This window comes from Sphingomonas alpina, from assembly GCF_014490665.1.
Lineage (GTDB): Bacteria > Pseudomonadota > Alphaproteobacteria > Sphingomonadales > Sphingomonadaceae > Sphingomonas > Sphingomonas alpina.
Genome location: NZ_CP061038.1, coordinates 629,754 through 741,190, shown reverse-complemented (window position 1 = coordinate 741,190; position 111,437 = coordinate 629,754). Strand labels below are relative to the sequence as shown.

General features: G+C 63.5%; 106 protein-coding genes, 2 tRNA genes and 3 pseudogenes (2 of these 111 cut by a window edge). 42 read left to right on the top strand and 69 right to left on the bottom strand.

Annotated elements, in window-relative coordinates:
* Positions 1 to 444: the 3' portion of a bacterioferritin gene (gene bfr, locus H3Z74_RS03370; protein ID WP_034159346.1), read on the top strand. Its footprint begins 39 nt before the window's first position; 444 of the gene's 483 nt are visible here — the last part of the coding sequence; its start codon lies off the left edge, out of view; the stop codon is at positions 442 to 444.
* A 40-nt stretch (positions 445 to 484) separates the two neighbouring features.
* Here bfr and H3Z74_RS03365 read toward each other — a convergent pair whose 3' ends face one another.
* The 9 genes from H3Z74_RS03365 to H3Z74_RS03325 form a co-directional block, all read right to left on the bottom strand.
* Positions 485 to 904 carry an Hpt domain-containing protein gene (locus tag H3Z74_RS03365; protein ID WP_229726853.1) on the bottom strand — a complete coding sequence of 140 codons (420 nt, stop codon included), beginning with the start codon at positions 902 to 904 and terminating at the stop codon, positions 485 to 487.
* A gap of 194 nt (positions 905 to 1,098) precedes the next feature.
* Positions 1,099 to 2,466: a ribosome biogenesis GTPase Der gene (gene der / locus H3Z74_RS03360; RefSeq protein WP_187762595.1), complete on the bottom strand. Its 1,368-nt coding sequence runs from the start codon at positions 2,464 to 2,466 to the stop codon at positions 1,099 to 1,101.
* An 85-nt stretch (positions 2,467 to 2,551) separates the two neighbouring features.
* A complete protein-coding gene (locus H3Z74_RS03355; protein ID WP_187762594.1) occupies positions 2,552 to 3,874 on the bottom strand; it encodes an outer membrane protein assembly factor BamB family protein in 1,323 nt (440 codons plus the stop codon).
* Entirely contained in the window at positions 3,871 to 4,566 is a 696-nt protein-coding gene (locus H3Z74_RS03350) for a tetratricopeptide repeat protein (RefSeq protein WP_187762593.1), read from the bottom strand. Before H3Z74_RS03350 ends, H3Z74_RS03355 begins: the two co-directional genes overlap by 4 nt.
* Before the next feature lie 115 nt (positions 4,567 to 4,681).
* Positions 4,682 to 5,542, bottom strand: a complete 861-nt coding sequence (gene panB / locus H3Z74_RS03345; RefSeq protein WP_187762592.1) for a 3-methyl-2-oxobutanoate hydroxymethyltransferase — start codon at positions 5,540 to 5,542, stop codon at positions 4,682 to 4,684.
* A 53-nt stretch (positions 5,543 to 5,595) separates the two neighbouring features.
* A complete protein-coding gene (locus H3Z74_RS03340) occupies positions 5,596 to 6,033 on the bottom strand; it encodes a hypothetical protein (RefSeq protein WP_187762591.1) in 438 nt (145 codons plus the stop codon).
* A gap of 82 nt (positions 6,034 to 6,115) precedes the next feature.
* Positions 6,116 to 6,466 (bottom strand): ArsC family reductase, encoded by a 351-nt coding sequence (locus H3Z74_RS03335; protein WP_187762590.1) that lies wholly within the window; start codon positions 6,464 to 6,466, stop codon positions 6,116 to 6,118.
* Positions 6,463 to 6,885, bottom strand: coding sequence for a GNAT family acetyltransferase (locus H3Z74_RS03330; protein ID WP_315443308.1), 423 nt, complete (start codon positions 6,883 to 6,885; stop codon positions 6,463 to 6,465). Before H3Z74_RS03330 ends, H3Z74_RS03335 begins: the two co-directional genes overlap by 4 nt.
* Positions 6,886 to 7,032: 147 nt before the next feature.
* The gene (locus tag H3Z74_RS03325; RefSeq protein WP_187762588.1) at positions 7,033 to 7,677 is read right to left on the bottom strand and encodes a TetR/AcrR family transcriptional regulator; all 645 of its coding nucleotides are present in this window, start codon (positions 7,675 to 7,677) and stop codon (positions 7,033 to 7,035) included.
* Between the two features lie 118 nt (positions 7,678 to 7,795).
* Here H3Z74_RS03325 and H3Z74_RS03320 point away from each other — a divergent pair, with 118 nt between their 5' ends.
* The 4 genes from H3Z74_RS03320 (at position 7,796) to H3Z74_RS03305 (ending at position 14,064) form a co-directional block, all read left to right on the top strand.
* Complete coding sequence (locus H3Z74_RS03320) at positions 7,796 to 8,932, top strand: efflux RND transporter periplasmic adaptor subunit (RefSeq protein ID WP_187762587.1); 1,137 nt, start codon at positions 7,796 to 7,798, stop codon at positions 8,930 to 8,932.
* A 2-nt stretch (positions 8,933 to 8,934) separates the two neighbouring features.
* Positions 8,935 to 12,012, top strand: coding sequence for an efflux RND transporter permease subunit (locus tag H3Z74_RS03315; RefSeq protein WP_187762586.1), 3,078 nt, complete (start codon positions 8,935 to 8,937; stop codon positions 12,010 to 12,012).
* Positions 12,005 to 13,426, top strand: coding sequence for an efflux transporter outer membrane subunit (locus H3Z74_RS03310; RefSeq protein ID WP_187762585.1), 1,422 nt, complete (start codon positions 12,005 to 12,007; stop codon positions 13,424 to 13,426). The genes H3Z74_RS03315 and H3Z74_RS03310 overlap by 8 nt, the downstream gene beginning before the upstream one ends.
* A gap of 74 nt (positions 13,427 to 13,500) precedes the next feature.
* Entirely contained in the window at positions 13,501 to 14,064 is a 564-nt protein-coding gene (locus H3Z74_RS03305) for a methylated-DNA--[protein]-cysteine S-methyltransferase (RefSeq protein ID WP_187762584.1), read from the top strand.
* A gap of 146 nt (positions 14,065 to 14,210) precedes the next feature.
* On the opposite strand, the gene H3Z74_RS03300 is transcribed toward H3Z74_RS03305, so the two are convergent.
* Entirely contained in the window at positions 14,211 to 15,107 is an 897-nt protein-coding gene (locus H3Z74_RS03300; RefSeq protein WP_187762583.1) for a polysaccharide deacetylase family protein, read from the bottom strand.
* 117 nt (positions 15,108 to 15,224) lie between these two features.
* Between H3Z74_RS03300 and H3Z74_RS03295 the strand changes: the two genes are divergently transcribed.
* Complete coding sequence (locus H3Z74_RS03295; protein ID WP_187762582.1) at positions 15,225 to 16,127, top strand: LysR family transcriptional regulator; 903 nt, start codon at positions 15,225 to 15,227, stop codon at positions 16,125 to 16,127.
* Positions 16,128 to 16,532: 405 nt separating this feature from the next.
* Here H3Z74_RS03295 and H3Z74_RS03290 read toward each other — a convergent pair whose 3' ends face one another.
* The gene (locus H3Z74_RS03290; RefSeq protein WP_187762581.1) at positions 16,533 to 17,141 is read right to left on the bottom strand and encodes a TetR/AcrR family transcriptional regulator; all 609 of its coding nucleotides are present in this window, start codon (positions 17,139 to 17,141) and stop codon (positions 16,533 to 16,535) included.
* A gap of 75 nt (positions 17,142 to 17,216) precedes the next feature.
* On the opposite strand from H3Z74_RS03290, the gene H3Z74_RS03285 reads away from it, so the two are divergent.
* Positions 17,217 to 17,621, top strand: coding sequence for a hypothetical protein (locus tag H3Z74_RS03285; RefSeq protein WP_187762580.1), 405 nt, complete (start codon positions 17,217 to 17,219; stop codon positions 17,619 to 17,621).
* Here H3Z74_RS03285 and H3Z74_RS03280 read toward each other — a convergent pair.
* On the bottom strand, positions 17,612 to 18,223 hold the full coding sequence (locus H3Z74_RS03280) for a TetR/AcrR family transcriptional regulator (RefSeq protein WP_187762579.1): 612 nt from the start codon (positions 18,221 to 18,223) through the stop codon (positions 17,612 to 17,614). The two genes, H3Z74_RS03285 and H3Z74_RS03280, sit on opposite strands and share 10 nt — an antisense overlap.
* Before the next feature lie 80 nt (positions 18,224 to 18,303).
* Here H3Z74_RS03280 and H3Z74_RS03275 point away from each other — a divergent pair, with 80 nt between their 5' ends.
* Positions 18,304 to 18,921 (top strand): NAD(P)H-dependent oxidoreductase, encoded by a 618-nt coding sequence (locus H3Z74_RS03275; RefSeq protein WP_187762578.1) that lies wholly within the window; start codon positions 18,304 to 18,306, stop codon positions 18,919 to 18,921.
* A gap of 4 nt (positions 18,922 to 18,925) precedes the next feature.
* Here the strand turns inward: H3Z74_RS03275 and H3Z74_RS03270 are convergent, their stop codons facing one another.
* Positions 18,926 to 19,915 carry a zinc-dependent alcohol dehydrogenase family protein gene (locus H3Z74_RS03270; protein ID WP_187762577.1) on the bottom strand — a complete coding sequence of 330 codons (990 nt, stop codon included), beginning with the start codon at positions 19,913 to 19,915 and terminating at the stop codon, positions 18,926 to 18,928.
* A 102-nt stretch (positions 19,916 to 20,017) separates the two neighbouring features.
* Here H3Z74_RS03270 and H3Z74_RS03265 point away from each other — a divergent pair, with 102 nt between their 5' ends.
* A complete protein-coding gene (locus H3Z74_RS03265; RefSeq protein WP_187762576.1) occupies positions 20,018 to 20,917 on the top strand; it encodes a LysR family transcriptional regulator in 900 nt (299 codons plus the stop codon).
* 8 nt (positions 20,918 to 20,925) lie between these two features.
* Here the strand turns inward: H3Z74_RS03265 and H3Z74_RS03260 are convergent, their stop codons facing one another.
* The 3 genes from H3Z74_RS03260 to H3Z74_RS03250 are packed head-to-tail and all read right to left on the bottom strand — an operon-like array spanning position 20,926 to position 22,175.
* Positions 20,926 to 21,342, bottom strand: coding sequence for a GFA family protein (locus H3Z74_RS03260; RefSeq protein WP_187762575.1), 417 nt, complete (start codon positions 21,340 to 21,342; stop codon positions 20,926 to 20,928).
* A 43-nt stretch (positions 21,343 to 21,385) separates the two neighbouring features.
* The gene (locus H3Z74_RS03255; protein ID WP_187762574.1) at positions 21,386 to 21,850 is read right to left on the bottom strand and encodes an SRPBCC family protein; all 465 of its coding nucleotides are present in this window, start codon (positions 21,848 to 21,850) and stop codon (positions 21,386 to 21,388) included.
* A complete protein-coding gene (locus H3Z74_RS03250) occupies positions 21,843 to 22,175 on the bottom strand; it encodes an ArsR/SmtB family transcription factor (RefSeq protein ID WP_187762573.1) in 333 nt (110 codons plus the stop codon). The genes H3Z74_RS03255 and H3Z74_RS03250 overlap by 8 nt, the downstream gene beginning before the upstream one ends.
* Positions 22,176 to 22,289: 114 nt before the next feature.
* Here H3Z74_RS03250 and H3Z74_RS03245 point away from each other — a divergent pair, with 114 nt between their 5' ends.
* The 3 genes from H3Z74_RS03245 (at position 22,290) to H3Z74_RS03235 (ending at position 25,070) form a co-directional block, all read left to right on the top strand.
* Entirely contained in the window at positions 22,290 to 22,919 is a 630-nt protein-coding gene (locus tag H3Z74_RS03245) for a helix-turn-helix transcriptional regulator (RefSeq protein ID WP_187762572.1), read from the top strand.
* Between the two features lie 16 nt (positions 22,920 to 22,935).
* Positions 22,936 to 24,066 (top strand): aminotransferase class I/II-fold pyridoxal phosphate-dependent enzyme, encoded by a 1,131-nt coding sequence (locus tag H3Z74_RS03240; protein ID WP_187762571.1) that lies wholly within the window; start codon positions 22,936 to 22,938, stop codon positions 24,064 to 24,066.
* Positions 24,067 to 24,344: 278 nt separating this feature from the next.
* Complete coding sequence (locus tag H3Z74_RS03235; RefSeq protein ID WP_187762570.1) at positions 24,345 to 25,070, top strand: helix-turn-helix domain-containing protein; 726 nt, start codon at positions 24,345 to 24,347, stop codon at positions 25,068 to 25,070.
* On the opposite strand, the gene H3Z74_RS03230 is transcribed toward H3Z74_RS03235, so the two are convergent.
* On the bottom strand, positions 25,049 to 25,708 hold the full coding sequence (locus tag H3Z74_RS03230) for a class I SAM-dependent methyltransferase (RefSeq protein WP_187762569.1): 660 nt from the start codon (positions 25,706 to 25,708) through the stop codon (positions 25,049 to 25,051). The genes H3Z74_RS03235 and H3Z74_RS03230 overlap by 22 nt on opposite strands.
* 107 nt (positions 25,709 to 25,815) lie before the next feature.
* Between H3Z74_RS03230 and H3Z74_RS24815 the strand changes: the two genes are divergently transcribed.
* Positions 25,816 to 26,097 carry a JmjC domain-containing protein gene (locus H3Z74_RS24815; protein ID WP_187762568.1) on the top strand — a complete coding sequence of 94 codons (282 nt, stop codon included), beginning with the start codon at positions 25,816 to 25,818 and terminating at the stop codon, positions 26,095 to 26,097.
* 21 nt (positions 26,098 to 26,118) lie between these two features.
* Here H3Z74_RS24815 and guaA read toward each other — a convergent pair whose 3' ends face one another.
* The 9 genes from guaA to H3Z74_RS03180 form a co-directional block, all read right to left on the bottom strand.
* Complete coding sequence (gene guaA, locus H3Z74_RS03220) at positions 26,119 to 27,684, bottom strand: glutamine-hydrolyzing GMP synthase (protein ID WP_187762567.1); 1,566 nt, start codon at positions 27,682 to 27,684, stop codon at positions 26,119 to 26,121.
* 65 nt (positions 27,685 to 27,749) lie between these two features.
* Positions 27,750 to 28,172 (bottom strand): hypothetical protein, encoded by a 423-nt coding sequence (locus H3Z74_RS03215; RefSeq protein WP_187762566.1) that lies wholly within the window; start codon positions 28,170 to 28,172, stop codon positions 27,750 to 27,752.
* 83 nt (positions 28,173 to 28,255) lie between these two features.
* Positions 28,256 to 30,415, bottom strand: a complete 2,160-nt coding sequence (locus H3Z74_RS03210) for a prolyl oligopeptidase family serine peptidase (RefSeq protein WP_187762565.1) — start codon at positions 30,413 to 30,415, stop codon at positions 28,256 to 28,258.
* Between the two features lie 159 nt (positions 30,416 to 30,574).
* Positions 30,575 to 30,997: a 50S ribosomal protein L17 gene (rplQ, locus tag H3Z74_RS03205; protein ID WP_187762564.1), complete on the bottom strand. Its 423-nt coding sequence runs from the start codon at positions 30,995 to 30,997 to the stop codon at positions 30,575 to 30,577.
* A gap of 151 nt (positions 30,998 to 31,148) precedes the next feature.
* A complete protein-coding gene (locus H3Z74_RS03200) occupies positions 31,149 to 32,213 on the bottom strand; it encodes a DNA-directed RNA polymerase subunit alpha (protein ID WP_187762563.1) in 1,065 nt (354 codons plus the stop codon).
* Between the two features lie 95 nt (positions 32,214 to 32,308).
* Positions 32,309 to 32,698 (bottom strand): 30S ribosomal protein S11, encoded by a 390-nt coding sequence (rpsK, locus tag H3Z74_RS03195; RefSeq protein WP_034161671.1) that lies wholly within the window; start codon positions 32,696 to 32,698, stop codon positions 32,309 to 32,311.
* An 85-nt stretch (positions 32,699 to 32,783) separates the two neighbouring features.
* Positions 32,784 to 33,152 (bottom strand): 30S ribosomal protein S13, encoded by a 369-nt coding sequence (gene rpsM / locus H3Z74_RS03190; protein WP_183108967.1) that lies wholly within the window; start codon positions 33,150 to 33,152, stop codon positions 32,784 to 32,786.
* A 156-nt stretch (positions 33,153 to 33,308) separates the two neighbouring features.
* Positions 33,309 to 33,542 (bottom strand): hypothetical protein, encoded by a 234-nt coding sequence (locus H3Z74_RS03185; RefSeq protein ID WP_187762562.1) that lies wholly within the window; start codon positions 33,540 to 33,542, stop codon positions 33,309 to 33,311.
* A 39-nt stretch (positions 33,543 to 33,581) separates the two neighbouring features.
* Positions 33,582 to 34,742: a hypothetical protein gene (locus H3Z74_RS03180; protein ID WP_187762561.1), complete on the bottom strand. Its 1,161-nt coding sequence runs from the start codon at positions 34,740 to 34,742 to the stop codon at positions 33,582 to 33,584.
* 283 nt (positions 34,743 to 35,025) lie between these two features.
* Here H3Z74_RS03180 and H3Z74_RS03175 point away from each other — a divergent pair, with 283 nt between their 5' ends.
* Genes H3Z74_RS03175 through H3Z74_RS03165 form a run of 3 tightly spaced genes read left to right on the top strand, consistent with a single transcriptional unit; the run spans position 35,026 to position 38,800 of the window.
* Positions 35,026 to 36,774 (top strand): ABC transporter permease, encoded by a 1,749-nt coding sequence (locus H3Z74_RS03175; RefSeq protein WP_187762560.1) that lies wholly within the window; start codon positions 35,026 to 35,028, stop codon positions 36,772 to 36,774.
* A 44-nt stretch (positions 36,775 to 36,818) separates the two neighbouring features.
* Entirely contained in the window at positions 36,819 to 38,123 is a 1,305-nt protein-coding gene (locus H3Z74_RS03170; RefSeq protein WP_187762559.1) for an ABC transporter ATP-binding protein, read from the top strand.
* Positions 38,123 to 38,800, top strand: coding sequence for a hypothetical protein (locus tag H3Z74_RS03165; protein WP_187762558.1), 678 nt, complete (start codon positions 38,123 to 38,125; stop codon positions 38,798 to 38,800). The genes H3Z74_RS03170 and H3Z74_RS03165 overlap by 1 nt, the downstream gene beginning before the upstream one ends.
* A 232-nt stretch (positions 38,801 to 39,032) precedes the next feature.
* On the opposite strand, the gene H3Z74_RS03160 is transcribed toward H3Z74_RS03165, so the two are convergent.
* Positions 39,033 to 39,899 (bottom strand): LysR family transcriptional regulator, encoded by an 867-nt coding sequence (locus tag H3Z74_RS03160; protein ID WP_187762557.1) that lies wholly within the window; start codon positions 39,897 to 39,899, stop codon positions 39,033 to 39,035.
* A gap of 96 nt (positions 39,900 to 39,995) precedes the next feature.
* Here H3Z74_RS03160 and bla point away from each other — a divergent pair, with 96 nt between their 5' ends.
* Entirely contained in the window at positions 39,996 to 40,910 is a 915-nt protein-coding gene (gene bla / locus H3Z74_RS03155; RefSeq protein WP_187762556.1) for a class A beta-lactamase, read from the top strand.
* Positions 40,911 to 41,010: 100 nt separating this feature from the next.
* On the opposite strand, the gene typA is transcribed toward bla, so the two are convergent.
* The 3 genes from typA to H3Z74_RS03140 form a co-directional block, all read right to left on the bottom strand.
* Positions 41,011 to 42,846: a translational GTPase TypA gene (gene typA, locus H3Z74_RS03150; RefSeq protein ID WP_187762555.1), complete on the bottom strand. Its 1,836-nt coding sequence runs from the start codon at positions 42,844 to 42,846 to the stop codon at positions 41,011 to 41,013.
* A 203-nt stretch (positions 42,847 to 43,049) separates the two neighbouring features.
* Positions 43,050 to 44,222: a M15 family metallopeptidase domain-containing protein gene (locus tag H3Z74_RS03145; protein WP_187762554.1), complete on the bottom strand. Its 1,173-nt coding sequence runs from the start codon at positions 44,220 to 44,222 to the stop codon at positions 43,050 to 43,052.
* Between the two features lie 27 nt (positions 44,223 to 44,249).
* Positions 44,250 to 44,756, bottom strand: a complete 507-nt coding sequence (locus H3Z74_RS03140; protein ID WP_187762553.1) for a hypothetical protein — start codon at positions 44,754 to 44,756, stop codon at positions 44,250 to 44,252.
* A 199-nt stretch (positions 44,757 to 44,955) separates the two neighbouring features.
* Here H3Z74_RS03140 and H3Z74_RS03135 point away from each other — a divergent pair, with 199 nt between their 5' ends.
* The 3 genes from H3Z74_RS03135 (at position 44,956) to H3Z74_RS03125 (ending at position 47,948) form a co-directional block, all read left to right on the top strand.
* On the top strand, positions 44,956 to 45,918 hold the full coding sequence (locus H3Z74_RS03135) for a bile acid:sodium symporter family protein (RefSeq protein WP_187762552.1): 963 nt from the start codon (positions 44,956 to 44,958) through the stop codon (positions 45,916 to 45,918).
* A 79-nt stretch (positions 45,919 to 45,997) separates the two neighbouring features.
* A complete protein-coding gene (locus H3Z74_RS03130; protein WP_187762551.1) occupies positions 45,998 to 47,209 on the top strand; it encodes a toxic anion resistance protein in 1,212 nt (403 codons plus the stop codon).
* A 31-nt stretch (positions 47,210 to 47,240) separates the two neighbouring features.
* On the top strand, positions 47,241 to 47,948 hold the full coding sequence (locus H3Z74_RS03125) for an HAD family hydrolase (RefSeq protein ID WP_187762550.1): 708 nt from the start codon (positions 47,241 to 47,243) through the stop codon (positions 47,946 to 47,948).
* Positions 47,949 to 48,278: 330 nt separating this feature from the next.
* Here the strand turns inward: H3Z74_RS03125 and H3Z74_RS03120 are convergent, their stop codons facing one another.
* From H3Z74_RS03120 to H3Z74_RS03105, 5 genes and pseudogenes are all read right to left on the bottom strand, one after another.
* Positions 48,279 to 49,190 carry a creatininase family protein gene (locus tag H3Z74_RS03120; protein ID WP_187762549.1) on the bottom strand — a complete coding sequence of 304 codons (912 nt, stop codon included), beginning with the start codon at positions 49,188 to 49,190 and terminating at the stop codon, positions 48,279 to 48,281.
* A gap of 207 nt (positions 49,191 to 49,397) precedes the next feature.
* Positions 49,398 to 49,988 (bottom strand): annotated as a pseudogene (locus H3Z74_RS03115) (SGNH hydrolase domain-containing protein); the annotation flags it as partial.
* A gap of 10 nt (positions 49,989 to 49,998) precedes the next feature.
* Positions 49,999 to 51,099 carry an acyltransferase family protein gene (locus tag H3Z74_RS03110; RefSeq protein ID WP_229727047.1) on the bottom strand — a complete coding sequence of 367 codons (1,101 nt, stop codon included), beginning with the start codon at positions 51,097 to 51,099 and terminating at the stop codon, positions 49,999 to 50,001.
* Positions 51,100 to 51,122: 23 nt separating this feature from the next.
* Positions 51,123 to 51,260, bottom strand: a complete 138-nt coding sequence (locus H3Z74_RS24275) for a hypothetical protein (RefSeq protein ID WP_229727121.1) — start codon at positions 51,258 to 51,260, stop codon at positions 51,123 to 51,125.
* 216 nt (positions 51,261 to 51,476) lie between these two features.
* Positions 51,477 to 52,247: a MerR family transcriptional regulator gene (locus H3Z74_RS03105; protein WP_187762546.1), complete on the bottom strand. Its 771-nt coding sequence runs from the start codon at positions 52,245 to 52,247 to the stop codon at positions 51,477 to 51,479.
* A 459-nt stretch (positions 52,248 to 52,706) separates the two neighbouring features.
* On the opposite strand from H3Z74_RS03105, the gene H3Z74_RS03100 reads away from it, so the two are divergent.
* Complete coding sequence (locus H3Z74_RS03100) at positions 52,707 to 54,200, top strand: alpha/beta fold hydrolase (protein WP_187762545.1); 1,494 nt, start codon at positions 52,707 to 52,709, stop codon at positions 54,198 to 54,200.
* Positions 54,201 to 54,212: 12 nt separating this feature from the next.
* Here H3Z74_RS03100 and H3Z74_RS03095 read toward each other — a convergent pair whose 3' ends face one another.
* On the bottom strand, positions 54,213 to 54,977 hold the full coding sequence (locus H3Z74_RS03095) for a 3'(2'),5'-bisphosphate nucleotidase CysQ (RefSeq protein WP_229726851.1): 765 nt from the start codon (positions 54,975 to 54,977) through the stop codon (positions 54,213 to 54,215).
* A gap of 19 nt (positions 54,978 to 54,996) precedes the next feature.
* Positions 54,997 to 56,343 (bottom strand): TldD/PmbA family protein, encoded by a 1,347-nt coding sequence (locus H3Z74_RS03090; protein WP_187762544.1) that lies wholly within the window; start codon positions 56,341 to 56,343, stop codon positions 54,997 to 54,999.
* A gap of 161 nt (positions 56,344 to 56,504) precedes the next feature.
* On the opposite strand from H3Z74_RS03090, the gene H3Z74_RS03085 reads away from it, so the two are divergent.
* Complete coding sequence (locus H3Z74_RS03085) at positions 56,505 to 56,855, top strand: GFA family protein (RefSeq protein ID WP_187762543.1); 351 nt, start codon at positions 56,505 to 56,507, stop codon at positions 56,853 to 56,855.
* 162 nt (positions 56,856 to 57,017) lie between these two features.
* On the opposite strand, the gene ubiA is transcribed toward H3Z74_RS03085, so the two are convergent.
* The 3 genes from ubiA to H3Z74_RS03070 form a co-directional block, all read right to left on the bottom strand.
* Complete coding sequence (gene ubiA, locus H3Z74_RS03080) at positions 57,018 to 57,935, bottom strand: 4-hydroxybenzoate octaprenyltransferase (RefSeq protein WP_187762542.1); 918 nt, start codon at positions 57,933 to 57,935, stop codon at positions 57,018 to 57,020.
* 45 nt (positions 57,936 to 57,980) lie between these two features.
* The gene (locus H3Z74_RS03075) at positions 57,981 to 58,391 is read right to left on the bottom strand and encodes a hypothetical protein (protein ID WP_187762541.1); all 411 of its coding nucleotides are present in this window, start codon (positions 58,389 to 58,391) and stop codon (positions 57,981 to 57,983) included.
* A 67-nt stretch (positions 58,392 to 58,458) separates the two neighbouring features.
* Complete coding sequence (locus H3Z74_RS03070) at positions 58,459 to 59,091, bottom strand: LysE family translocator (protein ID WP_187762540.1); 633 nt, start codon at positions 59,089 to 59,091, stop codon at positions 58,459 to 58,461.
* Positions 59,092 to 59,234: 143 nt separating this feature from the next.
* Here H3Z74_RS03070 and H3Z74_RS03065 point away from each other — a divergent pair, with 143 nt between their 5' ends.
* Positions 59,235 to 59,975, top strand: a complete 741-nt coding sequence (locus H3Z74_RS03065) for a 16S rRNA (uracil(1498)-N(3))-methyltransferase (RefSeq protein WP_187762539.1) — start codon at positions 59,235 to 59,237, stop codon at positions 59,973 to 59,975.
* Between the two features lie 48 nt (positions 59,976 to 60,023).
* Positions 60,024 to 61,397, top strand: a complete 1,374-nt coding sequence (locus H3Z74_RS03060; RefSeq protein ID WP_187762538.1) for a glutamate--cysteine ligase — start codon at positions 60,024 to 60,026, stop codon at positions 61,395 to 61,397.
* A gap of 41 nt (positions 61,398 to 61,438) precedes the next feature.
* Here H3Z74_RS03060 and H3Z74_RS03055 read toward each other — a convergent pair whose 3' ends face one another.
* The 6 genes from H3Z74_RS03055 to H3Z74_RS03035 form a co-directional block, all read right to left on the bottom strand.
* The gene (locus H3Z74_RS03055; RefSeq protein WP_187762537.1) at positions 61,439 to 62,734 is read right to left on the bottom strand and encodes a methyltransferase family protein; all 1,296 of its coding nucleotides are present in this window, start codon (positions 62,732 to 62,734) and stop codon (positions 61,439 to 61,441) included.
* 137 nt (positions 62,735 to 62,871) lie between these two features.
* Positions 62,872 to 63,573 carry an autotransporter outer membrane beta-barrel domain-containing protein gene (locus tag H3Z74_RS24270; RefSeq protein WP_229726850.1) on the bottom strand — a complete coding sequence of 234 codons (702 nt, stop codon included), beginning with the start codon at positions 63,571 to 63,573 and terminating at the stop codon, positions 62,872 to 62,874.
* Positions 63,561 to 66,206: a beta strand repeat-containing protein gene (locus H3Z74_RS03050; RefSeq protein WP_229726849.1), complete on the bottom strand. Its 2,646-nt coding sequence runs from the start codon at positions 66,204 to 66,206 to the stop codon at positions 63,561 to 63,563. Before H3Z74_RS03050 ends, H3Z74_RS24270 begins: the two co-directional genes overlap by 13 nt.
* Before the next feature lie 120 nt (positions 66,207 to 66,326).
* Positions 66,327 to 68,777, bottom strand: coding sequence for a TonB-dependent receptor (locus H3Z74_RS03045; protein WP_187762536.1), 2,451 nt, complete (start codon positions 68,775 to 68,777; stop codon positions 66,327 to 66,329).
* Positions 68,778 to 68,799: 22 nt separating this feature from the next.
* Positions 68,800 to 69,750: a FecR family protein gene (locus tag H3Z74_RS03040; protein WP_187762535.1), complete on the bottom strand. Its 951-nt coding sequence runs from the start codon at positions 69,748 to 69,750 to the stop codon at positions 68,800 to 68,802.
* 33 nt (positions 69,751 to 69,783) lie between these two features.
* Entirely contained in the window at positions 69,784 to 70,296 is a 513-nt protein-coding gene (locus H3Z74_RS03035) for an RNA polymerase sigma factor (RefSeq protein ID WP_187762534.1), read from the bottom strand.
* 152 nt (positions 70,297 to 70,448) lie between these two features.
* Between H3Z74_RS03035 and H3Z74_RS03030 the strand changes: the two genes are divergently transcribed.
* The 5 genes from H3Z74_RS03030 to mtnA all read left to right on the top strand — a co-directional run bounded on the left by H3Z74_RS03030 (position 70,449) and on the right by mtnA (position 73,382).
* Positions 70,449 to 70,522 (top strand) — tRNA-Gly (locus H3Z74_RS03030).
* 26 nt (positions 70,523 to 70,548) lie between these two features.
* Positions 70,549 to 71,181 carry a methylthioribulose 1-phosphate dehydratase gene (locus tag H3Z74_RS03025; protein ID WP_187762533.1) on the top strand — a complete coding sequence of 211 codons (633 nt, stop codon included), beginning with the start codon at positions 70,549 to 70,551 and terminating at the stop codon, positions 71,179 to 71,181.
* Complete coding sequence (locus H3Z74_RS03020) at positions 71,178 to 71,720, top strand: 1,2-dihydroxy-3-keto-5-methylthiopentene dioxygenase (RefSeq protein WP_187762532.1); 543 nt, start codon at positions 71,178 to 71,180, stop codon at positions 71,718 to 71,720. Before H3Z74_RS03025 ends, H3Z74_RS03020 begins: the two co-directional genes overlap by 4 nt.
* 1 nt (position 71,721) lies before the next feature.
* A complete protein-coding gene (gene mtnC, locus H3Z74_RS03015) occupies positions 71,722 to 72,354 on the top strand; it encodes an acireductone synthase (RefSeq protein ID WP_187762531.1) in 633 nt (210 codons plus the stop codon).
* The gene (gene mtnA / locus H3Z74_RS03010) at positions 72,351 to 73,382 is read left to right on the top strand and encodes an S-methyl-5-thioribose-1-phosphate isomerase (protein WP_187762530.1); all 1,032 of its coding nucleotides are present in this window, start codon (positions 72,351 to 72,353) and stop codon (positions 73,380 to 73,382) included. The genes mtnC and mtnA overlap by 4 nt, the downstream gene beginning before the upstream one ends.
* A gap of 7 nt (positions 73,383 to 73,389) precedes the next feature.
* Here mtnA and H3Z74_RS03005 read toward each other — a convergent pair whose 3' ends face one another.
* Together H3Z74_RS03005 and H3Z74_RS03000 are read right to left on the bottom strand one after the other, a co-directional pair.
* Positions 73,390 to 73,770: a VOC family protein gene (locus H3Z74_RS03005; RefSeq protein ID WP_187762529.1), complete on the bottom strand. Its 381-nt coding sequence runs from the start codon at positions 73,768 to 73,770 to the stop codon at positions 73,390 to 73,392.
* A gap of 71 nt (positions 73,771 to 73,841) precedes the next feature.
* Positions 73,842 to 74,855 (bottom strand): AraC family transcriptional regulator, encoded by a 1,014-nt coding sequence (locus H3Z74_RS03000; protein WP_229726848.1) that lies wholly within the window; start codon positions 74,853 to 74,855, stop codon positions 73,842 to 73,844.
* Between the two features lie 114 nt (positions 74,856 to 74,969).
* Between H3Z74_RS03000 and H3Z74_RS02995 the strand changes: the two genes are divergently transcribed.
* A complete protein-coding gene (locus H3Z74_RS02995) occupies positions 74,970 to 75,803 on the top strand; it encodes a DUF2306 domain-containing protein (RefSeq protein ID WP_229726847.1) in 834 nt (277 codons plus the stop codon).
* A 166-nt stretch (positions 75,804 to 75,969) separates the two neighbouring features.
* Here H3Z74_RS02995 and H3Z74_RS02990 read toward each other — a convergent pair whose 3' ends face one another.
* Together H3Z74_RS02990 and H3Z74_RS02985 are read right to left on the bottom strand one after the other, a co-directional pair.
* Positions 75,970 to 77,112, bottom strand: a complete 1,143-nt coding sequence (locus H3Z74_RS02990) for an aminotransferase (RefSeq protein ID WP_187762528.1) — start codon at positions 77,110 to 77,112, stop codon at positions 75,970 to 75,972.
* A gap of 271 nt (positions 77,113 to 77,383) precedes the next feature.
* Positions 77,384 to 77,764, bottom strand: a complete 381-nt coding sequence (locus H3Z74_RS02985; protein ID WP_187762527.1) for a MerR family transcriptional regulator — start codon at positions 77,762 to 77,764, stop codon at positions 77,384 to 77,386.
* 63 nt (positions 77,765 to 77,827) lie between these two features.
* Here H3Z74_RS02985 and H3Z74_RS02980 point away from each other — a divergent pair, with 63 nt between their 5' ends.
* Positions 77,828 to 79,147 carry an NADH:flavin oxidoreductase/NADH oxidase family protein gene (locus H3Z74_RS02980; protein ID WP_187762526.1) on the top strand — a complete coding sequence of 440 codons (1,320 nt, stop codon included), beginning with the start codon at positions 77,828 to 77,830 and terminating at the stop codon, positions 79,145 to 79,147.
* A 314-nt stretch (positions 79,148 to 79,461) separates the two neighbouring features.
* Here H3Z74_RS02980 and H3Z74_RS02975 read toward each other — a convergent pair whose 3' ends face one another.
* From H3Z74_RS02975 to H3Z74_RS02965, 3 genes are all read right to left on the bottom strand, one after another.
* On the bottom strand, positions 79,462 to 80,397 hold the full coding sequence (locus H3Z74_RS02975; RefSeq protein ID WP_187762525.1) for an SDR family oxidoreductase: 936 nt from the start codon (positions 80,395 to 80,397) through the stop codon (positions 79,462 to 79,464).
* 47 nt (positions 80,398 to 80,444) lie between these two features.
* Complete coding sequence (locus H3Z74_RS02970) at positions 80,445 to 81,017, bottom strand: TetR/AcrR family transcriptional regulator (protein WP_187762524.1); 573 nt, start codon at positions 81,015 to 81,017, stop codon at positions 80,445 to 80,447.
* Positions 81,018 to 81,080: 63 nt separating this feature from the next.
* Positions 81,081 to 81,668: a YdeI/OmpD-associated family protein gene (locus H3Z74_RS02965; RefSeq protein ID WP_187762523.1), complete on the bottom strand. Its 588-nt coding sequence runs from the start codon at positions 81,666 to 81,668 to the stop codon at positions 81,081 to 81,083.
* Between the two features lie 150 nt (positions 81,669 to 81,818).
* On the opposite strand from H3Z74_RS02965, the gene H3Z74_RS02960 reads away from it, so the two are divergent.
* The gene (locus H3Z74_RS02960; RefSeq protein ID WP_187762522.1) at positions 81,819 to 82,598 is read left to right on the top strand and encodes a pyrroline-5-carboxylate reductase; all 780 of its coding nucleotides are present in this window, start codon (positions 81,819 to 81,821) and stop codon (positions 82,596 to 82,598) included.
* A gap of 941 nt (positions 82,599 to 83,539) precedes the next feature.
* Here the strand turns inward: H3Z74_RS02960 and hutC are convergent.
* Positions 83,540 to 84,256, bottom strand: a complete 717-nt coding sequence (gene hutC, locus H3Z74_RS02955; protein WP_187762521.1) for a histidine utilization repressor — start codon at positions 84,254 to 84,256, stop codon at positions 83,540 to 83,542.
* The gene (locus tag H3Z74_RS02950) at positions 84,253 to 85,617 is read right to left on the bottom strand and encodes a formimidoylglutamate deiminase (RefSeq protein ID WP_187762520.1); all 1,365 of its coding nucleotides are present in this window, start codon (positions 85,615 to 85,617) and stop codon (positions 84,253 to 84,255) included. The genes hutC and H3Z74_RS02950 overlap by 4 nt, the downstream gene beginning before the upstream one ends.
* 232 nt (positions 85,618 to 85,849) lie before the next feature.
* On the opposite strand from H3Z74_RS02950, the gene hutI reads away from it, so the two are divergent.
* The 5 genes and pseudogenes from hutI (at position 85,850) to H3Z74_RS02925 (ending at position 91,675) form a co-directional block, all read left to right on the top strand.
* Entirely contained in the window at positions 85,850 to 87,055 is a 1,206-nt protein-coding gene (hutI, locus tag H3Z74_RS02945; protein WP_187762519.1) for an imidazolonepropionase, read from the top strand.
* Positions 87,052 to 88,583, top strand: a pseudogene (hutH, locus tag H3Z74_RS02940) (histidine ammonia-lyase). Before hutI ends, hutH begins: the two are co-directional and overlap by 4 nt.
* Positions 88,580 to 89,389, top strand: coding sequence for an N-formylglutamate deformylase (hutG, locus tag H3Z74_RS02935; protein WP_187762518.1), 810 nt, complete (start codon positions 88,580 to 88,582; stop codon positions 89,387 to 89,389). The pseudogene hutH and the gene hutG overlap by 4 nt, the downstream one beginning before the upstream one ends.
* A 16-nt stretch (positions 89,390 to 89,405) precedes the next feature.
* A complete protein-coding gene (gene hutU, locus H3Z74_RS02930) occupies positions 89,406 to 91,073 on the top strand; it encodes a urocanate hydratase (RefSeq protein WP_187762517.1) in 1,668 nt (555 codons plus the stop codon).
* The gene (locus H3Z74_RS02925; RefSeq protein ID WP_187762516.1) at positions 91,070 to 91,675 is read left to right on the top strand and encodes a HutD/Ves family protein; all 606 of its coding nucleotides are present in this window, start codon (positions 91,070 to 91,072) and stop codon (positions 91,673 to 91,675) included. The genes hutU and H3Z74_RS02925 overlap by 4 nt, the downstream gene beginning before the upstream one ends.
* A gap of 5 nt (positions 91,676 to 91,680) precedes the next feature.
* On the opposite strand, the gene H3Z74_RS02920 is transcribed toward H3Z74_RS02925, so the two are convergent.
* The 12 genes from H3Z74_RS02920 to H3Z74_RS02865 form a co-directional block, all read right to left on the bottom strand.
* Positions 91,681 to 92,025 (bottom strand): RidA family protein, encoded by a 345-nt coding sequence (locus tag H3Z74_RS02920; protein WP_187762515.1) that lies wholly within the window; start codon positions 92,023 to 92,025, stop codon positions 91,681 to 91,683.
* 161 nt (positions 92,026 to 92,186) lie between these two features.
* Complete coding sequence (locus H3Z74_RS02915) at positions 92,187 to 92,990, bottom strand: hypothetical protein (RefSeq protein WP_187762514.1); 804 nt, start codon at positions 92,988 to 92,990, stop codon at positions 92,187 to 92,189.
* Positions 92,991 to 93,535: 545 nt separating this feature from the next.
* Entirely contained in the window at positions 93,536 to 93,727 is a 192-nt protein-coding gene (locus tag H3Z74_RS24265) for a hypothetical protein (RefSeq protein ID WP_229726846.1), read from the bottom strand.
* A 295-nt stretch (positions 93,728 to 94,022) separates the two neighbouring features.
* Positions 94,023 to 94,790 (bottom strand): TetR/AcrR family transcriptional regulator, encoded by a 768-nt coding sequence (locus tag H3Z74_RS02905; RefSeq protein WP_187762512.1) that lies wholly within the window; start codon positions 94,788 to 94,790, stop codon positions 94,023 to 94,025.
* Between the two features lie 402 nt (positions 94,791 to 95,192).
* Positions 95,193 to 96,752: an amidase family protein gene (locus H3Z74_RS02900; protein ID WP_187762511.1), complete on the bottom strand. Its 1,560-nt coding sequence runs from the start codon at positions 96,750 to 96,752 to the stop codon at positions 95,193 to 95,195.
* Between the two features lie 22 nt (positions 96,753 to 96,774).
* Positions 96,775 to 98,319: an amidase family protein gene (locus H3Z74_RS02895; RefSeq protein ID WP_187762510.1), complete on the bottom strand. Its 1,545-nt coding sequence runs from the start codon at positions 98,317 to 98,319 to the stop codon at positions 96,775 to 96,777.
* A 176-nt stretch (positions 98,320 to 98,495) separates the two neighbouring features.
* A complete protein-coding gene (locus H3Z74_RS02890) occupies positions 98,496 to 100,130 on the bottom strand; it encodes an alkaline phosphatase D family protein (RefSeq protein WP_187762509.1) in 1,635 nt (544 codons plus the stop codon).
* 35 nt (positions 100,131 to 100,165) lie between these two features.
* The gene (locus H3Z74_RS02885; RefSeq protein ID WP_187762508.1) at positions 100,166 to 100,597 is read right to left on the bottom strand and encodes a hypothetical protein; all 432 of its coding nucleotides are present in this window, start codon (positions 100,595 to 100,597) and stop codon (positions 100,166 to 100,168) included.
* Positions 100,598 to 100,669: 72 nt separating this feature from the next.
* Complete coding sequence (locus H3Z74_RS02880) at positions 100,670 to 101,146, bottom strand: hypothetical protein (RefSeq protein ID WP_187762507.1); 477 nt, start codon at positions 101,144 to 101,146, stop codon at positions 100,670 to 100,672.
* A 75-nt stretch (positions 101,147 to 101,221) separates the two neighbouring features.
* Entirely contained in the window at positions 101,222 to 101,707 is a 486-nt protein-coding gene (locus tag H3Z74_RS02875; RefSeq protein WP_187762506.1) for a hypothetical protein, read from the bottom strand.
* Positions 101,708 to 101,990: 283 nt separating this feature from the next.
* Positions 101,991 to 105,140 (bottom strand): TonB-dependent receptor domain-containing protein, encoded by a 3,150-nt coding sequence (locus H3Z74_RS02870; RefSeq protein ID WP_187762505.1) that lies wholly within the window; start codon positions 105,138 to 105,140, stop codon positions 101,991 to 101,993.
* Positions 105,141 to 105,810: 670 nt separating this feature from the next.
* Positions 105,811 to 105,897 (bottom strand) — tRNA-Tyr (locus H3Z74_RS02865).
* Positions 105,898 to 106,056: 159 nt separating this feature from the next.
* Here H3Z74_RS02865 and H3Z74_RS02860 point away from each other — a divergent pair.
* The 4 genes and pseudogenes from H3Z74_RS02860 (at position 106,057) to H3Z74_RS02845 (ending at position 109,438) form a co-directional block, all read left to right on the top strand.
* Positions 106,057 to 107,698: pseudogene (locus H3Z74_RS02860) on the top strand (M20/M25/M40 family metallo-hydrolase).
* A 2-nt stretch (positions 107,699 to 107,700) separates the two neighbouring features.
* The gene (locus tag H3Z74_RS02855) at positions 107,701 to 107,847 is read left to right on the top strand and encodes a hypothetical protein (protein WP_187762504.1); all 147 of its coding nucleotides are present in this window, start codon (positions 107,701 to 107,703) and stop codon (positions 107,845 to 107,847) included.
* The gene (gene rlmB, locus H3Z74_RS02850) at positions 107,847 to 108,596 is read left to right on the top strand and encodes a 23S rRNA (guanosine(2251)-2'-O)-methyltransferase RlmB (protein WP_187762503.1); all 750 of its coding nucleotides are present in this window, start codon (positions 107,847 to 107,849) and stop codon (positions 108,594 to 108,596) included. The genes H3Z74_RS02855 and rlmB overlap by 1 nt, the downstream gene beginning before the upstream one ends.
* Positions 108,597 to 108,634: 38 nt before the next feature.
* Positions 108,635 to 109,438, top strand: coding sequence for a hypothetical protein (locus tag H3Z74_RS02845; protein ID WP_187762502.1), 804 nt, complete (start codon positions 108,635 to 108,637; stop codon positions 109,436 to 109,438).
* Positions 109,439 to 110,020: 582 nt separating this feature from the next.
* Here H3Z74_RS02845 and H3Z74_RS02840 read toward each other — a convergent pair.
* Positions 110,021 to 110,338 carry a 2Fe-2S iron-sulfur cluster-binding protein gene (locus tag H3Z74_RS02840; RefSeq protein WP_187762501.1) on the bottom strand — a complete coding sequence of 106 codons (318 nt, stop codon included), beginning with the start codon at positions 110,336 to 110,338 and terminating at the stop codon, positions 110,021 to 110,023.
* 72 nt (positions 110,339 to 110,410) lie between these two features.
* On the opposite strand from H3Z74_RS02840, the gene H3Z74_RS02835 reads away from it, so the two are divergent.
* On the top strand, positions 110,411 to 111,034 hold the full coding sequence (locus H3Z74_RS02835; protein ID WP_187762500.1) for a DNA-3-methyladenine glycosylase family protein: 624 nt from the start codon (positions 110,411 to 110,413) through the stop codon (positions 111,032 to 111,034).
* Positions 111,035 to 111,046: 12 nt separating this feature from the next.
* Here the strand turns inward: H3Z74_RS02835 and H3Z74_RS02830 are convergent, their stop codons facing one another.
* On the bottom strand, positions 111,047 to 111,437 hold the 3' portion of the coding sequence (locus H3Z74_RS02830; RefSeq protein ID WP_187762499.1) for a Csu type fimbrial protein. 104 nt of this gene lie beyond the right edge of the window; only the last 391 of its 495 coding nucleotides appear in the window; the start codon falls outside the window, past its right edge; its stop codon occupies positions 111,047 to 111,049.

Below are 111,437 nucleotides of genomic sequence, written 5' to 3'. Positions count from 1 at the left end.
GCGCTCAAGAATGAGCTGACCGCGATCAACCAGTATTGGCTGCATTACCGGCTGCTCGATCATTGGGGCGTGAAGAAACTCGCCGAGTTCGAGCGCCACGAATCGATCGACGAGATGAAACATGCCGACTGGCTGTCGGAGCGCATCTTGTTCCTCGACGGTCTGCCCAATTTCCAGCTGCTCGGACGGCTGCGCATCGGCGAGTCGGTCGAGGAAGTGCTGAAAGCGGATCTCGCGCTGGAGATGGAGGCGCTGCCGCTGCTGCGCGACGCGATCGAGCATAGCGAGAGCGTGCGCGACTATGTAAGCCGCGACCTGTTCCGCCGCATCCTCGACAGCGAGGAAGAGCATGTCGACACGCTGGAGCGCCAGTTCGAGATGATCGAGCGGATGGGGCTGGAGAATTATATCCAGCTCAATGCAAAGGCCGAAGAGAGCGAGTAAAGGAATCGGAGCGCGCGATACGTCGCGCGCTCAACCCTGTTTAATTCTCGAACAGCGGGCGTTTGCCGAAGGAGGCCGGGCGGCGCTCGACCAGCGGATTGGCTTCGCGCTCGAGCAGGTTGAGCGTCTCTTCGAACAGCGGACGCAGCCTGACGACATGACGCAGCGCCTGTTCGGGCGTGTCGTGGCTCTCGACGCAATCGCGGGCGATGGTTTCGATTTCCTCGGCAAGCTCGCCCAGCGGTTCGGCACCGAACTGACGTGCCTCCCCTTTCAGCGTGTGCGCCGGGATCACCAACGCGGCGGCATTCTGCGCGCGCATTGCGGCCTCGATCGCCGCGACCGACTTCACGCCGTCTTCGCGGAAATAGCCGAGGATGCGCACAAAGCCCGCCCCGAGTTCGCTCCGCGAACGCGAAAAGGTCGTCCAATCGACCAGCGTGCTGCCCTCAAATGACACTAGCGTCTCCCTCCCTCCGGGCATGATCTGCCCTAGAGGTTCGCCCTGTTTCTAGCCCGCGTCAGTAAAGGATGGATTGACGGAAGGGCCATGTCGGCCCCAATTTGACTATTCGGCCGCCTGTTTGAGCCGGAAAATCACCGACCACATCCTGTATCAGGCGAATTTCATCCTAGCCGGATCAACATCGCCGATCATCGGTCGAACGGATTCTTCGGTGCTCGAAGCGTCAGCCGCACCGGTACCGCACCAAAGCCGAGATCGCGGCGAATGCCGTTGATCAGATAGCGTTGATAGCTTGTCGGCAATTGATCGACCCGCGTACCGAACAGCACGAAACCCGGCGGGCGCGTCTTGGCCTGAGTCAGATAGCGCAGCTTGATGCGTTTGCCGCCGGGTGCGGGCGGCGGATTGGCCTCGATCGCCTTTTCGAACCAGCGATTGAGTTCGCCGGTGCCGATCCGCTTCGACCAGGCCTCGCGCGTCTCGAACGCGACCTTGAGCAGCGTATCGATGCCCTTGCCGGTCGCAGCCGACACGGTCAGCACCGGCACGCCCTTGACCTGGCTCAGCCCTTCTTCGAGCGCCGCCTTGACGCCGTTGAACAGGCTGGAAGCATTTTCCGCCACGTCCCATTTGTTGAGCGCGACGACCAGCGCGCGCCCTTCCTGCAACGCGTTGTCGGCGATGCGCAGGTCCTGCGCTTCAAGCCCGCGCGTCGCGTCGAGCAGCAGCACGACGACTTCGGCAAAGTCGATCGCGTGCAGCGCATCGGCAACCGACAGCTTTTCCAGCTTGTCCTGCACATTGGCGCGCTTGCGCATACCGGCGGTGTCGATCAACCGAACCGCGCGCTCGCCGCGTTCGGGATCGTTCCACAGCCATTCGATCGCAATCGAATCTCGCGTGATGCCGGCCTCCGGCCCGGTAATCAGCCGCTCCTGGCCAAGCATGCGATTGATCAGCGTCGATTTGCCGGCATTGGGCCGCCCGACGATCGCCAGCTTGAGCGGCGCATCGGGGTTCTCGGGATCTTCCTCTTCCTCCTCTTCGAGATCCTCATGCTCGATATAGGGGAGCAGCGCGTCAAAGAGATCGCCCATACCTTCGCCATGCTCGGCGGACAGCTGGACCGGATCGCCGAAACCGAGCGACAGCGATTCGAGAATGCCGGACTCCCCCGCCTTGCCTTCCGCCTTGTTGGCGACCAGCACGACCGGTGTGTTTGATCCGCGCAGCCAGCGCGCGATTTCCTCGTCGAGCGGGACCAGCCCAACGCGCGAGTCGATCATGAACAGCGCGACATCGGCCTGCGCGACGGCAGCCTCGGTCTGCGCGCGCATCCGGCCGGGCAGCGAGGCAGCATCTTCATCTTCATAGCCGGCGGTGTCGATGATGCGGAAGTCGAGCCCGACCAGCGTCGCGTCGCCTTCGCGCCGGTCGCGCGTCACCCCGGGCCGGTCATCGACCAGCGCGAGCTTCTTGCCGACGAGGCGGTTGAACAGAGTCGATTTGCCGACATTGGGCCGGCCAATGATCGCGACCGTAGGGAGTTTGGACATGAGCGTGCCTTACGCCGCTCTGCAGCAAAGGTCACCCCAATGTGCAACATCAAGGTCCCGCCCATTGGGCGAGACCTCGAAATCATTACCGATAGGCCGAAATCCGGCCCTTCTTGTCGAGCACATAGAGTGTGTTGTTGGCGACGACCGGCGGCAGGCTGAACGGAGCCCCACCCTTCATTGTCGAGCTGATTTCGCCATTGCTGACCGATGCGGAGACGATTTCGCCTTCCGAATTGGTCAGGATCAGCCGGTTGCCGGCCAGGACGGGGCCGAACCAGGTGATCGGATTCTTGCGCTTCTTGACGTTCTTGTACCCATCGAGCTGGCTGATCCAGCGCACCAGTCCGGTCGATCGCGTCAGGCAGACCAGCCGTGCATCGTCGGTGATCAGGAACAGCCATTCGCCCGCGATCCACGGCGTCGAGATACCGGCGAAATTCTGCGACCAGACGCGCTGGCCGGTGGCGAGATCGATTGCAACGGTACGACCGCCCTGACCGACGGCATAGACGCGACCCTGATCGATCACCGGCGCAGCGTCGATATCCGCCAGCGACGATACCGAAGTCGAGATTGCCGAACGCGACAATGCATCCTGCCACAGCGGGCGACCATTTTCGTAGCGATAGGCGTTGAGTTCGCCCGACGAGAAGCCGGCAACCACGGAGCCTTGCGCCGCGGCCGGCGCGGCAACGCCGAACACCCCTTGCGATTCGAGCGAACCGGATTGAGTCCAGCCGACCGTGCCGTCGGCCAGCGCGACCGAGAACAGCTGATTGTCCTGGCTCAGCACATACAGGTTACCGTTGGAAATGGTCGGCGAACCCCGCAACGGGCCGCCCGGTTTCGTACGCCAGACCTCAGTGCCGTTATTGGCATCGAGCGCCACGACATCGCCGAGACCATCGGTCGCATAGACCCGGCCATCCTCGAAGCTGACGCCGCCGCCAAAGCGTGCGCCCTTGTTCTCTGTGCCCTTGACGATGCTGGTCGACCAGACCTTGGCGCCGGTGTCGGCGGCAAAGGCATAGACCGTCGCATCGACATCGATCGCGTAAAGCCGGCCACCGGCGACGACGGGAGGCGCCGCGAGCCGCTGGCGATTCGATCCGCCATTGACGGTGGCAGTCCAGGCCCGCGAGAGCGAACCACCCAGGGCCAGCTGACCCATCGATTTGGATGCACTGCCGCCCGGCTGGCTCCAGCTGTCATTGACCTCGGCCGGCGGCAGCAGCACCTCCACCGCGGCGATCGTCTTGTCCGGCTCGCTGGCGCTTTCGGAGAGCAGGATCGGCACGCGATCCCCCAGCACCGGCGTCTTCTTCTGGCCGCCCTTGAACACGCCACAGGCGCTGAGCGCCAGGAGAGCCGCGATCGCGAGCGGCACCCTCTTCCCTGTCATCATGGTGCTTTCTTTTCCTCAGGTGTTTCGACCGCGTCTACACCCAATACGCCCGCCATCTGAACCGCGCGTTGACGCAAGGTGGCGGGAACGGTTTCTTCGCGGGCGATCTGGCCGAACAACGGGCCTGCCAGATCTTTCCGGTTCATCCGCAGATAGGCGCCCGCGACCAGTTCGCCCGCGCTTCCGAACCAGGGGTTGCCCTTGACTGCGAGCGGTCGCAGGCGATTGACGATAACGTCCGGCTTCAAATCGTCGAATTCGATCGATGTCTGGCGCACCAGTGCGAGATCGCGGAACGGCTGATCCAGCGACGTATCGGCGGCGATCTCGGCCAGCTTGCCGGCGGCGCCCTTCAGATCCTTCTTCTGCAGCAGCGCATCGGCCTGAGCGAATTTGGCGGTGGCTCGATAGCCCTCGACGTTCGATCCGGCCAGTTCCTGCAAGACCTTGGCGTTGGCCGGCTTCGCGGCGGGATCCTCGACCACCGCCTGCAGCTCTTCGCCCTGCTTGCCGGCGGCTTCGGTCTTGTGATGCTGCCAGTAGAGGAACCCGCCGAACAGCGCGAGGGCCGCAACCACAGCCAGGATCAACCAGCGGCCATAGCGCGTCCAGACACTGGCGAGCTGGTCGCGGCGGAGTTCTTCATCGACCTCACGCAAAAATGCTTCGTCGGGGTTCGGCGGGACGGCCAAGGCAGGCTCCAGATACGGGGTCAGGATGGGGAGGCGCGGACCTTAGCGGCGGCAGCGCACAAACGGAAGTGACTCAATCCTTAGCTAATTTGGCTTCCGACACGTTAGCTCCGGCTCAGGACTTGGGCTGGTAAGTCTGTTCCGGCCCGGGAAAGGTCCGCGACCGCACATCGGCTGCATAGGTCTCGACTGCGGCAGAAATACGCCCGGCAAGATCATCGAACTTCTTCACGAAACGCGGCGTGCGTTCGAACATACCGAGCATATCTTCGGTGACCAGCACCTGGCCGTCGCAATCGGCCGACGCGCCGATGCCGATCACCGGGCACGACACTTCCGCCGTGACGGTGCGGGCCAGGGGCTCGATGATCCCTTCCGCGACGATCGCGAAGGCGCCGGCATCGGCGATCGCGCGCGCATCGGCAACGATCTTCGCATGCTCGGCATTGCTGCGTCCGCGCGCGCCATAGCCGCCAAGCGCGTTCACAGCCTGCGGCGTCAGGCCGATATGGCCCATGACCGGAATGCCGCGTGCCGTGAGGAATGCGACGGTCGGGGCCATCGCCTCGCCGCCTTCCATCTTGATCGCCGCCGCGCCGGTCTCCGCCATGACGCGCGAGGCCGAGGCAAAGGCCTGTTCCGGGCTACCCTCATAGCTGCCGAACGGCATGTCGATCACCACCAGCGAATGATAGCTGCCCCGCACAACCGCCGCGCCATGCGCGCACATCATGTCGAGCGTCACCTGCAGCGTGGAAGGGAAACCGTAGATCACCTGGCCCAGGCTGTCGCCGACCAGCAATATGTCGCAATGCGGATCGAGCAGCTGCGCCATGCGCACCGTATAGGCGGTGAGCATCACCAGCGGCTCCTTGCCCTTGCGATTGAGGATCGCCGGGACGGTCAGCCTTTTCATCGGTGCCGGTGTGGGATTCGCGCGGCTGGTCGATGTATCGATCGTATAGGTCGTGGACATGACCTGCGAACTAGCGGATCGGGCGGGCCGATGCCAGCACCGCAATCATGCCGTCAGGCAATCCAAGCCCGTTTCCGCGCAAGGCCAGCAAACCAGACCTGGAATGCCGCAACGATCGCGATGAAGATCGGCAAAGCGCAGGCGACGACAAAGCCCTTAACCGCTATCAGGTCGGTCGCGGCGAAGACCCAACCGAACTGCAGGACCACGCTCACCAGCGACAAGACGAAGAAAATCCGCGCAAGAGCCGAGCGCGCGAGAAGCGCGATACCGCCAAGCAGACCGCTGATCGTCGCCACCGCATAGAGCCAGACGAACCATGTCGGCTGGCTGGCCCGCAGATTGCGGTCATACTCGCTCAACTGTGCCTTGACGGCATCGCTCATCGCGGCATCCGTATAGAAGGCGAACACGCCCACTATGCCCCACAAGGTGAGGACAATCGCAACGACCCAGAACCAGACCGGCGGTGTTTCCCGAAGATTTGCCATATACTCCTCCCCATTGTCAGGCGGAGGATGACTCTTCCTTGACGGAAAGGCAAATCGGCCCGATCCGGCCTGATTTTGAGGGTCAGGAACCAAGCCCCGCCGCCGCATAGGCATCGGGCTTGAACCCGACCAGGATCGTGGCGCCGGTATCGAGCACCGGGCGTTTGATCATCGACGGACCGGCCAGCATCAGCGCGATCGCCTTTGCCTCGTCGATATCGGCCTTGTCGCCATCGGGCAGCGCACGAAAGGTGGTACCGGCACGATTGAGCAGTATTTCCCAGCCGACGATCCCGGCCCAGCGCCGCAAGGTCGCTTCATCGATCCCGGCGGATTTATAGTCGTGAAAATCATAGGCGACGCCGTGATCGGCGAGCCAGGTCCGCGCCTTCTTGATCGTGTCGCAATTCTTGATGCCGTACATCACCGTCATTGATCGTCCTTCAGAAACCGTCCGAGCGTCACGACATTCTGCCGCTCCAGACCCAATGCCGCATAGAAGCCGAGTACGGCTTCATTATCGTCGCGCACCATCAGCTGCAGCTTCGGCACGCCGCGCCCGCGCAGCCATTGCTCGGCCGCCGCCATCATCGCTCGCCCATGGCCGCCGCGCCGCCTGTCGGGCGCCACTGCGAGATAATAGACCCAGCCGCGATGGCCGTCGAAACCGGTCATGACACTGGCCACGATCGCCTGCTTGTCGCGCGCGATCAATATGGTGCTGGTCGGCGTATCGAGCGCCAGCGCGAAATCGGCCCGGGCATCGTTCCACGGACGGATCAGGCCGCACGCATCCCATAGCGCGATGACCGCTGGACCATCCCCGGCTTGCGCAACGTCAATATCGATCACGCTTTCATCCGTTTCTTTCCTCCCGGTCATTTCCCGCTTTACCTCAACCTTTGTTGAGGTTTTATAGAGGCAGCTCCCGATTCGGGAAGGGAGCTTTTCTTGACGCATTCGCAACGGGCCATGCGGCCGTCCGACCGTGATGGCCGGCTAATCGGGCACGGCAATCATCCGCAGGTAAAGCGCGGACAACAGGGTGGCGATCTCGTCCACGGTTCGTCCCGTCACGATCGCTTCGTCGGTTGCGCCATGCAGGCCGTGGAACATGATGACCGCGACTTCGCGTGCGTCCCTGACCGCCCAGGCGCCCGCCGCATTTCCCCCGGCCAGCAGCGCCGCCAGATCCAGCACCACCGGGATATCGCCCATCGCCTGGCGCAACGGCATTTCCGCACCGTGGAACACCACGTCATGCAGCGCGCTCATATCGAAATAGGCCATCACGGCCGCCTCGATCCATGCCTTGAGCCTGCCGTGCCAGTCGCCCGCACCGCACGCATTCACGGCTCGTTTCACCCGGGTCATGAAGGCATCGGAAAAGCGCTCGCGCAACGCCGGGATCAGGTCCGCCTTGGTCTCGAAATAATGGTAGAAAGTGCCCTTCGCGACCCCGGCCAACAAGGCGATCTCGTCGACCGTGGTGGCCTCGACGCCCTGCGTCTCGAACAGGGTACCGGCCGCGGCAAGAAGCGTCGCCCGGCGCAGATCGGCGCGACGCGGGCCGACCGGTGCGCCGGATGGCCGGGGGCGGGCACGGCCAACGCGCCCTCTGCGGACAAATCGCTCGATCGCCATCACTCCTTCCTAGCGCGTGACAATGCCGCGACGCGAGCATCTTGACGTGACGCGCATTAATTAATAATCATTCGCAATAATATTGACCATCAGTCGATTTAAACACGTCAGGATCGCAATGTCGACACTGCCCTCCCCCGATTCGCCCTTGCCCCTCACCGCCGATCGATCGCGGATTCGTCCGCTGATCCTTGCTGCGGCGGTGATCGTGCTGCTATTCGGCGGCCTCTATGCCTGGAAGGCCGCCCGCTCGGCGGCACCGGCGCAGGGGGCACCGCCGGCCACGCCGGTCGCGGCGATGGTCGTGCAGCCAGGCGATGTGCCGGCGGCGCTGGAAGCGGTCGGCTCGCTCCGGGCCGTGCGCGAAGTGATGCTGGCGCCCGAGGTTTCCGGTCGCGTCGTGGCCCTGCGCGTCACCGCCGGCGCCACGGTCGGACAAGGCGCACTACTGGTTCAGCTCTATGACGCGCCGGAGCGCGCCGACCGCGCAGCCGCTATCGCCCGCGCGAATTTCGCGTCGATCCAGCTTGCCCGGTCGCAGGAACTTGCCCCGACCGGCGCGGAGCCGCGCGAGCTGCTGCAGCAACGCCGCGCCGAACTCGACCAGGCGCGCGCCGCCGTTCAGCAGATTGACGCGCGGATCACCCAGAAACAGGTGCGTGCGCCCTTTTCCGGCCAGATCGGCATCCGCCGCGCCAATCTCGGCCAGTATCTCAACCCCGGCGACGGGATCGCGACGCTGACCAGCCTCGACCAGCTCTATGTCGATTTCACCGTGCCGCAGCAGGAATTGTCGCGCCTGCCGGTCGGCGGTGTGGTGCGCGTAACCTCTGATGCCTGGCCCGGCCGCAGCTTTACTGCGCGAGTCAATGCGATCGAACCGCGCATCGGCGAGGACACCCGCAACGTCACCGTCCAGGCGGTGATGCCCAACCCCGATCGCGCGCTGCGCCCCGGCATGTATGTCACCGCATCGCTCGACTTGCCGGCGCAGAGCGGCGCGCTGGTCGTACCTGTCTCGGCGATCCAGACCTCCGCCTCGGGCGACAGCGTGACCGTGGTCCGCGGCCCCAAGGCGCGCAGCGAAGGCAAGGCCGAGCCGGTCTCGGTCACCACTGGCCGCCGCTTCGGCGACAGCGTGATCGTCACCAGCGGCCTGAAGCCCGGCGATGTCGTCGTCACCGAAGGCCAGATCCGCGTCCAGCCCGGTGCGCAGGTCCGCATCGTCCCGGCCCGTCCGGCAAAAGGACGCTGATCATGCGCTTCACGGATCTGTTCATCCGTCGCCCGATCCTGTCGGTGGTGGTCAGCCTGCTGATCCTGCTGGTCGGCGGCGCTGCGCTGTTCCTGCTGCCGATGCGCGAATATCCGCGCATGGAAAGCGCCACGATCGTGGTCGATACCGGCTATCCCGGCGCGACCCAGGACGTGATGCAGGGCTTCGTCACCACCCCGATCGCGCAGGCGATCGCGACCGCCAACGGCATTGAATATCTCACCTCCACCTCGACTCAGGGCAAGAGCCATATTCAGGCCAAGCTGGTGCTCAACGCCAATGCCGACCGCTCGATGACCGAGGTGCTGGCCAAGATCCAGCAGGTCAAATACCGCTTGCCCACGGGCGCCAACGACCCTGTGATCACCAAGATCACCGACGGCGCATCGGGGATCCAATATGTCGCGTTCGTCAGCGACACGCTGACCATTCCGCAGATCACCGATTTCGCCACCCGCATCGCGCAGCCGCAGATCACCGCGGTGCCCGGCGTCGCCTCGGCGGAGATCGGCGGCGGGCAGACGCTGGCGATGCGCATCTGGGTCGATCCCGGCCGGCTCGCCGCGCGCGGCCTGTCGGCGAGCGATGTCTCGGCGGCGCTGCGGGCGAACAACGTCCAGGCGGCCCCCGGCCAACTCAAGGGTGCCGACACCGCGGTCAACATCACTGCGGGCACCGATCTGACCGGGATCGAGGATTTCCGCGCACTGGTAGTCAAGAGCACGCCGACCGGCCCGGTCCGGCTCGGTGACGTCGCAACGGTCGAACTTGGCGGGCAGAATTACGACAGCAAATCGGTCACCAACGGGCATCGTTCGGTGACGATCGCGATCTCGCCCACCCCCGACGCCAATCCGCTCGAGATCGTCAAGGCAGTGAACGCATTGATCCCCGGCGTACAGCGCGTCGCACCGCCCGGATTGAAAGTGTTCAGCCAGTTCGACGTCGCGCATTTCGTCAATGCGGCGATCGATGAGGTCACCCACACGCTGATCGAAGCGATCGTGATCGTGGTGATCGTGATCTTCCTGTTCCTCGGCTCGGTCCGCGCCGTGATCATTCCGGTGCTGACCATCCCCTTGTCGCTGGTCGGCACTGCGGCGCTGATGCTCGCCTTCGGCTTCTCGCTCAATCTGCTGACTCTGCTCGCCATGGTGCTGGCGATCGGGTTGGTGGTCGATGACGCGATCGTGGTGGTGGAGAATATCCACCGCCATATCGAGGAAGGCCTGTCGCCGGTACAGGCGGCACTGGTCGGCGCACGCGAGATCGTCACGCCGGTGATCGCGATGACCATCACGCTTGCCGCGGTCTATACCCCGATCGGCCTGATGGGCGGCCTGACCGGCGCGCTGTTCCGCGAATTCGCTTTCACTTTGGCCGGCGCAGTGATCGTCTCCGGCGTGGTGGCGCTGACCCTGTCACCGATGATGAGCTCATGGCTGCTGCACGGGAAATTGGCCGAAGGACGGTTCGCCAAGGCGATCGAACATCGCATGAGCCGCGTGACCCAGGGCTATGACCGGTTGCTCGGCATCACGCTTGCCGCACGGCCGGCGGTGCTCGCAGTCGGTGCCGCGGTGCTGGTGGCAATCGTCATCCTGTTCACCGGCGCGCAGCGCGAACTCGCGCCGCAGGAGGACCAGGGCTATGTCTTCGTCGCGACCAAGGCGCCGCAATATGCCAATATCGACTATACCTCGCGCTACACTGCGGATGTCGAGCGCATGTTCCGCGCCCTGCCCGACTATGTCAGCAGCTGGTTCGACAATGGCGGCAGCAGCGTCAATAACGGCTTTGGCGGGGTGATCCTCAGGGAATGGGGCGACCGCGCGGAAAACGCCGATACCGTGCAGGCGAAGCTCAATGCGCAAGGGTCGGCAATCACCGGCATTTACGCGACCGCCTTTCAGCCCGCCCCCCTGCCCGCCTCGAGCGGCGGTCTGCCGGTGCAGATGGTGCTTCGCTCGTCCGACGAATTCCCGGCAATCTATGCCGCGCTGGAGAAGATCAAGGGTGCGGCCTGGGGCAGCGGCCTGTTCGCCTTTGTCGACAGCGATCTCGCTTTCGACAGCCCGGAGGCGCGCATCACGATCGATCGCGCCAAGGCGGGCCAGGTCGGCGTGACGATGGAGGCGATCGCCGACACGCTCGCCGTGCTGGTCGGTGAGAATTACACCAACCGCTTCAACTGGCACGACCGCTCCTATGACGTGATCACCCAGGTGCCGCAGGGACAGCGGCTGACCCCCGACAGCCTGGGCCGTTTCTACGTCAAGGCGGCATCCGGCGCGCTGGTTCCGCTCTCGACGGTGGTGCGGGTCGATATGCGGCCGCAAGCCAATATGCTGCCGCAGTTCAACCAGATGAATGCGGCGACCCTGTCCGCCGTGCTGGCGCCGGGCGTCACCATGGGCCAGGCGGTCGCCTTCCTGAAATCACAGGAACTCCCGCCCGGCGCGACGGTCGACTGGCTCGCCGACAGCCGCCAATATGTCACCGAAGGCAATCGGCTGACTATCTCCTTTGCCTTTGCGCTGGTGGTGATTTTCCTGGTGCTGGCCGCGCAGTTCGAAAGCTTCCGCGACCCGCTGGTCATCCTGGTCACGGTGCCGCTGGCGGTGTGCGGTGCGCTGGTGCCGCTCTATCTCGGCTATGCGACACTCAACATCTATACCCAGATCGGCCTGGTGACGCTGATCGGCCTGATCTCGAAACACGGCATCCTGATGGTGACCTTTGCCAACGAAATCCAGAAGCATGACGGGCTCGACCGGGTCGCCGCGATCCGCCGCGCCGCCGCGGTGCGGATGCGACCGGTGCTGATGACCACTGCGGCAATGGTCGCCGGCCTGTTGCCGCTGCTGTTCGCCGCCGGCGCCGGTGCGGCAAGCCGCTTCGCGATCGGCATCGTCGTGGTGATGGGCATGCTGATCGGCACCCTGTTCACGCTGTTCGTCCTGCCGACGGTCTACAGCCTGATCGCGCGCGATCACCGTGCCGAGGCGATAAGTGCGCGCGAGCGCGAACTGGCAGCAGCAGAGGTGGCCCATGCGTAAGATCATCCTGGCCCTGCCGCTGCTGACGGCGGCCTGCGCAGTCGGCCCCAATTACATCGCGCCGCCGTCGCCGGTGGCCGCGGCCGGGCCTTTCGTCACCAATCCCGCCGGCGTCGATGCCGGCGCGGCGCTGCCCGATGACTGGTGGCGGCTCTATAACGACCCGGTGCTCGACAGCCTGATCCGCCAGGCATTCGCGGCGAATACCGATTTGCGCGTCGCGGTCGCCAATCTGGCGCGGGCACGCGCCATCGTCGGCGAAGCGCGGTCGGCGCGTCTTCCCGGCACCAATGTCTCGGGAGGCGTCTCCTATGGCGACGCCATTCAGGGCGGTGGCGGTCAGGCAGGCGGTGAGCAGCAAGGTGGGGGGCAACAGGGCCAGCAATTTTCCTATAATGCCGGCTTGTCGATCGCCTGGGAGGCCGATCTGTTCGGCCGGGTTGGCCGCACCATCGAGGCGGCGCGCACCGACGCTCAGGCGATCGAAGCCGTGCGCGACAGCGTGCGGGCGACCGTCGCGGCGGAAACGACGCGCGCCTATCTCGATGCCTGTGCCTTTGGCGATGCCGCGGCAATCGCGCATGCCTCGCTCAAGACCGCCGAGGATGGCCTGCGCGTCGTGACGGCGCAGGAAAAGGCCGGGTCAGTCGGCAAATTCGATGTCGAGCGTTCAGCGACCACTGTCGCCAATGCGCGTGCGGCGATCGCGCCATTCGAGGGCCGGCGCCGCGTTGCCCTGTTCGAACTCGCCGCATTGATGGGCGAAACGCCGTCGGGAATTCCGGCGGCAGCGGCAGCCTGTGTCCAGGTACCGACGCCGATCGCGGCGCTGCCGGTCGGTGACGGCGCGGCTTTGCTGCGACGCCGCCCCGATGTTCGCGAAGCCGAACGGCGGCTGGCCGGCGATACCGCACGGATCGGGGTCGCAACCGCTGACCTGTTCCCGCGTGTCACGCTGGGCGGATCGGGCAATTTCTTCCGCAACGATGACGTGAAGGGCAGCAATTCCTTCTCCTTCTCGCTCGGACCGTTGCTGTCATGGAGCTTCCCCAACATGACCGTCGCGCGGTCGCGCATCGCTCAGGCAAAGGCGCAGGGCGACGCGTCACTCGCCGCTTTCGACGGAACGGTGCTGACCGCACTCAAGGAAACCGAACAGGCGCTGGCCAGCTATGCGGCCGAAGGTGACCGCAACAAGGCGCTGGCGGAGGCCAGGAATCGGGCGGAGAATGCCTATCGCATGGCCCAGGCACGCTATCGCTCCGGCTCGATTTCGCTGCTCGACACGCTGGTCTCGCAACGCGACCTGATCGATGCGCGTGCGGCGCTGGCGCAATCCACGCAGCAGTTGAGCTCGGCCCGGGTCGATCTGTTCAAGGCACTGGGAGGAGGCTGGCAGGCGCCGGCGGGCTGACGATACTCACCGGGCTTGACACGCCAGGCGTTGCGCACGAACCGGGAACGGACTCAGCGCCGCGGGAGCCAGCCATGGACGGGAATGGGCATCATTATCTGATCTTCGCAACTGCCGCCGGCTATTGCGCCATTGCGTGGAATCAGGTCGGCATCACCCGCTTCCAGCTTCCGGACTCAAGTGCGGAGGCGGCCGAGCGCAATGTGCTGCGCCGCCTCCCCCGTGCCGAGCGCGGCATCGCCTCGCCGAAACTGCTCGATCTGGTCGCTACGGTGAAGCGCTATTTCGAGGGTGAGGAGATCGACTTTTCCGGCGTCACGCTCGACATCGGCGAGCAGGAGGCGTTTTTCGAGCAGATTTATGCCGCCGCGCGACAGGTCGGCTGGGGCCAGACCACCACCTATGGCACGCTGGCGAAGGAACTTGGCGCCGGCCCGGAAGCCGCCCGCGATGTCGGCCAGGCGATGGCGAGAAATCCGGTGCCGCTGATCATCCCGTGCCACCGCGTGCTGGCGGCCGGCGGCAAGGTCGGCGGATTCTCGGCGCCGGGCGGCTCGGTGGCGAAAGCGCATATGCTTGAGCTGGAAGGCGTGCATCTCGGGCCGCCGCCGCCGGCGCAACAATCGTTCGATCTCTAGCATGGGATGACATTTGATTGAGCCACCCGGTTATTCCCGCGAAAGCGGGAACCCGCTTCTTCTGCTCAGTGCGGGGCAAGGCAGCGGGATACCCGCTTTCGCGGGTATGACTGACAAGAGTTACCTGAACTTATTGGCTCCAGCCTTCACCCGGCGGGCTGACTCGATCGATACCAGTCGGCAATCTGGCTGCCCGTCGCCAGCCAGACATCCTCGCGCGACGTGATATGCGCGAGCGCCCGGTCGAAATGCTTGCTGCGATGCGGATGGCCGATCAGGAAGGGGTGGAGGCAGATCGACATGACCCGCCCGGTGGTCAGGCCATCCTCGTACAGCACATCGAACTGATCGCGGATCGCCTGGGCAAACGCCTCGCCACTCTGCCCCTGTTCGAGGAAGGCAGTATAATCGTTGAGCTCGACCGAATATGGCAGCGACAGCATCGATCCGCTCGCCACGCGCATCGGATAGGGCTGCTCGTCATTCACCCAGTTGGCGACGTAATCGATCCCGGCCGCCGCCAGCACATCCAGCGAGCGATGCGATTCCGTCAGCCCCGGGCTGAGCCAGCCACGCGGCCGGGTGCCGGTGACGCCGCTGATCGTCTCGATCACGGTGGTGACCAGTTCCCGCTCCTCCCCTTCGCTCTGGCTGTTGATCATGGTGGAATTGTTGGTGCCGTGCCCCATCCATTCCCAGCCCAGCGCCTGGCCGCCCTCGATGATGCGCGGATAGTGCTCGCAGACATCGGAATTGAGCGCGACCGTCCCCTTCACGCCGTGCCGTTCCATCACCTCCATCAGCCGCCAGATTCCGACCCGCGCACCATAATCGCGCCAGGAATAATTCAGCACGTCGGGCACGAAACCGGTGGTCGACTGAATGATCGAGCTGGACGGCCGGTCGAACAGGAAATGTTCGATATTCGGGATCACCCACACCGCCACCCGCGCCCCGTTCGGCCAGCGCAACGGCGGGCGATCGACAATGGCGGAATAGGGAAAGCGATCATGCAGTTGTGGCGCGGCTGGCAATGGCGACATGGGATTCGTCCTTCGGGTTCTCCGTACGGCCACTCAGATAGATCGCCGAAGAATAAAGGAGAATTGCGCTTCAGTTCCGATTATATCGGACATATACGTCCGCAATAGGAGGCGCGCATGGACAATCTCGGCTCGCTGACGGCCTTCGTCCAGGCGGCCGAAGCGCGCAGCTTCACGGCGGCCGGACGACGTCTCGGCGTGTCCTCATCCGCGATCGGCAAGGCGGTCGCCCGACTGGAAGAGCGGCTCGGCGTGCGCTTGCTGCATCGATCGACGCGAACCATCACCCTGACGCCGGAGGGCGCGCGCTTCCTCGACCGCTGCCGGCGGATCTTCAGCGAGATCGAAGCCGCCGAGCAGGAGATCGCCCGCACTCAGGAAGCGCCACGCGGGCGGCTGCGCGTCAGCTTGCCGCTCGCCGGCATGCTGATGATGCCGACGCTCAGTGCGTTCATGCATGCCTATCCCGAGATCGAGCTCGACCTGGATTTCACTGACCGGCTTGTCGATGTGATCGACGAAGGGTTCGATGCCGTCATTCGCGCCGGCGAGATCGCCGATTCACGCTTGATGACTCGCCTGCTCGGCAGCTTTCGGCTGCTCCTTGTCGCTGCCCCCGCCTATCTCGCCAGGCGTGGCATCCCCGAACGGCCGGAAGCCCTGATCGATCATGCCTGTCTGCAACATCGCTTCGCGACCAGCGGCAAGTTCGAGCGCTGGCCGCTCAAGGCCGGGGATATCGACCTGCCGGCAAGCGCGATCGTCAATACGATCGAACCGCTGATCTATATGGCAGAGCAAGGGCTCGGCATTGCCTGCCTGCCTGACTTCGCCATTCGCGATCAGCTCGATCGGGGCATATTGGTGACCATACTCGACGCGCATGTCGAGCATGAGGGCCTGTTCCGGATCCTCTGGCCATCGAGCCGCCATCTCTCCCCAAAGCTGCGCGTCTTTGTCGACTTCATGAGCGATCGGCTCTTCGCGGCACACACTGGAAAATACCATATAAGTAATTGATATTTAACAATATTATTTACACTTAGAGCGAATGGTGGCGGCAAGATATGGTACATTACTGGTGTAACATATCTCCCGCTGCGTGCTCCGTCGGCCCGGTCATGCAGTTCCGCAGCGGAGGAAGGATATGGTACATTCCCGGTGTAACATATCTCCCGCTGCGCGCTCCGTCAGCCCGGTCACGCAGCTCCGCAGCGGCGGCAAGATATGGTACATTCCCGGTGTAACATATCTCTCGCTGTCAGCCCTTTCTGCCCGGTCGCTCAGCTCCGTGGCCAGCGGCGATTCAAGCATCACGCAGGATCGGGCAGACCATCTTCTGCCGAACCTATGCCGGCGCGCTCTTTCTTATTGTCGGAAAAACAGCATTGCCACGGCGCCGCCGAGCAAAGCCCTTGCGCGTAATCAGATCGGCGCGATCCGATCGATCGCCGCGCCAGCCGCATCCTTGATCATGGCGCAGGCCGCCTCTGGCGACCGCGCCGGGATCAGCATCCGGAACATGGCAAAGCTGGTGAGCGCGAAAATCAGGTCGACCGCTTCGCGCTGCGCAACTGGCAACGCGGCAGGCGCGATGCGCGAGACCAGCACATCGAGAGCTTTTCGCCGGCGTTCATGACGCTCGGCCAGCGCCTGAGCGAATTCGGGATCGAGCGCAGTCGCGTCCTGAAGCCGCGCAACCGCGGGATCGCCGTTCCAGAAGTCGCAGAAGATCTCGATCAGCCGGCCGAGCCCGCGCCTGGGGTTGGTATCGGCCATGGCTTCGCTCAATCGGGTCAGCCGCCCACGTTGCGCGACGTCGTCGAACACCGCCTCCAGCAACCCGCGTCGCGAACCAAACTGATGATAGACGGTCAGCCGCGTCACGCCCGCCGCCTTGGCCACCGCGTCCAGCGAGAAACCGGCAATGTCTTCCGCTTCGCGAAGCAGGTCGGCGGCAGCCTGAATCACACGCTCGCGCTTCTCGGCCGCAGCCGCGGTGCGCACGGGACTGACATAGGAACGCGTCGTCATCACTGCCTCTTGGAATTCTACTATACAGTCTGTATATATAATTTAGCATAAACCCAGCCTGGCCGGAGTCATGACATGCAGCATATGTTGATGATAGCTTTGTCCCTTCACATTCTCGCCGCCGTCTTCTGGGCGGGCTCGACCTTCACGCTCGCGCGCAGCGGCGGCGTCGGGGCCGAACAATTGTTTCGCCCGCAAATGGGCGCCGCAACCGTCGCCGTGCTGTCGGGCATCTATCTCTGGCACTGCGTTCATGAAGGGAGTTTCGGTGCGGCAGAGGCATGGCTGGCGGCCGGTGCCGTCTGCGCCCTCATTGCCGCCGCGGTGCAGGGACTGGGCATCGGTTCGGCGGTCAGCGCGTTGCGCAAGGCCGGCGGCGGCGATCCGGCCGCACGGTCGCGCATTGCTGTCGCCTGCCGGCTCGCGGCAGTCCTGCTTGCGGTCACCACGGTGACGATGGCCGCATCGCGCTACGCCTGACGCGCCCCACGCTCGCTTCTGGCAACCATCGCAACGATCGTTTCGAACAGCTCGTCCCGCGCCTCAACCGCGGTGATCTCCCCGGTCGCCGCGGCATGGGACAGCGCCTCGGCCGCGCCGAGCATCGCCCAGAGGCCCGGCGAGGCGATGGTCCCGCCGCCGACAAAGGGCGCGAGAACGATCCGGCATTTCTCGATGAACCCCGCCTCATAGTCGCGCTTGATCCGCTCAAGCTCCGGCGAACTCGCCAATGCCGCGATCACGCCGGGAATCTCCCGCCCCTGCAGGAGCACGCATTCGACATAGGAAGACGCAATCACCGCCGCTTTGCTCGTCAAGGTTGGCTCGCTGGCGGCGAGCGCGGCATCCATCAACGCCGTCTGGCGCGCGTCGAATTCCCGGTACAACGCCGCCAGCAGCCCGCCGCGCGTGCCGAAATGGTCATAGACCACTGGCTTGGTGACGCCGGATTGCTCGGCAAGCCGGCCGAGCGTCAGCGCCTCAGTCCCTTCATCGCGGATCAGCCGCCACGCCGTGTCGAGCAGCTGGCGATGCCGGTCTTCGCGCGGCAGGCGCCGGCGTGGCGGATCATTGCTTGACATCATAATATACCAAAGGTAACTTACTAAAGGTATATTAGACTAGGCCGGTCGACCGCGATCGGCAAGCAGGAGTATCCGCCATGCACGCGCTCATCGTCGTCGCTCATCCCGATCCGGGCTCGCTCAGCCATGGTGTCGCCGCGCATGTCGCGCAGGGCGTGGCGCAGTCCAGCCCTGATCACTCGTTCGAAATCGCCGACCTGATGGCGGAAGGGTTTGACCCACGCTTCACCGCAGCCGACCTCGCGGTGCATCGGCGCGAGGCACCGCCCCCCGCCGATGTCGTGGCGGAACAGGCGCGGATCGATCGCGCCGATGCGCTGGTGCTGGTCTTTCCAGTCTATTGGTGGTCGATGCCGGCGCTGCTCAAGGGTTGGATCGACCGGGTATTCGCCAATGGCTGGGCGTTCGATTTCAGCCTGGACCAGGCGCTGGAGAAGAAACTCGGCAAGCTTCGTGTTCATTTGATCGGTGTCGGCGGCGCTGATGCGGGAACCTATGGCCGGCATGGCTATGCCGGCGCGATGGCGACCCAGATCGACCATGGGATCTTCGACTATTGCGGCGCCTGCGTGGCCACATCGGAATTGCTGCTCGATTCGGAAACGAGTGATCCCGCCGTTCATCTCAGGACCGCTCGCGCCGTTGGCCACACCCTGTTCGACCTGCCCGAACAATGCGTGGCCAGGGCCGCCTGATCGGTCAGATCGTCACGACGATCTTGCCGAACTGCTCGTTCGATTCGAGATAGCGATGCGCCTCGACGATCTGGTCGAAGGGGAAGGTCCTGGCGATGACCGGCTTGAGCGCTCCGGCCGCCAGGCCATCGAGGATGAACGCCTTCGCAGCCGTCAGCCGCGCTGGATCGCCGAGGATTTCGTGAACCAGATACCCGCGCAGCGTCAGGCTCTTGCCCAGCACGGTAAACAACGGGAACGGCGTCGGCACCAAGCTCAGGCCGCCATATTCGATCAGAATGCCGCCCGATGACATCGCCGCCGTCAGCGGCTCGAATATCGGGCCACCGACCGGGTCGAACACGACCCGCGCGCCGTCAGGACCGGTAATTTCTCTCAGTCGCGCTTCCAGATCTTCCTCGGACGCGGCGATGACATGGGTCGCGCCAGCCTCAAGCAACGCCGGTTTCTTGGCCGAAGTGCGAGTGACCGCGATGGCGGTGGCGCCAACCCGATTGGCGATCTGGATCGCGGCGATCCCGACGCTGCTCGACGCCGCGGTGATCACGACAAAGTCTCCGCCGCCGAGCCCGGCCACGTCGATCAGCGCACCATATGCAGTGAGATAGGGCATCCACAGCGCCGCCGCTTCTTCCCAGCCAAGCGATGGCGGGTGCCTGACGACGAGACTGGCGGGATAGGTGATCAGCTCGCCATAAGCGGGCCAGCGCACCATCGACACGGGCGGGACGACACTGACGGCATCGCCGGGTGCGACTCCCTCAACGCCCTCGCCTGTTGCCTCGACCACGCCCGACGCCTCGAGGCCAAGGCCGGACGGCAATGTCGGGTTCTCGATATAAGTGCCCGCGCGCAGCAAGGCCTCCGCCCGGTTGAGGCCCAGCGCCCTGACGCGAATTTGCACTTCGCCCGGACCGGGTGGCGGGACATCTACAGTCTCGATCCGCAAGACCTCGGGACCACCATAATCGTGAAAGCGAACTACGCGCGCCATTGGGGCAACTCCAAAACAACTGAACTGAATCAGCTATGATCCGGAAGGCTCACTGGATAAATGACGCCGAAGACTAAACAGTAGAAACCAGGAGTTCCGAATATGGATCGCCTCACCAGCATGGCGGTGTTCATTAAAGCGGTTGATCTGGGGTCGTTCGCCGCCACCGCAGAGGCACTCGACCTGTCCGGGCCGATGGTCGGCAAACATGTCCGGTTTCTCGAACAGCGTCTCGGCGTACGTCTCCTCAACCGCACCACGCGGCGCCAGAATCTGACGGATTTCGGACGCGCTTATTATGAGCGCTGCCGGGTGATCCTCGCCGAAGCAGAGGCGGCGGACGCGCTGGCGGCCGACCAGCTGTCCGAACCGCGCGGGAAACTGCGCGTCACCATGCCGGTGCATTTCGGGCGACGCTGCGTCGCCCCGATCCTGCTGGAACTGGCGCGACGCTATCCGGCGCTGGAGCTCGACCTGTCGATGAACGACCGCTTCGCCGACCTTGCCGAGGACGACTATGATCTCGCCATCCGCACCGGCGAGCTGGAGGACAAGCCGGGGCTGATCGCACGCCGTGTCGCACGCCAGCGCATGATCGTGTGCGCATCGCCATCCTACCTCGATCGGCATGGCATGCCACAACGGCTGGAAGACCTCGGCAGCCACGCCGCGATCATCTACCGCCGCTCCGGCGGGGTCCGCCCCTGGCTGTTTCCGCAAGGCGATCAGCCACCGATCGAAGTCATGCCATCGGGCCGGCTGCGGCTCGACGACCTCGACGCCATCGCCGATGCGGCCGTCACCGGCATGGGGCTCGCCTGGCTGCCGTCCTGGTTGGTCCGCGACCGCCTCCAGGCGGGCACATTGTTGCAGCTTCTACCGGAGCAGCCGGAATTTCCGTACGATTGCTATGCGCTGTGGCTGCAGACGCCGCACCTGCCGCTGAAAGTCCGCCTTGCCGTCGACGCGTTGGCGGCGGCTCTGCCCAAAGTCATGGACTGAGAGGCCACCTACATGGGCGGCATCGTGTCGAACTTGGGCAGCGCCGGGTCAAGTTGATCCCAAGCATGCCCCCGGACGGCATAGGTCACCATTTGCGGTGTGTATCGGCCCGGATCGTCAAGGCTCGCGGCGTGGATGGTGAACAGATCGGGCATCGCCGAGAAGGTCAGATAGACCGGTGAACCGCAAGTGGGACAAAAGCTGCGCGTCTTCACATTGCCGCTGTCGCCGACCAGGTCCCAATGCGTCGCCTCGCCGGTGAGTGCCACATCACCGCGCTGCGCAAAGGTCAGATAGGATCCATGCCCGGTGCCGCTCTTGTGCTGGCAGTCGCGGCACTGGCAATGGTTCGAAACCATCGGCTCGGCCAAGATTTCATAACGGACTGCGCCGCACGCGCAGCCACCGGTGTAGGCGTCGCTCATCTTCTCTCTCCTGGGGTGAATTTTGGCTCCGCCGGGTCGGCGCTTATTCGGGTTCGCCGGCGATCGTGCCGACATTGCGGATCACGCCCTTCCAGCCATTGCTCATGCTGGCGAACGCGGAATCGTTCCTGGGCGTCACAAAGCCGGAATGGACCAGACGAAGCCGCGTCCCGCCCTCCGCCGGCGACAGCGTCAGCGACACCATAGTGTCGAGCTTCGATCCATAGCCGCTATTGCCCTCATCCCCACCCTTCCAGGCAAAGACGAGACATTCATTGGGGATCGCTTCCAGTACTTCGCAGCGAATACGGCCATCCCAAGCGCCAGCCGGCGTGGTCTGAAAGGTGAACTGCGTGCCCTTCACCGGTTCGAACCCAGTCGGCACCATCAACCAGCGGCCCATCAGCTCGCCACTGGCCAAGGTCTTCCACAGTTTCTCCGGTGCATGCGGAAAAATCTCATCGACCACGATCTCCTGCGTGTCGGATTTCTGCAAAATGTCACTCATCATCGATTTCCTTCAAAAGCGTGCGGAGGTTGGTGAAGCGCTCGCGCCAGAAGACGCCGTAATGCCGCATCCACTCGGCCAGCGGCGCGAGCCCGTCGGGCTGAGCGCGATAATAGACTTTCCGCCCTTCCGGCCGCTCGACCACCAGGCCAGCCAGTTTCAGCGATTTGAGATGCTGCGAGATCGCGCCCTGCGTCACGCCGCTACCCTCGGTCAGTTCAGCCACGCTGATCTCGTCAGTGCTGACCACCCGTTCGAACACGGCGCGCCGGGTCGGGTCGGCGAGCGTGCGCATGATGGCGTCGATGGAGGCGGCTTCAGTCATGCGAATCAATTAGTGTGTGCTAATTGATTAGTCAACACTAATTAGTTAAGCGAGCGAACGATACATTTAGTCTCACAATTGGACATTAAGTCTCAATCGCTTTAGCATCACCCGATGACCAGTTTGGAATCCTTCATTCCCGTCGCCGACGCGATCGCCATGGTGTTCCAGCCGCATGTGGAGGCGGTCATCCACGATCTCGCCAAGGGAACCGTGCATCATGTCGCGGGCGCCCTGTCCGGCCGTGCGCCGCTCGATGACTCGCTGACCGAGCTCGGCGATATCGAGACCCTCGATCGGCCGGTGATCGGCCCCTATCCCAAGACCAACTGGGATGGGCGGAGGCTGAAATCGATCACCGCCGTCCTGCCCGGCACGGACAAGCAGCCGATTGGACTGCTGTGCATCAATGTCGACGTGTCGATGATGGAAACGCTGCGGGCGCTGACACGAGACTTTCTCTCCTTCCAGAAAACCGACGCACGCCCCGCCGCCCTTTTCCACCACGACTGGCGGGAGGAAATCAATGAACGGGTCGGGCATTTCGTCTCGATCCACCGCGCCACGCCTGGTGCGTTGAGTTCGGGCCAGCGCCTGACGCTGATCGCCGAACTCGACAGCCGCGGATTGTTCGATGTGCGCTCCGCCGTACCGTATATCGCGCAACTCCTGAACATATCGCGGGCCACGCTCTACAAGGCGCTGAAAGCCGTGCGCGACAATATGCCGACATCACCCCACTAGCCCGCCGAGGACCACCATGCCCGCCCTGCAGGATTTCCGGCTCGAAACCTATTTCTCCAAATGGGAGTTCGAGGCGCGCTTCCACCTCACCGCCTCGGACGCGCAAAGCATGACGCTGCGGGAATTGCTCGACATGGCGAATCCGCAGGATGCCGCCGCCTTCGACGCGATGTGGCTCGGCTATACCGAGACGTTCGGCGCGGCGGATCTGCGGGCGGAGATCGCGGGCACCTATGACGAGCGTACGGCTGACGACATTCTATGCTTCGCCGGCGCCGAGGAAGGACTCTACATAGCGGCCAATGTCCTGCTCACGCGCGGCGACCATGCGATCGTGGTGACTCCCAATTATCAGGCGGCCGAGACCGTGCCGCTATCGATTTGCGAGGTAACCGGCGTGCCGCTCGATCCGGCGTCCGGCTGGGATCTCGATCTCGACCGGGTCGCCGCGGCGATCCGGCCCAGCACCAGGCTCATCTCGATCAACTTTCCACACAACCCGACCGGCCGCATCATCGCGCGCGAGACGCTCGATGGCCTGATCGCGCTGTGTCGCCGGCACGGCATCTGGCTGTTCAGCGATGAAGTCTATCGCCTGCTCGGCCCCGACAGCGACCGGCATCTGCCTCAGGTCGCCGACCTCTACGAGCGCGGTCTGTCGCTCAACGTGATGTCGAAGGCCTATGGCTTGCCCGGGCTGCGCATCGGGTGGATCGCCTGTGCCGACCGCGAGTTACTCGTCCGCATGGAGCGGATGAAGCATTATCTGTCGATCTGCAATTCGGGACCGAGCGAACGCCTGGCAGTCATTGCGCTGCGGGCACGAGACGGCATTCTGTCACGCAACAACGCATTGGTGCGCGACAATCTCGCGCTGTTCGACACCTTTTTCGGCGATCACCGGAATTTGTTCGAATGGACTCGCCCCGATGGCGGATGCGTGGGCTATCCGCGCTGGACCGGACCGGGCTCGGTCGACGCGTTCGCCACGCGACTGGTCGAGGAAGCTGGAGTGCTGGTGCTGCCGTCGAACATCTACCGGTCCGATCTCGGGCCGACACCGACCGATCGTTTCCGGGTCGGCTTCGGCCGCGCCGGCCTGTCCGAGGGTCTAACCGCCTTTCGCGATCATCTTGCCCAATTCTGATCTGGACGACGCCCCCTTCCCGGTTCGACGCGATCGAGCGATTTTCCGCCGCGGCCCAAAGCATCCCGGGCCAAGGCCGTACGCCAGCGCTATCTGGCTGACGCAGACACCGAACTTCTTGCCGACAGCGCTGGGCGACTGCGGAAGACAACTATCTGACGACAGGTGAATGACTTTCGACGCAATGGCCTTAGGCGCTGACGGAAAATCGGATCTTCGCCAGGCTCCGGGCGCTGGCGCTATTTGCTGCTCCTCACGCAAATACCTAGATCGGCGCCATGGATTGGGATGGAAAAACCATACTCGGTGATGGCTGGGCCGCCTATGAGGGCCCGACTGCGGATTCCAGACCGCACCGACACCTCGCGATTCAACTGGCGATCGGCCTGAACGAACCGGTCGCGGTCACAGGCGATCACGGCACGTTTGTGGGGCCCGCCATTCTGGTGCGGGCCGGCGCGCGACATCGGCTCGCGTCAATTCCCGGCGGCGTCCGGTGCATCTTTGTGGAGGTGGATAGCCATGTCGGCCATGCTTGGCAGTCGGTAACGAGTGACGATGATATCCTCCAGGCTCCCTCGCACCTCGCGCATGGGTTCCGGCAGACCGAGGATATTGCGGCAGCAATGGCTCGTTTGACGAAAGCCTGTGCGGGCCGCGTGTTCGACGATCGTCTCGCCGGAGCGCTCGCCGCCCTCGCGGAAGATCCAGGCGGATCGGGCGCCATCGGTCGCGCTGCCATGACGGCCAGGGTTTCGGTATCATGCCTGCGCGCCCTGGCCGCCAAGGCCTTGATGGCGCCGCTGGCCCAATGGCGATTATGGCGCATGCTCGCAAAAGCAGCCGACATCATCGCGGCCGGCCAATCCCTGGCCGACGCGGCGGCCGGTGCGGGGTTCAGCGATCAAGCGCACATGACCAGAATCATGGGCCGTTTTTTCGGCATCACCCCGCGCGTGGCCGCGACGTCACTGCGTAAGGGTCATGGCTTTCGCGCAGTGTAGAGCGAGATCGACCCCGTCGGCGTTGGGACGACCCGGTCCTCCACAATCTGGGCGAAACCTGCCTCCGCGATCAACTGCGGCAACATTCCCCGAGCGTTCTGACCAGTTGTCTTGAAGCCATCGATCGCCTGTACCAGCAGAAACGACGCCCTCATCCCGAGGGTGCGTTGACGCCCGTAATCGGCGATGAACAGATGACCTCCTGGCCGCAGGATATTGCCCATGACACGAAGCATGGCTCGTTTCATGGGAAGATCGCAATGATGGAGAACCAGGCTCGAAACCACTTTGGTCGCCGATCCGTCCGCGACAACCTCCCCGGCTCGGTCACCCATGGCCTGATGCCAGTCGATCGCCATTCCCAAAGTTTCGGCCTTGGCTCTGGCGATCGCGAGCACCTGGGGATCCGGATCGATTCCGACAAGCCTGCAGCCAGGTGCCCGCCGCTTCAATTCTATGCAAAGAGTGCCGGTTCCAGCACCGAAGTCGACGATCGAATCTTCCCCGGAGGGCGCTATCAAATCCGCCAGTGCCGACCGCCAGCGGCGTTCCCGGCTCATGACTGCAACCACTCGGTCGTAACTGCCTGTCAGGCTTGATTTGCCCAGGGCTGGTATGAATTTCTGATCTGCGTGCATGACGTATCCTCTGCGCTGCGTGAACTGCAGCAGCGGAATCCCACGCCCATATGTGTGCGTCTTGAACGTTTCGCCGAGCCACGTGCAACTCTCCGGCGAAAGCGCCGGTGGATATCGACCGATACTGGGGGGTTCACCGCATTGTGGAAGTCGGACCGGGCGACCTGCTCTACATCCCGCGAGGCACCCCGCACATGGCGGTATCGCTATCCGTATCGCTGCACCTCTCGATCCTGTTCACGCCGCGGGGACCAAGGTCTCCGATCCCGCATGATCAAGTGCTTCATGCACCACGTTCGCTAAATGCGGGTGCGCTAGCCGCAACAGCGAGGGGGGCGCCAATCCACTCGGCATGTCTCAGAAGCTGCGCGGAAGCGGGACAGCAGTGAAAATCGCCGCCATTGTATCCCCTACTCCCACTCGATGGTGCCCGGCGGCTTCGACGTATAGTCGTAGGTGACGCGGTTGATGCCCTTGACTTCGTTGACGATCCGCGTCGCCACGCGCGGCAGGAAATCGCCGGGAAACTGGTAGGCGGCGGCGGTCATACCATCGGTCGAGGTCACGGCGCGCAGCGCGAGGACGAAGTCATAGGTCCGCCCGTCGCCCATCACCCCAACCGTTCGCACCGGCAGCAACACAGCGAAGGCCTGCCAGATCGCATCATACAGCCCGGCATTGCGAATCTCCTCGAGATAGATCGCATCGGCTTTGCGCAAAATGTCGCAGCGCTCGCGCGTCACCTCGCCGGGAATGCGTATCGCGAGCCCGGGTCCGGGGAAGGGGTGCCGTCCGACGAACGCATCGGTCAGGCCAAGCTCGCGGCCCAAGGCGCGCACCTCGTCCTTGAACAACTCGCGCAGCGGCTCGACCAGCTTCATGTTCATGCGTTCGGGCAAGCCGCCGACATTGTGGTGGCTCTTGATCGTCACCGACGGGCCGCCGGTGAAGCTGACGCTCTCGATCACGTCCGGGTACAGTGTGCCCTGGGCGAGGAACGCCGCGCCGCCGATCTTCTTCGCCTCCGCCTCGAACACGTCGATAAAGGTCGCGCCAATGAACTTGCGCTTGGCTTCGGGGTCGGTGACGCCGGTCAGGCCATTCATGAACAGCGCCTCGGCGTTCACATGAACCAGCGGAATATTATAGTGATTGCGGAACAGGCCGACGACCTGGTCGGCCTCCCCCGCGCGGAGCAGACCATGATCGACGAAGACACAGGTCAACTGATCGCCGATCGCCTCATGGATCAATACCGCGGCGACCGATGAATCGACCCCGCCGGACAATCCACAGATCACCCGGCCGGTACCGACCTGCTTACGGATTTCCTCGATCTTGGCGGCACGGAAGCCAGCCATCGTCCAGTCGCCATTCAAGCCGCAGACATGGCGCACGAAATTGCAGATCAGCTTGGCCCCGTCGGGGGTGTGCACCACCTCCGGGTGGAACTGCATCGCATAATAGCGCCGATCGTCATCGGCGATCACAGCGAACGGCGCACCGGGGCTTGCCGCGACCGGACGAAAGCCAGGCGCAAGCGCGGTCACCTTGTCGCCATGGCTCATCCATACCTGATGGCTTTCACCCTCGGTCCACAAGCCGTCGAACAACGAACAACGGTCGCTGACCTCGATCACGGCATGGCCGAACTCTCCACTGTCGCCCAGTGTGACGATGCCGCCGAGCTGCGCCATCAATACTTGCTGGCCGTAACAGATACCGAGGATCGGCAGGCCGCTGTCGAGAATGACCTGCGGCACGCGCGGGCTGTCGGCATCAAGCACCGAGGCCGGGCTGCCCGACAGGATGATGCCCCTGGGCTGCATCCGCTCGAACGCCGCTTCGGCGGACTGGAACGGCGCGATTTCGCTATAGACCCCCGCTTCGCGCACGCGGCGCGCGATGAGCTGGGTCACCTGGCTGCCGAAATCGACGATGAGGATTGAGTCGGGGTTGTGCGAAGCCTGTGTCATGGCGAGCCGATAGCAGATGGGCCGCCGGAGTGAACCCCTCTCCCGGCCGCCCGGCCGGTATGGGATCAGTTTATGAGGTAGAGCTCATCGTCGAGGAATACATCTTCGACGCCCTGAGCATCGGCCCGGCAGCGAAAGCCATATTCGTCACGGCTCAGATGGCGGTAACGGCTGCGCAGGATGAGCGTACCGCGGATATCCCATCCATTGTCCGAGCGCCGGACCGAATCGACCTTGCTGATCTCCGCGATACGGGCGTACCGGCGGCCTTCGGATTTCGCCGCCGCCACGCATTCGGTAATCGCATTGTCCTTGGCGCTGCCGGTCCCGGATTCCGATGGCTCGTCCCCTGACAAACCTTCCTCTTCCTCATTATACGGCTCGCGCGGCGAGGGGCGTTCGCCGCCGCGTTGCGCCTGAGCGGGCGCTGCGCCAATCGCCATCGCCGCCAGCCCCAACGTCACACCAATTCTGCCGAAATTGCGCATCGTCGTCGCTCTCCACTCTTTAACCCGCCGCCATTGCCCAGCCGCAGCATAGCCGTGTTGCTGATGCTGCGGCGTGACAACAATTATTGCAACGGCTTAACCGTCAGCCCGGCCCATTTCGCGGCGAAGGCCCAGTCATCAGCGGCTTCGGCGATGATCTTGTCGGTCGGCTTGCCGCTACCATGGCCGGCGCGGGTTTCGATCCGGGCAAGATGCGGCCGGTCGCCGATATCGGCTGCCTGCAGCGCCGCGGTGTACTTGAAGCTGTGCCCGGGCACCACGCGGTCGTCAGTATCCGCCGTCGCCACCAGGATCGCCGGATAAGGCTTGCCGCTCTTCACATTGTGATAGGGCGAATAGGTGTAGAGAGTTCTGAAATCGGCCTCTTTCGACGGATAGCCATAATCGTCGACCCAATAGCGCCCGGCGGTCCAGCGGTCGAAGCGCAGCATGTCCATCACGCCGACCGCAGGCAGCGCGGCGGCGAACAGATCGGGACGCTGATTGGTCACCGCACCGACCAGCAAGCCGCCATTCGATCCGCCCTGAATGACTAGGCCGTCCTTCGAGGTGACTCCTTCGGCCTTCAGATATTCGCCGGCGGCAATGAAATCGTCGAACACATTCTGCTTCTTGGCCAGGCGGCCGCCATCATGCCATTCCTTGCCATATTCGCCGCCGCCGCGAATGTTCGCGACCGCCAGCACACCACCCTGTTCGAGCCAGGCGATGCGCGTCGCCGAGAAACTGGGCGTCATCGAGATGTTGAAGCCGCCATAGGCGTAAAGCAGAGTCGGCGCCGGCCCGGTCACATCCTTACGCCGTACGACGAACATCGGCACGCGGGTGCCGTCCTTGGAGGTGTAGAAACGCTGTGACACATCAAAAAGCGACGGATCGAACGCGACCTTGGGCGTGGCCCAGGGCGTGGATTGGCCGGTCTTCACATCGTAGCGATAGATCGTGGTCGGCGTGGCGAAGCTGGTGAAGGAATAGAAGGTCTCGGGGTCATCAGCCTCACCGCCGAACCCAGCCGCCTTGCCGATACCAGGCAATGCCACCACGCCATCGGATTTGCCGTCCAGAGAGAAGCGGCGGACTTCGGTCTTCACATCGGCGAGATAGGATGCGATCAGCTTGCCGCCGACGATTCCGGCACCATCGAGCACCGCTTTGTCCTGCGGCACGATTTCAACGATCGGCGGCACGGCTGAGCGCACGGCGAGGTTGGTCGACACGATGCGCGACCGCGGGGCATCCTTGTTGGTCACCCAGAAGAAGTTGAAGCCCTGATTGCCGGCATAGCTCCATTCATTCTCCAGCCCCTTGAAAATCGTGCGCGGCGCGAGCTTGGGCGCGGCCAGGTCGATGACCGTCATTTCGTATCGGTTGTCGGTGCCTTCGGTGGTGGTGATGACCAGCCATTTACCGTCATCGGTGACTTGCACCTGATGGTTGCGCCGTGGTGTTTCGGGCGTTGCATAGATCAGTGTGTCCGCGCTTTGCGCGGTACCAAGCTTGTGGAAGTAGATCTTCTGATTCTCGTTCAGCGCCTGGAACTTCTTCTCGCCCGTCGCGACCGGAAAGCGGGAATAATAAAAGCCTGATCCATCCTTGGCCCAGGCGAAGGCAGAGAATTTCACCCATTCGATCGTGTCGCTGGCAATGGCGCCGGTCGCGACGTCGAGCACCTTGAGCGTGCGCCAGTCGGTGCCGCCATCCTGGATCGAATAGACGACCTTGCTGCCATCCTCAGACGGGACCCATTCGGCCAGCGCGGTGGCACCGTCCTTCGACCAGCTGTTGGGATCGATCAGGATGCGGCCTTCCCCATTTACCCCGTCACGGACGTACAGCACGGCCTGATTCTGCAATCCGCTGTTATGATTGTAGAAATAGCGATTGCCCTTTTTCTCCGGCAAGCCGAAGCGCTCATAATCCATCAGCTGCTTCAGGCGCGCCTTGAAGATGTCACGGCCGGGCAAGCTCGCGAGATAGGCATTCGTCACCTTGTTCTCGGCAGCGACCCATGCAGCAACCTCGGGATCGGTACGCACGTCATTCTCGAGCCAGCGATAGGGATCGGCAACCTTCACGCCGAACTGCTCATCGACCTGATCGACCTTGCGGGTTTCGGGATAGGTCAGTTTCGGCATTGCGGCAGCGGCTTCCATGGATTGGCCGGCGGCAAAGGCGGGCGTGGTGAAAAGAAGGGGCAAAAGGGTCAATAGCGCTCGGCGCATGGATAGCTCCCGGGAAGGACTGGATGGCGACACCCTATCAGCCATCGGGTGCCACTCAACCCCCCGGCCGTTCGCGCCGATCGAACGCATCCGGCCAGTACAAACGAAAGGGGCCCCGCTTTCGCGAAGCCCCTGTTCATTTTCCGTGCGAGACGCGGATCAGGCAGCCTGATCATAATCCTCGTCGGTGATCACCGGACCCGAATCCTGGCCCTTGGCGCTGACATCGCGATCGACGAATTCGATGATCGCGATCGGCGCTGCGTCCGATGCACGGATGCCGGCCTTGATGATGCGGGTATAGCCGCCGTTACGGTCGGCGTAGCGCGCCGCCAGCACGTCGAACAGCTTCTGCAGCTGCGCATCGTCGAGCAGGCGAGCATGCGCGAGGCGACGGTTTGACAGGCCACCCTTCTTCGCCAGCGTGATCAGCTTCTCGACATAGGGGCGAAGCTCCTTGGCTTTCGCGACCGTGGTCGTGATCTGTTCGTGCTTGATCAGCGCTGCCGACATGTTGCGGAACAGCGCGATGCGGTGGGCAGAAGTCCGCGAAAGTTTACGACCGCCAACACCATGACGCATGATTTCATCCTTCGTTCGTTAAGGGGCCGTTTCACGGAACCCCAGACCAGGTGGGGACGGTGAGCCCACCCGAATTGCCGTCATCCCTGCATAGACAGGGATCTCCATGAGGAGCGTCCGGCCCGAACCCGAAAGTCCGGGCCGAAGCCGCTCAGCCCATGATTTCCTGCTCGAGCTTCTTGGCCATCTCTTCGATATTCTCAGGCGGCCAGCCCGGGATTTCCATGCCGAGACGCAGCCCCATGCTCGACAGCACTTCCTTGATCTCGTTGAGCGACTTGCGGCCGAAGTTCGGCGTACGCAGCATCTCCGCCTCGGTCTTCTGAACCAGATCGCCGATATAGATGATGTTGTCGTTCTTCAGGCAGTTCGCCGAACGCACCGACAGTTCGAGCTCGTCGACCTTCTTGAGGAGGTAACGGTTGATCTGCTGCGTGTCGCCCGAGGATTCGCCGGTCGCCGCCGGCGCCGCATGGCCGATCGGGGCCGAACGGGTCATCGCCGAATCGTCGAAGTGGACGAACAGTGCGAGCTGGTCCTGCAGGATGCGGCCGGCATAGGCCACTGCGTCCTCAGGGGTCACCGTGCCGTCGGTCTCGATCGTCAGGGTCAGCTTGTCGTAATCGAGTTCCTGCCCGACGCGGGTGTTCTCGACCTTGTAGCTGACCTGCTTGACCGGCGAGTAGAGCGCATCGACCGGGATCAGGCCGATCGGCGCATCCGCCGGACGGTTGGCGACCGCCGCGACATAGCCCTTACCGACATCCGCGGTCAGTTCCATGTTGAGCGTCGCACCTTCGTCGAGATGGCAGATCAGCAAATCGGGGTTGAGCACTTCGATATCGCCCGACACCGCAATGTCGCCGGCCTTCACGTCGGCCGGGCCGGTCGCGGAGAGCTGGAGACGCTTCGGGCCCTCGCCCTGCATGCGCAGAGCGATCTGCTTCACGTTCAGGACGATGTCGGTCACGTCCTCACGGACACCCGCCAGCGACGAGAATTCGTGCAGAACATTCTCGATCTTGATCGAGGTCACTGCCGCGCCCTGCAGCGAGGACAGCAAAACGCGCCGCAGCGCGTTACCGAGCGTCAGGCCGAAACCACGCTCGAGCGGCTCAGCGACGAAGGTCGCCTTGCGCTTCGAATCACCACCGGCCTTTTTCTCGAGACCGTTGGGCTTCTTGAGTTCCTGCCAATTTTTCGCATTGACGGACATGGGCTTCCCCTTGGTTTTGGACCGAAGCGGGGGAGCTTCGGCCATGAGAGAATCGGCCGCGCGGCGCGATCAACCGCGCGCGGTCGAGACAAAAGTCAGACGCGGCGGCGCTTGGACGGGCGAACGCCGTTGTGCGGGATCGAGGTCACGTCGCGGATCGAAGTGATCTGGAAACCAACCGCCTGCAGCGCACGAAGCGCCGACTCACGGCCCGAACCCGGACCCTTTACTTCCACTTCGAGCGTACGGACGCCGTGCTCGGCGGCCTTCTTGCCGGCATCTTCCGCTGCGACCTGCGCCGCATAGGGAGTCGACTTGCGTGAGCCCTTGAAGCCCATCATGCCGGCCGACGACCACGAAATCGCGTTGCCCTGGGCATCCGTGATCGTGATCATGGTATTGTTGAAGCTCGCATTCACATGGGCAACGCCCGAAGTGATGTTCTTGCGCTCACGCCGCTTAATGCGCTGAGGTTCGCGTGCCATAGTCTCTTCCTAACCCTAAAGCTGACGCCGGTGGGGTTCCTTGCGGAACCCGGCTTCCGGCGGAGTAAATCATCCCCTGGATGATTTACTTCTTCTTGCCGGCGATCGGCTTGGCCTTGCCCTTGCGGGTGCGCGCATTGGTATGCGTGCGCTGACCACGGACCGGGAGGCCCTTGCGATGGCGAAGACCGCGATAGCAGGCCAGATCCATCAGGCGCTTGATGTTCATCGCGACTTCGCGACGGAGATCACCCTCAACGGTGTGATCGGCGTCGATCGTTTCGCGGATCTGCAGCACTTCCTGATCGGTCAGGTCCTGGACGCGACGCTCGGAAGCGATGCCCAGCTTTGCGACAATTGCCTTGGCCTTGGTGTTGCCAATGCCGTGGATATAGGTGAGCGCGATAACAACGCGCTTGTTGGTCGGGATATTGACCCCGGCGATACGAGCCATGAACTAAATTCTCCTGCTCCACAGGGCGACATGGCAGTCACCCCATCTCATAGCGTTAAACATTCCGAAACGCACGATAGCGGCGAGCGCAGACAAGCGCCGCCGGGAAACCGGGGTTTCGGAATATTGGCCAGATAAGCGCGCGCAAACGCAGAGTCAACCGGTGGGTTCCTGCTTCAAGCGGATCGACCACCATTTTTTGAGCGCAACCAGCGCCCAGATACCCTCGACCAGCCCGAACGGCCAGGCCCCCTGGAGAAACCCATAGGCCGAACCGAGCGCACACCCCGCGGCAAAGCCCAAAGTCCACCATGGGCTCCGCGCCTCCAGCATATAGCAGATCAGCATGACGATGACGGCGAACAGGCCGAAGGCAGTGAGCAGATCCACCGCCGCCCTATGCCGCGTTTGACCGCGCTGCGCCAGCCGTCAGCTGGAGCCATATCTCCGGGCGATTCGCTCCGGGCGTTGCGGTATTGGCTTGGTCGGGTCGAGTTGAATGAGCTTTGCACCCGTACGCTGCATCGCGGTTACGGTGGCCGGCCAATATTGGTCAGGCAATGCGATAAAGACCGTTACCTTCGATAGCGACCCGCCAGGCAGCTTCGCGGCGACCCTTCCCAATACGGATACGAGGTTCGGCGCGGAGAGCGACGCCAGCGCAACCTTGTCTGCATAGCTTTCTGTCAGCGCGTCGTGGACCCAGGTCTCCGATACCGCATAGTCCTTCGCACCCGGAATACGCACGACCGTCGTGGACGGTGTGTCGTCGTCACCGATCAAACGACCGACCGCCTCGTTCAGATAGCTGTGCCACTCGCGCTCCGCGTTGATCTTCGGGCCAAGCAATGGAGCTAGGAATGCCGCCTTGGCGGCCGCTTCCGCAGCGATCTGCGCAGCCAGTACCGTGCGGCCCGTTGCCAACGCGGCCTCCCAGGCAGCCGGATTGATCGGAGACACTCTTCCGTCAGCGAGATCAACAGCGAGATCGATCCTGGCGGGATCAGCCGTGCCTTCCGAGGGAATAACGACTGGGATTATCACCTGCCGGCCATCGGGAGAAAAGCGTGGATCACCCCGCCAATGAATGGAACTGACGGAACGAGGCATCGCCTCGATGTAATCGGCAGGGACAAGATCGGAGAGAGCAAGCGCGCGCACAAGCTTTCCTCCATTGCCATAGACCACCACCACATTCGGCCCATAGCCAAGGCCGTGCCAGTCATCGAACGTGACGGCATAGGCGCCATCGTCCCGAACGATTGCCGATACCGGGGCCACGTCGTTCGCGATCTGATGTTCCCAAACCACTTGCCAGCGCCGGTCGACCAATCGCTCCAGCCGCGCGCTTGCAACGCGCGCTCCCGGCTTCTTCTGCCCGGCGGATTCGACCTTACTGACCTTGTCGTCAAAATAACCAAGCTGACTTTCAAGGTCGCGCGGGGTGACAATGATGCGCGCGTGGCCGGCACAGGATTTGTAGGTGGTCGTCGTTGGAAGCATCCAGCTATCAGCGCACGAGGGCGCCGGCGTGACGGAAATCAGGATCATAGCCAGGGCCAGCAAACCCGGCACACGAAGCATCTTCATTGCGCACTTCCCCTCAGGATACAATGTATCCTACCCACGCCGCATCACGCAATCCCTGCCCGCGCTCGACGGCCATCACCACGATCGGCCACGGTCGCTTGACAATGCTGCACTGCGGGAGCAGTCGGCGGCCAGTCAGCCCGACTCGCTGACGATCAGGAAAGCAAAACGAACAATGCCAAGCGACAGTAGTCGATTGCCAATGCTGCTGGCGGTCTCCGACCGAGCCTGATCCCATCAGTCTCGCCCCGGGTGCCGCCAGCGGCATTCGATGAGGTGAGACATGAATACACTACCCCCATTTGCCCGGGGCGTACGCCCCTTCTCGCGCATCCTGCGCCTGACGCGGCCGAACCGCGCCGACGTGATCGCCTTCCTGCTGCTGGCGGGATTGTCGGTGCTGGTCATCCGCGGCACCGAAGGCGTTGCCGAGCCGCTGTCGCAGCTGCGCACCGCACCTGTGACGCTCGATCCGTGGAATCTGCCCGGCTATGCGCTGCGCACCACGCTGCGCATGTTCGCCGCGCTTGGCGCGTCGCTGGTCTTTACGCTGGTCATCGCCACGCTGGCAGCACGCAGCCGCCGCGCCGAGCAGATCATCGTGCCCGCGCTGGATATTCTCCAGTCAGTGCCGATCCTCGGTTTCCTGACCTTCACCGTCACCTTCTTCATGGGGCTGTTCCCGGGCCAGCAACTCGGCGTCGAATGCGCCGCGGTGTTCGCCATTTTCACCAGCCAGGCCTGGAACATGGCGTTCAGCTTCTACCAGTCGCTGCGCTCGATCCCGTCCGACCTCGAGGAAGTGTCGCGCGGCTTCGGCCTGTCGCCGCTGCGCCGCTTCCTGCGGCTGGAATTGCCGTTCGCCACCCCCGCGCTGGTGTGGAACGCGATGATGTCGATGTCGGGCGGCTGGTTTTTCGTCGTCGCGTCCGAGGCAATCACCGTCGGCAACACCACGGTCACCCTGCCCGGCATCGGCTCGTGGCTCGCGATCGCGATCGAGCACCGCGATTTCGTCAGCATAGGCTGGGCGGTGGGCGCGATGGCGGTGGTGATCCTGCTTTACGATCAGCTCGTCTTCCGCCCGGTGGTCGCCTGGGCCGACCGCTTCCGTTTCGAACAGACCGCCAGCACGGACCGGCCGCGCTCCTGGGCCTATGACCTGTTCCGCCGCACCAGATTGCTGCCGGTGCTGTTCGCCCCGGTGACCATGATCGGCCAGATGCTGATCCTGTTCGACCGCGGCCGTCCGGCGCGTCCGGTGGCCAACCGCGACCGCACCGGCAGCCGGATCGGCAATCTGATCTGGACTGCCCTGCTCACCATCGCCTCGCTCTTCGCGGTCTGGACCATCGCCACTTATGTCGCGCGCACGCTGCACTGGGAGGATGCGGTCACCGTTTTCGGCCTGGCCTGCCTGACCATGCTCCGCGTCCTTGCGCTGATCGCCATCGCCAGCGTCATCTGGGTCCCGATCGGCGTGTGGATCGGCCTGCGCCCGAAATGGGCCGAGCGGCTCCAGCCGGTCGCGCAGTTCCTCGCGGCTTTCCCGGCCAATGTCCTGTTCCCCTTCGCGGTGATCGCGATCGTGCACTGGAAGCTCAGCCCGGACATCTGGCTCTCGCCGCTGATGGTGCTGGGCACGCAGTGGTATATCCTGTTCAACGTGATCGCCGGCGCCAGCGCGATCCCGACCGACCTGCGTGAGGCGGCCGACATCTTCGGTCTTCGCGGCTGGCAATGGTGGCGGCAGGTCGCCCTGCCCGGGATCTTTCCCTATTATGTCACCGGCGCGCTCACCGCGTCGGGCGGATCATGGAACGCCAGCATCGTCGCCGAGGCGGTATCCTGGGGCAATGAGAAGCTCACCGCATCGGGGCTCGGCGCGTTCATCGCCGATGCGACCGCCGCGGGGGATTATCCCCGCGTCGCGCTCGGCATCGCGGTCATGTCGATCTTCGTGATCGCCTTCAACCGGCTGCTCTGGCGACCGCTCTATACGTTTGCCGAGCGCCGCCTGCGCCTCGCCTGACCCCTTCTGAAAATCCGAACTGACACCCGAAAAGGAGCCTGACCATGGCCACCATCGCTGAAATCCGCCCGCTCGTCACCGTTTCCGGCCTGCGCCACCATTACGGCAAGGGGCATGGGCAAATGCTCGTGCTCGACAATGTCGACCTGACCCTCAATGAAAATGAAATCGTCGGCCTGCTCGGCCGCTCCGGTTCGGGCAAATCCACCTTGCTGCGCTCGATCGCCGGCCTGATCGCTCCGACCGAGGGTGATGTGCATTTCGTGCCCGGCGCTGACGGCCAGGCGCCCAGCGTCAGCATGGTGTTCCAGACCTTCGCGCTGTTCCCCTGGCTCACCGTGCTGCAGAATGTCGAGCTCGGCCTGGAGGCGCAGCGCGTGCCCGCCGAGCAGCGCCGCACCCGCGCGCTCGCCGCGATCGATCTGATCGGTCTCGACGGGTTCGAGAATGCCTATCCGAAGGAGCTGTCGGGCGGCATGCGCCAGCGCGTTGGCCTGGCCCGTGCGCTGGTGGTCGATCCGTCACTGCTGCTGATGGACGAGCCCTTCTCCGCGCTTGACGTGCTCACCGCCGAAACGCTGCGCACCGATCTGCTCGATCTCTGGTCCGAGGGGCGGATGCCGATCAAGTCGATCCTGATCGTCACCCATAATATCGAGGAGGCCGTGCTGATGTGCGACCGCATCCTCGTCTTCTCGTCCAATCCCGGCCGGGTGGCGGCCGAAATCAAGGTCGATCTGCCGCAGCCGCGCGACCGCGACGATCCGGCGTTCCGAGCGCTGGTTGACGACATTTATGCGCTGATGACGGCACGCGCCGCCCCGACATCGCCGAATGACGGGCTGTTCCCGGGCAGCGGCATCACCATGGTGCTGCCGCGCGTGTCGACCAACGCGCTGGCCGGCCTGATCGAGGAGGTCGATTCCGCGCCATATGACGGGCGCGCCAGCATGGCCGACCTCGCCGATCAGCTGCAGCTCGAGGTGGATCAGCTGTTCCCGATGGCGGAAACGCTGCAGCTGATGCGCTTCGCCGAACTGACCGGCGCCGATATCACGCTGACCCCGGCGGCACGGCGCTATGCCCAGGCCGATGTCGATGCGCGCAAGGCGATCTTCGCCCAGGCGCTGCTCGCCCATGTTCCGCTGGCGCATCATATCCGCCGTATCCTTGACGAGCGCGCCAACCGCGTCGCGCCGGCCCGCCGCTTCCGCGACGAGCTCGAGGATCATATGTCACCGGATTATGCCGCCGAGACTTTGGGTACGGTGACGCATTGGGGCCGCTATGCCGAGATCTTCGCCTATGACGAGGATGCCGATCAATTCAGCCTTGACGATCCAAGCTGATGCGCTGGCTGCGCCTCGCTGCTGCGGCCGCCGCCCTGTTCGCTGCCAACCCGGCCTTCGCCGATGGCGGCGCGCATGTGATCGACGGCTCGGGCGTGGAAACGCCCGGCACCTGCCATCTCGAAAGCTGGGTCACGCTGAGCAACGGTGACGGCCGGCTGATCAACAGCGCGCCGGCCTGCACCCGCAAGGCCTGGCCCAATCTCGAGCTTGGCGGGTTCGTCGCCCATGGCTGGTCGCCGGGATCGCACGACACGCTGGTCGGCCTGTCGCCGAAGGTCGAGCTGCGCTCCGCAACGCGCGGCCTCGGTATCGGCGTCGCGACCAGCGCCGCCTATCAGGTCGATCGCGGTCATTTCCACGAAGCATCGCTGATCGTGCCGGTCACCATTCCCGTCGACCGGCACGTTACGCTGAACCTCAATAGCGGCTGGCAATGGTCGCGGGCCGGCCACCGCGCCGACCTGTTCGTCGGCGGCCAGATGATGGTTGCGCTGAACCCGTCGCTGAGCCTGATGGCCGAAACCTTCACCCGCGATCGGGGCAAGGCGGGCGGCCAGACCGGTATGCGCTGGACCACGGGCAAGGGGCGGGTCGATATCGACTTGCTGGTCGGTCGCTATGTCGACGGTACGACGCCTACTGCCGTCACCTTTGGGGTGACGCTGAGGCGATAAGGGAGATTTGTCCCTCATGGAGTCGGATGAATTGGGAATACCCCCGTCGTCATCCCCGCGAAAGCGGGGATCCCGCTGCCTTGCCCCGCAAGAAGAAGAAGAAGCGGGATCCCCGCTTTCGCGGGGATGACGGGGATTCATCAAATTTCACCCCGTTTCCAAGGAAGCAGATTAAGGCCTGAAGGATAGCCACCCGACGATAAACAGACAGCCAACCCGGCCGACCTCAGCCCTATCCAGCCACCCCCATGATCCAGCAGCGAAAGGCAGTCATCGCCGGGCCGTCGGCGCGCGATTGCAGCCGGGTCAGCCAATATTGCCCGACATCCACTTCGCACGCGAAGGGCCGGACAAGCTGTTCGGCCGAGAGCTCGCGCGCGAACATCGCCGACGGCAACAGCGCGACACCGACACCCGACACCGCCGCCGCAGCCGCTGCCAGCGACGTGTCGAACACGATCCCGCGCATACCGGGCGGCGGCAAGCCGGCTGCCGCGAACCAGCGCGCCCATTCGTCCGAGCGATAGGAACGCAGCCGGGGTTCCCGGACAAGGTCGGCAGCATCGTTCAGCCGCGTCGCGACGCCCGGCGCGCACAGCGGCGTCATCGGCGCCGCCATGATCCGCTCGGCATGGGTACCGTGCCACGCGCCCTCGCCAAAGCGGATCGCCATGTCGAGCCCCTCCCCGGCCAGGTCGACGCGGTTGTTGTTGGTCATCAGCCGGAGGTCGATCTCGGGATGCGCCTGGAGAAAATCCGGCAGCCGGCCAAGCAGCCAGCCGGTCGCGAACGTCCCCACCGCGCCGATCGTCAACACTTCCTGAAACCGTCCTTCCGAAAACCGGTCGAGCATTGCTCCGACCCGGTCGAAGGAATCGGCAACCACCGGAATAAGCGCCTGCCCCTCATCGGTCAGCGCCAGTCCGCGCGGTAGACGACGAAACAGCGGCGTGCCGAGCAGATCCTCCAGCGCCTTGACCTGATGGCTGATCGCCCCCTGGCTGACGCACAGTTCGATCGCCGCACGCGTGAAGCTCAGATGCCGGGCGGCGGCTTCGAACGAGCGCAGGGCATTCAGCGGCAGTCGCGATCGATCCATGTGATCCCCATGAATTCGATTCATGCTTCTGTCGAGATCATATGCTTTGCCGCCGCTCCCTTTCCTCGGATATCCGGGACGCCTGAGGAGATGATGATGTTGGACAGGCGCAAATTTCTCATCGCAACCGGCTCGACATTGGTGTCGACCAGCCTGCCGGCGGCCCGAAGCAGGACCGCGCCACTGGGCGGAGAGACACTGGTGGCAGCTGTGCAGGCCTGCGAGGCGGCCAGCGGCGGGCGGCTCGGCGTCGCGATCCTCGACACCGCAACCGGCGCCCGCTTCGCGCATCGCGGCGATGAGCGCTTCCCGATGTGCAGTACCTTCAAGCTGCCTCTCGCCGCCGCGATCCTGCGCGAGGTCGATCGCGGCCGGACCAGCCTCGGCCACAAGGTGCCGGTCAGCGCGCGCGACATTCTCGACCATTCGCCCTTCAGCGAAACGCGCGTCGGCGGCACCGCCTCGCTTGGCGAGTTATGCGAGGCCACCATGACCAACAGCGACAATGCCGCCGCCAATCTGCTGCTGCCGGTGATCGGCGGCCCGGCCGGCCTGACTCGCTTCGCTCGCGCGCTCGGCGACAAGATGACCCGATTCGATCGCTACGAGCCCGACCTTGGCACATGCACGCCGGGCGATCCGCGCGACACCACCACCCCGCTCGCGACGCTTGCCCTGCTCGACCGGATCCTGCTCGGCTCCGTCTTGTCGGGTTCCTCGCGCACGCGCCTGACGCAATGGATGATCGACAACCAGACCGGCGACAGGCGCCTCCGCGCCGGCCTTCCCGCCGCATGGCGGGTCGGCGACAAGACCGGCACCGGCGGCCATGGCACCACCAATGATATCGCGATCCTGTGGCCGCCGAAGCGTCCGCCCCTGCTCATAACGAGCTATCTCACCGGCAGCCCGCTTTCGACCGCTGACAGCGAGGCGATCCACGCACGCCTGGCCCGCAGCGTTGCAAGAGCTGGCGAATCCGCCTTTCGCTCCGCGCGTTCCCATAGCTGAAATATTGGACGCACGTGCTGCCAGGGTTTCGGCGACAACAGCCAGCCGATTGCGCCCGCCCTTGGACGCAATCGGCTATCCGGCTCTGCGTTGCGCCGGCTCAGGCAGCCTTGGCGCGGCTCGCACGCTTGCGCTCGTTCGGGTCGAGATAGCGCTTGCGCAGTCGGATCGACTTGGGCGTCACCTCGACCAGCTCGTCATCGTCGATATAGGCGATCGCCTGTTCGAGCGTCAGGCGCCAGGGCGGGGTCAGCCGGATTGCATCGTCCTTGCCGCCCGAAGCGCGGAAGTTGGTCAGCTGCTTGGCCTTCATCGGATTGACTTCAAGGTCGTCGGTCTTGGCGTTCTCACCGACGATCATGCCTTCGTAGAGCGCTTCCTGCGGCGCAACCATCAGGATGCCGCGCTCTTCGAGCGGACCCAGCGCATAGGCATTGGCCTCGCCGGCGCCATTGGAGATCAGCACGCCATTCTTGCGGCCTTCGATCTTGCCCTTGTGCGGGCCATATTTCTCGAACAGCCGGTTCATGATCCCGGTGCCGCGCGTGTCGGACAGGAATTCGCCATGATAGCCGATCATGCCACGCGAGGGTGCTGAGAAGGTGATGCGGGTCTTGCCGCCGCCCGAGGGACGCATGTCGGTCATCTCGGCCTTGCGGATGTTCATCTTCTCGACGACCGTGCCGGAATATTCCTCGTCCACGTCGATGATGACGGTTTCGTACGGCTCGGTCTTGTTGCCGTCCTCGTCCTCGCTGAACAGCACGCGCGGGCGGCTGATGCCGAGCTCGAAACCCTCGCGGCGCATCGTCTCGATCAGCACGCCGAGCTGAAGCTCGCCGCGGCCGGCGACTTCGTAGCTGTCGCGGTCGGCGGCTTCGGTAACCTTGATCGCGACATTGGATTCGGCTTCGCGGAACAGGCGGTCGCGGATCATGCGGCTGGTGACCTTGCTGCCCTCACGGCCGGCCATCGGCGAATCATTGACCGCGAAACGCATCGACAGCGTCGGCGGATCGATTGGCTGCGCATGCAGCGGCTCGCTCACGCTCGGGTCGCAGATCGTGTTCGACACGGTGGTGGTGGTCAGGCCGGCGATCGAAATGATGTCGCCCGCGCTGGCGACATCGACCGGAACGCGCTCCAGCCCGCGGAACGCCATGATCTTCGACGCGCGGCCGGTCTCGACGATCTTGCCGTCATTATCCAGCGCATGGATCGCCATGTTGGTCTTGACCGAACCCGAGAAGATCAGCCCGGTGAGGATGCGGCCGAGGAAATTGTCGCGGTCGAGCAATGTCACCAGGAACTTGAACGGACCGTTCGGATCGGCGCTCGGCTCCGGCACATGCTTGACGATGGTTTCGAACATCGGGGTCAGCGTGCCTTCGCGCGCATTCTCGTCGGTGCTGGCATAGCCATTGCGGCCCGAGGCGTAGAGCACCGGGAAATCGAGCTGCTCGTCGGTCGCTTCAAGCGACACGAACAGGTCGAACACTTCGTCAAGCACTTCCTGGATGCGCGCGTCGCTGCGGTCGACCTTATTGACCACGACGATCGGACGCAGGCCGAGCGCGAGCGCCTTGCCGGTCACGAACTTGGTCTGCGGCATTGCGCCTTCGGCCGAATCGACCAGCAGGATCACACCGTCGACCATCGACAGGATGCGCTCAACCTCACCGCCGAAATCGGCGTGACCGGGCGTGTCGACGATGTTGATGCGCGTCTTGTGACCGTGATGATCGTCCCACTCGACGCTGGTGCACTTGGCAAGAATCGTGATGCCGCGCTCTTTTTCGAGGTCATTCGAATCCATCGCACGCTCTTCGATGCGCTGGTTGTCGCGGAACGTGCCCGACTGACGGAACAGCTGATCGACCAAAGTCGTCTTGCCGTGATCGACGTGCGCGATGATCGCCACATTGCGGAGGCTCATAAGTGTATCCGGTGCTTTGCTTGAAGATGTAGCGCGCGCCCCTAGCGCAAATGCTGCGTCGCGGAAAGGGTCGTCGTCACGATGTCTGAGAGAAGCGCGCGACTATTGGTGCTGCGCCGGGGCGATATATCACCTGTTCGGCTATTCCGGGCGCCCTCATCGCGCGGCGGAGCGACCGAATCACGGCGCCGAGGGCTGGCCGGTCAGCGCGGCGTCCAGTTCCGCCAATTGGCATCGGCCAGTTCGAACTGGTGGCGAAGCGCCTGCCGCATGGCGACGATATCGTCCTGAGTCACGGGAGGAGCAGCCGGCGCGGCCGCGGCACCGGGTCGTGCCGGGGGAGCATTCCTGGCGGAAGGCACCGCCGGCCGACGCGCGGCGGCCGCCGTCCTCAATCGCTGCAAATCGGGCAAGCTGACGGTCGCCTGCCGGTTCCAGATCTGGGCGGCCGTCCCAACCGCGATCATCTCTCCGCCCAGCCCGAGATCGGACCTGTAAGGTTGGCGGCCCCTTCCTTCCCAGCGCATCGTGCCCGATCGGGTCAGAAGATCGCCAAGCCGCACCGCCATGCTGACGCCGGCATCGTTCCAGTTCTGGAGATGCGGACGGTCGGTGGCCGGCCCCCGGAATGCACCGATATCGATGCCGGCGGTCCGCAGGGCGTCCCAGAAGCGCTGCGATTCCGCCGCGCTCACCCCGTCGAGTTGATGCAGCCAGTAGGTTTCGTTCGTGACGACGGCACCATTCGAGCGCAGCCATCTCAAGCCCTGGAAACCGAGATCCACGGCCATGCCGAAATTGTGATTGCTCTCGCCCGGGCCGGCATTGGTCACGTTTCGACCACTGGTGAACAGGTCATATTGCGCCTGGAAAGTTCGCCGGTCGCCCTGCGGGCATACCCCGATCGCAATGCCGTGCTCGCTGTGCATCCGGTTGATGGTCGCATTCACTCTCAACAGGAATGCGCTGGTGAAGGTCAGCGCGCCGGCGGCGGTGAGCTTTGCCTGAAGCTGCGCCGCCGTCGCCGCCACATAGACGGTCTTGCCCCCCGCCAGCACGCGCATGTCGGAGAATTCGGCGGGCACTTGCTCCAGCAGTTTCGCCCAGGTCGCATCGCCGGCAGCGACAAGCCCGCTGGTCACGCGCGGATTGGCGGCGATGCCGGTGGCCGCGACCAGCGCATGATCGGTCTGGAACGCCAATATGGCGGCCAGCGTCGCCGGTCCGGCCGATCCGTCATAGCTGGGCAGATACGGCGCGGCCGCGCGGCCCGTCGCCGCCGCGCGCTGAATCTTGACAAGGATCGCCTGGACCAGCGCAACGTCGCTGGTGCCGTTGGCGCCGCCCGTGCCGACCGTACCCGTGATCGATTGCATCGCGATCTCCCGTTCAGAAACGACAGCCTATTCGTAGCAGGCGAAGGGTAGCACCGTGCTGCTGGCCGAACTGCTCTTGCCGGTCAGCAGCGTCGCCTTGAGCGTGATCGTCCGGCACCCCGTGCCGGTGAGCCAGAAGCCGATATGAGTCGCGCCGTCGGGACCGACCGGACCGATCTTCGCAGTGCGGTCCAGGACGATCCGGGTCGCAGCCTTGCCCCGCGTCGCCGCGCCCGCTTCACTTGCCACCAGGCGCAGCTGGGCCGCGTCGGGCACCGGCATGTCCTTGCCGATATCGATCCTGACCACGACCAGGGTGGAGACCGAGGCATAGTCACCGGCGGGGACATTGCCGAGCGCGGTATTGGCCGCAAGGACGTCGGGCGACAAAGTGCCGGTCTTGCTGTTGAACAGAAAGGCCTGGAAGCCGGAGACCTGCGGCGCTGGTCCGGCGTGAGCGGGTCCCGCGAGCAATAACGCCGCCAGGCCAGCCGCCGCTACGCGGAATTGGAGCAGGGAGTGGTGCTTCGGCATCCTGTTGTCGCCTCCATCCCCCAGGGTGCAGGAACCATGCGCGCCAGCGGGCTGTCAATGACGCTTGGAACCGCAATGGTTCAGTCGGTGCTTCGGGCTGACGACCGGAGTGTCGGAGAGGGTTTGTCGACACCGGCATTCGTCAGGCAGCTTGCGGCGCGACATTGAGATGTCGCGGGGCGGCGCTTAGGAGAACGCGATGCCGCTGCTCCGCCGCCTGATCCCCGACCGGTTCATCCTGATCCTGATCGCAACGGTGGCGGTCGCGACACTGCTGCCGGTGCGGGGGCAAGCGCTTGACGTGATCGGCTGGATTTCCAATGCGGCGATCTTCCTGCTCTTCTTTCTCCACGGTGCACGGCTGAGCCGTGACGCGGTGATTGACGGACTGACGCGGTGGCGACTGCTGCTCGCGGTGCTCGGGTTCGGCTATCTGCTGTTCCCGCTCGCCGGGCTCGGCCTCAGCCACGCGCTGGGCGGATGGATCGCGCCCGAATTGCTGCTCGGCATCATCTTCCTTACCGTCCTGCCGACCACGGTGCAATCGTCGATCGCCTATGCCTCGATCGCGCGGGGCAATATCGCGGCGTCGGTGATCGCGGCGGCAGCATCGAACCTGCTCGGCGTGGTGCTGACTCCGCTCTTGTTCGCGGCGGTGGCGAGCAGCGCGGTCGGCGCGGTGTCGTTCGGCGGCGTGGGCCGCATCGCCCTGCTGCTGCTCCTGCCCTTCGCGCTCGGGCAAATATTGCGCGGGCCGGTGCAGCCGATCCTTCACCGTCATGCCAGGCTTGCGGGCATGATGGACAAGCTGACCATCATGATCGCGGTGTTCGTCGCCTTTTCTGACGCCGCGGCGGAGGGTCTATGGAGTCGGATCAGCTCCGCTGAACTTGGCTGGCTCGCACTGATCGTGCTGATACTGATTCTGGCATCATTCGCCGCCGCCTGGACGATCGGCGGCGCATTGGGGCTCAGTCGCGAAGACCGCATCACCCTGCTCTTCTCCGGCGCGCACAAAAGCCTCGCCACCGGCGCACCGATGGCCCGCATCCTGTTTCCGGCGGCGATCGCCGGGGCAGTCATCCTGCCGCTGATGCTGTATCACCAGATGCAATTGATGCTGTCGGCCCTGATTTCCGCCCGGCTTGCCAAAAGAGACTAGCGTATTACATCATTAATACAGTTGAACGTAAACGCGTTCGGCGGCATCTAGGGCGGGACACGTGACGCTGGAGAAGAGCATGGCTACCGCAACCGAGACAGCGACCGATACAAAGACACCCGATCTGGTGCTGACCCCGCCCGATCCCGTGCCCGTGGTCGCACCCGAAAAGGCGGTCGGACTGGTGCCGGTCGATGACGGCACGCGCACGCAATTGCAGACCCGGGTCGACACCTTCATCGACGATCTTGTTGCGCAGGACGTCAATTCGCCCGAATTCGGCAAGCGCGTCGATGCGATCAGCGCGATGGGCCAGAAGGAAATCCGCGAGGCGGCCGGACAGTCGAACCGCTTCCTCGACCGGCCGACCAAGGCGATGGATCAGGAAACCGGCGTCGGCAAGGACCTTGCCGAGCTGCGCCGCACCGTCGAGGATCTCGATCCGGGCCGGCGCGGCAACCTGACCGCACCGCGCAAGATTTTCGGGATCATCCCGTTCGGCAACAAGATGCGCAATTATTTCGACGGCTATAAATCGTCGCAGACGCACATCTCCTCGATCCTCAAGTCGCTTGGCAGCGGCAAGGACGAGCTGCTGATGGACAATGCCGCGATCGACGTGGAACGCGCCAATCTGTGGACCGCGATGGGCCGGCTCGAACAGATGATCCTGTTGTCCAAGACGATGGATCAGAAGCTCGAGGACAAGGCCAACGAACTCGACCACACCGATCCGGCCAAGGCCAAGGCGATCCGTGAGACGGCGCTCTTCTATGTCCGCCAGCGCACTCAGGATCTGCTGACTCAGATGGCGGTGACGGTGCAGGGCTACCTCGCACTCGACCTGGTCAAGAAGAACAATGTCGAGCTGGTAAAGGGCGTCGATCGCGCTTCGACCACCACGGTGTCGGCGCTACGCACCGCAGTGACCGTAGCGCAGGCGCTGACCAATCAGCGGCTCGTGCTCGAACAGATCACCGCGCTCAACACGACGACCGCCGGGATCATCGATTCGACCGGCAAGCTGCTCAAGAGCCAGACCGCGCAGATTCACGAACAGGCCGCCTCGGCGACCATCCCGCTCGAAACGCTGCAGCGCGCGTTCCAGAACATCTACGACACGATGGACGCGATCGACACCTTCAAGCTGAAGGCGCTCGATTCGATGAAGACCACGGTCACCGCGCTCGGCAATGAGGTCGAAAAGTCGAAGGGCTATATCGCCCGCGCCGAAGGCCAGTCGCAGAACAAGGGCTCGGGCGGCGAGACGTTCAAGCTGGAAGCCCTCTGATTGAAGGCCCTGTAAAAGTGAGTGAAACGAGATGACCGACGTCGATCGCCAGATCGCGCGCAGCACCGAATATCTCGACCGCACGCGTGAGCGTTCGGCCGCGCTGGCGGCGCGGCGGCGCAAACGCCAGGGCACCGAGATCATGACCCGGCTTGGCCGGATCGTGGCGGTGGATGTCGCGATCCTGATCGGCGCGGTGGTGGTCGGCTGGATCGTGCCGCTCGGCATTGGCGGCGCGATGCTGGTAATGGCGGCACTGGTCGCCGCGACCCTGCTGTTCGCGATCTTCCCGACCGTGCCCGAAGTGAAGCCGGAGACGTTCAACCAGACGCCGCTCAAATTGCTGCCGATGAAGACCGAGCAATGGCTCGAATCGCAACGCCCCGCTTTGCCCGCACCGGCACAAACCCTGGTGGACGGCATCGGCGTGCGGCTTGAGGCACTCACTCCGCAGATGGCAGACCTGAACGAACAGGAACCGGCCGCCGCGGAAGTGCGCAAGCTGATCGGCGAGCAATTGCCCGAATTGCTCAAGGGCTATTCCAGGGTCCCCCAGGCGCTGCGCAACGTGCCCCGCAACGGCAAGACTCCCGATCAGCAGCTTGCCGATGGGCTGAAGGTGATCGACGAACAGATTGCCGGCATGTCGGCGCAACTGGCCGAGGGCGACCTCAATCTGCTGGCGACACGCGGACGTTTCCTGGAGATCAAGTATCGCGAGGATGGGCTGGGATCTTAAGCCACCTTCGAGTTGAGTTGATGACCTTCCGTTCGCCCTGAGCCTGTCGAAGGGCATGGCTGCACTTGGGCTTCGACAAGCTCAGCCCGAACGGTGAAGGGTGATTTGTCCAGGCCAAAGGGTTTCAGCGCCCGCGAACCGACTGCCCTGCTTATACCAAATTGCGCCGATGCTGCGCCACCTTTGCTGCTTCCCCGGCGCATGCCGGGGCCCAGTCGAGAAGGTCGAGGTGATAACGCGAAGCGCCAGGCCAGCAAATGCTTGCCGACTGGACCCCGGCCTTCGCCGGGGAGCAGGTGGAAGATGAGCCAGAATCAGCCCGAGTTGGTATTAATCCTCGGATGCCCCCTTGCCGGCTTTCAGATCGACACCGATTGCATCGGCATAAGCCCCCGCCTCGAGCGCCAGTCGGGCCCGTCCCTTCGCCGCTGCCGCATCGGCCGGCCGGCCCAGATAGCCCGACGGAGTGATCGACCGGGCCGTATCCCCGCCCTTACGCCAGCCGGCAAGCTGTTCGGGCGTCAGGCCGGTCGGCGGCAGCCCTTTGGCGATGTCCTGCTTTACCAGCTCGGGCGCGAGATCGAGCATCGCCGATGTTTCCATCTCGCCGGCATGAAGATCCGGCTCGCCAGCCGGGGGAGCGGGCCACTCCGCGAAGAGCGCGCCGGATTGCCCCGACACCAGCCCAAGCCGCTTGCCGAGCGGCGCCGGGACGACGAAACGCGCCTCGATGATCTTCTCGTCATTGGCGCGCTTGACCGCCGCGGCGATCGTCCCGGCATGGGCGGCATCGAAATGCCCGGTAACGCAGTAGATCCGCTTGATCCCGGCCTTCGCCATGCTGCGGAACACATCGAGCATCAACTCGGTCATCACCTCCGGGCGGATCGAGATCGAGCCCGCAAACGCGCCGGTGACATTGTTCACGCCCCAATAATAGGGCGGCACAATGAGGTTCGGCACGCCGCGGGCCTTGAGCGTCGTCGCGGCGATCCGCAACTGCCCCGACGGCACGACGACATCGGTCATCAGTGGCAGATGCGGTCCATGTTCCTCGATCGCGCCCAGCGCCCATAAGGCGATCGCGCCACGTGATGCCTGCGCTTCAAGCTCCTGGTACGACTCCGTCGCAATCGTGCCTGCCAGCGGGGAAGGCCCGGACGGTTCACGCGCGGCCACCGTCGTCGATGTGGCAGCCGCCAGCACCGCGGCGAGGATGCCGCAAATCCCATATCGGCGCATATTCTGACCCCCTACTGACACGCATCGGACATCCGCCGCTACCATAGGGCATCATGGCTGTGACAGCGCGACAACTACTTTATTCCATGGACAGGTGGCGTGATCCGATGGCCGGAGCTGATCGACTGGCGGCGGATGGCGAGAGCGACCGCCATCGACCCACCGCCGGCATTCGACGATAGTCTTCGTTCACCGCGCCGACCGGACTCAGCGCGGCAACGCAGCCTCCGCGTCGCCCTGCTCGATCAGTGGCGCGATCCGATCGGCCAGATACCGCGCGGCGGTCATGCTGATATGGTGCTCGTCGAACAGGACCGGTTTCCCGTCCAGCGTGACTCGGCAGTTTTCCACGCCGCAAAAATAATGGCTTGGCCAGATGACCTTCACATCCTTCGCCTGCAGAATGCCCAGCATCGCGATGACCTGCTTTTGCCGCTCCAGATAGTCGCGTTTGGGAACCAGATCGTTACCAAGACGCGCCAGCCGCCTTGGTACGTTGTGGGTATTCTCCCCTGGTGTCGGGCCGATAATGACCACCGACTTTCCCGCGCCAACCAACATGTCCGTGGCTCTGACGAGGCCCGGCTGAAATCCCGGGGACTTCAGATAAGCGGTGTAGTGAGCAACGATGACGACAGTATGGATTTCCGGATGATCGATCAGGTAACGGGCGACGAGATCATTGTGCACCTTGCAGTCGGGCCTGCCCGGTTGGTCGAAACCAAGCGCGGGCGGGCATGAGGAATAGGTGATGGACCGCAAAGGATGCTCGGCGCTACCGAGCGCGACTGCGAGTTCGAGGCCGTGGCTATCCCCCCCACAGCGCCATGTTGGCGCTTTCCCCGCCGAACACGCACGCGTGCGCCGGGTCGGCGGTTCCGATCACGGCAAGACAGTCGTCCCGCCTTGGGCTGAAATCATACTGGCCATCGTCGAATGCGAGAATTGGGGATGAAAAGCGCGACCGAAGGCCGTTGGAATATTGATAGAAAAAGCCCCAGCCCAACAGGACGGCGGCACCGACGGTCGCCAGCCTGTAGATACGCTGCCGGGAAAACAGGCTGCGATTGCGGAATGGCGTTTCGACGAAGCGGTAGGAAAGATACCCTGCGGCAATCGACATCAGCACGATCGCTACAGCCGGCCCGATCTTCCCGTCGAGCAGACCGAGATCGCGCCCGAACACGATCAGCGGCCAGTGCCAGAGATACAGTGAATAGGAGATCAGCCCGATAAAGGTGAGTGGCCTGAGCGAAAGCAGCCGGGCCGTCGCCGTTCCTTCGCCATAAGCGATCACCAGCGCGGATCCGGCCACCGGCAGCAGCGCCGCCGTTCCGGGGAACCGTGTCTCGCTGTTGAACAGGATGATCGCCGCAACGATCAGGGCGCCCCCCGCACCGGATAGCGCGGCCCGCCACAAAACCGGCGAGATCTTCGGTGCGGCACCCAATGCGATGAGCGATCCGACGAGCAATTCCCAGGCGCGCATCGGGATCAGATAGAAGGCCGCCGCGCCGCCGATCGGCGTGATGTAGATACATGCGGCGAGCGACAGTGCCGCACTCAGCGCGATGATCTGGCGGGCATATCGGGGCGCGAAGCGCAGGATCAGGAACAACAGGACCGGGAAAATGATGTAGAATTGTTCTTCGATCCCAAGCGACCAGGTATGGAGCAACGGTTTTTCGTCCGCCGCACCATCGAAATACCCCGATTGCTTAAAGAAGACGAAGTTCGAGACGAAAACGACCGTCCCGACGACGCTGGCCCCGAAATCGGGCAATTCGCTCGGCAGCAGAAGGAAATAGGCAGCAACGAGCGAAAACAACAGCATGCCGATCAGCGCGGGAAAGATCCGCCGGATGCGCCGCTCATAAAAATCGGCATAGGAAAAACGCCGGGCCGACAGATCGCGCGCGATAATCGCGGTAATCAGGAAGCCCGAGATGACAAAAAGACGTCGACGCCGATGAAGCCGCCGGAAAAGCCGGGAATGCCGGCATGGAAAAATGTAATCGGCAGGACCGCGAGGGCGCGCAACCCGTCGATATCCTTGCGATAGCTGCGCATCATTTGCCCCCACGAGCCGACACCCTGTCGATTTCCCGAAAGTGACGCAATCCCGCCCGGCGGTCTCCGGTCATCTCGGGCGACGGGGTTTCGGCGCGAGGTCGAACATCAGCGAACCGTCCATCCCGATCCTTCGCGCTTCCGACGCGGACGCCGGAAGCTGACGGCCTGCCTAGTGCCGGATTGCGCTGAGCGCCCCGAATGACGAGGTGTCATTCACCCCTGCCGCGCCGCCCAGCTGCGCATCGCCGTCATGAGATACTCGGCGAACCCCGGTTCGATCGTTTCGTATCGACGGCGGAAATCGGGATGCTCATAAACATCGGCAAGCCCGGCATAGGCCTGCGGCGTTGCCTCTCGACCCCAGCTCGACGTCACCCAGGCACGGTGGCGTTCGATCAGCGGGTCGAGCGCCGCCGCTTGTGGCGAAACGCCCTGCCGCAGCGCATCGGCCAGAGCGGTTTCGATCGCTTCGAGCGCCTTCATCGACGCGGCACGCTCCGCCTCGGTCTGGTTCGCCATTGCCTTCCGGCTCGTCTCGAGTTCGTGCTCTATCCCGGGTCCGTAGCGTTCGACCAGCCAGGCTTCATACCCGGCCTGCTTCTCGGGCGAAACGATGCCCGAATATAGTTCTGCGTCCGTCATGGCGCATTCTCCCCTCAATCGGGCGATCGTGCGGTCGATCGTCCTGACCATATCGGCGTAGCGCGCTACCTGCTCCTCAAGCCGCTCGCGTTGCTTTTGCAGCGCCGCAAGGCGGTCGAAATCCCGCGCATCGAGGATCGCGCCGATCTTCGAGAGCGGGATATCGAGTTCGCGGTGAATGAGGATCTGCTGCAGTCGCAGCAACTCCTCCTCGCCATAATAGCGGTAGCGATTATTGCCGATGAACGCGGGCCTCAGAAGACCGATCTCGTCATAATGGTGCAATGCCCGGACCGATGTGCCGGACAGTCGCGCCAATTGGCTGACGGTATAACTCTTCATTTTTGACCCTTCGTCTCCGCGGGATCGGGTCATAGTCCCTGACGTCGCGTGAGGGTCAACGGGATGATTATCGGCAATGCTCATGATCTGAATCAGTGGTGCCGCGCTCGATTCAACAAAACCCCCATCCACGCCAAAGCTGCACCAATGCACGGCCAGCATCTCATAACCCCAGCGTCTCGAAACCAGGTTACGCAACCGGCAGCTCCCCGCTCCCTGTTCCGCGCTGTGTCACTCCCTGTTTCGGCCAAACCCGCTCCCTGTTCCGACCAGCATTCTCCCTGTTCTGCAATAACAGGGAGAATGATCACCATAGCATTGGTATACAAGGAGATTATCTCCAACAAATCGGCGCAAAACAGGCTAAAAAGATGCCGCTCCCTGTTATTCTCCCTGTTATCCGGCTTTAACAGGGAGAATCCCGCGCTGTGCCGGGTGATGCAGAACGGGAGGCGAGACATGCGGCAATCCTGGTCGAGCTTGCTGGTGCTTTTGCTGAGTTGCGCCACGGTGGCGTCGTCGCCGGCTTCCGCCAAATTCTCTCGATCGCCGGCGACGGCCGATCGGGCGGCCGGACTGTCACTCGTACCGTGCCGCGTCCCGCAGCCCAGCGACACGAAAACGACCGGCGATCCAGGGCGGAACGCGAAATGCGGCATCTTCACCGTGCCGGAAAACCGGCAAGCGGAGGGACGAACGCTGCCATTGCGGGTGATCGTGCTGCCGGCCAGCTCGGGCAAGCCCCGGGAACCGGTCTTCGTGCTCGGCGGCGGCCCCGGCCAGGCCGCGACCGAGCTCGTTTCCGACTACAAGGAGGGAGAGTTCGCAGACCATGATCTGGTCTTCATGGATGTGCGCGGCACCGGCGAGGGGCATGCGCTCGACTGTCCTGGTGGATCGGACGAGAGGCCGGAAGCCTATCTCGAGCCCTTTCTGGCGGCGGGGGCCGGCTTCGCTGCGTGCCGTGACGCGCTTCAGCGGCATGCCGATCTCATGCAATATACCACCATGGCCGCGATGCGCGATCTGGACGATCTCCGGCAGGCGATGGGCTATGACAAGATCAACATCGACAGCGGATCCTATGGCACGCGCGCAGCGCTGATCTACATTCATATGTTCGGTGGCCATGTTCATGCCGCCGTGCTGAACGGTTCGGTGCCGGTGGAAAATCGTGCGCCGCTCTATCACGCGGCTGCCGCACAGCGTGCCTTCGATCTCCTGGTCCGGCAATGCGCCGACGACGCCCCCTGTCATGCCGCCTATCCCCACATTGGCGACGATCTCCGCACCGTCCTGCGCCGGCTCCGCACCAGGCCCGAACGCGTGGTGATCCAGCATCCGGTCACCCGCGCGCCCTTGCAGATCAGCCTCTCCGCGTCCGGTTTCGCCGATGCGCTTCGCGTCATGCTCTATTCGGCGGAGGCGGGCCGGCGGGTGCCGCGCCTGCTCCAGGACGCCAGGGCGGGGAATCTGGCACCGTTCGCCGAAGCGGCCATGCAGAGCAGCCGCGGCCTTGCCAAAAGCATTCGCACTGGCCTGCTCCTCTCCTTTACCTGCGCCGAGGATGTGCGGCGCATCCGGCCGGAGGAGGTCGCGCGCGCGACCAGGGGAAGCTTTATCGGTGACCAGCGGGTCAGGAGTCAGATGGCGGCATGCGCGGTCTGGCCCAAACCGCCTGTTCCGCAGGACTATTATGCGCCGGTCATATCGAACGTCCCGGTCCTGATCATTTCGGGTGAGGTGGACCCGGTGACGCCGCCGGCCTGGGGCGATCTGATGCTGCGCTCTTTTCCCAATGGCATTCATGTCGTCCTGCCGGCCGGACATACGCCCTATAATGACTGCACGGTCGCGCTATCGACCAGCTTCTATGCCGCCGGTACCGCCAAAGGGCTCGATACGGGCTGCGTGTCCGCGCTGCGCTATCCGCCGTTCATCCTGCCGGGATGAGTTGGGGCGGCGCTATTTCGACAGCGCTTTGGCCCGTTCGCTCAGCCGCTCGACCGCCGCGGCATGGATCCCCGGCGTCGTTGCGAGCACGCCAAAGGCCTGCGCGCTCGGCGTGTTGAATTTGAGCTTCTGCCCCAGCGCGTCGCTGACCGTGGCGCCTGCCTCGGCCGCGATCAGCACTGCCGCCGCAACGTCCCATTCATTGCCCCAGCGCAGCGTCGCAACGAGATCGGCCTGGTCGGCGGCGACCATCGCGATGCGCAGCGCGATCGAATTGGGCTTGTCGACCGCGACCAGATCGCTGTCGATCCTGGGCAACGTGTCGGTCGGCACGCGCGAGCCGGGAAAGTCGGCGCGATTGCCGGCATGGACGGGTGCGCCATTGAGGGTCGCACCCTTGCCCGCCTCGGCGCGCCACACTTCGCCGCGTGCCGGTGCGTCGAGCACCCCGATCACCGGCTGGCCATTCTCGATCAGCGCGATCGACACTGCCCAGCCGGGCCGGCCGCGGACATAGTCGCGCGTGCCGTCGATCGGATCGACCACCCACAGCCGCGCGCATGCCAGGCGATCCTGGTTGTCGACCGTTTCCTCCGACAGCCAGCCGGCCTCGGGCAGCAATGCCTCGAGCCGCTGGCGCACCAGTATATTGACCTCGAGATCGACCTCGCACACCGGGTTGCCGGGCGCCTTTTCCCATTGCTTGAAGTCGGTGCGCCATTTGGCGAAGGCAAAGGCGCCGGCCTCCGCCGCGATCGCCGCAATCGTGTCGGCCAAAATATCGAAATCGGGCGCCTCAGGCACCGGCCACCGTCATGCCGTCGATGCGCAAGGTCGGCACATTGCTGCCATAGCGGAATTCGAGATCATTGGCCGGCGTCAGGTTGAGGAACATGTCCTTCAGATTGCCAGCAATGGTGAATTCCGCAACCGGTCCGGCAATCTCGCCATTCTCAATGAGGAAACCGGCTGCGCCGCGGCTGTAATCGCCGGTCACGCCGTTGACGCCCATGCCGATCAACTCGGTGATGTAGATGCCGTGCGCCACGTCGGCAATCAGCGTCTCGGGCGGGATCTTGCCCGCGGCCATGAACAGGTTGCTGGTCGCAACCCCGGGGTTGCCGCCGACACCGCGCGCGGCATGGCCGGTCGGCTCAAGCCCGAGCTGGCGCGCCGAGGCGCTGTCGAGCAGCCAGGTTTCGAGCATGCCGTTGGAGACGAACTCGGTCGGCGATACCGGCAGGCCTTCGCCGTCGAACGGCCGCGAGCGCAAGCCGTGCGGGCGATGCGGATCATCGGCGATCGTCACTCCTTCGGCAAAGATGCGCGTGCCGAGCGAATCGAGCAGGAAGCTGGTCTTGCGCGTGATCGCCTGACCCGAGATCGCGCCGATAAGATGGCCGAGCATCGAAGAGCCGATCCGCGGATCGAACACCACCGGCATCGCGCCGCTCTTGACCGTCGCCGGATTGGCGCGGGCGACGGTGCGTTCGCCGGCGCGGGTGCCGACGGTCGTTGCATCCTCCAGGCCCGAGCGATGGCGCGCGCCGTGATGGGCATAGTCGCGGACCATCGCCCCGCCCTCGCCCGCCAGCACGCTGGCCGAGATGCCATAGCCGGTCGCGGCATAGGATGCAGCGAAGCCTTGGCTGGTGGCGAGCGCCCAGATCGAGCGCGAGGCGCTGGCGCCGCCGCCTTCGCTGTTGGTGACGCCCGACACGGCACGCGCCGCATCTTCGGCGGCCAGCGCGGCAGCCTTGAGATCGGCGGGCGCGACCTCGCCGCCATCGTCGAGGTCGAGCTGCGGCGCATTGCCGCGCATCAGCCGGTCCTCCGGCGCAAGCCCGGCCCAGGCATCTTCCGGGGCTTCGCGCGCCATGGCGACGGCGCGATCGACCAATGCCGTCAGGGCATCGGCGGAGAGATCCGAGGTCGAGACGCTGGCCGAGCGCTTGCCGACAAAGACCCGCAAGCCGAGTTCGGCGCTTTCCGACCGCCCGACATCCTCCAGCGCGCCAAGGCGCACGGAAACGTCAAGCGCGGTATCGGCGGCATAGACGGCGTCAGCGGCGTCGGCTCCGGCGGCTTTGGCGCGGGTGACGATATCAGCGGCGCGGTCGCGCGCCTGGTCGGTGGTCAGCATCGAGCGGACTTAGGTTGAGGGAAGCCCCGGCGCAACCATGACGCGCGCGCGGCAGGCCCCTTCCTTCGGCTTGCACCGTCGATATGATCCGGGTCTGCCGTTGACCGATCACGATGGAGTCGCTAGCCGTCAGAACACAACAGGAACGACAGGAGCAGGACATGAGCTATACCGGCAGCTGCCATTGCGGCGCAGTGGCGTTCGAAGTCGAGGGCGATGCGCCGACCGCCGCGATGAGCTGCAACTGCTCGCATTGCCGCCGCAAGGGCCTACTGCTCGACTTCGTCCCGATCGACCAGTTCCGCGTCACTTCCGGTGAAGAAGCGACCACCGAATGGCTGTTCAACAAGCACAAGATCGAACACCGTTTCTGCGAGACTTGCGGGTGCCAGCCCTTCGCGACCGGTGTCGGCCCCGGCGGCGCGCGCATGGCGGCGATCAACTTGCGTTGCGTGCCCTCGATCGACCTCGATGGCCTGACACTGAAGAAGATCGACGGCGCGAGCTTTTAGAGCGATTTCGAGTTGAGTTGATCCACTCCCTTCCGTTCGCCCTGAGCTTGTCGAAGGCCGTTCTTCTCTTTCCAACGCGGGAGAAGAAGAACGATGCCTCGACAAGCTCGGCACGAACGGGGAAGGTGATTCCACCTAAGCCGATGACGCCCTGACAGCCGCTCACAGCGTCGATGTCGTCCCGACCACGAAGCAGGCGCCGAACATCAGCAACCCGGCAAATCGGTTGCTCCGGAACCGGTGCAACGCGCCCGCACCATCGGCGGGATCGAGCGTCGTGATCTGCCAGATGAAGTGCAGCGCGACCGGCAGCAATGCGGCAAGTGCGATCGGGTCGGGCCGGATCAACCAGATCGCCCCGCCCCACAACGCCAGCGCCGCCGCATAGAAGCCTGCGACACCGGGCCGCACCTTCGTACCCATGCGCAAAGCGGAGGAGCGCACGCCGATCAACGCGTCATCCTCACGGTCCTGCAGCGCATAGATCGTGTCATACCCGATCACCCAGGCGATCGACCCGGCATAGAGCAGCAGGCCCGCCACGGTCAGCGTACCGGCGATCTGGCTCCACCCGACCAGCGCTGCCCAGGAGAACACGATACCGAGCCACGCCTGGGGCCACCAGGTGATGCGCTTCATGAACGGATAGGCGGCGACCGGTGCGAGACTGAGCAGCGCAACCACGGCGGCGTAGGGGCGCAACTGCACCAGCACCCCGAGCCCGATCAGGCACAGCAGTACGAGCCAGGCCCAGGCCGCCTTGAGCGACACCGCACCGCTCGCCAGCGGCCGGCTGCGCGTGCGGGCGACCTGCTTGTCGAGATCGCGATCGACGATGTCGTTATAGACGCACCCCGCGCCACGCATCGCGATCGCGCCGAGCAGCAGCCACGCGATCAGGTCCCAGCGCTCGATCGCTCCGCCGGACAGCGCGACCGCCCAGGCGCCGGGCCAGAACAGCAGCCACCAGCCGATCGGCCGATCGAACCGCGCAAGCAGCGCAAAGGGGCGAAGCACGGCGGGCAGTGCACCGACCAGGCCGCGATGTTCGGTGTCAGGCGTGATTTCGGCGGGCGACATGCGGCGTGTCTAGACCATGCGCCGCGATCGGCAACAGGCTTCCGATCAGCGAGCGTTGGGCATCGGGTCGGCGGCATTGCTGACCGTGGTCGTCTCCCTGGCCGCCTCTTCGCCCGCCAGATCGGCCGCATGCTTGGTCAGGCTGGCCGGCGCGACAGGTGCGGATCCGCCCCATGGATTCATCCGGACACAATAGCCCGAAAGATTGCCGCACTGACGCACTTCGCCCGTCTTGCTGTCGACCACCACGATGACATGGCTATCGTCCTCGAGCGTCGCAGCCGCCTTGTCCTTGGACGGGTTGGCAGGTTTCAGCAGCGCCCAGAGCTTGCTCGGGCTGTAAATGCCAATCCCGACATAGCGCCCTTGATGTTGCGCTTCGCCAGTCGCTTCTTCGGTCTTCGAACACCCGGCGAGGCACATGAGCATGCCAATCGCCGCAAGATGACTCTTCATGATGATCCTCCCCGTTGTCGGGGCGATATCATATCATGACGATCGGAATGGCAAGAACAGTGATTCCCTACCGCCGCGCTTCGGTCGCCATGCGCACCGCCAACCCGCCGAGCATGGTCGCCATGATCCAGCGCTGGATCGTCGCCCAGCGCGGCCGGCCGGCAAGGAAGGTGGCGATCGATCCGGCCATCACCGCGACCATCGCATTGACGCTGACGCTCGCCACGATCTGCACCGAGCCCAGCACCAGCGACTGAACCAGCACGCTGCCGCGGTGCGGGTCGATGAACTGCGGCAGCAGCGAGAGATACATCACCGCGATCTTCGGATTCAGAAGGTTAGTGACGAAGCCCATCGCGAACAGGCGGCGCGGGCCATCGACCGGCAGGTCGCGCACCTGGAAGGGCGACCGGCCGCCCGGCTTGATCGCCTGCCAGGCGAGATAGAGGAGGTAGACCGCGCCGCCGATCCGCAATGCATCATAGGCGAAGGGCACTGCCATCATGAACGCAGTGATGCCGAAGGCCGCGCACAGCATGTAGAACAGGAAACCGAGCGCCACGCCGCCAAGCGAGATGAAGCCCGCCTTGGGACCCTGGCCGATCGAACGCGAGATCAGATAGATCATGTTCGGCCCCGGCGTCAGCGCCATGCCCAGTGCGAGGAGACCAAAGGCAATCAGGCTGGCGGTGGTCGGCATGAGCAGCTCCCTTTGCGTGCCGACCTCTCTACGACCTACCGCGCGCGCCCGCGACCGAGCTTCGCTTTCGCGGATGCAAGCGGTGCTTGGCCTTTCGCCTCGACGGGGTGACGGCAGAGCAGAGCTTGGCTAGGAACGGTATCATGCCCGCCACCCCTGCCTGGCCGCCGCAATCCACGCCGCGCCTGTTCGTCGATACCGAACTCGCGCCCGGGACGATCCGGATCGACGGACCGCAGGCGCATTATCTCGTCTCCGTCATGCGCATGAAGGTCGGCGATCCGGTCAAGCTGTTCGATGACCGGACCGGCGAATGGCTGGGCGTGGCCAGCGCGATCGGCAAGCGCGACCTGATGCTCGACGTGACCGGCCGCCTGCGCGAGCGTGAGGCCGTGCCCGACCTCTGGCTGTGCATGGCGCCGCTGAAAAAGGGCCGGATCGACTGGGCGATTGAAAAGGCGTGCGAGCTGGGCGCCGCACGGATCGTACCGGTGCTGACGCGGCGGACGGTGGTCGACCGGCTCAACCTCGACCGGCTGCGCGCGCATATGATCGAAGCGGCCGAGCAATGCGGGCGCACCGCGATTCCGGAGTTGGTCGAACCGGTGAAGCTCACCGCCTTGCTGCGCGACTGGCCGACAGGACGGGCCCTGTTCTTCGCTGACGAAACCGGCGGCGTGCCGGCGTTCGACGCGATGCACAGTGCGACTGGCCCGGCAGCGATTCTTATCGGCCCGGAGGGCGGATTCGATAGCGACGAACGCGAGGCGATTCGAGCCGTGCCGAGTGCTGTCGGGATCGGCCTCGGCCCACGCATCCTCCGCGCGGACACCGCCGCGGCAGCGGCCTTATCGGTGTGGATGGCGGTGCGCGGCGACTGGTAATATTCCACCCCACTAGCGCCCCGCCCCTGCCAGCGCTACATGCGCGCCATGAGCACGAAGACCGTTTCAAAGAACAACGCAGCGGTCATCGAGAGCCGCGATCAACTCGTCGCAAGCTTCGCCAAGGGCGAGAAGCCGATCAAGGATTGGCGCATCGGCACCGAGCATGAGAAGTTCGTCTACTCGCTGACCGATCACCACGCCCCGAGCTATGACGAGGCAGGCGGAATCAAGGACCTGCTCGACGCACTGACCGGCTATGGCTGGCGTCCGGTGCTGGAGGGCGGGAAGGTCATCGCGCTGAGTGGCGCCGACGGCAGCATCAGCCTGGAACCGGCCGGACAGTTCGAGCTGTCGGGCGCACCGCTCGACAATCTGCATGAGACCTGCGCCGAGACCGGCCGCCATCTCGAACAGGTCAAGGCGATCGGCGACAAGTTCGGCATCGGCTTTCTCGGCCTGGGCATGTGGCCCGACAAAAGCCGCGCGGAACTGCCGATCATGCCCAAGGGGCGCTATGCAATCATGCTGCGGCACATGCCGCGCGTCGGCTCGATGGGGCTCGACATGATGCTCCGCACCTGCACGATCCAGGTCAATCTCGACTATGAAACCGAAGCCGATATGGCGAAGAAGTTCCGCGTCGGCCTGGCGCTGCAGCCGCTCGCTACCGCCCTGTTCGCCAATTCACCGTTCACCGAGGGCAAGCCGAACGGCATGCTGTCCTATCGCAGCCATATCTGGTCGGACACCGACCCGGCGCGAACCGGCATGCTGCCCTTCGTGTTCGAGGACGGGTTTGGCTATGAACGTTATGCCGACTATGCGCTCGATGTACCGATGTACTTCGTCTACCGTGACGGCAGGTACATCGACGCCGCGGGCCTCAGCTTCCGCGACTTCCTGAAAGGCGAACTTTCGGTTCTGCCGGGCGAAAAGCCAACGGTCGACGACTGGGCCGACCATCTCTCGACCGCCTTTCCCGAAGTGCGGCTCAAGACTTTCCTGGAAATGCGCGGTGCCGATGGCGGGCCGTGGAACAAGATCTGCGCCCTGCCCGCTCTGTGGGTCGGCCTGCTCTACGACAATGGCGCGCTCGACGCGGCCTGGGATGTGGTCAAGCACTGGACGATCGAGGAACGCCAGGCGCTGCGCGACGCGGTGCCGAAACTGGCGCTGAATGCGCCCATTCCGGGCGGCGGCACATTGCGCGATATCGCCGGTGAGGTACTCGACATCGCCAATGCCGGGCTGACTGCTCGGGCGCGCGTCGATGCATCGGGCAGCAACGAGACGGGGTTCCTCGATCCGTTGCGCGACATCGTGCGGTCCGGCAAGGTCCCGGCCGAAGTGCTGCTCGAGCGGTATCACGGCGCTTGGGGCGGCGACGTCTCGAAGGTCTATGACGAGATGCGCTTCTGATTTCGCGTACGTGCTCGTCGTGCGGAACCTGAGTATGACGTTTATTTCTGGGGCGGGGCTTTTCCCATCGCCCAGGCAAAGAAGCGCGGGATCAGGCCGTTGCGCGCCATCCAGGCGGAATATTCCCGATAGGCCGGATCGAGGCCGAGATGCCGTTCCTCGGTCCGTGCGCGCCAGTAATAGACGCCGCTAACCGCGCTCAGCAGGATCGTCGCACGCACCGCATCGGTCAGGCTGCCGGTGGTCAGGAACGGAATGGTCGAGATCCACCAGAACAGATTCTTGGACAGATAGGCCGGGTGGCGCGAAAAGGCATAGGGCCCATGCGTCAGGATACCGCGATGCGTCAGGTTGGAAAAACGGAAGCCGAACGCGATCGTCGCCCAAGCGTAGATCGCAGTCAGCCCGACCAATACCGCGCCGACCAGGCTCAGGATGATCGGATGTCCGGCGAACCAGACCGACCATTCCGACGTGCCGGGATGATAATCGAGCGGTCCATTTTCGGCCATCAGGATGAATGGCGGGTAGCAGATCAGCGCGCTCATCCAGCCCGCGGCATACGGCGTCGCGGTGCGGATATGCGAATCGAGCGGACGGAAAGTGAGGATATAGCCGACCGTCGCAAAGGCGACATCCATCAGGAACATGAAGGTGATCAGCCAGTTGGCGAGCGCGACCGGGTCGCGCAGTACCTGCGAGACGTCGCCGCGAATGAATTCGCCAAAGCCGCCGGGCACGATCGCGAGCATGAAGGCGAGGAAGAATGCCTTCACCCCCCAGCCGCGCAGATGATTGTAGATCGCTTCCTTCTCGATCGGCTCTTTCAAGCCCATCAGCCAGGCGCCGAGTGCCCAGGCACCGTCCTTCGGTTCGATCGTGCGGCGGTCCATCCACAGCACATAGGGTATCGACAGGGCGAACAAGACAGGTGCCGCCATCTGGAAGCACCACATCGAGAATGCGAAATTGCCCTGCCAGTAGAATCGTTCGGTCGCGTAGATAAGGGCGATCGCGGCCCAGGTGACCCATAGCCCGGCCAACTTGGTCAGGCTGATATCGATCGTTTCGCGCCATGGCTTGGGCGAGGACCAGTCGATGCCGGTGGTTGGGTTGAGGTAAACCTTGTCGACCAGCACCGACCATAGCACCATCGGTACGCCGCATGCCGCAACATTGACCAGTGCGGCATAGGGGCCGTCCATATTGTAATAGCGCGCCAGAGCGATCCAGATCAGCAGGCCGGCAAGACCGGCCATACCGCACCCGGTGCTGACGGCGGATGTCGGCCGCGGATCGGCCGTGGTGGCGCGCGCGAGGGCGGTGTCGTGAAACATGGCGCCAGCGATACGCCCGAATGGTAAGCAAGCCGTGAAGGATCACGTGATTCCAGCCGCCCAACCGCAAGATCAGCCCGATATTCGAACTGTCATTCGAACCGTCCCCCACCTGCGCGGGGGACGGTTCGGGACCGTCACATGCCGATCTTCAACCCGAGCCGGAACGCAATGGCGGCATGGCCCTGCTGCTGTTCCGCGCTCCCCTCGGCGGTGAGGGCGAACGGCCCGCGACCGCCGGAGACACCGAGCCGGCCGATAAAGCCGCTTTCGCGGTCTTCCGGGGTCAAGGTGAAGCTGTTGCCGGTCGAGAAGCGCGCGACCGTCGGGCCGAGCGATCCGCCGACGATCTCGCGCCGGCCACCTTCCAGATTGAGCCGCATCCAGGTGCCCTCGGGATCGAGGCTGCCGAAATCATAACCGAGCTGGACCGAGCCGGTCGCAGCCAGTTCGTCGCTCTTGCGCTTGTTGACGATCAGGTTGAACGCGTCACCACCGCCCGTTTCGGTATGCGCCTGCTCGGTCAGCCGGTAATAATCGATCGCGGCGATCGGGCGGAGGTGCAGCCGTTTGCCGACCCGGACGTCATAGGACAGAGCGCCGGCGGCGGAATAGAGCTTGCCGTTCCATTTGCCATCGGCAGTGCGGTTGAACTCCTGATTGTTGGCAACGCCGTCAAAGCGCCGCACGCTGTCGAAGTTGATCGTCGCGGCCGAAGCGCGGGCGCTGGCCGCCAGTCCACCCCAGCGCACACGCCAGTGGATCGCCGCTTCATACTGGCTCGACTGGATTTCGTTATCGTTGGAGCCATCCCCATCGGTACCGCTCAGATAGGCCACGCCGGCGCCGACACGCCCCGCCGCTCCCAGATCGAGCTCCAGCCCCCGTTGATGCCATAACCAGTGACGTCATAGGCCGAGCTCTTACCGAGATTCTTCGATGTGCCCCAGGCAACCTGCTGCAGCCAAAAGCCCCATTGCCCCATATCAGCAATGTTCGGATTGGGATCCTGCAGGAACCGGGCGGTGGCGCGGGATGCCTGAGTGACCGATTCGAATACGCCGCCGGCATAATCGGGCAGAAAGCTGGAATAGCGCTGACGGAATGTCTCACCATCGCCGATCGCGAGGATCGTCGACGAAATCTTCGCATCCTTGTCGATCACCGCAAAGACCGCGTCCAGCGCGCCGGCCGAGCCGCTCGTCACGCCGAGCTGTGTCGCGCTCTTGCGCCCGATGGTCAGCTTGATCGACGTGTTGGACGGGTCGGTGGTCAGGTTGCCGGTAAACAGGAAAGGCAACAGCATGTCGCTCGCGACCAGATTGCTGCCACCCGTGATGCTGCCCGCACGCACGATGGTGTAGACGCCGGGTGCACGGGTGACGCTGTCGAGGCGCACCAGCACTTTGGAGCCGGCGGCAAAGGTCGCGTTGCCGGAAACATCGTAGGTCGTCGAACTGCCCAGCGCAGTGCTGATGTTGACGCCGATCATGCCGGTCGCCGTGACGTTGAGCGAGGACAGAGCGACCGTGCCGGTATTGGCAAGATCGAGCAGGCCGGAAATGTTGGCCGCGGCGCCGCTTGCCCGGAAGAGATTGCCGCGTATCGCAGTGCCCGCGCCCAGCGTCAGCGTGTCTGCGCCAAAGCCGAGATCGACATCACCGATGATCTTCGAGGTCCCCGATAAAGTGAGCGTATCAGCACCGTCTTCGAACTGAATGCGGCCGGTATGTGATGAACTGTCGGCGAGGCTCATGGTATTGGTGCCAGTGCCGAAAAAGGCGTCGCCATTGGTCCTGGCGGTGCCCGCAAGCGACAATGTATCGGCGCCGCTCCCGAAGCGGATTGCCCCGGCCTGGGCTGCATCTCCGCTCAGGGCGAACTTGTTGTCGCCCGCGCCGAAGTCGACATTGCCACCATAAGACCCGTCGGCCAGGTCGAACAGGTCGTTGCCGCTGCCGAGCAGGATGACGCCGGTGATGGACGGCGCCGTCTTGCCCGTCGCCGCCACCAGCTGCTTGATGGTCGCGCCGCTCGTCACCGAGCGAAGGTCAATGGCGATGTTGCGGTTCACGTCGGTCGATCCGGTTGCGCCGATGACGCCGCTATTCTCGATCAGCTTGAGCGTTCCAGAGGCGTCGTAAATTGCGGTTGCCGTGCCCAGGGCGGCCGTCGTGGCGCTGATCGTCCCGCTGTTGCGCAGAGTCGGCATCGATGCCCCCGCCTCGACCGAGACCGCGCGAGCCTGATAGGCGGAATCCCCGCCGCCCGTGGCCGCGATCGTACCGCTGTTGACGGTTTCCAGCATCGTCGTGCCGGCGCCGATCTTGAGTGCGGTGGCATTTGCCTTGCCAGTGGCCTGAATAGTGCCCGAGTTCGAAATGCCGTTGCCCAGATTGACCGCATGGCCCTGGCCACCGATCGACATGCCGGTTGCATCGACCCCGTTGTAAATGCCGTTGCCGGTAATGGTCCCCTTGTTCACGACCGAATGGCTGCCGGTATCGCCGGCCACCGCGCCGATCGTCAGGTCGCGCGTCGCGGAACCGATCAGGACCGCTGGCGCCGATCCATTGGAGGTGATCTTCGCAGTGCCTTCCTGCGCGTCGGGAATGCCGTCCTTGTCTTCATCGGGATCGCTGCTGACCAGGTCCGGCGGTGGCGCGTCGAACAGGATGCCACCGCCGACATTGCCCGAAACCCGGACCGCCGGCCCGCCCTGCAGCAGATCATCGGCATCGAGCTTGGTCTGATCGCCGGTGAGGGTACGATACCCGGTCGAGGTGACATTGCCCTGGACGGAGAATCGGCCACCAATATCACCATCTGCGGCAACGCCGATCGCATCCTTGCCCTGCACGCTGATCGTGCCGCTCAGTGCCACATTGCCCGACACCGCATCCGTGCGGACACCGACCGCGCGATCGCCCGTGACGGTGATCGTGCCACTACTGGTTACCGATCCGGTCAGCGGGCCGCCGAGCCGGATGCCGCCCGAATCATTGCCTTCGACGGTGATCGTGCCGGTGTTGACGATGCTGCCGGTGAATCCCGCGCCATCGGCAGTACGAATACCGAAGCGGTTGGTGCCTTGCGCGAACGGCCCGTCGAGATCACCGTCATTGTCGGTGTCGGTCGGGGTATAGGTTTCGTCGATCACGATCGACCCGCTGTTGGTGATCGTGCCCGAGCCGCCTGCCGCAACGAAGATGCCGTTCGCATTGCTGGCGTTGCTGATGAGGATCTTGCCCTCATTCTTGATATTGTTCGCGCTGTTGAGCGTCACCGCGTTGCCACCGGTTGGCTCGACCGAACCGGTCGAGGTGATGGTGACATCCGAAGGCTGGCCATTCGCTGCGGTGGCGGTCAATACCGGCGTCGTCACTTTGGTGGTGATCGTGGTTTGGGCGACGGCGGGCAGCGCGACGAACAGGATCGGCGTGAGGCAGGTGGTGGTAAGCAAATGACGCATACGTTCCTCGGGCAAACTGATGTGCTCGGGAAAGAAGCGCTCATCACCTTGAGCTGATCGGGCGCGGCCCCTCCCCGACATCCAGACGGAACCGGTCGAGGAAACCCGCAGAGAAATTTTCTAAAAGCTGGCGTCGAACCCGATCCGAATGCTGCGCGGGCGGAGCGGCGTGATCTGGTTCGACCCATTCATCAGGAACGGGCTGCCAAGGGCGAAGCGATTGCCCTCCTCGTTGAGCAGGTTGGTCAGCGACAAGGTCAGCCCACGCCGTTCACCGCCGATCCTGAACTCGATTCCCGTGTCCAGCGTATCGCCTTGCGGACGGCCCAGCACCGGCCCGATGCCAAGCCGCGACTGCCCGACATAGCGGGCATAGGCATCAAACGTAAAATAGCCGACGCGCCCGACTGGCGCCGAGTAGCGTGCCCGGAACAGGCCACTCGCATCGGCGACATTGGGTAGCGACGGCCCGGCGCGTTTGGCGGCATGAGGCTGGGCCGACTCGGTGCGATCGGCGGCATAAGCCGCAACCAGCGCCGCAGTCGGCGTCGTGACTTCCGAGCTGTTGAGATAAAGCGCGGCCTGCAGATCGAGACGCGGCAATGGTTGCCAGTGCGCGCTGATCCCGGCCGATGTGATCCGGCCATCACCGATATTGGCGGTGATGGGAAACCCCGACTCATCGATCAGATCGGCCTGGATATCGCGCCACCGCGTGTGGGCAAAGGTGAGCGAGATATCAAAGCGGCCGACACCGATATAGCGCAGCCCGACCTCGGCAGTCTCGACTTCATCGCCCTTGTAATATTGCACGATGTTGGTGCCCACCGACAGGCCGCCTGGACGGTAACCTTGCTGATACCGCAGAAAGGCGGTGACCCGGTCCGCCGGACGCAACGAGACCGCTATCGAGGGCAGGAAGCGCGTTTCGGTGCGCTGCCCCTGCGCTTCCTGGTCGAGGCGGAACGCCAGGTCTTCGGGCCGGTCGAGCGCGCGCCCCGATAGCCGCGAATGAGTCAGGCGGCCGCCGCCGGTCAATGACAGCCACGGCAGGGGTGCTACCGTCGCCTCGCCGTACAGCGTCGCCTCATCGACGCGATTGCGCACCCCGACCACGCCCGATGTGAGAAACGGTACGGTAACCAGGCCGGCAGGACTCGCCACTGGAAAGGTCGGCAGACGGTCGATAATCGCCACCTCGCCCACTCCGCCCATGGCCACGAATTGCTGGTCGAAGGTCCTGTCCTGGCGCGTGATGGTACTGAGCGCGCTCACACCGATCACCCAACCATCGCCGTTGGCGCCGCTGTGCGACAGGCGGGTTTCGGAACTGACCATTCTGATCCGGCTGATCTGATCATAGGCCCTGGCCAGCTCGCCTGGCGGGGTCGCATCGAAGCGTTCTGCGACATATTGGTCGACGATTCCAGTCGACGATACCAGGCGTGCCACCCCCAGATCCTTGGCGATCACCAGTTCGCCGAGCAGATATTCATTGCGATAGGGCTGGGCGAGCGCGCTCGATCGAGTGAGGTCGTGACGATCGGCATATTGCGCGTCATCGCCGGCAATGCGCTGATAATTGCCCGACAGGTCGATCGTCCAATCCTGGCTGGGCGAGAAGCGCAGGGTAGCGCGTCCGCCGATCGTCTCGACCCGGTTGACATCCTTCAGCCCACGCTGGCGATCGTCGATATAGCCTCCGTCGATGCCGCCATAGGCAAGCCCTCGAAGGGCCAGCGTATCGCCCTTGACCGGCAGGTTGATGATCCCGCCGATATCACCGCCAGGCTTGCCGTCCTGGGTGACGGAAAGGCCGCTCCATGCTCGTGCGGAGGCCAGTTCCATGTTCGGGGCCTCGGGGACGATACGAATGATTCCGCCGAGCGACCCTGCGCCGTAGAGCGTTCCCTGCGGCCCTTCCAGCACCTCGACCGAGCGAACGTCATAGAGCCTGAGACTCGGGTCGGGCGCGCTGTAGTTGATCCGCGTATCGCCCCAATATTGACCGACGGTCGACTGGGTCGGGCCGGTGAAGCTCGAATCCGCCACACCGCGAATGAACAGCTTGTTGCGACCGGCACCGAGATGGGTCGATGCGACGCTCGCAACGCGCCCCTCGATCGCATCCGACCCCAGGGCGCTTTCGGCGAACGACAGACTGCGGCCCTGGATCACCGCCGCCATGCCAGGCAGGTCGCGCAGTCGCCGGTCGTATTTGGCAGCCGTGACGATAATATCCTGGGTCGCCTCAGGCGGTTCCGGCAGTGGTGCCGGCCGGGATTGAAGCTTTGGCCGCAGGGCCGGCCTTGCCGCCGCTTCGATGATGAACACGCCCGGCGCGACCTGTCGCGCCATCGCACCCGAATCGCGCAACATCTTCGCGAGCGCCTGCGCAGCATCGACCTTTCCATTGACCGCACGTACCTTGAGCGTCGCGATGCGCCGATCACGCAAGCCGATGCTTGCGCCGGTCTGGCGGCCGAGCAGGATGATCGCCTGGTCGAGCTGGATGGCGGAAATATTGACGTTATGCCGCTCCCCCGCCTCTGCCGAGGTCGCGGCGATCATGCAGGTGATGGCGAGAAGAGGTCTAGCGGGGTGCACGGTCCGGCCGGGTCAGAGTCCAGCCCAGCGCATTACGCTGGGCCCGGACGCCAAGCAATGGCGCGATCGGCGCGATCGGATCGGCCGCCTTGGTGTCGAGGTTGATAATTCCGGTGAAACGCACCCCTCCGACATCGGCGATCGTGTCGACCGGCTTGCCAAGGTTGCGCGACAGGTCCGCGGCAACCGTCGTGAGCAGCGCATTGCTATAGACCAACTGTCCGCTGCGCCATGCGCCCACGCTGGTCGTCTCGACCTGCGTCCTGATCGGCCGAGCGCCATCAGCAGCGATCAGCGCTTGTCCCGCATCGAGTCTGACAGCATCCGTATCGGGCGCGTAAACCACGGCGCCCTCGCTGACCGAAAGCCGTGTCGCACTGGCGTCGCGCACGACATTGAAGACTGTTCCGACATCGACCAGCTTCGTACCGCCGACCTTGAGTTCGAACGGGTCGCGGTCGTCATGACGCACGGTGAACAGAGCCTCGCCACGTTCCAGCGTCGCGCGGCGCGGCGCGGTATGGTCGAGCACCAATCGCGTTCCGCCATTCAGCATGATGCTGCTGCCATCGGCGAGAGTAACTGTACGGTGCACGCCGGGACCGGTTTCCACGACATAGGGCGAAGCCGTGTCGCGCAGGGTCGCAAAACCGACCAGCCCAGCGACGGCCGCGGCCATTGCGCCACCCACCCAGGCCCGCCGCGACACGCGTGACGGAACCGGCTGCACCACTGGCATGATCGGGCGCGGCGCCGCTCGTAATGTCTCGACGATCGCTGCGTCGTGCGCGACCGCCATATCGTAGGCGGCGCTATGGACGGGATTCTCTTCCAGCCATGCGGTGAAACCATCCCAATCGTCGAACGCGTCATCGCCCAGGCGAATTGCCCATAGCTGCGCCTGATCGCGAATCGAGCCGGAGAAAGGCGGGTTCATGTGCATGTCTCTGACAAGACGAAACCGATCATGCTATTCCGCATCGTCGCTCTCCCGAAGCGCGCCGAGCGCGCGATACGCCCGCTGCAGATCCTTCTCCACGGTACTGAGGCTGACTCCGAGATCGCGTGCGATCATCGCCTGGCCCACACCGTCCAGACGGTACAGGCGAAACACCCGCTCCGTGCGCGGCCCGAGCGCGGAAAGCGCCGCTTCCACCGCGCGCAGCCGTTCCCGCGCCAGAAGGACGCGCTCGATACCGGGGTCCGCGGTAACGGCGTCGGTCGCGTCGACATAATCCTGTTCGCGCCGCGACCGGCTGCTATCGGCGCGATACCGGTCGCGCATCAGATTTTCCGCGGCACGATAGAGATAGCCCAAAGGTGTCGCGACCGGCTGGGTCGGGGCGGCGGATACCCGCTCCCATAATTCCTGCAGCAGATCTTCCGCCGCCTCGCCGGCACCGCGCGCAGCCAGGAACCGCAGCAACCGCTCGCGGCTTTCCATAAAGACCTGGACCAGGCCGCTCGGTTGAGGTTCCGCCATCAGCTGCGTCCAAAGCACCATCCCGCTCGCTTGCCAAGCGTCCGCTTGACCGAAGTCTGCGCGGCGTGACTTGCGCGGGCTTTCGCCCCACGCTATCCGCACGGCGGAACCATGTTGGCGGATCGATCCGGACAGGACGGACGCTGGCGCATGCGGGTATAGCACAATGGTAGTGCAGCAGCCTTCCAAGCTGAATACGCGGGTTCGATTCCCGCTACCCGCTCCACCCTCCCTTACCTGAGGATCGATGCGATGGCCGCCAGCAGCTTTGCCGAGGCCCGCAGCGGCATCGTCGCGGTCGGGCGATGGCTGGACGGCAAGGGCTGGGCACCGGCGACATCGGGCAATTATTCGGTCCGGCTCGACGATGGCAGCTTCGCGGTCACGGTATCGGGACGGCACAAGGGCCGACTCACCGAGGATGATGTAATGCGCGTCGATGTCTCGGGCGCATCGCTCGATGGCAAGAAGCCGTCGGCCGAAACCGCGTTGCATCTCGCTTTGTATCGCGATTTTCCCGATGTCGGCGCGGTCCTGCACAGCCATTCATCCAACGCGGTCGGCCTGACCCGGGCCTTTCCCGACCTGACCGGCTGGACCTTGCAGGGCCATGAAATGCTCAAGGCCTTGCCGGGCAATACGACGCACGAAACGCGCGTCATCCTGCCGATTGTCGACAACAGCCAGGACATGGCGGTGATCGACGCAAAGATGTCATCCTTGCTCGTTAAACCCGGCAGCGCACCGGCCTATCTGATCCGTGCCCATGGCCTTTACGGCTGGGGCAAGGATCTGGCCGAGGCCGAGCGCGTGATCGAGGCGGTCGAATGGATGATCGCGGCGGAACTGGCCGAGATCGGGTTCAGGAACGGGAGTGCAGCATGAGCCGGTTGCAGATCTTCCACGAAAGCGACGGCACCGCCGCGCTGATCGATACCAGCGACCTGGCGACGATCGCTGCAACGCTGGAAACGATCGGCGTGCGCTTCGAACGCTGGCCGACGCGTGACGGAGTGACCACAGATACCATCCTGCAGGTCTATGCGCCCGAAATCGAAGCGCTGAAGGCGGAAGCCGGATATCAGTCGGTCGACGTGGTGGCGCTGGCGCCCGACCATCCCGATCGCGCGGTGCTGCGCGGCAAGTTCCTGGCCGAACATACCCATGACGAGGATGAGGTGCGCTTCTTCGTCGAGGGCGAAGGGCTGTTCACGCTGCATGAGGGCAGCCGGGTGTTCAACATGCTGTGCACCAAAGGCGACCTGATCTCGGTGCCCGCCGGAATGCGTCACTGGTTCGACATGGGGCCGGCGCCCCGCTTCACCGCGATCCGGCTGTTCGTGAATCCCGATGGCTGGATCGCACGCTTCACCGGCAGCGACATCGCCGGGCGGTTTCCGCGCCATGAGCCCGTCACCGCCTGACATGAAGGCAATCCTCACTGATATCGAGGGTACGACGTCGAGCATCGCCTTCGTCGCCGATGTCCTGTTCCCTTATGCCCGGGCACGGCTGGCCGACTGGGTCGCGGCGCATCCGGTCAAGGCCGCGCCGATCCTTGCCGAGGTCGAGGCGACCGAGCCGGGCGATCCGGTCACGACGCTGATCCGCTGGATCGACGAGGACCGCAAGGCAACGCCGCTCAAGGCCCTGCAGGGGATGATCTGGGCCGATGGCTATCGGGCGGGCGGCTTCACCGGCCATGTCTATCCCGAGGCGGCCGCGGCACTGCGTCGCTGGCATGAGGCCGGCGTGAAGCTATTCGTGTTTTCGTCAGGATCGATCGCGGCGCAGAAATTGCTCTTCGGTCACAGCGATATGGGCGACCTGACGCCGCTCTTCTCGGGTTATTTCGATACGACGACCGGGCCCAAGCGCGAAGCGGCTTCCTATGCCGCGATTGCCGCGGCGATCGGCGAAGCACCGGGCGATATCCTGTTCCTGTCCGATACGCCCGAAGAGATCAGCGCCGCGCGCGCCGCCGGGATGGAAGCGCTGCTGATCGACCGCACAGGCGGCGCGGGCGATATCGCGACATTCGATGAGATGAGCGCATGAAGCTGCAGGGTACGCACCAGCGCTCGATCACCCGCACCGCCGATGGCCGCGGCGCGCGGATCATGGATCAGCGCGATCTGCCCTGGGCGATCAGCTGGGTCGAACTGCGCAGCGCTGCGGATGCCGAGCGCGCGATCCGCGAGATGTGGACGCGCGGTGCGCCGCTGATCGGCGCGACCGCTGCCTATGGCTTGGCGATGGCGCTGGCCGAGGATGGATCGGATGAGGCACTCGACCGCGCCTATCGCTTCCTGCTCGCTTCGCGCCCGACCGCGGTCAACCTGCGCTGGGCACTCGACAAGCTGGTCGAGACAGTGCGCCCCCTGCCCGCCGCCGAGCGGGCTGCCCCCGCCTTTGCCCGCGCCGATGCGATCTGCGACGAAGATGTCGAGCTGAACCGCGCGATCGGCGCGCATGGCCTCGAGCTGTTCCGCGAGCTTCATGCGCGGCACCCGGACCGCCCGCTCAATATCCTGACGCATTGCAACGCCGGCTGGCTCGCGACGGTCGATTACGGCACTGCCACCGCGCCGATGTATCTCGCGCATGATGCCGGCATTCCGGTGCATGTGTGGGTCGATGAGACGCGCCCGCGCAACCAGGGCGCGCTGCTCACCGCGTTCGAGCTGGCCGGGCACGGCGTGCCGCACACGGTGATCACCGACAATGCCGGCGGGCATCTGATGATGACGGGTCAGGTCGACGCCGTGATCGTCGGCACCGACCGGGTGACCGCGAACGGCGATGTCTGCAACAAGATCGGCACCTATCTGAAGGCGCTGGCGGCGAAGGACAATGGCGTGCCCTTCTATGTCGCCCTGCCCTACACGACCTTCGATGCCGACACTGCGACCGGCGCCGATGTGCCGATCGAGGAGCGCTCGGGCGACGAGGTGACACATGTTTCCGGCGAAGGCGGGCGCATCCGGGTGACGGCATCGACCGCCGCCAATCCGGCCTTCGACGTCACGCCCGCGCGGCTGGTGACGGGCTATCTGACCGAGCGCGGGCTGGTCGAGAAGGTCTAGGGACGGCTCACGCCTCGGACAGAGTCAGGACATTGCCGTCAGGATCGGCGAAAAAGGCGATCTTGGCCTTGCCGTCGGGGGAGGTCCAGATGCCGAGCGCGTCCTGGCCGAACCCCTCGAAGATGCTGAACGTAATGCCCCTGTCCCGCAGCGCCACGACTGCCGCGCCGATGTCCTCGACATTCCAGCCCAGCACGGGATGAGGATGCGCCTTGTGATCCGGCATTGCGGTCATGCGCAGCAATCCCCCGCCGAAATCGATGAAATCGCCGAAATCATCCGAGCTGCGCAGCGTCAGCCCGAGCGTATCGCGATAAAAACCCAGCGCGCGCTCACGGTCGCTGACATTGAGATAGGTGACTGGCGCACCGGATTGCTGGAACGTCATGCTCGGTCTCCGCTGGAGGTGATGCACTTATACAGCGGCTGACGACGCGGAGCCATCGCCGACGGCGACGGTCAGGCGGACACCCAGCCGCGCGGGCTCAATCCGGTCCAGCGCTTGAACGCGCGTGAGAAGGAGCTCGGATCGGAAAAGCCGACCAGATAGGCCGTCTCGTTCACCGAGGTCTTTCGGCCGCGCAGATAGTGCAGCGCCATGCGATGGCGCAGATCGTCGACCAGCGCTTCATAGCTGACCTCTTCTTCCTTCAGCCGGCGATACAGCGACTGGCGGCTGAGCCCGATTTGCTTCGCGATATCGTCCATGCCGACATCGCCCAGGTGCAGTATCGGGATCAGCAGGCTTTCGACCCGCCCGCGCATCGTCCGCGTCGTCTCGAGATCCTTGAGCAATTTGTCGGCATGCTCGCTGAGCACGCCGAACACGTAGCGATTGGGCTGATGCAGTTCGATCGACAACCAGGACGGATCGATCATGATCGCGTTGCGGTCGCTGTCGAAGGTCACCGGAGCCTTCAGCACGCGATCATAATCTGCGCGATAGTCGGGTGCGGGATGCGTGACATGGACCTCCTTGGCGAAGGGCGCGTCGGGAAAATGGCGAGCGGTTTCGCAGATGAACCGCGACCAGGTGGATTCAGTCATTTCCGGAAAGCTGTTCGGGTCGGTGCGCCGATCCACCATCCATAACTCGCCATCGATCCAGCTCAGCTCGAACCGCTTGCCGCCGCCGGTCAGATCGACCTCGGCCGCGAGGCGCGCGTAGCGGCTCAGTTCGGCAAAGGCCTCACCCATGGTCGGTGCGGCGTAGCAGATCAGGCCGACGACGGAGATTTCCTTGAAGTCCTTCTCCGCCCCCAGGTCGAGCGCCAATGCCGGCGCATTGCACAATTGCTTGGCGGCCTGCATCAGCGCGATATAGCGCGCGAGCGGCACACGATTGTCCGGATCGGACAGGTCGCCGGGATCGATCCCGGACAGTCCGCAAAGCTGCTGCCGGTCGGCTCCCCTCGACACCGCGAACTGCATCAGATTGTCCGTATAGCCGGCCGATACGGTTGGATCAGCCACCGCGATGCGCCGGCGAGCCGAAAGTCAGGTTTTTGATCTGCGCGGTCATGTGCTGCGGGTCATAGCCAATCTATCGCCGGACGAGAACCAGATGGGGCGCCCGAAGGGACAAGAATGAACGAGACTGTTGCGGCCGGGTCCCCGGCAATGCGATCCGCGGCGAACAAGGCGCTCAAGGGCTCGGCGATATTCTGGTATGTGACCGCGGTCATCGGGCAATGGCTGTTCGTCGCTTATGTCGCCAGTTTCTACGGCGGCGCTGCGATGGCCGGGAATTTCGAGCGCTGGAACGAGGTGCTGGTCGGCGGCTATGTCAAAGGCGGCACGATCGGCAATGTCGCGCTTGCCACGCACTTGTTGCTCGCGATCATTATCACCGTTGGCGGGCCGCTGCAGCTAATCCCCTATCTTCGTGCCCGCGCCTTGCCCTTCCATCGCTGGAATGGCCGGCTGTACCTGCTGACCGCAATCGTGATGAGCCTGACCGGGCTCTATGCGGTGTGGACACGTGGCACGGCCGGCGGGTTTTCGATGCGCTTCGGGATCAGCATCAATGCCGTGCTGATCGTGATCTGCGTTGCGATGGCCTGGCGTTATGCGCTCGCGCGTAAGATCGCCGTGCATCGCCGCTGGGCGTTGCGCGCCTTCATCCTGGTCAGCGGAGTGTGGTTCTTTCGCGTCGGGCTGATGCTGTGGATCATCGCCAATAGCGGCCCGGTCGGGATTGGCGGGAAGGGGTTCGACGGTCCGTTCGTGCGCTTCTGGGCCTATGGTTGTTATCTGCTGCCGCTCGCGGTGCTCGAACTCTATCTGCTCGCACAGGGGCGATCCGGACCGGCGGGCAAGCTCGCCATGGCGGGGCTGCTGTTCGTGCTGAGCGCCGGAGTCGGGATCGGCATTTTCGGCGCGTTCATGGGAATGTGGCTGCCGCGAATGGCAGGCGGGTAACAACAGGCTGGAGATTAGATGGCTTTAGCAAATTTCCCCTCGTCATCCCCGCGAAAGCGGGGATCCCGCTGCCTTGCCCCGCACTGAGAAGAAGAAGAAGAAGAAGAAGCGGGATCCCCGCTTTCGCGGGGATGACGGGGATGGTTTAGTCAAATTCCAGCCCGTTCTAAGGCCGTACTCGCATCCGCTCCAGCGCCTCATCCAGCGTCGCATCGGCCTTGGCAAAGCACAGCCGAACGACATTGGTCACCGGCGCCTCGACATAGAATGCCGAAACCGGGATCGACGCCACGCCGGCTTCCTCGACCAGCCATTCGCAGAATGCGATATCGCCCATGCCGACGCCCGAACGGTCGAGATCGATCGACAGGAAATAGGTCGCGGCACTCGGCAGCACGGCATAGCCGAGGCCAGTCAATCCCGCCGCCAACCGGTCGCGCGAACGCTGGAACGCAGCGCGCATCCCCTCGAAATAGGCGACATCCTTGCCCAGCCCATAAGCGGCGGCGGCCTGCAGATTGGGCGGCGTGGTGAAGGTCAGGAACTGATGCGCCTTGGCCAGCACCGCAGCGATGCGCGGCGCGGCGCACATCCAGCCGACCTTCCACCCGGTCAGCGAGAAAATCTTGCCGGCCGACCCGATCTTGACCGTGCGCTCGCGCATGCCGGGCAAGCCGATCAGCGAACGATGCGTCCGCCCGTCGAACACGACATGCTCCCACACCTCATCACAGATCGCGATGGCATCATGCGCGACGCAGAAATCCGCGAGCAGGGCCAGTTCGGCATCCGACGCCATCGTCGCGGTCGGGTTGAGCGGCGAATTGACGATCACCAGTTTGGTGCGCGCGCTTGCCACCGCCGACAGTGCCTTGGCGGTGATGCGCCATTCGGGCGGCTCGAGCCGCACCAGCTTGGGCACGCCGCCGGCACGCACGATCAGCGGCCAATAGGCGTCGTAGAGCGGCTGGAACATCACCACTTCGTCGCCGGGCGAGACCAGAGCGAGGATCGCCGCCGCCAGCGCCTCGGTCGCGCCCGAGGTGACCACCACTTCGGCCGGAGTCAGGTCGAGCCCCTGATGCACCGAATAATGTGCCGCGACCGCTTCACGCAGCGCAGGAATCCCGAGCATCGGCGGATATTGGTTCGAGTCCTCGACCAGCGCGCGCGCCGCCTCGGCCAGTACATCCTCCGGCCCACGACCGTCGGGAAAACCCTGTCCAAGATTGATCGCGCCGGTCGCCCGCGCGCGGGCCGACATGGTTTCGAAGATGGTGGTGCCGAGCGAGGTGTAGAGCGGGTTCATCGCACGGTCGCTATCATGCCGCCCTTCCCGCAAGCAATCTCAACTCCGAAGGGCGATGGGGCTATCGCGTGGAATTGATTTGGTACTCGTCATCGATGCTTATCCCCTTCGGCCAACGGATTAGCGTAACCGACAGCGATCGCCTCCTCCTTGTGCTCCCGCGAAGGCGGGAGCCCAGACTGGGTCCCCGCCTTCGCGGGGACACAAGCTTCCTTGGTGACAGAGGTAAGGACCACGACCATCTGACGCGGATCTGAGGCCGCGCGTCGGTTCAACCAGCGGCCCTGTGAAGCGTGGCGATCACCGCGTCCGACGACCGTTCATGATCCATCATCGCGACGATCCGCGCGCGCATCGCGGTCAGGCGGGCGAGATGGGCGTCGATATCGGCCAGCCTGGCGCTCAGAATCTGCCGTGCGTCGTCGCAACTCGGCAAGCTGCCGTCCCCGGGCGCGCTCGCCTTGATCTCGGCCAGCGACAGGCCGAGCGATTGCGCCAGCAGGATCATGCGCAAGGCTTCCAGCGTCGTCTCAGGATAGTCGCGATAGCCATTCCCGGTCCGGTCAGCCGGCCGGATCACGCCCTTTTCCTCGTAAAAGCGGATGCGCGATGTCGATATGCCTGCCGCGCGGGCAAGCTCGCCGATCTTCATGCTTGACCTTCAACTTTGATTGAAGGTGTAAGGTCGCTCGAATCACCTTCGAAAGTCAATGCCATGTTCAACGAAAATGCCACCGGCGCCCCCCTCCGCGACATCGGCGACACCGCGTCCACACCGAGCCGGTCGGCATTGTTCGAGCCGCTAGCGCTGCGTCGCGGCGCGATCATTCCCAACCGCATCGCCAAGGCGGCGATGGAGGAAAATATGGCGGACCAAGGCCAGGTGCCGGGCCCGGCGCTGCTTGCTCTCTACTCACGCTGGGCGCAGGGCGGTGCGGGCCTGTTGCTGACCGGCAATGTGATGATCGATGCCCGTGCGCTGACCGGTCCGGGCGGCCTGGTGCTTGAGGACGACCGCGACCTGCCCCTGTTCGCGCGCTGGGCCGCGGCGATGAAATCGGGCGGTGGCCAGGCCTGGATGCAGATCAACCATCCGGGCCGGCAAATGGCCGCATCAATGGGCCAGCAGGCGATTGCGCCGTCCGCCGTGCCGCTCGACCTTGGCAGCCTGTCCAGGATGTTCGCCCAGCCCCGGGCGATGATGCAGGCCGAGGTCGAGGAGGTCATTGCCCGCTTCGCCCGCACTGCGGTGCTGGCCGAGCAGGCCGGTTTCGACGGCGTGCAGATCCATTCGGCGCATGGCTATCTGCTCAATCAATTCCTCTCGCCGCTGGTCAACCAGCGCACCGATCAATGGGGCGGCAGCCTGGAGAATCGCGCACGTGCACTGCTTGAGACGGTCCGCGCGGTGCGGGCGGCGGTCGCATCGAACTTCGTCGTGTCGGTGAAACTCAATTCGGCCGATTTCCAGCGCGGCGGCTTCGACGTCGCGGATGCCACGCAAGTGGTGCGATGGCTCAACGACCTGGATATCGATCTGCTCGAACTGTCAGGCGGCAGTTATGAAAGCCCGGCAATGCAAGGGTCGCCGGCGGACGGCAGCAGCACGGCGGCGCGGGAAGCCTATTTCATCGATTTCGCGCGCGACATTGCCGGGGTCGCGACCATGCCGGTGATGGTTACCGGCGGTATCCGTCGCCGTTCCGTGGCGGAGGCCGCCTTATCGCCCGAGGGCGACCGGATCGGCGTCGCGATGCTCGGGATCGCTACCGCCATGACGGTCGAGCCCGCTTTACCCGCGCGCTGGCGTGCCGGCGAAAGCCTGGAAATCGACCTGCCAAGCCTCAAATGGAAGAACCGCGCGCTTGCGGCAGGCGCGACGATGGCCATCGCCAAGTTGCGCCTGCGTCGCATTGCGGCCGGCAAGATCATGAAACGGACGCCCTCCCCGATGCTGACCTTTATCGGCGATCAGCTCCGTACGCACCGGCTGGCGAAGCGCTACCGCGCATGGATACTGGCTGTTAATCGCTGATACTTGTTTTTCCGATCGCCGGATCTGGTAGATTATATATCTATTCCAATAGATTGGCTGAGACTGGCTCGCCCGATAACAGCCAGCATAACAGCCACCGAACAGCCATGGAACAGCCATGGAACAGCCAGCATAACAGCCAGCATATCAGCCAGGAACAGCGAACGGGCTGGCTGTTCCGGCCGGAACAGCCAAGGACCAATGGCCGGTATTTTTCCAGTCATGTGAAAGAGCGGGACGGAAAGCCGGATAGCTTCCCGTCCATCGTCACTGTTTCACGTTCGATCGACTGGTTGAATCGACACCGCTCGCGCTCAAGGAAAGCGAACCCCGGTGAGTTCTTCCGATATGTCCCATAATCTCGCGGCCACGGCCTCGTCCTGCGCTTCCGTGCCGATCACGGCGTCACCGACGCGCCCGGTCAGTTCGAACCGCCCCTTCGGTCCGTAATAACCCATGGGCACTGCATTGGGCGATGTCGCGGCGAACAGGGTCGGCAAAGCGCCCGCCGCCGCTGACTGCGATATAAGCGGAGCCAGCGCAGTGCTCAGCCGTTCCATCGGCGACGGCCCGCTCCGGCCCAGACCGGGGCCTGCGCTTTGCAGCCCAGTCCGCGCATAGCCGGGGTGCGCGGCATTGCTCATCAGGTCGCAGCCATGGCGGTCGCTGCGGCGCTGCAGTTCGAACGCGAACAGGATCATCGCCAGCTTGGACTGGGCATAGGCCCGCCATGGCTTGTAGTTTTTCTCCCATTGCAGATCGTCGAAGTGGATCGCCGCCAGCAGCCGGTGCGCACCGCTGCTGAGATTGACCACCCGCGTCTCGCGTCCCCGGCACAACAGCGGCAGCAACCGCCCGGTCAGTGCGAAATGGCCGAGATAATTGGTGCCGAATTGCAGTTCGAACCCGTCCGCCGTGGTGTGGCGGGTGGGCGGCATCATCACGCCGGCATTGTTGACCAGCAGGTCGAGCGATGGATGCTCGCCGGAAAAACGCTCGGCGAACTCCGCCACTTTGCGCAGGCTGGACAAATCCAGATCCATATAGCGGATCGTTGCGTGCGGATGAATCTCGCGGATCCGCTTCAGCGCCGCGTCGCCCTTGGCGGGATTGCGGCCGGTCAGCACCACATCGGCCCCCGCACCGGCCAGCGCCAGCGCGGTTTCATAGCCAAGACCACCGGTCGCGCCGGTGATCAATGCCAGCCGCCCCGCCTGGGACGGGATATCGTCAATGCCAAAGTCTTTCATAGCCTTACTCCAAAGAGCGATTGCTCACTCATTTTAACGTCAAAAAATCACGGCTTGGTGAGCGCGCTCCAGAATGCGTCAAACCCTGCCCGCTTGTACCGATCGCGCGCTTTCGGATCCTGCTCGATGAACTGCACGGTGGTTTCGGCGAGCGACTGCATCACCGCGCCGACAAAGGCGATCGACTGGTCACTGAGCGCGCCCATCGCCATCACATCCTTCAGCAATGTCTCCGCATCGCGGAACGCCGCATTGCCCGATTGCCGGCTTGCCTCGCAAATGCGGTCGGATACGGTCAGCTGCCGCATCGCCTTGCTCTTCGCGGCATGATCCACGCCCCAGTCGATGAACCGGTCCCACACATGGCGGCAGCGCGCGCGCAGATCGCCGGACGCGGGATAGGTCGCCATCATTGCGCCATGCAGGTCGCTCTTGAGCTGCAGATAGAGCGCGTTGAGCAGATCATCCTTGGTCGGAAAATAGGTGAACAGCGTGCCCTCCGCGACGCCGGCCGCCTTGGCGATCTTCGCGGTCGGCGCACCGGTGCCCAGCGCGGCCACCGCGTCGGTCGCCGCGGCCAGGATCGCATCGCGCTTTTCTTCGCTTAACGGGCGGGCCATTCAAAATCCAATGAGTGAGTGCTTACTCGATTATATGAAGCCCATGGCTGGATTGCAAGGGTCTCAGCCCGGTATGTCGTTGCTCGCCAGATCACCGGCGACCAATTTGGCGATCAATTTCTGCACGCGCGTCGCTCGCACCTCGGGCGTGGTCGCTTTCAGGATCGGCAAGGTGGCGGAATATTGGCTCGTCCGGTCAAGCCGCTCAAACGCCGTGCGAGCCCGTTGGTTGAGCCGCAGCGCGGCGGAAAGGTCATCGGGGAGCGTCGCGATACGTTGTGATTCATAGGCCACCGCCCAACGACCATCTGCCTGGGCCAGTTCGACTTCGGCCAATCCCCCAGGCCGCATGCGCCCTGCTTCGTTCAGCGCCTCGACCCGCTCGACATTGAGTTTCGACCAGGGGCTTTTCGAGCGGCGCGGTGAATAGCGCTGGAGGTAAAAGTCCGCATCATGGCCTTTGCGCTGGCTGTCGATCCACCCATGGCAAAGCGCCACATCCAGCGCGTCGCTGATCGCGATCGCTTCCTTTTTCGAACCCTTCTTGCCGATCAGCAGCCAGACGCCGTTCGACCCGGCATGATGATCGGCCAGCCAAGCGTCCCATGCCGTGGCATCGGCAAAGGCAAGGATGTCGCTGCTGTCGGTCATGGCCATCCTTGCTCTCACGTCTGGGCCGATGAGATAGCGGCGCCGCTTCCTCATTCGCAAACCATCATTTCCCGGAAGAACCGGCCGGCTTGACCCGGTCGCGATCTTCGCGTTGTGAACACCAGGAACTCCCCCGGCCTGGAGCATGAGATGAGACTTGGCTTTATCGGCACCGGCGCCATCACATCGGCAATCATCCACGGCCTGGGCACGAGCTTCGCCGATCAGGGCGTGATCCATGTCTCGCCGCGCAGCGCGGCCATTTCCACTGCGCTCGCGCAAGCATTCCCGCATGTGCGCGTCGCTGCTTCCAACCAGGCGGTGCTGGACGAGAGCGATGTCATCATCCTGGCGGTGCGACCTCAGATCTCGCGGGAGGTCATCCCCGACCTGCGGTTTCGGGCGGACCATCATGTCATCAGCCTGATCGCGACCCTGTCGCTCGACGCGCTGACCGGTCTGGTCGCCCCGGCACCGGCCGTCTCGAAGGCCGTGCCGCTCCCCTCGGTTGCGCTCGGGCGAGGACCGACCGCGATCTTCCCGCCCGACCCGATCGCCGCCGCGCTGTTCGACCGCATCGGCACCGCGATCCAGGTGGACCGTCCGGAGGTGTTCGACGCGCTGAGCGCCGCGACCGGGACGATGGCATCCTATCTGGCGTTCGCGGGCGCCGTTTCCGCCTGGCTGGTGCGTAATGGCGTGACCGAAACGCAAGCCCGTCATTATGTCGCGAGCATTTTCGACGGACTCTCCCGCACCGCGATCGAGACGCCGGAGCAGAGTTTCGCGGCGCTCGCGGCAGACCATGCGACCTTGGGCGGGCTTAACGAGCAGTTGCTGAAGCATGTCTCGGATCACGGAGTGTTCACCGCGCTCGGCGAGGGTCTCGACGCTATCCTGTCGCGCATAACGGCGAGGCCGGGCGCCTAGGCTTTGGCAAATCTCCGGCGGCATCTGACATCATCTGGGTTAAATTGAACGAGTACAGTGATCCTGACCTAGGTCGCAGATTCATAAAGCGGTCACTCCGCTTTCGCCCCAATAGCGTAAGGTTGAGATGAGCCTGCGCAATCCCAATAGCCGTCGCTGGTGAGACAGCTTACAAACTGCCTGAACGCTGGACGGAGCAAGCTGCGTGTTTGAATGGCTGAGGAAAAGGCGAACTGAAGACGCGGGGCGACCCATAACAGCGGCTTTCCAGTTTGACAGTATCGAGCCGGTCGAGGCGTCACCGCAATGTAGAAATACCGGCCCTCAAGGTTGGGGCTTCACTCTGTGTGGCTCACCAGACGGCGAAGATTTTATGTATCGGCATCTGCTTGAGGCATTCGCAGAACGAAACCCTGCTGCACGTCTGACTCTACCGGGATGGCACGAGTGCGAGGACTTGATAGAAGGCTCGCTTATCTGGCACTCTCAGTATGTTTGGGTTTGGTACGAAACCGTGCTGTCTTACATCTGGTTATGGTCGGCGGATAAGGAGGCGATTGAGAGCTTGCGAAGCGCTATGTTGCCGCTGGCCCAAGGGAACTGATCGGCAACTCGGAGTGTCGGCTTCCATCATTTCGCTGTCCAAAGCTTCAAGCTCACTTTTCACCAATTTTTGCCGTTCACCCCATGCGTAAGCGGCCCCCATTTTTGGGTTCAAGGCCTAATTCTTACTGCTTCCCCGGTGCAGGCCGGGGCCCAGTCGGAAAGGTCAAGGTAACGAAGCACCACAGCGGTTGCCGGCTGTTTCACGACTGGGCCCCGGCCTGCGCCGGGGAAGCAAAGAATGGGTCAGGGTCGACACAGCTTGATAGTAAACTGACCACCGCGCCATCGGCGCAAGAGCTGACTCCACGCGTGCGACCCGGATCGCAAACGTCCGCTTACTTCGCCGGCACGCCGTGCCCGAACCGGGCGACCAGGCTATATTGATCGCCAAGGAAATATTGCTGTACCGACGTGATGCGTTCCTTGCCGCGCCAGGTCTGGCGCTCGACCAGCAGGCAGGGCGTCGTCGGGCCGACGCCGAGCAGCGTCGCCGTCTCCCCCTCGGCCGGGACTGCTGAAATACGGGTTTCCGCTTCGGTCCAGGGGACATGGCGCAGCAGCCAGCCGCCCGGCGATTCGACCTCCGGATCGATCTCCTCGATCGCCGGTACCGCAGCCAGGCTGATCAGGCGGCGTTCGACCGCCAGCGGCACGCCGTCCGCCAGGTGAATACCGTCGATCTGAAGCAGCTTGCCGGTCCCGGCCAGGGCCTGCTCCTCGCCCTTGTCACGATCGGGCGCGCGAACCTTGCGAATGAGAAGCCGGTAGCCATACACGCCGCCGCGCTTCGCCACTTCGGCGGCCAGATCCGGCACGTCGAGCACCATCGAATCGACCTTGGGCCGCGCGACGAACGATCCGGCGCGCTTGCGGCGATCGATCAATCCTGCGGCGACCAGCGCCGACAGCGCCTTGTTCACCGTCATCCGCGAACAGCCATAGACTTCCATCAGCTCATGCTCGACCGGGATGCGCTGGTCCGGCGCGAGCTTGCCGGAAAGAATGCCGGTCTCGATGTCGGTGCGGATGCGTTCGTGCAGCGACAGGGTCACAGGATCAGTTTCTCCAGCACCCGCCGATAGTCGGCGACGATCGGATCGCGACGCAGGTGACGGCCGCCGCTAACCAGCTTGCGGCCACGGCGCCAGACCGAATCGATTGCCGATCGTCCGCCGGCAAATATCAGCGCGTCGAGCAGCGCGCCCTCTTCGCGACCGATCAGGCTGGGGTTGGACCGGTCAAGCGTGACGAAATCGGCCGCGTGACCGACCGCGATCGCCGGGTCGACGCCCAGCGCCTGCCCTCCGCCCGCAAGCGCGGCGAGATAGATATCCTGCCCGGTCGATCCACCCGCCCCGCGCGCGAGAGCGTTGCGCTTGAGGCCGGCCAGCCGCTGGCCATATTCGAGCAGCCGCATCTCCTCCGTCGCATCGATCAGGACGTTCGAATCCGATCCGATCCCATAAGTACCGCCCGCCGCGAGGAAGGGCTGTGCCGGGAAGATGCCGTCGCCGAGATTGGCTTCGGTGATCGGGCACAGGCCGACCACGGCGCCGCTGGCCGCGATCGCCCTCGCTTCTGCATCGGTGACATGCGTGGCATGGACGAGACACCAGCGACGATCGACCGCGACATGATCGAGCAGCCATTCGACCGGCCGCGCACCGCTCCAGGCGATGCAGTCCTCAACCTCCTTGACCTGTTCGGCGATATGAATGTGGATCGGCCCCGCGCCGGCCAGTTCCGCCAGCAGACCAAGCTCCTCCTGCGTCACGGCGCGCAGGCTGTGCGGGGCAAGACCGACAATCGCATCACCCAGTGGCGCGGCCGCGGCACGAAGCCGGTCGAGCAGTGAGGCGAACGCATCGGGATCATGCAGGAAGCGCCGCTGCCCGCTGCCGGGCGTCGCTCCGCCGAAACCGGAATGCGCGTAGAATACCGGCAGATGGGTCAGCCCGATGCCGGTTTCGGCAGCGGCAGCGAAGATCGCCGCGCTCATCTCGATCGGATCGGAAAAGCGTGTGCCATCGCGATCATGATGGAGATAGTGAAACTCGCCGACCCGGGTGAAACCGCTCTCCAGCATCTCCAGATACGCCAGCGACGCGATCGCGCGGAGATCGTCGGGTGAGAGCCGGTCGACGAACCGGTACATGACCTCGCGCCAGGTCCAGAAACTGTCGTCATTCGCGCCGCGCACTTCGGCAAGGCCGGCCATGCCGCGCTGAAAGGCGTGGCTGTGCAGGTTGGGAATGCCCGGCACCGCGACCTGGTGCCGCTCGTCATCGGGGCCGGCGGCGGCGTTGCGCTCGATCGCGGTGATCCGGCCATTGCCGACCGACAGGCGGACATTCCGTGCCCAGCCATCGGCCAGAAGCACGGAGGAGAAGTGATGGCTCGCGGCAAACATCATTGATCCTGACCAACCCGGAGTGTGTGTCCCCGCGAAGGCGGGGACCCAGTCTGGGCTCCCGCCTTCGCGGGAGCACAAGGAGAGACGCGCAAACTTAAAAACATCTGGTGCCTTAGCCGTTTCGCTGCGTCGAGGTTCATGCTCGTTCTGGCCTCCCGTGACTTTATGTCTATACATTCTAGCGCAGCGGTGCAATGATCGACTTCAGTGATCCCGGACGGGGAAATGGCGCATGCAGTGTGACAGGATCTGGACCAATGCGCGGCTCGTGACGATGGCGGGGGCGCGAGACGGCCTGGGCATCGTCGATCAGGGCGTTCTTGCCGCCACCGCCGGGCGAATCATCTATGCCGGCCTGGCGGCGGAGGCCCCCGCGTTCGACGCCATCGAAACGATCGACTGCGCGGGCCGGTGGATTACGCCCGGCCTGATCGATTGCCACACCCATCTCGTCCATGGCGGCGACCGCGCGCATGAATTCGAGTTGCGGCTGAACGGCGCCTCTTACGAAGAGATTGCCCGCGCCGGCGGCGGCATCGTCTCGACCATGAAGGCAACGCGCGGCGCCAGCGAGGAACAGCTTGTCGCCTCCGCCCTGCCCCGCCTCGACGCGCTGATCGCCGAGGGGGTCACCACGATCGAGATCAAGTCGGGCTATGGCCTCGCGCTTGATGCCGAGTTGCGCATGCTGCGCGCGGCGCGCGCACTCGGTACGCACCGGCCGGTCGGCGTCGTCACGACCTTTCTCGGCGCCCATGCCTTACCACCAGAATATGCCGGCGATGCGGACGGCTATATCGACTCGGTCTGCAACGAGATGATCCCGGCGGTCGCCGATGCCGGCCTGGCCGACGCGGTCGACGCCTTTTGCGAAGGCATTGGTTTTTCCGCGGCGCAGACCGGACGCATCTTCGATGCCGCCGCGGCGCGGGGACTTCCCGTCAAGCTCCATGCCGAGCAATTGTCCAACCTGCATGGCGCGGCGCTGGCCGCACGGCATGGTGCGCTTTCCGCCGACCATCTCGAATATCTCGACGATGACGGCATCGCGGCAATGGCCAAAGCGGGCACTGTCGCCACCTTGCTGCCCGGCGCCTTTTACTTCGTGCGCGAGACGAAGCTGCCGCCGATCGACGCATTGCGCGCGGCCGGAGTTTCGATAGCGATCGCTACCGATTGTAATCCCGGTACCTCACCGCTGACCTCATTGCTGCTGACCATGAACATGGCTGCGACCCTGTTCCGGTTGACCGTCGACGAATGCCTTGCCGGCGTCACCCGCAATGCCGCCCGCGCACTCGGTCTCCAGGACGAGACCGGCACGCTTGATGCCGGCAAGAGCTGCGACCTGGCAATCTGGGACATCGAACGTCCCGCCGAGCTTGTTTACCGCATGGGGCTGAACCCGCTCCATGCCCGCGTCTGGAGAGGCAAATGACCGACATCACCTTGGTACCCGGCGCTGTGACGCTGTTGCAGTGGCGCGCCATCTATCGCGGCGCGCCGGCCGGGCTCGATCCCGTATCGGCGGCGGTGATCCGCGCCAGCGCGGACGCCGTTGCCCGCATCCTCGCCAAGGGGCAGCCGGTCTATGGCATCAATACCGGCTTCGGAAAGCTGGCAAGCGTGCGCATCGGCGACGAAGATCTCGCCACGCTACAGCGTAATATCGTGCTGAGCCATGCCGCCGGCACCGGCGCCCCTCCCCTGTGCCGGTGATCCGCCTGATGATGGCGCTGAAGCTCGCCAGTCTCGCCCAGGGCGCGTCCGGCGTGCGGCCCGAAACGGTGGCATTGCTTGAGGCGATGCTGCGCCTGGGCCTGACCCCGGTCATCCCGGCACAGGGTTCGGTCGGCGCAAGCGGTGATCTCGCGCCGCTCGCGCATATGGCCGCGGCGATGATCGGTGTCGGCGAGATCTTTGTCGGTGAAGCACGGAAGCCCGCCGAACTCGCGCTGAAAGAGGCCGGCCTGGCGCCGCTGGAACTCGGCCCCAAGGAAGGCCTGGCGCTGCTCAACGGCACGCAATTCTCCAACGCCAATGCGCTTGCCGGGCTGTTCGAGGCGGAGCGGCTGTTCCAGTCGGCGCTGGTCACCGGTGCGCTGTCGACCGAAGCCGCCAAGGGGTCCGATACGCCGTTCGATCCGCGCATCCAGGCGCTGCGCCGGCACCGCGGCCAGATCGAAACCGCCGATGCGCTGCGCACGCTGATGGCCGGATCGGCGATCCGCGCCAGCCATCTGGTCGACGATGTTCGTGTGCAGGATCCCTATTGCCTGCGCTGCCAGCCGCAGGTGATGGGCGCCGCGCTCGACATATTGCGCCAGGCCGCCTTCACGCTGGAGACCGAGGGCAATGGCGTGTCCGACAATCCGCTGATCTTCGCCGAGACCGACGAAGCGCTGTCGGGGGGGAATTTCCATGCCGAGCCGGTCGCCTTCGCCGCCGACATGATCGCGCTGGCGGTGTGCGAGATCGGGTCGATCGCGGAACGGCGGATCGCGATGCTGGTCGATCCCGCTTTGTCCGGCCTGCCTGCTTTCCTCACCCCGCATCCCGGACTCAATTCGGGCTTCATGATCCCGCAGGTTACCGCCGCCGCCCTGGTGTCCGAGAACAAGCAGCGCGCCTATCCCGCCAGTGTCGATTCGATCCCGACCTCCGCCAATCAGGAGGATCATGTGTCGATGGCGGCGCATGGTGCGCGCCGGTTGCTGGACATGACCGCCAATGCCAGCGCGGTCATCGGCATCGAGCTGCTTGCCGCCAGCCAGGGCTGCGACTTCCATGCCCCGCTGGCATCGAGTGCAGCACTCGAAGCGGCCCGCGCGCGGCTGCGCCGGGATGTGCCGACGCTGGCCGACGACCGGCATTTCCACCCTGATATGGAGGCTGCGAACCTGCTGGTCCGCTCGGGCGCGCTGATCGAGGCGGCGGGGCTCGACTTGCCCGGCGTGACGGCATGACCGACTGGCTCGAAGTGCATCGCGGCGATGCGCCGCTGATCATCGCCTTCCCGCACACCGGGACCGAATTGCCGCCCGCGCTCGAGGGGCAGTTCGTCTCATCCTGGCTGGCACGCCGCGATGCCGATTGGTGGATCGACCAGCTTTACGCCTTTGCGCGCGATCTCGGCGCGACCACCATCCGCACGCGCATCTCGCGCAGCGTGATCGATTGCAACCGCGATCCCTCGGGCGCATCGCTCTATCCCGGCCAGGCGACGACCGAGCTGTGCCCGACCACCGATTTCGACGGCGCACCGCTCTATGCCGCGACGACGCCCGACGATGCGGAGATCGCCCGGCGCCGCGAGACCTGGTTCGATCCTTATCACGCCGCCCTTGCCGACGAGATCGCCCGGCTGCGCAGCGCCCATCCCCGCATCGTCCTGTACGATGCGCATTCGATCCGCAGCCGCATCCCGCGCCTGTTCGACGGCGAACTGCCGCAGTTCAACATCGGCACCAATGACGGCGCCACCTGCGCGCCCGACCTTGCCGCCGCGGTCGAGGCGATCTGTGCGGCAAGCGGGCGTGGCCATGTCCTCAACGGTCGCTTCAAGGGCGGCTGGACGACGCGCCATTATGCCCGGCCGGCTGACGGCGTGCACGCCATCCAGATGGAACTCGCGATCCGTGGCTATATGCCCGAGCCGGACGCGCCGACGCCCGCAAACTGGCCGACGCCGTTCGATCCCGGCTTCGCGGCGCCGCTGACCGCCACCCTTACCGACATCCTGAAGGCGTGCCTCGCCTTCGCCCGCGCTTGAGAAGAGGTCATTCATCATGAGCCGTATCGACAATAGCCGAGTCATCCGCGCCGCCACCGGCACGGAACTTTCCGCAAAGAGCTGGCTGACCGAAGCACCGCTCCGGATGCTGATGAACAATCTCCATCCCGATGTCGCCGAACGCCCCGAAGAGCTGGTCGTCTATGGCGGCATCGGCCGCGCGGCGCGCGACTGGCAGAGTTTCGACCGGATCGTCGAGACGCTACGGCGCCTCGAAGATGACGAGACCCTGCTGGTCCAGTCGGGCAAGCCGGTTGGCGTGTTTCGTACCCATGCCAATGCTCCGCGCGTGCTGATCGCCAATTCCAACCTGGTGCCCAAATGGGCGAATTGGGAGCATTTCAACGAGCTCGATCGCAAGGGTCTGGCGATGTACGGCCAGATGACCGCCGGCTCATGGATCTATATCGGCACGCAGGGCATCGTTCAGGGTACATACGAAACCTTCGTGGAGATGGGCCGCCAGCATTATGGCGGCGACCTGACCGGCCGCTGGCTGCTGACCGCCGGCCTGGGCGGGATGGGCGGTGCACAACCGCTCGCCGCGGTGATGGCAGGCGCGTCCTGCCTGGCGATCGAATGCCAGCCGAGCCGAATCGAAATGCGTCTGCGCACCGGCTATCTCGATAAGGCGGCGGAAACGATCGACGACGCACTGGCAATGCTCGATCAGGCCAAGGCCGAGGGCAAGGCGATCTCGGTCGGCCTGCTCGGCAATGCGGCGGAGATTCTGCCCGAGATGTTCCGGCGCGGCATCCGCCCCGACCTGCTGACCGACCAGACTTCGGCACATGATCCGATCAATGGCTATCTCCCTGCCGGCTGGACGGTCGCCGAATGGGTCGAGCGCCGCGAGCGCCAACCAGAAGCCGTCGCAGCGGCGGCCAAGGCATCGATGGCGGTGCATGTCCAGGCGATGCTCGACTTCCAGCAGGCCGGGGTGCCGACGGTCGATTATGGCAATAATATCCGCCAGGTGGCGAAGGACGAAGGCGTCGCCAACGCGTTCGACTTCCCCGGCTTCGTGCCCGCCTATATCCGCCCGCTCTTCTGCCGCGGCATCGGCCCGTTCCGCTGGGCGGCGCTGTCGGGCGATCCGGAGGACATCTACAAGACCGACGCCAAGGTGAAGGAGCTGCTGCCCGACAATGCGCATCTCCATCGCTGGCTCGACATGGCGCGGGAGAAGATCCACTTCCAGGGCCTGCCGGCGCGCATCTGCTGGGTCGGCCTTGGCGATCGTCATCGCCTCGGCCTCGCGTTCAACGAAATGGTCGCGAGCGGCGAGCTCAAGGCGCCGGTGGTGATCGGCCGCGACCACCTCGACAGCGGGTCGGTCGCCAGCCCCAATCGCGAGACCGAGGCGATGAAGGACGGCAGCGACGCCGTATCCGACTGGCCGCTGCTCAACGCGCTGCTCAATACCGCATCGGGCGCGACCTGGGTGTCGCTCCACCACGGCGGCGGCGTCGGCATGGGCTATTCCCAGCATTCCGGGATGGTGATCGTCGCCGACGGCACGCCCGAAGCGGCGAAGCGGCTGGAGCGCGTGCTGTGGAACGATCCCGCTACCGGCGTGATGCGTCATGCCGATGCGGGCTATGACATCGCGCTCGATTGCGCACGGGAAAAGGGTCTCGACCTGCCCGGCATCCTGGGATGACGCACCAGGTCCTTCGCGCCGCCGATCGCACCCCCCGGCCATGGAAGAATGGCGGCGGCGTGACGCGGGATATCTGCGCCTTTCCCACAGGCAGCGCGATGGACGATTTCGACTGGCGGCTGAGCATGGCCGATGTCCGGGAAGCGGGTCCGTTCTCGTCCTTCCCGGGCATCGACCGCGTATTGATGGTGCTGCTGGGACGGCTCGAACTGGATTTCGGCGCGGGCGATCCGCCTCTCGCCCTGACTCCGGAAACCGCCGCCCATCCCTTTCCCGGCGATATCGCGGTCAATGGCACGCCGATCCGTGGTCCGGTCACGGACCTGAACCTCATGGTCCGGCGCGGACTGATGACGGGCGCGATCCGGCATCTGCCCGCCGGCGTCATCGATATCCCGGCGACGCGCTTAGAAACGCGCCTGATCGTCGCCACCAACGATATCGAGATGAGGTGCGGGGCGGGTAGCTATCAGCTTACCCGCTTCGATGCGCTGCTGGTGTCCGCAACGGATGGGCGGGAAGAACGCTTCGAGTTGAGCGGACCGGCATTGCTGATCGAGATCATGCCTGCCGACGCCCGTTCCGGGGCATCGGCAGGATAAGCGTTTCAGCGCGCCGCGATGACGATCACTTCGACCTTATAGTCCGGCGTCGCCAGCTTTGCCTCGCCGGTCGCACGTGCCGGTGCGTCGAGCCCGCCGACCCAGACATCCCAGACCGCATTCATCTCGGCAAAATCGGCCATGTCGGCGAGCCAGATCGTGGCCATGAGAATCTTCGATTTGTCGCTGCCGGCCCGCGCGAGCAGTGACTCGACCTGCGCCAGTACCGCCTCGGTCTGCGCGGTGACGCTCTCACCCGGCGCGCCGACCTGGCCGGCCAGATAGACGGTGTCGCCATGGATCACGGCCTGGCTCATGCGGGGGCCTGCATCGATGCGCGTGATGGTCATTCTTCAATCTCCTGGCGGTCACCATGAGCAAGGCTCAGTGGCAAAATGGGTGATGCGGGCACTCCCGCGATCGCCCGCTGACTGCCGAAGAAGAGGCCGCCGCGCAACCGTCCGGTACGGTAAAATGGGCAGCCCGCAGCGAGCTTCAGCGAGCCGCCCGGCTATCGTCCATCGGGCACATTCTCGCGCCGCCAATAGAGGTACATCATCACCGCCGTGACGCCCGCGAGCGTATGCCACAGCAATCCATGCGGCTGAAACCAGCTATGGGGATCGCACAGCGGTCCGCCGGTCTTGGACAATTGCCAGAATATTGTGGCGATCGCGATCGCCGCGATACCGATGATCCAGTAGCGACGCGCGCGTGGCGCGGCGATGAACCCGGCAAACCGGAATTCAAGCACGAAATAGACAAGGACCATGGTCAGGATCAGGATCTCGGCAGGCACGCCCAAGGCCGAGACCGTCGCAAAGCTGCCGACAGTCACGACATAGCCCGCCCAGAAGATCTTCTTGCGGATTCCCGCATCGATTCCGGTTCGCACCAGCCAGCGGTTCAGCGTGTAGAAGATCAGATAGCCGGTGAAGGTGTACATCGACAGGCCGTCGATCCATGACACCTGTTTCGCGATCGAGCCGTGCAGCCACATGCTGCCCAATCCCAGGAACAGCACCACGAAGACATAGAGATCCGCAATCGGATCGTCAGAACGGATGACGTTGGGGGATGCCCCACCCGCCCGGTCGCGGCTGAGCTGCCAGGCCACGAAGAAGCTGGTGCCGATGGCGTAAAGATTGGACCAGGTGTTTACGTGCTGTCGAACACCCTTGGCGCCATTGGTGACATCGGCGTGCGAGAAATACTCGCAATAACAGCCCTGGGTGATGCAGCCGTCCGGCAAGGTCGGCCAGCCGATGACATAGGCGAACAACAGAAAGGCGCCCATCAGGACAACGAGACTCACCCCCCAGACGATCCAGCCCCGGGCGATCGCTCTCCCGGCCATCACAGGCATGATCCCGACACTGCTGACACCCCGTTTCTCCCCATCTCGCCGCGGGCATTTTTTGACCGCGTGGCCGCAGCGGACCTTGCAGGCTCATATAGCAAAACGCCCGGCGATATAATAGTCTTTGCTATCCTATTGCCGGATCAGCGCGCGGGAATCTGCGCATAGTTCACGCCCGGGAGTCGCTCGAACCAGTTATAAACTACTGATATATAATGAATTATTGTATTGCCGCGCAAAGACGGCGATGAAAAAAGATATGTTACGTTTCCGGTGTAACATATCTCCCTTGGCCTGTTCCTTCAGCCCTGTCGTCCTTCAGCTCTGTCGTCGGCAGCGATTCAACCGTCACATGGTATCCGGCATGCAGACCCTTGCCGGACTTGGCCCGGCACGCTCTTTCTCAGTGTCGAAAACGATATTGCCATCGCGCCACTGACATAATGGCCTCGCGCACAATTTCAGCCACTCCTCATGCGCCTGATGTCATTCTCGATGCTCTAAAAACCGAAGGCGCAGCCGGCCGCGGCATTGAGAGTCACCGCGAGGATTTCATGATCGCGAAGCGCGCGAATCCTGTGCAGGAATTCCTCCTGGGAGAGCTTGTCGAGCGGCTGGTTCCTCAGGCTCCCCAATGCCGCAATGCGCCGAAGCTGAGTGATCGACAGCTTATGGGCCATGCGATCGGCCATGCAGGTCGATTGCCGCTCCGACAGGCCCATGCCAATCAAACCGGAGCGCAACCTCGTCTCCGGGGTCGCGCATGCAGAAAGAGCCAGGGCCGGAAGCAGGAGAGCCAATACACGCACGAAATCATCCGCTCATTATGCCGAACGCTCGGCGCCGAGAATGTGCGGACGCTCCTGCCTGATCAGTGGGTACAACCCGCGATCAAAACGATAGCTATAAATACTATTCTTGCAAGAACCAACCGCGCATCTCCTCCAGAAGGAACTGCCGGCGGTCCCGATACAACGACAATCCCGATCAGCGACCCTTCGGGTCTTCGTCCCCGAGAAGCACAAATCGCATCATGCGCGCCGTTTCGGCATAGACCGTCTCGGGCGAAATACGCTCTTCCTCGCCCATCATTTCATGGGCGGCATAGCCAAGTTCGATCAGGAATCTGATGCGTCGCCACAGGACATCCCTGGGCATGTCCGGCAGCATTGCGGTAAATACTTCAAGCAGCGCATCGGTGACGAAGCGATGAGACTCGATGCGAATATGCGACAGTCTCGGCGATGCATGCAGGGCGCGCTCGATCCATACACCGCCAGGTTCCGCAGCGGTCAGTTCAGCGGTCTCGCGCAGAACAACTTCGATCTTTTCGAACATGCCATCAAGGCCGGAGGTCAGATTGCCCTCGAGCCAGCCGATCAGCAGTTCGTTCTGCCGCTCCATCAGCCGCATGCCCAGCGCTTCCAGCACCGCATGCTTGTCAGCGAAATATCGATACAGCGCGGGCGGGCTCATCCCTGCGCGAGCGCAGATCATGTTGGTCGAGATATCCTCAAGCCCGACCTCGGCGAGAAGCGATCCGGCGACATCGAGCAAATGCTCGCGGGTCTGAATGGCGCGAGCCTGTTTGGGCATCAAGGTCGGTTTCGTGCGGGTCTTTTTCTGGGAAACACTGCCTGCCTGGGGAGTCTTATTCAAAGATTCAGCCTCAAAAAATTGTACCCGTTCCGGATTGGGCGCCCTTGCCCGAAGGCCGATGGTGGCGTCAAACCGATATTTAAGACTATCGTTCATCCGGCCTGCGTATCCGATGAGCGCCCATGACCACTGACTCCCTGTTTCAGCGCCGGATCAATTCAACAACAGCACCCGCGATGAAACATTGATACTTTGTACCGCATTGGACCTTTTCAAGAAAAAAAGCAAGGTCGAGCAGTGTTCTTTCATCGATGATACAGATGATCGTAATAACATATCCACGCAGAAGCGTTTTGGCCTCGTCATTCCCCTGTTGTTACTGCCATGAAACCAAAACTATTTCCGCTTCGCAACACAGGGCGGAGACGGTAAGCACCACTGCGGAATCAAGAATATGTCAGCATCTGTAATGAGTTGCCGACATATTCTTGTCCGTCGCAGCGTGGCCTGAAAATCTTCCTTATTGCAGCGTTGATTGCATCCGGTTCGCGAACCTGATCAGACGCGAGACGGCGCCCAGAGCGGCGGCCGGCGTTGCGCCCAGGGTTGAGCTTTCTCAAGTTCGAAGGAGAGCTCAAGCAATGCTCGATCACCGCCGAGCGGTCCGGCGAACTGAACGCCAACCGGCAAGCCGTCCTTGGTCCAGTGCATCGGCAGGCTCAGCGCCGGCCCGCCCGTTGCGTTCTGCAACATGGTGTAATCGGCATAGTTGTTGAGCCGCTGCATCACGACCGCCACCGGCAGGGAGCCGTTGATGTCGCCGATCCGGGCCGGCGGCTTGAGCAGCACTGGCGTGACGAGGATATCAATCGTGTCGAACAGGCCGAAATAGGCCTTGGACGCCGCCGCGATGCGCTCATAGCATTTCGCCGCCATGGCGTCCGGCACGTCTTCGGCCAATTGGCTCATGCTAAAGGAGAGTGGCTCGACCAGAGCGCGCAGGATCTTCGGATCGAGACTGGTCCCTGGCGGGAGCAGCTTCTTGGCTTCATTGGCCCGAGCGAGATAGACGACGGTAAAATCCTCCACAAAGGCCGCACCATCGAACGGGTATTTGACCGGGCTGACATGGTGGCCGAGCGATTCGAGCAATTTCAGCGTCGCGTTTACGCCTTCCGCTACTTCCGGCACCGGCACGTGGTCGCCCAGGCTGTTCATGATATAGCCGATGCGCAGCTTCTTGGTGCCCGGACCGGTGACCTTGCCGACCGGCGGATAGACTGCGCCCGCCCCCTTCATTTCGAGTAGCGCGAGCATGTTGGCGGTATCGCGCACGGTGCGGGACAGGCAGAATGACTCGCCCAGGAAGCCGCTGACGTCCATCTTGCCGTTGATGATGCTCAACGGGCCGGCGAGGCGATCGCGTGACGGTTTCATGCCGACCAGTCCGCACACGCTTCCCGGAATGCGCAATGAGCCGGCACCGTCCGAACCATGCGCCAGGGGGATGATTCCAGCGGCAACCGCCGCCGCCGCACCGCCGGACGATCCGCCCGGTGTATGGTCCAGATTCCACGGATTGCGCGTTATGCCGTAAGCGAGCGTTTCGGTGGTCGGCAGGATGCCGAATTCGGGCATCGTCGTGCGGGCGAAGATGTTGAAGCCGGATTGCTCGATGAGCTCGACCAACTGGTCATTCTCCTTCGCAATCGGCGTCAGCTTGTCCAGCTTCGAACCGAAATGCTTGGCCGTCCCAGCGACATCGGCCTCATCCTTGATCATCATCGGCACACCGGCGAACGGTCCCGCCGGGTTGATCGCCGGAACATGCTTGCGCGCGCGATCATACAGTTCCTGGCTGATGCAGTTGAGCTGAGGCTGGACGGCCTGGGCGCGGGCGATGGCGGCGTTGACCGCCTCCAGCGGGGAGATCTTGCGCGCCTTGATCGCCGCCGCCAGGCCGGTGGCATCCATGCTGGCAAAGTCGGCGGCCGGCTCGGCCACGGCCCGGGCCAGCGCACTGCCGGGGATCAGCGCTGCGGCGGCGCTTGCCATGCCCAGCGTTTTGAGAAAATCGCGCCGTCCCTGCGCGGACGCGTCGCTCGATGAAATAGTCATTTGGCCGCAAACTCCCTGATGATTATGTTGAAACATGAGATGGAGCCCAGAGCGGCGGACGACGCTGAGCCCAGGGCTGAGCGCGTTCGAGCTCGAAGGCGAGTTCAAGTAAGGTGCGTTCCCCGCCCAGTCGGCTGGCGAACTGGACGCCGACCGGCAGGCCGTCCTTCGTCCAATGCATCGGCAGGCTGATCGCCGGCCCACCGCTCGCATTTTGCAGCATCGTATAGTCGGCGTAATTGTTCAGCCGCATCAGCAAGATCGGAAATGGAATCGACCCGTTGATCTCACCGATCCGCGCCGGAGGCTTGAGCAGAACCGGCGTCACCAGGACGTCCATTGTGTCGAACAGGTCGAAATAGGCCCGCGAACTGGCGGCCATGCGCGTATAGGCCAGTGCAACCGACTCATCGGAGAAATCCGCGCTCAGTTCGCCGATGTCGAACGAAGCCGATTCGATCAGCTTTTTGAGAAAGGCGGGATCGGGAGAGGCGCCGTCGCCACCGGACATCCGCGCGCGCGTGCCCTTGGCTTTCGCCATATAGACCAGCGTGAAATCCTCGACGAATTGCGTACCGTCGAATGGCCACCGCGCCTCGCCGATCCTGTGGCCAAGCGATTCCAGCAGAGCGAGCGTGGTGGTGATGCTTTCCGATACCTCGGGCGATGGCGCATGGCCGCCAAGGCCGTTCATGATGAAACCGATGCGCAACCGCCTTGCGGAAGGATCGGTCACCCGGCCGACCGGCGCATAGGCCGCACCCGGCCCCTTGTGCTCGACCAGCGCAAGCTGGTTGGCGGTATCGCGGACCGTGCGCGACAGGCAGAATGGCTGACCCAGGAACGACCCGCCGCCGATCCGGTCGCGCGAGGTCTTGAGACCGACCAAGCCGCAATTGCTCGCGGGGATCCGGAGCGACCCCGCGCCATCGGAACCATGTGCCTTGGGAACAATCCCGGCCGCGACTGCCGCCGCCGCGCCGCCCGACGAACCGCCCGGGACATGATCGAGGTTCCAGGGATTGCGCGTCACGCCATAGGCCAGGGTTTCGGTAGTTGGCAGAATGCCGAATTCAGGCATGGTCGTGCGAGCAAAGGGATTGAGGCCGATCTGCTCGCACCGCTCGACCAGCACATCGTTCCGCTTTGCAATCGGCATGACCTTGTCGAGGCGCGAACCGAAATGCCTGGCCAGCCCGACAATGTCCGCCTCATCCTTGATCAAATAAGGCACGCCGGCGAACGGCGCGGAAAGGTCGGTCGAAGCGGCGCGGCGGCGCGCGCGATCATACATGTCCTCGCTGATGCAGTTGATCGCCGGCTGCACCGCCTGTGCCCGCGCAATCGCCGCTTCCAGCGCCTCAACCGGCGAAATCTCGCGCGCCTTGATCGCCGCGGCCAGTGCGGTCGCGTCCATCTCGGCGAAAGGCGAGGACACCGGTCCTGCCCGGGCAAGGGCGATGCCGGGAAGCAGGGTCGCCGCGCCGAGCATGCCGGCCATCTTCAGAAAATTGCGCCGCGCGGGAAGAACGGTCCGAGCAGAGATCGAGTCAAACGGGTTTGTCATGAGATGCGCTCCTGGATGCAAGATCCAGGGCAAGCGGCGAGAGTTGGAATGCGGCCTTCTTGCCCTAATCCAGCCCCAATCTCGCCTTAATTTCCACGGAGTCAAATCATTTTGCCACAAATGCGCCTTAATTTGCCTTATTTGAGATACTTTCTCCCGATGCTGTGTCCTGCCCATCACGCTGCGAACACCCTGCGCCCGCGTTCGACCTGCATCTTGTGGCCCTGCCTGGTGGCGAGCGACCGCGTGGCGATGCCGTCCATGAACACCCATTCGCCGGTGACTTTGTCCGGCGTCAGCTCGACCGCCATATAGCCACGGCTGCTCGTCTCCGCCCATTTGAGCTCGGGGCTCGCATTGATGAAGAATTGCCCGACCAGTGCCGGTGGTACGGATATATATTCCTCGAGCCCGGCAGAGGTGACGCTGTGCCCGCCGAATTCCACCCCCGCCGGCTTCCCATCCTGGGCCAGGTCGAACGCCCAGGCATTATGACTGTCGCCGGACAGCACGATCAGATCGGCATCGGCTTGCTGCGCGGCGCTCAGGAAGCGCGCCCGCGCGGCCGGAAAACCGGCCCAGCCGTCGAGATCGGCGGGCAGCCCCGCTTTTGCCGAGGCGTTGATCGCCCTGAGATAAGCGGCCCCCTCGGGCGGCAGCTTCAGGTTGGACAGCATGGCCTGGGGCAATTCGGGCAGCTTCTGCTGGCCGACCAGCACCTGTTGAGCCACGACTTGCCATTTGGCGCCGCGCCGCTTCGACTGCGCCATCCCCTGATACAGCCATTGTTCCTGGGCATCGCCCATCAGCGTGCGCTTCGGATCGGCCAGCGGCCCGTCGCGAAGCGCAATCAGATTGGCCACCGGGTCGCCCGGCGCGTCCGCCACGGGGCGTGTGTCGAGCCAGGCGCTGCGCGCGGTGAGCCGGGTTTCCGGGCGGAAGATCGTCGCCAGGTCACCCACTTCATAGCTCGACCAGGCCCGCCCCGACACCGGCAGCCACTCGTCATAGGCCCTGATCGATGCCCGCTTGCGCGCCTCGTAATCGCCCTCATCGGGGGTGTGGTTTTCCGCACCATGCGCCCAGCTGTCATTGGCCAGTTCATGGTCGTCGCGCTGCGCGATCATCGGGAACATCTGATGCAGCCGCTGCAGATCCGGGTCGGCACGATAGCTGGCGAGGCGCAGCCGGTAATCGGCCAGCCGGATCGCCTCGGTTGGCGGTTCCATCACCCGTCCCGCCACCATCCGGTTCGCGCGCGGATAATAGCCGAGCGGATATTCGTAGAAATAATCGCCGGTGTGCACCATCAGGTCGATATCGTCGCGCGCCGCCGCATGGGCATAGGCGTTGAACCAGCCGGCGGGCAGATTGGCGCAGGAAAAGACGCCGAGACAGAAGCGTGCCACCGATCCGACCGGGAGGGTCCTGGTGCGCCCGACCGGCGATACCGCGCCATCGGCGCTTACGAACCGATAAAAATACCAGCGGCCGGGATCGAGCCCACCGATCACGGTACGGGCCGTGAAATCGCCGTCACGCCTGGCGTGCGCACTGCCCCCTGCCCGGATCACGCGAAAATCGGTCGCCTCTGAAATCTCGACGGTCAGTCGCGTATCGCTGCCATTGCCCGCCACGAACCGCGTCCACAGTAGAATCGATGCCGGCCCCGGCTCACCGCTGGCAACGCCATGAGTAAACCCGCGCGCCGCCAGTAACTGGGCAGCGGCGCCGGATCCCATCAGCGCGAGCGCACTCATCCCCAGGCCGGCGCTCAAGACGAGCTCGCGCCGGCCAATCTCCAATGGCATTTCGCATCCTGACCTGGTTCGGGCGATACCGCCCTTTATTGCGGCGTGGTGGCGGGTGCTGGGGAGGGTGCAGGGGTTGGCGTCGGCGTGGATGCCGGCGCGGGGCTGGTTGTGATCGCCGGATCGGCGGCGGTAGCGGCACTGGCCGGTGCGGCCTGGGTCGCGGCGTCCGCCGGAATCGCCTTCAGCGCCGCGTCGACCGCTTCGACCCGTTCATGCGGCACGGCATCGGGAAACATCGCCTCGAGCGCTTCAAGGCTCATCGTCTTGAACTGCTCGTACAGCGGATGCGTCATGAAGCCGGGCAGCTCATGCTCGATCACCGCCTTGGCGGCGGGATTGGCAGCGATCTTCTCGATCGGCGTCTTGATGCTGAAAGCGGACTTGTCGCCTCCGGCATAGGACGGCGTTGCGATCGAGAGGGCCAAAGAGGCGATCATGCCGCCAAGAAAAACCGACTTTCTCATTGAGATACTCCAAAGCTACAATAATTCTAGTAATCCCGGATTTTCAAACAGGTAATTCTGCCTATTCATCGCCTAAGGCGCGATAACGACTGAAGGGGTCACCGTCATGCTGGCCGATTGTAGTGTACAAACACCCATAAACTGTGGACCGGATGCGGCCGTAGACGTCGCGTTATTCCACGAGAATGCAACATTGCTTCTGGTGCAGTATCCAGCCAATGATCCAAGCTGCAAAACATCGACCTTCACTTGTGTCGTCGATGTTGTCCTGACGATCAGGGGAAAACTGATCGCGCCAGGCCCGGCGCTGACCGGGCAATCCGACGAAGTGCCGCTGACAAATGTAATTGTATCAACTCCCGTCACTGTGCCGGTCATTGATTGATAATGGCAGGTATGGAAGATGCTCTGGCCCGAGATGCTGGAAGTGAACGAAGCGGTCGCAGTAACCGGATCACCCACCGCAGGCGATGTGATCGGGTTTGCCAGGACAGGCGACACCATGCCGAGACAGGCGAACGCGGCAACGCAATTCCGAATGATCGCCATATTCAGCCCCTCCTGACTTCCAGCCCAAGAAAAGTGGCATGGCGGTTTCCCGCCATGCCACCAGTCGGGGGTCGGTTACGGTGCGATAACCACTGCCGGCGAGACGCTCAGCGTCGCAGACGACATGGTGCAGATGCCGACGCTCTGCGAACCGGACGTTGCCGTGGAGGTCGAGTTGTTCCAGTTAAAGGCAACGTTGTTCTTCGTGCAGGTGCCGAGCGGCGTAGCAATCGACAATGTGTCGACCGTGACGACCGTCTGCGAGGTTGCCCGGACAACGATCGGATAAGCAACGCTGCCGGTGCCGGAGCTGGTGCAGCCGGTGCCAGTTGCGGTGCCGCTGGTGAAAGTAATCACGCCTGGCGTTGCCGATGTTACCGTGCCGGTCATCGTGACGGCACAAGTACGTGCACCAAGACCGAAGATATTAACGCTGATCGAACCGGATGCATTGACCGTCGTTCCAGCGCCCGGCGAAGAAAGGTTATTCGCATAAGCAGGGACTGCAGTCATTCCCATGGCGACAACAGCGAGCATGGCAGTTTTTGCAAATTTATTCATGATTAAATCCTCTCAATGGATAGATTGTGTTTTAGCAAAAATATTAATGTCGTAGTTTACGGTAAAAGTAGATTTAACAATACCAAGTAAACTTATTAAATCTTGATGCCATACACTCTCCTTTTTATCATTATTATGCAATCGGAGCATTTTCGTATCATAGCCAGCGAATCGATTGCTGCTTCACTTAGCGACTCGGGTGTCTAAACAGGTTTTTTCTATGTATCAAGCAAAGATACCAGATTATAACGAAAAATTGCTCCAAAATGAACTATTTTACTCACTAGAACGCCGCCTTCAGACTCAAGCCGTAGACTCTTGGATCCAAGGTGAAGACATTCGTGAAATTACTCAGCTCATCCGGCCCTGTGTAGGCGTCAGTAATTGGCGTGCTGTTGAAGATGTTCTTAACATAAAATTGAGCAGTCATCTTCGAACTTGGCTTCGACAGCGTTAATGCTAGGTTTCCATTGCCCCAACCTTTCAGCTTGTCATAGGCGGTATTGTAAATCCGCGCATAGCTGCTCGACTGGCGGTAATAATCGCCGCGAACGGCGAGCGACCAGTCACCGAAGAAAAGCGTGTATTGCGCGCCGACGTTGAAGGTGAAGTGCGGCGCATTGGGCAATTCATTCCCGCCAATATCAGCGGCAAAGCCACGCCCCTGATTGGGCGCTCCATAATTGGCGAAGCCATTGAGGTTATAATTGGCCGGCTTGCTCGGATCGTATGGAGCCGTGGGGTCGAAAACGAATCCGAAATCCTGGCTATACTGCGTGCCGGGGGCAAAGAACCGGCTTCCCTGGGCGAAGAAATTGGGAGATTCGCACAGGAATCTCAGGAACACGCCGCCGCTGTTGGTGAAAACGGGCGGGTCGCCCGGCTGCCATGGCCGAGGCGGCTGGCCGTTGCCGGGATTGATGATGGGCGGCACCCCGTCACCAAGGTTCGGGTTGCTCAAGACTTTCGAGACAACTTCCTTGGGCGCAATACAGGTATTGGGGCTTTGCGCCCAAGGGCGCAGCGTTACCCAGTCGTCATGCCCCTGGAGCCGGTCCATCACATCGATGGAGCGCTGCCCCTTGGCAATCTTGGTATTGAGATAGCCAAAGGTGGCGCCGATACGGAAATTGCGGGAAGGAATCCACGCGCCTTCCATTTCGATACCCATCGTCCGCGCATCAACATTCTCGGTGTGGAACGTGCGGTCGATCAGCTGCGATATCTGATATCCCTTATAGTCGTTGAAGAATGCCGCTGCGCTGAACACCAGCTTGCCACCGGCGAACTGGTTCTTGGTGCCGATTTCGAACGCATTGACGTCCTCCGGACCATAGGTCTGCGGCAATTGCGTGTAGCTGGCGAGCGCGGGGTCAAAATCATTGCCGGCAGGATTGCCGCCGCCGGCTTTGTAGCCGCGCGCATAGGAGGCGTAGACCAACGTGCTGTCGCTGAATGAAAGATCGGGCTTCCAGTCGATCGCCATCCGGCCGGTCACACGCCGCCATTGTTGGACCTGATCGGCATATTGCGGATAGCCGCGATCGACAAACCCGCCGCCGAACTGACTGCGCGACGTCAACAGCTGCGACGGTACGGGAGTCAGGGTTTTCTTGTCGTCGGTGTAGCGGAGGCCGGCGGTCAGTTTCAGATTGTCGGTCATTTTCCAGTAGAGTTCGCCGAAACCAGCCACGCTCTGGATCTTGGCGATACTGACGCTGCGCAGGTAGTTATGCCCTTCTTGCGGGCCGGTATTCAGCGGATTTGGGTCAATATAGATACAGCCTTCGCTCCCTGGATTGTTCACACAATCGCCACTGAAGCCTGAGCTATTGAGACCCAAGGCAATCGCCGTCAGAGTATTGCTGTAGACATTATACTCTTCCTGCGTCTTGAATTTGACCCAGTTTCCACCGATGCTGAAATTGATCGGCCCGCTGAACGACGATTGAAACCGCAATTCCTGCGACCATTGTTCGCTTTTCGATTTGGAGATGTCGACCGCCAGCGGCCGATCCGAACAGCCAAGCTGCGGGTCGCAGATCACACCACCTTGCGCGGTAGAAGCGCCCAGATAGGGCAGCCAATATTGCCAGTTCGGGGTACTTCCCCAATCGAATGCCTTGAAAAGCGGATTATTTTCGTAATCCTCCCGGCGTGCAAAAACAGGCTTCGAGTCGAAACGGAAGAAATCCTGAGACCCGAAGTAATTATCACTCATATAAAGTGTTTGTGAAAACAAATGCAGATCAGGTGATGGGTCATATTCCAGGTTAAGCTGAACTACATCGTTCTTAGCCTTGAATACCGGATCATATATTGTCGCGATTTCACGCAAATTGGATGACTGCCGGTTATCCACGGTGCTGAACGGATCGGCTCCGGGGTTGATCAAGCGTCCGGAATCATACTGCCCCTGGAAGAATGGCGAAGAGAACAGCAAGCCGCTCACGATCGGAGATCCGATACCGTTGGGCACGCCATAAGCATCTTTGGTGAACAGCGATTTGTTCTGACAGCCCGGCGTCAGAGCTGACGCGGTCCAGGCTTCGAAGAGCGGATATGTGCCTTGACCATTGGACAATTCGAACGTGCTTGCCGTTGGCGTCCGCGTGCAGAGCTGCTTGCCGGTGCGCGAACGATTGTCGTCTTCCTTGAAATGCTCCCAGAACACGCCAATGCTGAAATTGGACGTCGGCGCCCAGAGTGCCGATAGCCGGATCGACCAGAGGTCGCGTCCGTTTACCGCGTGGTCGGTGACCGTGTTGTAGTCAAAGCCCGAACGTTTGGTCCAGGCGCCGGCCGCGCGGACTGCGAGATTATCGCCAAGGGGAATGTTGATGAAGCCGCGCGCACGCTTCGTGCCATAATTGCCGAGCTCGCCCTGGATTTCGCCGGAGAATTTGGAGAATTTCGGCTTGTTCGGAATCATGTTGACCACGCCTGCGGTGGCATTGCGGCCATACAGCGTACCCTGCGGCCCGCGCAGCACCTCCAGTCGTTCGATGTCGAAATATTCCTGCTCGAACAGGCGATTGCGCAACAGCGTGGTGTTGTTGAAGCTGATCGCGACCGCCGGATCGGCGGTCACCGAAGTCGCCTTGGTACCGATACCGCGGATCGAGAAATTATAGCCGGTAAAATTGTCCTTGGAGAAGTTGACGTTGGGAATCGCGCGCAGCAATTCCGACCCGCCCTCAATCTTCAGATCGGACAGGTCCTTGGAGGAAAAAGCGGAGATCGAAATTGGCACATCGAGGATCTTTTCCTCCATGCGCTGCGCGGTGACCACGATATCACCCGCACTCGGCGCTTTAGTATCGGGAGCTTCCTGAGCGCGCGCCACACCTGTTGCCGCGAGCAACCCCATCAACGCCCCGCCCGTCAAAGCGCGCGCGCACACCTGTGCATAAGAGCTCAACATACGGCTCATTTCATCCCCTCCTGTTCTGCTTCTTTCGGCAGCGCCATCTTTGCGATGACGAGTCAGGCTATGGTATGAAAATTACATAGTCAACACTATCATATAACTGTAATTACCGTTTCGGAGGCGTTCCTGAAACTTTCGTGCGCGAAAAACCATATGCGATTGTCGCCATAATCCATTGATTAAAAACAATTAAATCTTACGTTGCATTTTGAGGTCATTGTCTACTTCGCCTCCACGGAAGGCGGTCGTTTTATAGACATTACTGTGCATTTTTATGGACACTCGCGTCCAAATACGTCTTTTTGGAACGGCAAAATGCCGGTTTTTCGACCGCCCCGAGTCGTTTGTAGACCATGCCGAAAAGTCGTGGCGACGACGGGCCGGTACGGCCCATCGGTGGCGCAGATTCCCTGGCCGAACCATGTCGCGACGCTTATCGTCCAGGCGACCCATCGCATGACTGAAGTGACGACCGAATTGTGCCGCCTGCAAAGATGGCACGACGCCAGCTGCAGGAACATCGTGTGCGACATGGACCGTCGAAACCACGAGTCCGATCCCTGGATGAGGTCGGCTTCGATTGGGCGGCATGCGACAATATCAGCAGGCGAACCTCTGATATCCATGGGCTTTACGGGATATGGATGCCGCCGGAAATGCCCGGAAGCAAGGTTGGTGGACAGGGCTGGATTCGAACCAGCGTACGGGAAACCCGGGCAGATTTACAGTCTGCTGCCTTTAACCACTCGGCCACCTGTCCAACCGGGCCGCCTCAAAAGCGAGGCGGTCCAATGGCGTCCGATTGCGCCCCTGTCAACGCCCTTCACGGCCAGTCGCACCGCTTGCGCGCGACCGAGGCACCGAATAGCGTGGCGTAATATTGTTGCTTGATCGCAGCAAAGCCTATCAAGGGGTCTCCATGCGCTCTTATCTCTTCACTGCGGCCGCTGCGCTCGCCATCGCTGCGCCGATCTCCGCCCAGACTGCGAAAGGCCAGACGGCGACCGGCCAGACCGTCGACAGGAATCAGGTCAACAAGATCATCGATGAAGGCACGACGCGCAGCCAGGTCATGCTCACCGCCGCCTATCTCTCCGATGAAATCGGCCCGCGGCTGACCAATTCGCCGTCGATGCGCGTCGCCGAGGACTGGACGCAGAAGAAATTTGCCGAATGGGGCCTGAAGAACGTCCATAAGGAGGGCTTCGACTTCGGCCGCGGCTGGACGATCGAGCGGTCGAGCGTGCGCATGGTCACCCCGCGCCCGATTCAGCTGACCGCGATACCGATCGCCTGGACGCCGGGTACCAACGGCACGATCAGCGCACCGGTGTTCGTCGCGCCGATGAAGCGCGAGCGCGATTTCGACAAATGGCGCGGCCAGTTGAAGGGCAAGATCGTGCTGATCACGCTACCCAATACCGGCAACGAACCCGACACCGCACCGTTCAGGCGCTACACTGCCGAGGAACTGGGCAAGCTCGATCAATATGAACAGCCGAAATATGATCCCGAGGCAGCCGACCGCAGGCTGGAAGCGACTCGACTATACCAGGAAGCTCGGCGAGTTCCTCAAGGCCGAAGGCGCGCTTGCCTATGCCACCATGTCGTACCGCGACGGCAAGCTGGTACATGGCGAGGGTTATATGTTCGGCATGGGCGAAACCATGCCGCTGCCGGGCGTGGAGATTGCCGCGGAGGATTATCGCCGCCTCGCCCGCCTTGCGAAGATCGGCCGCGCGCCGACGCTGGAGATCGACAGCGAGGTGCGCTTCGACGACCGCGATACCAAAGCGTATAATGTCATCGCCGAAATCCCCGGCACAGACCCCAAGGCCGGCTATGTCATGGCCGGCGCACATCTCGACAGCTGGGTCGCGGGCGACGGCGCCGGCGACAATGGCGCGGGCACGGCGATGATCATGGAGGCGGCGCGCATCCTGTCGGCAAGCGGCGTGCGGCCGAAGCGCACGATCCGCTTCGCGCTGTGGGTCGGCGAGGAACAGGGCCTGCTCGGCAGCCTTGCCTATGTCGAACAGCATCTCGCGACGCGCGGCAACCCGGGCGACCCGGTGCAGACCGGCATGAAGCGCTTCTATGGCTGGTCCAATCGCTGGCCGATCAAGCCGCAGCCCGGTTACGGCGACCTCGCCGCCTATTTCAATCTCGACAATGGCTCGGGCCGGATCCGCGGCATCTATGCCGAGAATAACCCGGCGGTGGTTTCGACCTTCAGGGAATGGCTCGCGCCCTTCGCGTCGATGGGCGCCACCAATGTGGTGATCCGCAAGACCGGCGGTACCGACCATGTGTTCATGCAGGCGGTCGGTGCGCCGGGGTTCCAGTTCATCCAGGATCCGCTTGATTACAACAGCCGCACGCACCATTCGAGCGCGGACACGTTCGACCATCTGAAGGCGGACGATCTGCGCCAGGGGTCGATCATCCTGGCGTCGTTCCTGGCCAATGCGGCGAACGCCGACAAGGCACTGCCGCGGCCACCCTTCCCGACCAGGCCGGTGGTGACCGATCCATTTGCCTATACTGATGATGAGGATTGATCATGGCCGAGGCCACCGGGTTAAATAATACCGCTCGCCCTGAGCTTGTCGAAGGGCCGCTCTTCTTCTCCCTACGTGTCGAAAAGAAGAACGGTGCTTCGACAGGTTCAGCACGAACGGGGATCGGTTTTCACGAGGGACAAATTTGATGGCACGCAAAGGACATCGCCCTTCGCACGCACCGGCCGGCCGCCCCCGTTTCTGGGGCCGGCATGCGGTCACCGCCGCGCTCGCCAATCCCGAGCGCGTCGTGCGCAAGATGTGGGCGACGCGTGAGGCGCTGGCCTTGCTCGACATTCCGCCGGTGATTCCGATCACCTTTGCCGATGTCGCCGATCTTGCGCGGCTGGTGCCGGGCGATGCGCCGCATCAGGGCCTGGTCGCTGAAGTCGATCCGCTAGAAGATGTGTGGCTCGGCGACTTGCTTGATCAGGGCGCGGGGGACCGCCGGCCGCTGGTCATTCTCGACCAGGTGACCGACCCGCATAATGTCGGCGCGATCCTGCGTTCGGCCGCTGCGTTCGATGCGCTCGGCATCATCACACCCGACCGCCATTCGCCGCCCGAATCCGGCACCATCGCACGCTCCGCATCGGGCGCGCTGGAGATCGTGCCCTGGGTCCGCGTGGTCAATCTCGCCCGCGCGCTCGAGGAAGTGGCGGAGGCCGGTTTCTGGCGTGTCGGCCTGACCGGCGAGGCGACCCAGACTCTGGCCCAGGCGATGGGCGAAACGCGCGTCGCCCTGGTGCTCGGCGCTGAAGGCGAAGGCATGCGGCACAACACTGCGGCGCATTGCGACGAACTTGCGCGCCTGCCGATCTCGCCTAAGGTGGAAAGCCTGAACGTGTCCAACGCCGCGGCAATTGCACTCTATGCGGTGACGACACGGGGGCAGTGACAACGCGGGACTAGTCCCTGCGTAAACAGGGGTTTGCCATGACTGGACGTCTGTTGCGCATCGTGATTGGTGCGCTCCTGCCGCTGGCGCTCGCAAGCTGCGTGCTCACCCCCGGCAAGTTCGTGTCGAAGCTGACGATCGACGCCGATCGCAGCTTCACCTTCTCCTATGTCGGCGAAGTGATCGCGATCGATATCAGCGATGAACTCGGCAAGGGGATGGGCGGCGCCTTCTCCGGCGAACCTTCGGGGCCGGGTGCCGACGATGACGGCAAGGCAGAGCCGAAGCCGACGCTCTGGAAGAGCGCCGCGCAGGACAGCGGAACCAAGGACAGGACGGACAACGACACCGACAAGGTCGACGAAAAAGCCAAGGCTGCAGCGAAGAAGGCTTCAGCCGAGGCCCGGAACAAGGCGATCGCCGAGGCGCTGACCAAGGAGGCGGGCTATCGCAAGGTCACCTATCTCGGCGACGGCAAGTTCGACATCGACTATCAGATTTCCGGCACGCTGACCCACAGCTTCGTGTTCCCCTATAATGTCGATGCCGAGGCGGTCTTCCCGTTCGTCATCGTCGAGGTGCGCGCCAACAACACCGTGCGCCTCAAGGCGCCGGCCTTCGCCAATGAAGGCTCAGACAAGAATATGGGCATGGACATGCCCGGTGCCGACCAGGCATCGAGCAAGCTCGACGGCGTCTTCACGCTCGACACCAATGCCGAAATCGTCAGCCAGAATAATGAGGACGGCCCGGCCACGCCGGGCGCACGCAAGACGGTGACATGGAAGGCGACGCCATTGTCCAAGACCGCCCCCATGGCGGTGCTGCGCTTCGCGAAATAATACCAAGCCGCATTGGTCCTCACCCATTCTTACCGCTTCCCCGGCGAAGGCCGGGGCCCAGTCGGGAAGGTCCAGGGAAACGGCGGGCAGCAGCAGTTTCCGACCGTTTCACGACTGGATCCCGGCCTTCGCCGGGAAACGTGCGGATGGGCCAGCATCAACGCAGTTTGGTATCACCCCCTCGCTTTGCAGCGAGGTCCGATTCAATTCCGGAACAGATCATGACAGGGCCGCGCCGGACACAGCGCTACACGGCACCCTGTCCTGCTCTTTGACATGACTGGAAAATGGCGATGTTTTACGCGCTGCTGTTCCGGCCGGAACAGCGGTGGCGCTGGCTGTTACCTGGCTGATAAGCTGGCTGTTCGCTGGCTGTTCGCTGGCTGTTACCTGGCTGTTATTCGATAACAGCCAGCAACCACTCAACACACTGAGAATCGACCGAAAATCCGGATGCGGAATCCAACATAACAGCCAGCAAAAAATGTTTTGCGGAATAACAGCCAGGAACAGCCAGCCGATCCGGCTTAGGCGGGCGGCGAATCATACCGCCTTCGGCTGCCCCTCAGGAGGAAGAAAGGATCAATCCTCTGCGGCGACCGTCACACGCAACCCGTCAAGCGCATCGGTGAAATCGATCTGGCACGACAGGCGCGAGTTTTCATTACGATCGCTCGACGAATCGAGCAGGTCGTTCTCGTCCTCGCTCATCGGCGGCAGTTTGGCAGCAAATTCCGGATCGACATGGACATGGCAGGTGGCGCAGGAGCAGCAACCTCCACACAGCGCAAGGATCTCGTCGATGCCGGCATCCCGGATGACTTCCATGACCGAAAGCCCCGCCTCGCCATCGATTTCGCGTTCTTCCCCTTCGCGCGTCACGACGATAAGCTTTGGCATGCAGTTTCCCTCCGGTGCGGATCTTTGCACCCGCCATGCCGCGCCGCGCATCCTCGATCAAGGCAAGATGATATGGGCCTGACCGCAGATCAGCTTCGCACGGCGCTCGACGCGCTCTCGAAGACCGAGCCCGCCTTCGCCACGGCATTGGCGCGCGTGGGCTATCCCGAGCCCCGCATCCGCGAGCGCGGCTATGCCACGCTGCTGCGCACGATCATCGGCCAGCAGGTCAGCACCAAGGCTGCGCAGAGCGTGTGGAACAAGCTTGAAGGACTGGTCGGCAGCCTCGACGATCCGGACAACATCACGCGCGCGACCGACGAGCAATTGCGCGAAGCGGGCCTGTCGCGCCAAAAGGCGAGCTATGCCCGCAGCCTGGCCGAGGAAGTGACCAGCGGACGGCTCGATTTCGCGAACCTGCCGGCCGATGACGAGGAGGCGGTCGCTGCGCTGGTCCGGATCAAGGGCATCGGGCGCTGGTCGGCTGAGGTCTATCTGCTGTTCGCCGAAGGACGCGCCGATATATGGCCGGCAGGCGATCTGGCCGTGCAGATCGAGGTCGGCCGCATCCTCGGCCATGATGCGCGCCCGAGCGAGAAGCTGACGCGCGAACTGGCGGAGGCCTGGCGACCGCACCGCGGCGCCGCGGCGATCTTCGCCTGGTATCATTATGGCAGCGATATGCAGGTGATCTGAGGCAAGCCCGGTTCAGTAGGTCACCGTCACGATGATGCTGTCGCTATAGGGGCCGGGGGGAACATTCTGGCCCGCGGGAATGCGGCCATAGACGGTGAAGCTCTGATCGACCCCCAGCAACGCTGCGAAATTATAGGTGATGCGCGACGAACCGCCAGTGCCGTTTCCCAGAATCTGGCTACGCGCCGCATCAAGATAGAGATTATAGTTGAGGATCGACGCACCGTTTCGAAGTGTGCGTTGCGCATAGCTGGCGGACGAGCCGGTGCTGAGATCGACCGTAAACGAACCGGCGAGCGCGAGTAGCAAAGTGCATTGGACACGCACCGTGCCGGAGGAGTTGTTGCTGGCCGAATCGACCGGGATATAATTGCCGAAACTGATCCCGGTGGCGGTGACGGTG

What these genes read in the sequence shown, in the direction of transcription:
- H3Z74_RS03200 (WP_187762563.1), bottom strand. Translation starts at nt 32,213, where the DNA reads ATGTCCGTCAATGCGAAAAATTGGCAGGAACTCAAGAAGCCCAACGGT.
- H3Z74_RS03305 (WP_187762584.1), top strand. Translation starts at nt 13,501, where the DNA reads ATGGACGGGAATGGGCATCATTATCTGATCTTCGCAACTGCCGCCGGC.
- H3Z74_RS02905 (WP_187762512.1), bottom strand. Translation starts at nt 94,790, where the DNA reads ATGAACGATAGTCTTAAATATCGGTTTGACGCCACCATCGGCCTTCGG.
- H3Z74_RS03270 (WP_187762577.1), bottom strand. Translation starts at nt 19,915, where the DNA reads ATGGCGCGCGTAGTTCGCTTTCACGATTATGGTGGTCCCGAGGTCTTG.
- H3Z74_RS03165 (WP_187762558.1), top strand. Translation starts at nt 38,123, where the DNA reads ATGCGCTGGCTGCGCCTCGCTGCTGCGGCCGCCGCCCTGTTCGCTGCC.
- H3Z74_RS03235 (WP_187762570.1), top strand. Translation starts at nt 24,345, where the DNA reads ATGGATTGGGATGGAAAAACCATACTCGGTGATGGCTGGGCCGCCTAT.
- H3Z74_RS03135 (WP_187762552.1), top strand. Translation starts at nt 44,956, where the DNA reads ATGCCGCTGCTCCGCCGCCTGATCCCCGACCGGTTCATCCTGATCCTG.
- H3Z74_RS03125 (WP_187762550.1), top strand. Translation starts at nt 47,241, where the DNA reads ATGACCGACGTCGATCGCCAGATCGCGCGCAGCACCGAATATCTCGAC.
- H3Z74_RS03175 (WP_187762560.1), top strand. Translation starts at nt 35,026, where the DNA reads ATGAATACACTACCCCCATTTGCCCGGGGCGTACGCCCCTTCTCGCGC.
- H3Z74_RS03310 (WP_187762585.1), top strand. Translation starts at nt 12,005, where the DNA reads ATGCGTAAGATCATCCTGGCCCTGCCGCTGCTGACGGCGGCCTGCGCA.
- H3Z74_RS03355 (WP_187762594.1), bottom strand. Translation starts at nt 3,874, where the DNA reads ATGATGACAGGGAAGAGGGTGCCGCTCGCGATCGCGGCTCTCCTGGCG.
- H3Z74_RS03065 (WP_187762539.1), top strand. Translation starts at nt 59,235, where the DNA reads ATGCCCGCCACCCCTGCCTGGCCGCCGCAATCCACGCCGCGCCTGTTC.
- H3Z74_RS02870 (WP_187762505.1), bottom strand. Translation starts at nt 105,140, where the DNA reads ATGAGCCGTATGTTGAGCTCTTATGCACAGGTGTGCGCGCGCGCTTTG.
- H3Z74_RS02895 (WP_187762510.1), bottom strand. Translation starts at nt 98,319, where the DNA reads ATGACAAACCCGTTTGACTCGATCTCTGCTCGGACCGTTCTTCCCGCG.
- H3Z74_RS03085 (WP_187762543.1), top strand. Translation starts at nt 56,505, where the DNA reads ATGAGCTATACCGGCAGCTGCCATTGCGGCGCAGTGGCGTTCGAAGTC.
- der (WP_187762595.1), bottom strand. Translation starts at nt 2,466, where the DNA reads ATGTCCAAACTCCCTACGGTCGCGATCATTGGCCGGCCCAATGTCGGC.
- rplQ (WP_187762564.1), bottom strand. Translation starts at nt 30,997, where the DNA reads ATGCGTCATGGTGTTGGCGGTCGTAAACTTTCGCGGACTTCTGCCCAC.
- H3Z74_RS03075 (WP_187762541.1), bottom strand. Translation starts at nt 58,391, where the DNA reads ATGAAGAGTCATCTTGCGGCGATTGGCATGCTCATGTGCCTCGCCGGG.
- H3Z74_RS03035 (WP_187762534.1), bottom strand. Translation starts at nt 70,296, where the DNA reads ATGGCGGAACCTCAACCGAGCGGCCTGGTCCAGGTCTTTATGGAAAGC.
- H3Z74_RS03070 (WP_187762540.1), bottom strand. Translation starts at nt 59,091, where the DNA reads ATGCCGACCACCGCCAGCCTGATTGCCTTTGGTCTCCTCGCACTGGGC.
- H3Z74_RS03300 (WP_187762583.1), bottom strand. Translation starts at nt 15,107, where the DNA reads ATGTCGCCATTGCCAGCCGCGCCACAACTGCATGATCGCTTTCCCTAT.
- H3Z74_RS02970 (WP_187762524.1), bottom strand. Translation starts at nt 81,017, where the DNA reads ATGGCCCGCCCGTTAAGCGAAGAAAAGCGCGATGCGATCCTGGCCGCG.
- H3Z74_RS02985 (WP_187762527.1), bottom strand. Translation starts at nt 77,764, where the DNA reads ATGAAGATCGGCGAGCTTGCCCGCGCGGCAGGCATATCGACATCGCGC.
- H3Z74_RS03100 (WP_187762545.1), top strand. Translation starts at nt 52,707, where the DNA reads ATGCGGCAATCCTGGTCGAGCTTGCTGGTGCTTTTGCTGAGTTGCGCC.
- H3Z74_RS02885 (WP_187762508.1), bottom strand. Translation starts at nt 100,597, where the DNA reads ATGAGAAAGTCGGTTTTTCTTGGCGGCATGATCGCCTCTTTGGCCCTC.
- H3Z74_RS02925 (WP_187762516.1), top strand. Translation starts at nt 91,070, where the DNA reads ATGACGCACCAGGTCCTTCGCGCCGCCGATCGCACCCCCCGGCCATGG.
- rlmB (WP_187762503.1), top strand. Translation starts at nt 107,847, where the DNA reads ATGGCACGCAAAGGACATCGCCCTTCGCACGCACCGGCCGGCCGCCCC.
- mtnC (WP_187762531.1), top strand. Translation starts at nt 71,722, where the DNA reads ATGAAGGCAATCCTCACTGATATCGAGGGTACGACGTCGAGCATCGCC.
- H3Z74_RS03240 (WP_187762571.1), top strand. Translation starts at nt 22,936, where the DNA reads ATGCCCGCCCTGCAGGATTTCCGGCTCGAAACCTATTTCTCCAAATGG.
- H3Z74_RS02880 (WP_187762507.1), bottom strand. Translation starts at nt 101,146, where the DNA reads ATGGCGATCATTCGGAATTGCGTTGCCGCGTTCGCCTGTCTCGGCATG.
- H3Z74_RS03275 (WP_187762578.1), top strand. Translation starts at nt 18,304, where the DNA reads ATGCACGCGCTCATCGTCGTCGCTCATCCCGATCCGGGCTCGCTCAGC.
- H3Z74_RS03050 (WP_229726849.1), bottom strand. Translation starts at nt 66,206, where the DNA reads ATGCGTCATTTGCTTACCACCACCTGCCTCACGCCGATCCTGTTCGTC.
- H3Z74_RS03290 (WP_187762581.1), bottom strand. Translation starts at nt 17,141, where the DNA reads ATGACGACGCGTTCCTATGTCAGTCCCGTGCGCACCGCGGCTGCGGCC.
- H3Z74_RS03340 (WP_187762591.1), bottom strand. Translation starts at nt 6,033, where the DNA reads ATGGCAAATCTTCGGGAAACACCGCCGGTCTGGTTCTGGGTCGTTGCG.
- H3Z74_RS03105 (WP_187762546.1), bottom strand. Translation starts at nt 52,247, where the DNA reads ATGAAGAGTTATACCGTCAGCCAATTGGCGCGACTGTCCGGCACATCG.
- H3Z74_RS03020 (WP_187762532.1), top strand. Translation starts at nt 71,178, where the DNA reads ATGAGCCGGTTGCAGATCTTCCACGAAAGCGACGGCACCGCCGCGCTG.
- H3Z74_RS03250 (WP_187762573.1), bottom strand. Translation starts at nt 22,175, where the DNA reads ATGACTGAAGCCGCCTCCATCGACGCCATCATGCGCACGCTCGCCGAC.
- H3Z74_RS03285 (WP_187762580.1), top strand. Translation starts at nt 17,217, where the DNA reads ATGCAGCATATGTTGATGATAGCTTTGTCCCTTCACATTCTCGCCGCC.
- H3Z74_RS03335 (WP_187762590.1), bottom strand. Translation starts at nt 6,466, where the DNA reads ATGACGGTGATGTACGGCATCAAGAATTGCGACACGATCAAGAAGGCG.
- H3Z74_RS03180 (WP_187762561.1), bottom strand. Translation starts at nt 34,742, where the DNA reads ATGAAGATGCTTCGTGTGCCGGGTTTGCTGGCCCTGGCTATGATCCTG.
- H3Z74_RS03255 (WP_187762574.1), bottom strand. Translation starts at nt 21,850, where the DNA reads ATGAGTGACATTTTGCAGAAATCCGACACGCAGGAGATCGTGGTCGAT.
- H3Z74_RS02995 (WP_229726847.1), top strand. Translation starts at nt 74,970, where the DNA reads ATGAACGAGACTGTTGCGGCCGGGTCCCCGGCAATGCGATCCGCGGCG.
- H3Z74_RS02990 (WP_187762528.1), bottom strand. Translation starts at nt 77,112, where the DNA reads ATGAACCCGCTCTACACCTCGCTCGGCACCACCATCTTCGAAACCATG.
- H3Z74_RS02900 (WP_187762511.1), bottom strand. Translation starts at nt 96,752, where the DNA reads ATGACTATTTCATCGAGCGACGCGTCCGCGCAGGGACGGCGCGATTTT.
- H3Z74_RS03040 (WP_187762535.1), bottom strand. Translation starts at nt 69,750, where the DNA reads ATGAACCCGCCTTTCTCCGGCTCGATTCGCGATCAGGCGCAGCTATGG.
- H3Z74_RS03230 (WP_187762569.1), bottom strand. Translation starts at nt 25,708, where the DNA reads ATGCACGCAGATCAGAAATTCATACCAGCCCTGGGCAAATCAAGCCTG.
- H3Z74_RS02920 (WP_187762515.1), bottom strand. Translation starts at nt 92,025, where the DNA reads ATGACCATCACGCGCATCGATGCAGGCCCCCGCATGAGCCAGGCCGTG.
- panB (WP_187762592.1), bottom strand. Translation starts at nt 5,542, where the DNA reads ATGTCCACGACCTATACGATCGATACATCGACCAGCCGCGCGAATCCC.
- H3Z74_RS02835 (WP_187762500.1), top strand. Translation starts at nt 110,411, where the DNA reads ATGGGCCTGACCGCAGATCAGCTTCGCACGGCGCTCGACGCGCTCTCG.
- H3Z74_RS03055 (WP_187762537.1), bottom strand. Translation starts at nt 62,734, where the DNA reads ATGTTTCACGACACCGCCCTCGCGCGCGCCACCACGGCCGATCCGCGG.
- H3Z74_RS03005 (WP_187762529.1), bottom strand. Translation starts at nt 73,770, where the DNA reads ATGACGTTCCAGCAATCCGGTGCGCCAGTCACCTATCTCAATGTCAGC.
- rpsM (WP_183108967.1), bottom strand. Translation starts at nt 33,152, where the DNA reads ATGGCTCGTATCGCCGGGGTCAATATCCCGACCAACAAGCGCGTTGTT.
- H3Z74_RS03320 (WP_187762587.1), top strand. Translation starts at nt 7,796, where the DNA reads ATGTCGACACTGCCCTCCCCCGATTCGCCCTTGCCCCTCACCGCCGAT.
- H3Z74_RS02980 (WP_187762526.1), top strand. Translation starts at nt 77,828, where the DNA reads ATGTTCAACGAAAATGCCACCGGCGCCCCCCTCCGCGACATCGGCGAC.
- H3Z74_RS02840 (WP_187762501.1), bottom strand. Translation starts at nt 110,338, where the DNA reads ATGCCAAAGCTTATCGTCGTGACGCGCGAAGGGGAAGAACGCGAAATC.
- H3Z74_RS03160 (WP_187762557.1), bottom strand. Translation starts at nt 39,899, where the DNA reads ATGGATCGATCGCGACTGCCGCTGAATGCCCTGCGCTCGTTCGAAGCC.
- H3Z74_RS02855 (WP_187762504.1), top strand. Translation starts at nt 107,701, where the DNA reads ATGGCCGAGGCCACCGGGTTAAATAATACCGCTCGCCCTGAGCTTGTC.
- H3Z74_RS03170 (WP_187762559.1), top strand. Translation starts at nt 36,819, where the DNA reads ATGGCCACCATCGCTGAAATCCGCCCGCTCGTCACCGTTTCCGGCCTG.
- H3Z74_RS03090 (WP_187762544.1), bottom strand. Translation starts at nt 56,343, where the DNA reads ATGCTGACCACCGACCAGGCGCGCGACCGCGCCGCTGATATCGTCACC.
- hutU (WP_187762517.1), top strand. Translation starts at nt 89,406, where the DNA reads ATGAGCCGTATCGACAATAGCCGAGTCATCCGCGCCGCCACCGGCACG.
- H3Z74_RS02975 (WP_187762525.1), bottom strand. Translation starts at nt 80,397, where the DNA reads ATGAAAGACTTTGGCATTGACGATATCCCGTCCCAGGCGGGGCGGCTG.
- H3Z74_RS24265 (WP_229726846.1), bottom strand. Translation starts at nt 93,727, where the DNA reads ATGGCCGATCGCATGGCCCATAAGCTGTCGATCACTCAGCTTCGGCGC.
- H3Z74_RS03120 (WP_187762549.1), bottom strand. Translation starts at nt 49,190, where the DNA reads ATGCGCCGATATGGGATTTGCGGCATCCTCGCCGCGGTGCTGGCGGCT.
- H3Z74_RS03210 (WP_187762565.1), bottom strand. Translation starts at nt 30,415, where the DNA reads ATGCGCCGAGCGCTATTGACCCTTTTGCCCCTTCTTTTCACCACGCCC.
- ubiA (WP_187762542.1), bottom strand. Translation starts at nt 57,935, where the DNA reads ATGTCGCCCGCCGAAATCACGCCTGACACCGAACATCGCGGCCTGGTC.
- hutG (WP_187762518.1), top strand. Translation starts at nt 88,580, where the DNA reads ATGACCGACTGGCTCGAAGTGCATCGCGGCGATGCGCCGCTGATCATC.
- H3Z74_RS02890 (WP_187762509.1), bottom strand. Translation starts at nt 100,130, where the DNA reads ATGCCATTGGAGATTGGCCGGCGCGAGCTCGTCTTGAGCGCCGGCCTG.
- H3Z74_RS03140 (WP_187762553.1), bottom strand. Translation starts at nt 44,756, where the DNA reads ATGCCGAAGCACCACTCCCTGCTCCAATTCCGCGTAGCGGCGGCTGGC.
- H3Z74_RS03215 (WP_187762566.1), bottom strand. Translation starts at nt 28,172, where the DNA reads ATGCGCAATTTCGGCAGAATTGGTGTGACGTTGGGGCTGGCGGCGATG.
- H3Z74_RS02960 (WP_187762522.1), top strand. Translation starts at nt 81,819, where the DNA reads ATGAGACTTGGCTTTATCGGCACCGGCGCCATCACATCGGCAATCATC.
- H3Z74_RS02875 (WP_187762506.1), bottom strand. Translation starts at nt 101,707, where the DNA reads ATGAATAAATTTGCAAAAACTGCCATGCTCGCTGTTGTCGCCATGGGA.
- H3Z74_RS03045 (WP_187762536.1), bottom strand. Translation starts at nt 68,777, where the DNA reads ATGATCGCCGCGACCTCGGCAGAGGCGGGGGAGCGGCATAACGTCAAT.
- H3Z74_RS03295 (WP_187762582.1), top strand. Translation starts at nt 15,225, where the DNA reads ATGGACAATCTCGGCTCGCTGACGGCCTTCGTCCAGGCGGCCGAAGCG.
- H3Z74_RS03145 (WP_187762554.1), bottom strand. Translation starts at nt 44,222, where the DNA reads ATGCAATCGATCACGGGTACGGTCGGCACGGGCGGCGCCAACGGCACC.
- H3Z74_RS03315 (WP_187762586.1), top strand. Translation starts at nt 8,935, where the DNA reads ATGCGCTTCACGGATCTGTTCATCCGTCGCCCGATCCTGTCGGTGGTG.
- H3Z74_RS03325 (WP_187762588.1), bottom strand. Translation starts at nt 7,677, where the DNA reads ATGGCGATCGAGCGATTTGTCCGCAGAGGGCGCGTTGGCCGTGCCCGC.
- H3Z74_RS03260 (WP_187762575.1), bottom strand. Translation starts at nt 21,342, where the DNA reads ATGAGCGACGCCTACACCGGTGGCTGCGCGTGCGGCGCAGTCCGTTAT.
- H3Z74_RS03025 (WP_187762533.1), top strand. Translation starts at nt 70,549, where the DNA reads ATGGCCGCCAGCAGCTTTGCCGAGGCCCGCAGCGGCATCGTCGCGGTC.
- H3Z74_RS03130 (WP_187762551.1), top strand. Translation starts at nt 45,998, where the DNA reads ATGGCTACCGCAACCGAGACAGCGACCGATACAAAGACACCCGATCTG.
- H3Z74_RS02950 (WP_187762520.1), bottom strand. Translation starts at nt 85,617, where the DNA reads ATGATGTTTGCCGCGAGCCATCACTTCTCCTCCGTGCTTCTGGCCGAT.
- H3Z74_RS24275 (WP_229727121.1), bottom strand. Translation starts at nt 51,260, where the DNA reads ATGCGCAGCTATCGCAAGGATATCGACGGGTTGCGCGCCCTCGCGGTC.
- typA (WP_187762555.1), bottom strand. Translation starts at nt 42,846, where the DNA reads ATGAGCCTCCGCAATGTGGCGATCATCGCGCACGTCGATCACGGCAAG.
- H3Z74_RS03280 (WP_187762579.1), bottom strand. Translation starts at nt 18,223, where the DNA reads ATGTCAAGCAATGATCCGCCACGCCGGCGCCTGCCGCGCGAAGACCGG.
- mtnA (WP_187762530.1), top strand. Translation starts at nt 72,351, where the DNA reads ATGAAGCTGCAGGGTACGCACCAGCGCTCGATCACCCGCACCGCCGAT.
- bla (WP_187762556.1), top strand. Translation starts at nt 39,996, where the DNA reads ATGTTGGACAGGCGCAAATTTCTCATCGCAACCGGCTCGACATTGGTG.
- H3Z74_RS02965 (WP_187762523.1), bottom strand. Translation starts at nt 81,668, where the DNA reads ATGACCGACAGCAGCGACATCCTTGCCTTTGCCGATGCCACGGCATGG.
- H3Z74_RS03060 (WP_187762538.1), top strand. Translation starts at nt 60,024, where the DNA reads ATGAGCACGAAGACCGTTTCAAAGAACAACGCAGCGGTCATCGAGAGC.
- H3Z74_RS03265 (WP_187762576.1), top strand. Translation starts at nt 20,018, where the DNA reads ATGGATCGCCTCACCAGCATGGCGGTGTTCATTAAAGCGGTTGATCTG.
- H3Z74_RS03245 (WP_187762572.1), top strand. Translation starts at nt 22,290, where the DNA reads ATGACCAGTTTGGAATCCTTCATTCCCGTCGCCGACGCGATCGCCATG.
- hutI (WP_187762519.1), top strand. Translation starts at nt 85,850, where the DNA reads ATGCAGTGTGACAGGATCTGGACCAATGCGCGGCTCGTGACGATGGCG.
- rpsK (WP_034161671.1), bottom strand. Translation starts at nt 32,698, where the DNA reads ATGGCACGCGAACCTCAGCGCATTAAGCGGCGTGAGCGCAAGAACATC.
- H3Z74_RS02845 (WP_187762502.1), top strand. Translation starts at nt 108,635, where the DNA reads ATGACTGGACGTCTGTTGCGCATCGTGATTGGTGCGCTCCTGCCGCTG.
- guaA (WP_187762567.1), bottom strand. Translation starts at nt 27,684, where the DNA reads ATGACACAGGCTTCGCACAACCCCGACTCAATCCTCATCGTCGATTTC.